This window comes from Ehrlichia muris subsp. eauclairensis, assembly GCF_051097115.1.
Lineage (GTDB): Bacteria > Pseudomonadota > Alphaproteobacteria > Rickettsiales > Anaplasmataceae > Ehrlichia > Ehrlichia muris.
In genome coordinates this window covers 461,374-576,716 of record NZ_CP118226.1, presented here as the reverse complement: position 1 = coordinate 576,716, position 115,343 = coordinate 461,374, and the positions used below count along the sequence as shown (strand labels likewise).

Sequence of the window (115,343 nt, the reverse complement as noted above, 5' to 3'; positions counted from 1 at the left end):
GAATAAATCTTATGAAAATAGCATTCGTATTTATTGAAAATCAAAAACTAAGTAAACATTCTGACATGCAAGTAATATATATAATAATGTATTGATAAAATGCTTTAGACCATAATGATTCTACTAAAAATTAAATAGATCCTTAAGTTGCCTAATCAAAAAATTGTAAATAACTATTGAAAATTCAAATACTTTTCTAACTGTTAATCCTAGTATAACCTCCTCTTTGCACAGGGATGATTTCTACAATATTCTGAATTAATTTCCCCCAATAAGTTAGTGGAAAAGTCATACTATTAAGCTGAGCATTATCACTATTTTTACATATATCTTTAAGATCTTTTTTTAACTTAGACAAAGTCATTTTACCTTGACCAGAACATATTATTTCACCATAACTATAATTTAGCATATCATCTATATGAGAAATTATTCCTATAGGATTATTGGTTTTTTCTGCATTAATAATAGCTAAATTCTCAGTTATAAACTGTACTACTTCAGATCTTTTTACTAATATACAGTTCCATACTTTAGTATCTTCTTCTTTACCTTTCATGAAAAATATATAATATGGTATAATTTCTTGTTTATAATAAAAAGGAGTTTCTTCACCCCGTAAAAAAACTAATTTATTATTTATTGTAATAATGCCCACACATATAGATCTATAGAACCATACATAATCTCTATATGTAACCAATCTGTTTAGACGCTGAGATTCATCAACATTTACACCATTTATATGAAATATCATATTATGTACCATCATTAATTAATAATGCAGATATTATATATAATATTTTAATATTAAAAAGTAAAAATTTTAATTATTTTTCATAATAAAACTTCATTCATAAGCATAAATCATAGAATAATTATTCTTTTTATTGTATTTATATAAAAATCATGAACGTAAAAAAACTATGATAATGATTCTTATATGTGTTTTAGAAGGGTTATTAATAGCTTCAATTAGTTACTTTATTGCATTAAAATGTAGAATATCAAAGCTTGACTATCAAATGCTTAGTATGCTTAAAAATGGCTTAGAAGATCAAGTAAAGAGATTAGAACATGAAAATAATCACTTAAAAAGTAAAAATGATGAACTTTCTAGTGAGTTACAAAATATGCAAAATAAGATTATAGGGCTAGAATTTGAAAAAAAAACTTTACATAATACACTTGATTTATATAAGAATGAATTTTCAACAATCGATGAGAAATATAAACTATATTTTGAAAATTTAGCAAATCGTATTTTTGACGAAAAAACAGATAAATTCAATAAACTATCCATAGAAAGTTTAAGTAGAATACTAAATCCGTTACAAGAGCATATTAATTTATTTAAAAAGAAAGTTGATGATTCATTTAATATACATAATAAAGAACAATTCTTGTTAAAACAAGAAATTCAGAGGATTATACTTGCAAATGAAAAAATCACTTTACAAGCTGAGAACTTAGCTGATGTTTTGAAAGGAAATGTCAAAATTCAAGGCAATTGGGGAGAAATGATACTAGAAAAAATATTAGAGAGTTCTGGTTTAAGGAAAAACCAAGATTATATTCTACATGGTACTGGTATGGACTTACAAGATAGTGAAGGTAAAAAACAACAACCTGATGCTATTATTAATTTACCAGAAAACAAACATTTAATTATTGATTCAAAAGTATCTTTAATTCACTATGAAAAATATTTTTCCACAAAATCAGAAGAATCAAAAAATATACTTCTTAAACAATTTATAACATCTATAAGGATACATGTTAATGTATTATCAAACAAAAAATATCAAAACATAGAAAAATTAAAAACACCAGATTTTGTATTGATGTTTATTCCTATAGAAGGTGCATATACCCTTGCAATGCAGGAAGATATTATGCTGCATAATTATGCATGGAATAAAAAAATAGTCATAGTATGCCCATCAACGTTATTTGCTACTTTAAGGACAATTGAATCTGTTTGGAGATTAGAACGCCAGAATCGTAACACTATGGAAATAGCACGTCAAGGTGGTGCATTATACGATAAGATAGTAGGATTCGTATCTGATATGCAGAAACTTGGAAAGCAAATGAATGTTTTAAGTAGTGTATACAACGATGCAATGAAAAAATTATCAGAAGGACATGGTAATATCTTATCACGTACCGAAAATCTAAAACATTTAGGTGTTAAAACTTCAAAGAAAATACTAGAAGATGTATAATACTTTTTGCTTTCTTCTATATATAAATCCCATTACAATGTTGTCTTTAAATTCTCCATAATAAAACTAGTACAATAAAAACAATTCTTGTGTAAAAAATAAACTTAATCATCAATTTCAACCAATATTCCAAGTGCTCTCTTATAAGTCATTAAGAGCATCTCATGTTCTTCTCTATCATCATTGCTCATCTTTCTCAATTTTACTATTTGTCTCATTACTTTGGCGTTGAATCCATTGCTATTTGCTTCATTATATATTTTCCTAATATATTGATTTATCTCTTCTTTTTCAGATTCAAGTTTTTCAATTCTTTCTATATAACGTTTTAAATTTTCAATAACTACATTATTTTCATCTTTTGAACTAAGATTAGAAAGGGACATGCTATTTTCTCATGTTTATATATGAAGCAGTATATCATAAATTTAGTAAACATAAATGACCAAATCATGATATTTTTATATAAAAAAACAGAAAATAATTACAATGTTCTATAATGCTATAAAAAACCACTATACAGAGCATACATATAAATACTACATACCCCTTGTATAATACCTACAAAAAAGATATAAAAAATTCATTACACTCCAAACTCCTTCCTTAAGAAGAAAACATTTTTTTCCCAGATGCATTCCAATTTTGTAAAAAATCCTCAAGACCTTTATCAGTAAGAGGATGCATAAACATTTGCTTAAAAATAGATGGAGGAACTGTAACTATATCAGCCCCTATTTTTGCAGCTTGTATAACGTGTGTAATACTACGTACAGATGCTACAAGAATTTCAGTATTAAATTTATAGTTAGTATAAATGTTATGTATCGCTTCAATTAGCTGCATTCCCGATTGCCCAATATCATCTATTCTTCCCACAAAAGGAGATATAAAATAAGCTCCAACCTTTGCTGCTAAAATTGCTTGAGATACAGAAAAGCAAAGAGTTACATTAACTTTTATATTATATTCATAAGATAAAACTTTACACGCAATTAACCCATCATAAGTTAAAGGAAGTTTTACTACAATGTTATCAGCAATTTTAGATATTTCTAAACCTTCTTTAATCATATCTTTATAAGACGTAGATATGACTTCAATACTAACTGGACCTGTAATTAATGAACAGATGTTAAAAATCAAATCATGACACTCTAAATTTGATTTTGATAATAATAATGGATTAGTTGTAATACCGTCTATTAAACCAGTAATACTAAATTCTTTTAAAAAATCTATATCTACAGTATCAAGAAATATTTTCATAAGATCTAATCTATTATTTTATTTATAAAAGTTAAATGCCTTGTTGCCATTTTAAGTAACATTTTATCACTTATAGAATTTAATATTTTTTCTATATCCTCTTTATATCCTTTAAGCATAACAGCATTAATATCACAAGCATCAATGAACTGATTTGCTATAATTTTACAATTATATGGATCCACCTTCAATATAGGATTTAATACATAAAATATATTAACACCTGTATCAATCTTTATCTTAACAAGCCCAGAACACAATTCTATAATAAATTTTTCATGTCCAGGCAATATTACAAACTCTCCATCTATAACATACGACGTAATAGATAGAACATTAGATATACCTAAAAAAGCATCTGGGGTAATAAATTCAACAGAGAGATACTTCATTAAATCTTACCTTCTTTTTGAAGTAATTCCGCTTTTTTTATAGCATCGTCTATACTACCAACCATATAAAACGCAGCTTCAGGTAGGTGATCATACTTACCTTCCACTAATCCCTTAAAACTTGAGACAGTGTCTTCAATAGATACAAACTTACCAGGAGCACCTGTAAATACTTCTGCAACATGAAAAGGCTGTGACAAAAATTTTTGAATCTTCCTTGCTCTTGCAACTATAAGCTTATCTTCCTCCGAAAGCTCATCCATACCAAGAATTGCAATAATATCCTGTAAAGATTTATACGTCTGCAATATACGTTGTACCTCCTTAGCAACTTCATAGTGTTCTTGATCTATAACATCAGCAGATAATGCTTGAGAAGTTGAATCTAAAGGATCAACAGCTGGATATATCCCTAATTCAGATATCTGTCTTGATAAAACAGTTGTTGAATCAAGATGAGCAAAAGAAGCAGCAGGAGCAGGATCTGTCAAATCATCAGCTGGTACATATATTGCTTGTACAGAAGTAATAGATCCATTATTAGTAGAAGTAATTCTTTCTTGCATTGTACCCATTTCAGCTGCTAACGTTGGTTGATAACCAACAGCAGATGGTATTCTACCTAATAATGCTGAAATTTCTGATCCAGACTGAGTAAATCTAAAAATATTATCTACAAAAAATAGAACATCTTGGCTTTCGGCATCTCTAAAATATTCAGCCATAGTCAAAGCTGACAATGCAACTCTTAACCTGGCCCCAGGAGGTTCATTCATTTGACCATATACTAAAACTGCCTGCGACTGATCTTTTTCTGCTAAGTTTATCACACCAGATTCTATCATCTCATGATAAAGATCATTCCCTTCACGTGTACGCTCTCCAACGCCAGCAAAAACTGATACTCCTTTATGTGCTTTTGCAATGTTATGAATTAATTCCATGATTAATACAGTTTTACCTACCCCAGCACCACCAAATAAACCAACTTTTCCACCTTTAAGATATGGAGCAAGTAAGTCTATTACTTTAATTCCAGTTACCAATATTTCAGTTGCAATTTTTTGATCAGTAAGCTTAGGACTTTCTGAGTATATTGGTTTAATAATATAACTTGATTCTTCTAATGGACCACACTCATCTATTGTATTACCTAACACATCAAAAACTCGACCTAATGTCCCACGACCTACAGGCACTGATATAGGAGCACCAGTATCAATAAATTTATCATTTCTAGACAAACCATCAGTTCCATCAAGCGCTATACATCTTACAACACTATCACTAATATGTTGAGATACTTCAAGAATTAATTTTTTTCCGTTATAAACTTCCTTACTCTCTAATGCATTAAGTATTTTTGGTATATTACCACTAGCAAATTTTATATCTACAACTGCCGTCATAACACGAACTACTAACCCAACATTTTCATTTAATGCATCAATAACCTGAGTATCTTTCATATTATTCTTATTTTTGCTATTTTTAACCTTACCTTTTGCTTTACTAGCTAAACTTGACATCTCATACCTTAAATAAAAAACCAGTAAGGGAAATCCCCCTTTTTCAAACTATTACTCAAACTCACCAGTATTGTAATAAAATAAAAAAAACTTGCAACAACTAACAATTTATTTTCAAGTACCCCTAGCCGGACTTGAACCAGCACATTCTTTCGAACAGTAGATTTTGAGTCTACCGCGTCTACCATTCCGCCATAGGGGCTAAAAATATTAAATACCATATATAAATTTCAATTTTTAGTCAACGATTAGATTGAGGGAATATTACCTTGAAAACTAAATATTTATTATTAACATTAAAAATGTATTTAGAATTTATTTATATAACCATATACTTGGTTACTGATAATTTTTTGTCTTATTTGTCAATAATTTTAAGGACTATATTACTATGTATACACAGGAAAGTAGCCACGCTTTACACTATATATTAGATGAAAAAACTAGTAACTCTCTAACTGAAGCACTAGAAACACAAAATTACCCAATAATAGAAGAAATAATTAGTAAATCAGATAATGTACAACTTGCATATTTTTTATTAACTTCAACATATCAACATCGCAAAGAGTTTTTAAATAATATAAATGATAACCTAGTAAAAGATATTCTTATCCACCTTGTTCCAGATCTACGTCAAGAAATAATTAAAATTTTAGGAATAAAAAAAGTAGCATCTTTAATATCTCAACTAAGTACAGAAGATATAGTCACAATTATTGAAGATCTTGACAAAGAAAGTCAGATAAATATTTTAAATGTGCTACCAGAAAGTAATAAAACTCACGTTAACGAATTATTATCATATCCAGAGGAAAGTGCTGGTAGGTTAATGCATAAAGATATTATTATTGCTCCAGAATACTGGAGCATAAGTCAGTTATTAACTTTTTTAAAGCAAAATAACAAATTAAATAAAGAATTTTACGAAATTTTTATCGTAGATCCTAAGTTAAATCCTATAGGATATTTAAGGTTAGACAATATAATCTGCTCAAATAATACTCAAATCATAAGAAATCTCATGAAAACTGATATAAAGATTATAAAATCACACACTACACAAGAAGAAGTTGCAGAAATTTTTAGAAAATATTCCTTGCTATCAGCTCCGGTCATAAATAAGGACGGAAGAATCATAGGATCGATAATAGTACACGATATATTAAATGTAATACATCAAGAAGCTGAAAAAGATGTCTTACATTTAGGGATGGTATCTAACAATGACATTACCTCTCCTCTTTTAAAAACCGTTATTAAAAGACTGCCATGGCTAATCATAAATCTACTTACAGCTACGATTAGCTCAATGATCATAGGGATATTTAGCAATACTTTACAACATTTTATAGCATTATCAGTAATAATGCCAATCATTGCATCTATGAGTGGTAATGCAGGATTACAAGCTTTAACCGTCACAATCAGAGCTTTATCTACTAAACAACTCACTAATAGAAATGCTCAGAGATTACTTTTTAAAGAATTGTTTGTAGGATTCATTAATGGTATAATATTAGCAATTGTATCTTCAATAGCACTTATGTTGAGAGGACAACATATTGATATTCAAGTATTAGCAGGAACGTCAATGATAATTACCTTTTCAATAGCAACATTTTTAGGTACAGCCATACCGATGATATTGAATCTTTTTAAAATTGATCCCGCTATATCTTCCTCTATTATTATATGTGCTACAAGTGATACCCTATCTTTTCTAATTTTTCTAGGAATGGCTACAATATTTTTATTATAAATAATATTCTGCATCTCACATAAATATATATCATACTTTGCCTTTTATGTCTATATAAGGTATTTACCACTAAGAAAACATATGAATAAACTATACTTAGGTATATAATTGCGATCTAACTCTAGTATTTACTCTTGCTGTAATTAACTTTTTGAATAGTATTAATGATTAATGCAATATCTCTATCTTTATAAAAAAAAACAATATAGTATGAACAAATAGAAAGACCTCTTATACATCAAGGGTCATTATTAAAAATAATCACATCAAGAAAACCTATAGTAGTAAAAAATAAGTTGAATACAGAATGTTAATATAATTATAAAAGCAATTCTAGAGTTGTATCAAATACAGGAAATTATCACACAACAAACTTTTTACTTCAACATTATTTTGTAACAATAGCCATTCCATGTTGAAATGTATCTTCAGAAGAAAATAGTGCAGCGGGGGGCTGTTGTATATTATCATCAATTTTTCTTAGATACTGAACATTAACTTCATCTACAGAGTTATCCATGAATTTTTTAATTACTGTATATAATTTTAATCTACAAGCATGTGACATTTGTTCTTTTTTATAAGTATCTATCTTATTTCTAAAATGATTAATGTTTTCTTTATATATTAATGCCAGCATCACATTAGTTGAACATGCTACTTTTGCTCTTACATCATCTTCTAAAATCTCCATCAAATCATCACATATAATTTCATTATTCATAAGCTTTTTCTTTATCAATCTCACATTGATTAAATCTTGAGGATAATATACTGATTGATCTAGCAAAACTTGCACACTTCTATCCAATTCTTTAATAACTGCTGTTCTTAACTCTGATATCAGTATTTCTTGCTGATGTATTTTATCGTTTAAGTTGCCAATTATATTCCTTTCCACATCAAACTTTCCTTTAATTATAGTATAGCTTAAGAACTTGATAAATGATAAGAAATGAGCAGTATATGAATTCAATGCTAATTTTTCTTTATAGACTTCACTTTGTGATTCTATACTGGATAGTATATCAGGTAGCTCATCATCTGTTAAAAAGATATTTTGCAAACCTTTATATATTTCTTGAAATTTTTTCTCAGCATTAGATATTATTATTCGATTATCTTGTTGTAACATATTTTGCAAATCTTTAAGACTACTTTCCATTTTTGAACATAACGTTACTTCTACTCCATACCCTTTATTACTACGAAAAAACAGTAACATACTACATATGTCGTCTATGACAGGACCTAAAAATTCATTTAGTTGATTTTTATGTCGATTGAATTTTTCATCTCGAGTTTTATCAATATACTTTTTTAAGTAGTCAAGATCTTCATTTAGATTCCATTCTTTTAAATTTTCACATAGTTTTATTTCTGTATGACTTAAAACATTTGGTAAAAGTTTCAATAATTGATCGATTATTTTTTTAATATCATTAGGTTCTTTTCTTAATTTTAAAACACAATCTTGTAATGCTATTAATTTGTCCAAATCTTGATATTCTTCACATATAAAACCATTGATTATTTCTAATAAATCAGAATTATTATCTAAAGACTCTAGCTTTTCATTTACTAATTTTATCAATGAATTCTTATTACATTCTTTAGCACCTACAGTTTCTAGTATTACATCCACAGTTTTTTGATGTAACTCAACAAGTTCTTTCTGCAAGTATTTCACTACATCAACAAAACTACATAAATCATCACATACACTCAATTGCTCCTTAATACTTAACTGTTTTTCAATATTCATTAATCTTTTAATCAGACCTAGTGATTCTGTATTGTCTAATTTTAATGTTTTAATCTGTCCTGCTCGCAATTCATTTGATAGTTCAGAAATGTCTTTTAAATAATTCAATATACATTCAACATAATCCTTTTTATCATCTAAAAAACCTGCATGATTTCCTAGTTTAGATAATGAATCATCAAACTTCTCCATGCTATACAAAAACTCTGATATATCTTCCTTATTACTAATTTCATCTAATAGGTCAGATAGCAATCCAATAAATTCTTCCATTTCATTTGCATGTTCTTTTGCTATCAACAATTTTTCCTGATTAATCTGATCTATTATTTGATTAATCTTATTTTTTAGTTCAAGTAATGCAGGTATTGCTTCTTCACTTTCTAGAAACACCGTTTTTAATTTTTCTAATATAGGAAGACGCAGTCTTTCTTCTTCTTGAATTTTCGTTTTTAAATTTAACAAATTTGATAACTGATTATCTATAGAAAAACCTTTTTGTAAGTATTCTAAACAACTTATTAAATTTCTTGGTTTTTGTTCTGGAGCTTCGTTATCACCATACAATAATTTTGGTACTCCCTTTATTAAATTAATAACAGAATTAATTTTTTCTATATATCCATTAAATATTAATGGATCATCCTGATTGAACAACAATATTAATACCTCTTTCAATCTTTCTAACCCATCAATCAAATTAATTATCATTTCTTTAGATAGATACCTTACAATATTTGGATGCATTAATATTTTATCTCTTTCATATTTAAAGGCAGCTAAAGACTCCTTAAGAGATTGAACTTTTCTGTCGTATTGATCTTTTATCCTGTTATTAAGTATATCAAAATCTATTTTTTTTGCAGACAACAATCCCAAAAGCTTTACTTGGTCTTCTTGCCGACTTAATTCGGCTAGAAAATCGTTTTTCTCATTTTCTGGAATATCTAATAAATGTAAATAAGATGATCCATCCTTTATTACAAAAGCTGCATCTTTTAATTCTTGTAATTTATTTAATAACAAGTTAATATCATTGTATTGACTTTCTGATGTTAGTACCTCTTTAAATATATTATGAATGCGTTTCATATTTTTGCATTTAGTAGACCAACATGAGCTTATCGTACGTATATCAACTAATTTTAATAAAATTTGCGTAACCTTATTGTAATTTTGATCTAAAAACTCATATCTTGCATACAAAATGTTATACATCCCTTCTAAATCCGATAACCCTGCCCTTAGTAAGTCTGTAAACACAATGTTATTATCTTTCATTATTCTGTTTTGCTCAGAAAACGTTATTTGCATATTTTTTAATAAATTATTATAACATATCAAATTATCATATAATAATTTTAATATAAGATTTTCCATAGAGGGCTCTATGCTAGATATAGCTTCTGCAACTGTATTTTGTATACATTGCAATAATCCTATTTGATCTTTCTCTTCATCAAATAACTGTTTATATAAACATGAAATTTGCATTTTTACATTTTTTGGATTTAAAGATCTTTTGTTAAACTCCAAACTGAAAGGGCTACTTTCTAAACCTAACAATGCTTGCACTTGCATAACTTCGTGATACGGACCAGAAAAATTTACTACAATACGATCCTTAACTTTACTAAATTGTGATTTAATATAAGACATCATTTGATTTATTTTTGCCTGAGTGCCATTTTCTAAACTCAGTTCCTGCTTTTCTTGCATTAAATTTTTTAATTCTTCTTTTGATCGAATTAAACCAATAATCTTTCCACTTAATGACGCTTGAGGTAATTCTGGTTGCATATTATCAATGTTTGTCACTCTAACTGTTTCTAACACATCTAATTCTCTAACTAGCTCTTCTATAACTGGATTGTAACTTACCATCATTCTATTAATCTCATGCTCTGGTATTTGTACGTTTACTGAATTTTTAAGTTCATTTATAGTACTTTCCATTCCTGTTTTTGTACAAGAAGTAACCATATCTAAATATTCTTCATCTGAAAAATACTTTAAGGAATGTTCAGCCCTTTCTATACTACTAATCAATTTAGTACGCCATTTATTATTTAAATACGAGTTATTTATCCAATAGTTAATATTAACATATGTATGTAAATCAGATTTCAATTCATTAAATAAAGATATTTCAGTCTTTAAAGCTACCTTACAATCAAAATCATATACCCTTTGACAATATTGAACAAATGGCACTTGATGATCTATTTGCAAGCTTCCAATTGTATTCAGGAAAGCACTTGCTAATTTAAAAATATACGTTATAGATGGTACACAATTAACATAGATCATAGCCGCACTTAAAGTAGGCTTAAGTCTATCAGACTTAAACTTATGACCAACCTTAAAATCATCTAAATAAGAGCAAAAACAATAGTGTGAATATCTTTCATCTTTAATATGTTTTATAAAAATATCCTGTGCATATTTGATATGTTTACCATGTTTCCAATTCTGCATTTGGAATTTACGTGTTAAACTATCCGACTGTTGCAGTATCTCTACTTGTCTCTCTTGCATATTTTCCAAATGCTTTATTTCGCTATCATATTTTTCTAAAATTAACTGACTTTGTTGCGTCTCTACAGTATAGTCAGTAGAAAGATCTTCAAGCGCCGATTTCTTTAACTCTAATAATCGTTTTATAGATTGTTCAAAATCTTTATTTAACTCAACCTGAGGTAACTCTACTTTTTCCTCATGTTCTTTTCTAAATAAATTTCCTGATGATTTAATTCTAGGTTGAAGGTTATCAGATAAATATTTAAAACCAAAAGTGATAATAACAGTTACTAAAAATAAAGCTAGAAACCCTGTTACTAAGTTACCAACAGTAGTATCTTTGCCGAAAAATATTCTAGCCAAATGTGCAACTAACAGCATCAGTAACATAAAAAATGCAATATAACTTATAATTAAGTAATATCTAGATAATGTCTTATTAAAGTTTAACATCTTTAAGTTGTGTTTTAATAAATTAACCAGATAGTAACATCTATTATTTTATTAATCAAGAATAAATGTTAAAGATTTCTATATTGAAAATTTATTATTTTTAAAAAATTAAAATAATATACTTATTATTTAAGTATAAAATTAACTAATTTAACTATAAATATTTTCATTTATACATTAAAGAAATAATTATTAATAGCTCTATCAAAGATATTATGATAGATTTTTATCAGGTAAATACTAGCTGTATTAGAAAAACAGCGTATATAAAACAAATTTTATTTTATATAAAATATACACTATTTTAAATATCTATTTGTTTCTAATGAAAACTATTAATATATTAAAATTATACTTCTGCACAACAAAAGTCATACACTAATTTATTAGTATTAGTATCAAGTTTAATTTTCACATTGCCACCATTAAGTAATCTACCAAACAATATTTCCTCCGCTAGATATTTTCTAACTTTTTTAGAAATAATATTCTCTATATTTCTTACACCATAAGCATCATTATAACTAGATTGCGCCAAATACATTAACACATCATCAGCTACATCTATATGAACATTTTTTTTTGCTAACTGTTCTTTCAATTGAAAAATAAATTTCTGTACTACAAGCAACATGACCTTTTGATCCAAAGATGAAAATGAAATTACAGCATCTAATCTATTACGAAACTCTGGACTAAAAATCCTTTCAATCGCTTTTTCGTTATCCCCATGGTTAAAATTTCTATTTCTAATAAAACCCATAGAATTTCTATTTAGCTCAAAAGCGCCAGCATTAGTTGTTAATATAATTACCACATTATGAAAATTTACTTTTTTCCCATAAGTATCAGTAACACATCCATAATCCATTATCTGTAGTAATATATTATATATATCACTGTGAGCTTTTTCTATTTCATCAAGTAACAATACACTATACTGATGTCTTGAAATAGAATCAGTTAATAATCCTCCTTGATCATATCCTACATATCCTGGAGGAGATCCTATAATTTTAGAAACGGCATGAGATTCCATATATTCAGACATATCAAATCTTATCAATTTCATACCCATATGGTTTGCTAATTGTTTTGCTAATTCAGTTTTACCTACCCCGGTTGGCCCAGAAAATAAATAACTTGCTAAAGGTTTGTTATGATTCCTAAGCCCTGCTTTAGCAATTTTAATTGAATCAACAAGATGAGAAATTGCAAAATCTTGACCAAATATATTTTTTTTAAGATTTTTTTCTAAGTTTTTTATTCTATCTAAGTCATTAAATGATAAATTACTACATGGTATTTCAGTAATTCTAGAAATGATATGTTCAATATCACTTCCAGTAATAATTCTATTGCCAGTATTATGTAATTTACAATATACTCCAGCCTCATCTATAACATCTACAGCTTTATCTGGGAGCATCTTTCCTGAAATATATCTATCTGATAACTCTGCAGCATATTTAATTGCTTGATTAGTATATCTAACTTGGTGATGTGACTCATAATAAGACTTTATTCCATCTAAGATCCTTAATGTTTCGCTAACTGAGGACTCTTCAACATTAATCTTTTGATATCTTCTAGCCAATGCTCTATCTTTTTCAAAATTATTATTATATTCTTTATAGGTAGTAGCACCTATACATCTCAATGTTCCTCTGGCTAAAGCAGGTTTCAGCAAATTACTTGCATCAAGTGACCCACCACTAGTAGATCCAGCTCCAACAATTGTATGAATCTCATCAATAAATAATATTGCATTTTCCTTTGCTTCTATTGCCTTAATTACAGATTTTATTCTTTCTTCAAAATCTCCACGATAGCGTGTTCCAGCTAATAATGCACCCATATCCAAAGAATATATTACCATTTTCTTTAACTGCTCTGGCACATCACCTTCTATAATTTTTAATGCTAATCCTTCAACAATTGCGGTCTTCCCAACACCTGGATCTCCAACATATAATGGATTATTTTTCCTTCTCCTTAATAGAACTTCCATCGTCCTATCTAACTCATATGATCTTCCTATTACATAATCTATTTTCCCTTTTTTTGCCGATTCATTTAAATTTACACAATAACTATCCAAAGTCTCATTATCTTTTAATATATCTTTATTTACATTACTAGCTGCTTTATTATATTCGCCATATTTTACAAATTCTTGATCTATGTTGAATTCTCCAGCATACAAATTATTATTAGAGGTATAATTTAAAACATCTACGTATTTTATGTTTTGTTCATGTAAAAAACATGCACTATAAGAATCCTTTTCTGATAAAATCTCAGCAAGAATATTTGCACCTGTTACTTCACTTTTACCAGAAGTATGAGCATGTATAATGGCTCTATGTACTAATCGTTCAAAAATGGCAGTAGGCTTAACCTCTGAAATACTTTTATCAACTAAAGTTGGTATTTCATATCTTAGAAAATTTATAATTGTAATCTTTAGCTTATCGATCGATACACGAAAAGCATAAAAAACACGTCTTGCATCTATGTCATCAGTTAAAGCTAATAAAAGATGCTCTAAAGTAGCATATTCATGATGAAAATCAAATGCAATCGATAGTGCTTTGTGTAAACTAGCTTCTAGATTTTTTGATAACACTAATATCCCCAGTTTCATAATTTAAAAAACTCTATCACCTAAGAATTAAAAATAAGTTGAAAATAAAAATACAAGCGCTATAGGATCAATAATATTCAATAGATTTTTAATACTATATGCATTAAATAATATAATTAACATCTTATAAAACTATCAAATATGGAAAATTATATTATTCAATTTCTAACATTACTAATACTAGAGGTAATTTTAGGAGTAGATAATATAATTTTTATTTCACTTGCTGTTACAAAAATATTACCTGAATTACGCAATAAGGCAAAATATGTAGGATTATCAGCAGCATTGATAATGCGTATTATTACTCTATATGGAGCATCAGCCATACTAGCACTAAATAACCCCATTATTTCATTATCACAACTTAATCTTTCCCCAAATAATTTATTTATGATATTTGGAGGAGCATTTTTAATTTATCAGAGTTTATCTGAAATATGGCATGATGTTTTCAATAAAAATGATAAAATCAATAAGTTAAAGTCAAATTTCTATCTCGTAATACTACAAATAACAGTAGTAGATTTAATATTTTCTATAGACTCAATACTAACTGCTATAGGCATAACACATAATATTTTTATTATTCAAATAGTCTTTGTTATTTCTATCATATTTACAATTTTGTTTTCAAATTACATCATAAAAGTAATCACTACACATAGTAATATAAAAACTATAGCTGTCATGTTTGTACTAGTATTAGGTATAATCTTAGCATTAGATGGAATACATATTAAGGTATCACACAACTATCTATATTTTACGTTTGCTTTTTCTATAATTACTGAGGGAATAAATATAATAAAAAAACAAAATAATCTATTAAATATACTACGTGAATAGTAACAATGATACCTACTACTGAGATTCTAATATTTGATTTACCCTAACTAAATTATCAAAACAATGATCTAATTTAAAATACAACCTAGGTATATATCTAAGGTCTACATAAGAAAATATCTCTTTCCTAATAAAATAAGATGAATCATTTAATTTTTGGATAAGATCTTTTTTATTTGAACAATTTTGAGGAAGTACAATAAAAACAGTAGCATTTCTTATATCATTACTTACTTCCACTTTAGATACAGTTACTAAATGACTATCAACTAAATAAATATCTTGCATCAAAACTTTAGATATGGCTCTATTCAATACTGAAGCAACTTTTAAACTTCTAAAATTCTCAGATTTATAAATCATTTGATAACTCTAATTTCTTCTACTATTTCTAATACATGAATTATATCATTTTCTGGATACACTTCTTTTGCATAGTCCAACAAGATACCACATTCAAACCCAGCAGCAACTTCTTTTACATCATCTTTAAAACGGCGTAAGACCTTAATTTTTCCTTCGTGAATAACATTACCATTACGGATCAATTTCACTGACGCACCTTTCTTAACCAATCCACTTGTCACGTAACATCCAAGTACACTTCCTGCACTTCCAGAAGAAAACACTTTCCTTATAGATAAAGTACCAACTTGTACTTCCTGCTGTAATGGCTTCAACATACTACTTAATATCTTTTTTACATCATCAATTATATCATATATAACTGAATAATGCCTTATTTCAATACACTTTTGCTTTGCTAATTCTTTTACCTGTGTATCCGCTTTTACATTAAAAGCTAAAATTACAGCATTTGATGTCTCTGCTAATAAAACATCTGATTTTGTAACATTCCCTACACCTTTATATAAAACATTCAATCTTATATCTTCATGAGTTATTTTACTAACTGAGTAGCATATTGCCTCAACAGACCCCATCACATCACACTTCAAAATCACATTTAATTCATCAATCTTATTCCAAGTTAATATACTATTAGCATCCATTTTTGGTTTAGCACTTGCTTCTAATTGTGCATTAAATAATTCTTGCCTATAATTAATCAATTCACGTGCTTGCTTTTCAGAATCTACAACAATAAAACTACTTCCAGAATTAGGTACATTATTTAATCCTAAAACCTTCACCGGCATTGACGGAATAGCAACCTTTTCACTCCTTCCATCACTATTAAACATATTACGTACTTTACCATATGAATTATGAGCAACAACAATAATATCACCAGCTTTTAAAGTTCCTTTCTGTACTATTAAAGTTGCTACTACTCCACAATTTTTATCAACTTTCGATTCTATGACTACTCCAGATGCCCTAGTATTATAAACAGCTTTTAATTCTAACAGCTCTGCTATTAATAATATGCTTGACTTTAATTGATCTAAATTTATCTTTTCTTTAGCAGATACAGGTACAACAATTACATCACCTCCTAAACTTTCCGCTATTATCCCATGATTAAGTAAACTATTGGTAATTTTATCGATATTAGCATCGTGCTTATCAATTTTATTAACTGCAACTATCATTGCTACATTAGCTGCCTTTACATGATTAATTGATTCAATCGTCTGAGGCATAATACCATCATCAGCTGCGACAACTAATACTACTATATCAGTAACATTAGTACCACATGCTCTCATGGCAGTAAATGCTTCATGACCTGGTGTATCAATAAAAGTAATTCTTTTATCACCATCAAGCATTATCTGATATGCCCCTATATGCTGTGTAATGCCTTTAAATTCTCCATCTGCAACATTTGATTTACGTATAGCATCAAGCAATGAAGTCTTTCCATGATCTACATGTCCCATAACAGTTACAACAGGTGCTCTAGGAAGCAATTCTTTGTCATTACCATCAGAATATAAATCTTCCTCTAATTTACCATCATTAACCAATTTAAAAGTATGGCTAAAAGCTTCTACAATCATAGAAGCTTGCTCTGGATCTAAAAAATCTGTTGGCTTAACATCACGCTTTCCCATTTGAAACAACATATGCTGTACATCCTTTATCCTTTCAGACATATTATTTGCTAACTCCTGTACAGTAATTCTTTTCGGTATTAGGACTTTGCGAGTAACTTTATTCTTTGTAGAGCTAACTGAACGATTTTTCTTACTTTTATGTGTTTGAATGACATGTTTATTATTATCCTCCAATTCTTCTTCTATTACTAATTTTACATGCTTACTATACATGTTATTAGAAACTACCTTCTTAGGATTTCCTTTCTTTTCTTCATGCTCTTTCTCGAATTTCTTAAGCTTTTTCTCTTCAATACCCTTAGACTGTAACAAATCACTTATATTATTATCTTCAACTTGACTACCTACTTCAACCTCTTTCTGCTTATCCTCAACAATGTTTAAAGATACTGAATCAACATTATTACTACTTTCTTCAAGTACTTGTTCTACGTTTTCTTTTTCAACTTTTTCAGTCCTATCTTCTTCAACGGTAACAACATTACTGTTATCCTCTTCAGTACATACTGACTCTGTTACTTCAACATCAATAACTTCTTCTTTTTTAAGAACTTTATCATCACTTGTATCCTCCTTTTTCTCATAAATACTAGCATTCTGCAAAGCATTCATACGAGAAATTTGTTCTTGTATAGTTAAGGAATTATTATGTTCACTACCTCGATAAGCATTATCATTTTGCAATATTACAGAAGCCTGCTTAATATTATCAATATCTCTTCTCTTCTTACTCTTACGAACTTCTACAGTAGTTACAGACTTCTTTGAAGCAAATTTTGTACCCTGTTGTATACCTGAAGACAGTTTTAACTTATCACTAAGTTTGAGTGTTGTACGTTCAGTTTTACCTGACATCAACCCACTACCTACAACACCTTTAGACTCATTCATAGACAACTACCCAAAACAAAAGTTATAACCATCCTATTTTTTTACGAGACTCTAATATAACAGAGTCTACTTGATCTTTAGTCAATGCAATATCAGGAATAATATCGAAAAATTCATCTGTACACAACCCAGCAACATCTTCAAGACTCTTAATACCATTCTTAGATAACTCTATAATGTCACTTGGTCTTAAAAACGGTAGCATAGTAATATCTTTATCAACAGACAAATTATCTAAAATCTGTTTCATTTCAGCATCTTTACGTATTAAATAATCAGCTGCTCTATTCTTTAACTCCTCTGCAATTTCTTCGTTAAACCCATCTATTGCAGAAATATCATTAATAGATGCTTGATCTATATCTTCAATACTAACAAACCCTTCAGTAAATAACAATTGTCCTATTATCTCTTCAACATCTAATCCTTCAACAAATATTTTTGACCCTGCACTTAACTCTTTTGCTTTTCTACTAGATTCAGTTTCATCTCCTATTACATCTATTTTCCACCCAACTAATTCAGATGCCAATCTAATATTCTGTCCATATCTACCAATTGCTAAACTTAATTGATTTTCAGGAATGATTAACTCTACTTTCTCTTTATCCTCATCAATAATAACTTTCAAAACTTCTGCAGGAGCTATAGCATTAACTATAAACTTAGCGAGTTCTGGAGAATATAAAATTACATCAATCTTTTCTCCATGCAATTCAGAAATAATACTTTGAATTCTCACACCCCTAGCACCAACACATGCACCTACTGGATCAATATTTTTATCAGAAGAAAAAACTGCAACCTTTGACCTTGAACCTGGATCCCTAGCTATAGCTTTAATTGTAACTATTCCATCATATATTTCTGGTATTTCCTGCTTGAATAATTGCCCCATAAATCCTTTACTAATTCTTGAAAGAAATATCTGAGGTCCTGAATTTTCTTTTCGTACATCTTCTATATGAGCTTTTACTCTATCACCAACACGAAATACTTCACCTTTTATTAAATTTGAAGCTGACAAATAACCTTCATTCCCATTTAAATCTACAATAACATTATTATATTCTATACGTTTAGCAGTACCATAAACAATATCACCTATACGATCTTTGAAATCTTCATATTGCCTTTTACGTTCTTCTGAAATAATAACTTGAGCAATTTTTTGCTTTGCAATTTTAGCAGAACTATAATCAAGATCAATAACAGGCAGAGGCTCCAACATTATATCACCAACTTCAATGTTTTTATCAATTTGCTTAGCTTCCGTTAAAGTAATTAATTTATATTTGCTTATATCAGAAGAATCTACTTCATTTTCCTTGCTTTCAGGAATAATAACATCACCATTATCATTAATAACTAATACTTGCCTGTAAGTAGCCACTACACCAGTTTTTCTATCTACTGTAACCTTAATCTTACAATTTCCATATCTACTGCGACTAGTTAATTGAATAGCTTCTTCTATAGCCCTGATTATTACATCTAAATTCAAGCCTTTCTGATCAGCAATATCCTTAGCCACCCTTATTAATTCTAAGTTATCAAAATTTTGTAGATTAACCATAAAAACCCTTAGTAAAAACCTATGTACAAAAAACTAAGATTTAGTGCACCTGATTATTTAAAAATGACACATATTCAGATAAAACCGCGGTAGCAGTTTATATTATAACTACTATTCAAGTCAAGCAATTTCTCCCAACAGTAAACTTACTACACATACTGCAAGCTTACTTAGCAGTTTTATCATATTTTCCAATCATAAGCAATGCAGGAGTAAAAAATAAGGTAATAACAGTAGCTAAACATAATCCGGTAGCTATGGTATAAGATAATTCAAACCAAAGCTGACTTGATGGCGAATCATAAATAATTTGTCGATTAATAAAATCACAACTTATACGTAATATCATAGGAACTAACCCTATAATTCCAGTAATAACTGTCAATAATATTGGCCTAACTCTAGATAAAGCTGCTCTCGTTATAGCCTCCTTTTTACTACATGTAACCTTCATATTAATATAAAAAGCATCAAGAAGTAAAATATTATTATTTACTATTACACCAGCCAAGACAATAATACCCACTCCTCCCATAACTACAGAAAAAACATGTCCTGTAATGAAAAATCCGAAAAATATACAAGTAGTTGACAAAAAAATAGCTGTCATAATAATTAATGTATCATAAATACTATTAAATTCAGTAATTAGAATCAGCATAATAAGTATTATTACAATAAAAAATGCTTTTATTAAGAACCTTTGCGATTCTTCTTGATCCTTTATCTCTCCTTTTACTTCAACTAACACTTCTGAATCAAAATTATCTTTAAATTTTTGATTTAAAAAATTTATCATTCCTTTCAATAAATACCCTTCAGACAAATCAGCCATTACACTAACTGTTCTCATGCCATTAATATGATTTATTCCACCTTCTTTACGTTGAGCTTGATGAATAATAAAATCACTGACAGCAGTATATCCATGTGAAGTACTGACAAATAAATTACTTAATGTATTTAAATTACGATATTCCTCAGGAAATCTCATAATAATATCTACTTCATCATTAACATTATCTGGATGATAACTATTTAACAATATTCCTTCAGCTATCATCTTTATAAATTTGCCAATTATAGAAACATCAACACCAGACTTCATTGCTTTATTTTTATCAATATTGACTTTCCATTCTATTTCTAAAGATGATCTATTATCCGTAATATTTTCAAAGCCTAAAGAATTGTTCATAATAGATATTACCTTATTGGTCATATCATTCACTTTAATTATATCATATGAACTAATATCAATGCGTATTGGCTTGCCAATTACTGGCTTCATTTTCTCCTCTGTAATATTTACAATAATACCTTTTACATCTTGTAACTTACTTTTTATTTCACTTAATATTTTTTCAGATTTTCTACGAAGAGACCATCTTTTTAATTCTATTTGAACTTTTCCAATAATATCATCCACATCTAATGAATAATCAAATAGGCCAGCCTTTATGTAAATAAATTTTATATCAGGTATATCAGAAATTCTTTGCTCAATTTCTTGTAATATATCATTTCTTTCATAAACAGATAAATTATTATTTGCTCTTACAGTAATAAGCATTCTTTCTGAGTCAATACTTGGAAAAAATTCTATACCTGGACCAATTATAAAATATCCCAATGTAGAGATAAGTAAAATACCAATTATTATACAAATAAATTTTTTAGGATGATCAAGCACATTACTTAAAATTTTACTATAACCTTTAGTAAATTTTCCTAAATGTATAAAATCACCAGTACTTACTGCTACAATCTTTGCTGCACTTTTTTTATCAGTTACTGACGGCGTTCCAATAATAGCACCTAAAACTGGAATGAAAATCAAAGCCATAATCCACGAACCACTCAAAGTCGTAATTAATGCAATAGGAATATACTTCATAAATTCACCAGTAGTTCCAGGCCAAAATAACAATGGAATATACACCACCAATTTTGTTAAAGTAGCCGATGCAACTGGCCAAAACATATCATATGCAGCTTGTTTAAAAGCTTCTACCTTGTTTAAACCATTAATCATTTTCCTATCTGCATATTCAGTAATGACTATAGCATCATCAACAAGCATTCCAACAGCCATAATTAAGGAAAATAAAATCACTATATTCAACGTATACCCTAGTGAATACATAATGATAATACCAAACAAAAAAGATCCTGGTATTGATATAGCAACTAATAATGCAGTTTTAGTTCCCATAAATATCATCATAATGATCACAACTAGTAAAACTGACATTAAAATAGAATTTTGTAATTCATTTAAAATGTCCGATATTTCTCCTGACTCATCTTGGAGATAAATAACTGATAAGTTGTTTGGCAATATATCTCCTAAGTTACTTATAAGTTCTTTTACTTGAGATATAGTTTCAATAATATTCTTACCTGTTTGTTTCGATACCTCTAATACTAAACATGGATGATTGTTTACTCGAACAAATTCTTTGTTATTTTGATAAACTGGTCTTATAGTAGCAATATTCCCTAGAGTAATAACAGAATGTCCGTCAGTTTTTATTGGTATATTCATGATATCTTGCATATTTTTTAGAATACCTGGTAAGTGTAATGTATACTTACCAACCATAGAATCCAAATTTCCAGCATTTACAAATTGATTGTTATTTAATACAGCCATTACTACATCTTGTACTTGTAAGTTATAACTATTAATAACATCAGGAGAAATATTTATCTCAACAACATCTTTACCATTTCCAGTAATTTTTACACTTTCTACATTAGGTAAATTTTCCAATCTAGATTGTAAATTACTTGCAATTTTAGATAACGTTCTATTAGGCAAATCACCAATCAAAGCTATACTTAATACTGGAAATAAGCTGAAATTTTCTTCACTTATTATAGGAAAAGTTGCCTCTTGAGGCAATTTAGCACGTATTATATCTATTTTCGATCTTACATTTTCCAAAGCTTCTTTATAGTTAAATCCTACATTAAATTCCAATATTACATTTGCATAGCCGTTTTTAGCGATTGAGATAATCCTATTAACACCTTTAATAGACTTTATTTCTCGTTCAATAGGATATACTAAAAATTTTTCTACATCTTCAGATGACATTCCTTGTAAATTAGTATGAATAGACAAAATAGGTTTTTTTATTTCAGGATTTTTTTCTTTAGGAATATCAAAATAAGAATAACAACCAAATATCAATATAATCACCAATAGAAATATTGATACTCTATTCCTTTGTAAGAATATTTCAGCAATCTTTCTCATTACTTAAGCCGCTATAAATTAATTAGCTCACAATACCATTACATATAAACAACATTTCTACAAGTAGCAAAATATTATTTATTACGCTCAATATACTTACAAGCTAATATTGATGCTTCATATAATAATAACATTGGTATTGCTAATCCTATTTGGCTTAATACATCAGGTGGTGTTAGTATAGCAGCAAGAATAAAAATAACTACAATTGCAACTTTTCGTTTTCGTGCTAAACTTTTTGCAGATACTATACCAATCCTGGACATTAATGTTAAAAATATAGGAATTTGAAATGCCACACCAAATGCAAACATTAGTTGTAAGACCAAATCTAGATATTCACTTACCGATGGCATAAATTCTATTGGCACACCCATTGAAGCATCTCTGTTTTCAAATGCAATAAAAAATCTCCAAGCTAAAGGGAATATATAATAGTATACCATTGCAGCACCAAGAATAAAAAGTACTGGGGTTGATATTAAGTAGGGTAACAACACTAATTTTTCTTTCTTGTATAACCCTGGAGCTAAAAACATATAAAATTGCCATGCAAAAATAGGAAAAGAACATAACAACGCAGCCATAGTAGCAACTTTTAAATATACAAAGAAAGCTTCTGTTAAATCAGTGTATATTAAAGAAAACTCAGGATTAGTACCTTCTAAATCTATTAGAGGAATTAATAAAAAGTTATATATTCTTTCTGAAAAGAAATAACATATACCAAACATGATACAAAAAAATATAAAGCTAAAAAATATTCTATATCTCAATTCCTCAAAATGCTTAAAAAAGAACATTTCACCAGTTGTGGATTCCATTAGATAGATTACCTTTCTTACTATTGATAATAGACATTAACATAATTCTCAATTATTGATGTAAATTGCTCAAAAATATTAGCACCTTCTAAGGTACATAATTTTTCTCCATTTTGATACACCGCAGCTACAGGTCTTTCACCATAGCCAGGAAGGCTAATGCCTACATTTGCATGTTTACTTTCACCAGGACCATTCACTATACAACCCATAACTGCTACAACCATATTTTCGGATCCAGGATTAGTATTTTTCCATACTGGCATACGCTCTGCAATATAATCATTTACATTTTTAGCTAACTGATGAAAATATTTAGGGTTAGTTCTATTACAACCTGGACATGAAGTTACCTGTGCAGTAAAACTCCTTAACCCTATACTTTGCAAAATTTCTTGACACAATTTAACTTCAGCACTTCTTGGTTCTCCTGGCTGCTGAGTTAGCGAAACACGTATAGTATTCCCTATTCCATTTAGTAATAGGTAAGATATTCCTGCAGCACTACTAACCATTCCTTTTGTACCAGACCCTGCTTCTGTTAACCCCAAATGTAATGGATAATCACATACATTTGACAACACTGTATAAACAGGAATTAAATCTTGTATTTTACTCGTTTTACAAGATATAACTATTTTATTTTTAGATAAACCAATTTCTTCTGCACGTTTAGCACTTGTTATAGCAGAAATTACTAATGCCTTCTGTAAAATCACATAATCTGGTTTAGGGTTACTAAGCAATGCATTATCATTCATTAATTTTGAAGCTAAATACTTATCTAAACTTCCCCAATTTACACCTATTCTAATAGGGATATCATACTTTATTGCAAATTCGATAATATCTTCAAAATTCTTATCTCGCTTATTCCCAAATCCAACATTTCCTGGATTAATACGTATTTTCCCTAAAGCAGCTGCACATTCCGGATATGCTCTTACTAATCTAGCAATTTCATACTGCCCACATCCTATTATCATTTTAGCATTAAATCCATGATCTACTAACACATCCCTCATATAAGGAATATTTTTCATAGCTTGTTCTGAATTAACTGCAACTCTTACCAACTCAGATCCAGCTTGTGCCAATTCTAAAACCTCATGTGCATCTTTACCTACATCCCCAGATCCACCCAATGCCATGGATTGCACTACTATAGGGTTATTACCACCAATTACAACATCACCAACCTTTACTTCATAAGTTACTTTACTTTTCTTTGGAATACAGTCAAATAACTCCTCTTCATTTAAAATTCTACCCACAACATCACACTGCATACTACAATACAATTTTACACATAAAATCAAAATTATACATAGCTAAAGTCAATAAATCTACTATAATTTCTCTAAATTTACGCTCTACTCTTTATAGTATGCCATACCTTAATCATTATAATAATAAGTAATACTATAGTCTTCATCATATTCTTTCATCTCTTTAATACGTTGTAATAACATGTAATCTTTTTTCTCTTCTTCAGACATTATAACCACTTGTTCGTCATTATTACCGTTATTACTGATATCAATTTGACCATTGTGTCCAGATATTTCAACGTTATCTTTTACAGCATTATCCTGCTCCTTTGTAGAATTATCTTGATCATTTTTATTTTCTGCCTCTTGTAATTCTTCTGTAGTATCGTTTTGATCTTTATTTTGCTCTTTTAAAAATGACAAAAAGTGTACAGCTTTATAATTATTTTTTTGTTCACTCCCTTCAGAAACTGGCTTAGCAGGTTCTACGTCATGCTCAGATTGAGATAGCACAGGTTCTTCATCACTATCAATATTATCCTTATGATTTTCTGAATCACCACTGGAATTTTTGTCTTTATTGTTTTCTATTTTTGTAAATTTTAACAATGAACGAAATCCTTTGTCTTTTTTATCAACTTGATTGTCACCATTATCACTCAAGTTAGGTGTATCATCTGTACTCCCAGTAGTTATTAGAGGTTTAACTTCATTTTTAACATCTTGTAATTTAGTCTTATCTGCAGCTTTAGCTACTGGAGGTTCATTTTTAACATCTTGTAATTTAGTCTTATCTGCAGCTTTAGCTACTGGAGGTTCATTTTTAACATCTTGTAATTTAGTCTTATCTGCAGCTTTAGCTACTGGAGGTTCATTTTTGACATCTTGCAATTTAATCTTATCTGCAGCTTTAGCTACTGGAGGTTCATTTTTAACATCTTGCAATTTAGTCTTATCTGCAGCTTTAGCTACTGGAGGTTCATTTTTGACATCTTGCAATTTAATCTTATCTGCAGCTTTAGCTACTGGAGGTTCATTTTTAACATCTTGTAATTTAGTCTTATCTTCAACTTTAGCTACTGGAGGTTCATTTTTGATATCTTGTAATTTAATCTTATCTGCAGCTTTAGCTACTGGAGGTTCATTTTTAACATCTTGTAATTTAGTCTTATCTTCAACTTTAGCTACTGGAGGTTCATTTTTGACATCTTGTAATTTAATCTTATCTGCAGCTTTAGCTACTGGAAGTTCATTTTTAACATCTTGTAATTTAGTCTTATCTGCAGCTTTAGCTACTGGAGGTTCATTTTTAACATCTTGTAATTTAGTCTTATCTGCAGCTTTAGCTACTGGAGGTTCATTTTTGACATCTTGCAATTTAGTCTTATCTGCAGCTTTAGCTACTGGAGGTTCATTTTTAACATCTTGTAATTTAGTCTTATCTGCAGCTTTAGCTACTGGAGGTTCATTTTTAACATCTTGTAATTTAGTCTTATCTGCAGCTTTAGCTACTGGAACCTCATTTTTATCCTTCACATCTTGAACATCTACACCATTATCATCTTCCATAGGATCAATAAATTTAGCACCTGCTACATCAATCAAATTTATTCCATTACTATCTATCATAGAATCATGACCCTCTTCTTTTAAGAAAGCCTCATATTCTTTATCCTTTACCTGCGCTTTAGGTTTTACCTTGCGTCTTGTATTAACACTCTTACTATTTTTATCAACACCAGAGGTTAATGCATCCCTATGTTCTTTATAAATTGAGTAGTCACGAGCAAATTCCACATTACTATCAAAAGCTTCACCATCAGGATTATAAATTGGAGAATATTTCCTACTAAACTGATACCTACTCTTATTTGAGCATGAAATAACAAAAGAGAAAATTAATACCAATAATATATTCAAGATATTACGTCTAAACATCTAACACCTATAAGACACATCTTCATTTTAAAATATTTATACCAAATACACTATGTCAAGTAAACGCATTATTTAATAAAATTAAAGCAATATATCATTATTTAAAGAAAATTAACTTTTAATAATTAACATTCTTCTATTTTTATTAAGTACTATTAAGCATTAACGACATTATTTATACAAATTAGCAAAAATACAAACATATTCCAAAGATGGATTCGTAATGTATTATTAAATATATTAAAAAATAATTTAATATATTAACACAACTTATCAATAGTATTACTTGCTACTCTTCTACTTACTGCATCACAATCAAGAATATTTGATAGAGAATTAATACGACCATAATTAACTAAGTTTAATGTTTCATAGACTACACTTATAATATCAAGAAACCCTATTTTCTTATTTAAGAAAGCATCAACAGCAACTTCATTTGCAGCATTTAAAATAATGCTATTAGCATGCACATTAGATGTTTTTAATACCTCAAATCCTAATTTTATACCAGGAAACTTATAAATATCAGGTTTTATAAAAGTCAAATGATTACATAATGCTAAATTCAGTTTTCTACATAAAACAGCTGACCTATCTGGCCAAGATAACGTATACATAATTGGAATTTTCATATCTGGTACAGACATAACAGCAATAGATGTACCATCTACATAAGATACTATTCCATGCACTATAGATTCAGGATGTATAATTATATCTAATTTTTCAGCCTTTACTGAAAAAAAATAATAAGCTTCTATAACTTCAAGAGATTTATTGATCATAGTTGCACTATCAACAGATATTTTTTTTCCCATCTTCCAAATGGGATGCTTCACTGTATCTTGAATTGTCACGTTTTTCATTTGATTATAATCCATTGATAACAATGGACCACCAGATGCAGTTAAGGTAATCTTTTCCAAATCTTTTTTATCATTATTAGAAAACATCTGATGTATAGCATTGTGTTCTGAATCCACAGGAATAATATTAACATCCTTTTCTTTAGCTAAACTAAGTAATAATGTCCCCCCACAAACTATACTTTCTTTGTTTGCTAATGCAATAACTTTAACATTTGAATTAATTAAATAAGTCATCGGTATAAGCGCCGCCACTCCTACAATAGCCATCATTGCATAATCTACATTTAAAGACGTAGCCATAACCATCCCAGAATCTCCAGCACTGACTTTAATATTAGTACCAACCAATAAATCTTTTAGTTCTTGATACAAATCAACATCAGCAATAACAACTCTTTCTGCACTAACTAACTTAGCTTGGAATGCTAATAACTGAACATTTGATTTTGCAACCAATACCTTTACTTGATATTTATCGAGATCAGCAAATATTATGTCAATAATCATCTGACCAATAGCACCAGTTGAGCCAAATATTGAAATTGTTTTCACACGTTTTAATATTGAATAAACTCAGTATATTATATATCGAATATTCAGATTATTATCCATTAAAAAAAATTAAAATATAGAAAATAACCTATAACACGCCTTACATCACCAACAAATACAAAAAATATAAAATATATTAACACTGTAAACAATAGGATAACAGATAATTTCTTATTCATTACTAAGATACTACAAGAAGTATCATTTAAATCAAAATACATTACCTTAATAATTCGCAAGTAGTAATAACATGAAATAACACTTACAAGAGCAAAAATTATTGCAATTTTTATAAAACCATTTTCTATTAAACTTGATAATATATCATACTTAGCAAAAAATCCAGCCAAAGGTGGTATTCCAGCCATAGATAACATAGTTACAGCAATACAAAATGCTATTACTGGAGAGTGAGTATGTAACCCTCTTAAATTCAATACATTACAATCATCATCACGATACTGTATCAAAACAGAAAAAAGCCCTATATTCATAATAATATATAACAATAAATACATTATTACAGCTGTATTACTAGCCAAAGTATTCATTGCTAATGCAATTAACATATACCCCATATGTCCAATAGCAGCATATGAAAATAATCTTTTTAAATTATTTTGCCTCATTGCCCCAAATGCTGAAACAAATATAGATAATACGGATACACATATCACTATATGTTGCCAATCTTTAGATAAAGCAGGTAATACTTCATTTAATATTCTAATCAATAATAGTATAAATGTACTTTTGGGTACTATAGAAAAAAACGCTGTCATAACAGTCGAAGTACCCTGATAAACATCAGGAACCCACATATGAAATGGAGCCGCTGATAATTTAAAAAATATACTAATTAAAATAAACACCATACCTAAAATAGAACCTAAAGGTATATTCTGACTACGAGAAAAGAAATTGTATAATTCATAAAAACCCACTTCTGTTGTATAACCATATAACATAGAAATTCCATACAGCATTATACAAGAAGACAGCGCACTTAATACGAAATATTTTATACCTGATTCAGAAGACCTAATTGCACTTTTATCAAAACATGTTAATGCATATAAAGTTATACTTTGTATTTCAAATGATAAATAAAAAGAAAGTAGATTATTTGCAGAAATCAAAGTGATTAAACCAAAAACTGCAAGTAAAATCATTATTGAAAATTCATAACAATACTCCCTACCAGATGCTAACATCATAAATAGAACACTACTGCTAGAAAATAAAATCACAATTTTTGCAATAGAAATATACAAATCAGACTTTAACAGTCCATCAAAAATTAGCCGTGGTTCAATCTCTAAATTAATTAAAACAACACCAATAGTTATCAGTGAAGCAATCAATGACAAAACATGTATAACTCTTTTATTCAGTACAATCCCTAATAATAAGAAGATCAAAGATGAACTAACTAAAAAAATTTCCGGTATTATATAAACAAAATTATTCCAATACATAATAAACAATCTCAAATGCTACTAAAGTATAAAGTTTCTTAAAGACAACTGCTCTATGAATGGAGTTAAGCATTTTAATAAGATATAATAAGGATACAATCCAAATAATAATATAAAAGCAACTAACACTATTAAAATAAATAACTCATCCTTATTAAGATTACAATCAATTAAATTACAATTTGGTACACCCCAGATTACTCTCTTACATAAGAACAACATATATAAAGCACCTAATACAACTCCAACAGCAATAAAAACTGAAAATAATTTAGAGTAATGAAAAATCCCTAATATAGATAAAAACTCTCCTATAAAACCTGAAGTACCAGGTAAAGCAATCGAAGCCATTGCAAAAAATATAAATATAACAGAAAATTTAGGCATTGTTTTTGCTAATCCACCATATCTTGCTATTTCTAAAGTATGAGTACGATTATAAAGTATACCAACACAAATAAACAAAGCTGCAGATATTAATCCATGGCTAATCATCTGAAATACAGCTCCTGATATCCCATATTTATTAAAAGAAAATATTCCAGCAGTAACAAACCCCATATGAGCTATTGAAGAATATGCTATTAACTTTTTAATATTAGTCTGGACAAAAGATACCAATGAAGCATAAATTACAGCTATAATACTTAATATTATTACAAAATTTGAAAAATATACACTAGCTTCTGGTAACATAGGGAGAGAGAATCTTAGTAATGCATATGTACCAACTTTAATTAGAATGCCAGCCAATAAAACAGATCCTACTGTAGGTGCTTGAACGTGAGCATCAGGTAACCAAGTATGAAAAGGTATAATAGGTATTTTTATTGCAAATGAAATAAAAAATGCAACCCATACCCATTTCTGTGCTGTCAGATTTAAATAATTTGATAAAATATAAGTTAACTGCCCTATATCACTTACTTTACCAGAAAAGAAATATATATACAGTATTGCTATTAAGAATAATAAAGAACCAAGTAAAGTATATAAAAATAATTTAAATGTAGCATATACTCTGTCTTCATGTCCCCACATTCCTATAATAAAAAACATTGGGATTAGAACAGATTCAAAAAATATATAAAACATCACTATATCAAGTGAAGCAAATACTCCTATAGTTAATCCCTCTAGTAACAATAATAAAGCAAGAAACATACGCAAATTTCTTAACTGCGTATTACATAAAGTGAAGATAATAGATAATAAAAATAAAAAAGTCGTCAATAATAAAAGCAGCAAAGACAACCCATCTATACCCAATACAAAACCTGGAGCTAGATTATGTATAAATTGAAAACCCTTATATAAATAATCAAATTTTACAGCTACAATAACATTTATAAAGAATGCAATTACAGCACATAACAAAGAAGTTATCTTTGCCATTACTAAATTCGCCTTAAAATTACTAACTGCTAATAAGCATGACCCTAATATTGGCAATAAAATCATCAAAAATAGCATTACTTTAAAATCTTATATTATTATAAATTAACCACATGATAATACTTATCAAACCTAATAGCATAATAAATGCATAATCGAAAACAAAACCAGTTTGTATCTTAACGCTACCCTTTGAGCAAGAATCCACTATTTTAGTAATACCACCTAACCCAAAATAATCAATAATTTTTTTATCAATTACTCTAGAAAAGAAATTAGCTATAAACTTAATAGGTATTATAAATACAAGATTATATAACTCATCAAAATACCACTTATTATATAGAAATTTAAATAACCGGTTAAAATGCAAATTACTAGAATAATTGCAAAAATATTTTAAGTAAGCACATACTATTCCAAGTATACTTAGAAATAATGGTAACATTTTTACAAATAACCCAACTTCTACATGTTCATGTATTTGTATACTACCCTTCCAAAATGCAGCATCATTAATTAATAATAAATTTTGTCCCCACATACCAGAAAATATAGAACCTATAGCCAACACTAATAGAGGCAAGAGCATAATCTTTCCTGACTCACGTATTGGACCATTTCTTGAATTGATTCCATGAAAAACTAATATAATCAATCTCCAAGAATAAAAAGCTGTTAGAAATGCAACTAAATTACATATTATAAAGGCAATTGTACTAGTGTGATAGCTACTTTCAATAATTAAATCTTTCGAATAAAAACCAGCAAAAGGGAAAATACCTGCTAATGCTAAAGATCCTATCCAAGTCAACACATATGTAAATGGTAACTGACGCCAAGAAATACATATCTTATGAATGTCTTGTTCGTGTATAGAATGTATTATATTACCAGCACACAAAAACAACAATGCTTTGAAAAAAGCATGAGTCATCAAATGAAATACAGCAACACTATATGCTGATAACCCACATGCAATAAACATATATCCTAACTGACTACAAGTAGAATATGCTATTATCTTCTTTATATCACTCTGTACAATAGCAACAGTCGCAGCAAATAAACAGGTACATGTGCCAATAATCAAGACAATATTGCGTGCCATTACTGACAATTCAAATAATGGAGAACATCTAACAACAAGAAATACTCCTGCTGTTACCATAGTTGCAGCATGAATTAATGCTGAAGCAGGAGTAGGACCTTCCATTGCATCAGGCAACCATGTATGTAAACCAATTTGTGCAGACTTACCCATACATCCAATAAAAAGTAACAAGCATATCACATCTAAATAAGGTACCGGATAACCAAAAAAATTAATTGCACCTTCAACATATGTTGAATCAAGCATGTTAAACACTTTACTGAATTCTAAAGATCCAAATACCCAAAATACGGCTATAATTCCTAATATAAAAAAAAAATCCCCTATTCTATTCATAATAAATGCTTTTATTGCTGCTTTAGTAGCTGAAGCTTTATCAAACCAAAAACCAATCAACAAATAAGAACATAATCCTACACCTTCCCAACCGAAAAAAAGTTGAACAAAATTATCACTTGTTACTAAAATTAACATAAAGAATGTAAATAATGATATATAAGATAAAAATCTAGATATGCCTATATCATGAGACATATAACCTATTGAATAAAGATGCACTATCGCTGACACTGTATTAACTATTATCAACATAATCATGCTTAATGAATCTATATACAATGACCAGTTAATTTTTAACTTATGTAATTCAATCCACGGAAATAAAGTAATAACATAACTATCTTTAAAATTAAAAAATAAGTACCACGATAACAATGATGCACAAACCACCAAAGAAGTGGTAACTAACTGAGAAATTAACCTATTATTTATCATATTACCAAAAATAGAACCTATTAAAGGCAAAAGAACACATAATAGCTCAACCTTAATCATAAACCTGATCCTTAATTAATTGACCACAAATCAATTAAAATAACTAATTATAATTAGTCAATAAATACTATAAAAACCTTCTTTACTCTTTCATTTCATTGGCTGTTTCAATGTCAATATTTCCACAATTTCTAAAATATACTACAATAATAGCTAAACCCACTGCAGACTCTGCAGCAGCTACTGTTAATATAAACATGACGAAGACTTGTCCTAAAATATTATCAAGATATACCGAAAAAGCAGTAAAATTAATATTAATTGCTAACAACATCAGTTCTATCGATAAAAGAATAGTAATGATGTTTTTGCGATTAATAAAAATTCCAGATACACCAATAGTAAATAAAACTGCACCCAAAATAAGGAAATGATTTAAAGTAATACCAGCATCAGTTAGAATTTTCATAATCCACTCCTTCTCGTACTTTAACATTTACATATTTTATAGTAGATGACCTATTAACCTGAACATCTATATTTTGTCTACGCACACTATTGCTCTTAGCACGTAAAGTTAATACTAAAGATCCAATTATTGATATTAAAAGTAATATCCCAGATAAATGAAATATATACATATATTTTGTATATATTAAATTACCAATAGCAATAACATTACTTACATAAGGAACAGATCCTGTAGTTACTAACTCAGTTGTTGCAGATTGCTTAATAATAAACACTATATTAATAAATAATATCACCCCACATAATAACCCTATAGCAAGATATTTTGTAAATCCACTTTTAAATCTCGAATAATTTATATCTAACATCATAACTACAAATAAAAACAGTACAGCTACAGCCCCTACATATACTATTATAACTAGCATTGCTATCAACTCTGCACCCAACAAAATAAATAATGTACTAGATATGAAAAACGTTAAAATTAAACATAGCACAGAATAAACAGGATTTGATACATAAACTACAGCTATAGCTGATAATACTATCAACGCTGCAAAAAAATGAAACAAAAAATAAATCATTATATTTATATCTGTTAATAATTAACAAATTCAACAAAAGAGTATAACTATATTAAATACTCAAGTAAATTATTATTACAGCTGAAGCACATAAGTCAATAAGTATTACTGAATGACCAAGTATACTCTAAAGAAGTTCACTATACATTTATATAATTATTAAGTGCATCTATTATAACATGATTTAAGTATGTACCTTGATATTGAGCATGAAATAATTCCCCACTATCATTAAAAAATTCAACATATATATATGAGGCAGATTTTTGCCAGAAGAAAACCCCAGGCAAGTAGTATATTCTTTCGCCTGCAATGCTGTCTAGATAAATTTCTCCACTTATAAAAACTATTTCCTTAGTAAATACTAATCCATTTGCCTTCAAGTCACGTAAAAAATTAAGTTTAACTTGAATGGCTAGATAAAATTTTCGCCTCTCTTTATTTTTCCCAAATAAAAAGTAACATTCTGATTTAAATCTTATATTACTCACAATACAACATTTTTGAAACATTGTTTGATGTATAGGCATAAATATAGCATTTTCAGAAGAAGGTAGACCAATTTTACTATCAAAATTAGGATTTACTCCATAGTATGGCTCCACGAGACTTATCATAACGACACTTCCTCTCAGGTACTAAAGCGCAAGATGTCCATCTAAAAATAACAATATTAGCCACATATAATTTTACCTTTTTATAAGTATTTTAATATTATTTTGAATAATCCTTAGAACTTCATAATATAACTTAGATCATTATCGGACACATTTATTTTAGTGTGACTTAAGTATGTGCTTTGATATTGAGTATAAAATAATTCCCCTCTATCATTAAAAAAATTCAACATATACGAACGAGGTAGATCTTGCTTAAAAGAAAATCTAATACAAGACTTATACTTGTTAAACAATGCAATCGTACACTCTTCTGGTGTAGTTTCGCCTAGACAAACTTTTCCAGCAGTAACAACTATTTTCTTAGTCAATATTAATCCATTTGCCTTCAAGTCACGCAAAGAACCAGGTTTAACTTTAATAATTAGAAAAGATTCTTTTCCTGCTTTATTCTTACAAAATAAAAAGTAATACTCTAATTCAAATCTTACACTACTCATAATACAATATTTTTGAAATATTGCTTGATGCATGGGCACAAACCTAACAGTTTTAATAGAAGGTGGGCCAATTTTACCATTAAAATTAGGATTGAGTGGATAATAAGCTCCGTGGGACTTATCATAACGATACTCTTCCTCAGGCACTAAAACAGGATATCCATCTAAAAATAACAATATTAGTCGCATATAATTTTAATTTTTTAATAAGAAATATCAATTATTATCAATGCATATTAATTGTTTTTAATAAAATGTAAACTATTATATTAATTTTTATATTATACTTAGTATAATCTATTGCTGAATCAATTCTAGTCCTACTCAACTTTATTTTTCAAATTCAGTGAAAAATAATTATTTCTTTCACACTAAAAAATTCCATTATACATGAAATGCTTTACACATAATATTAGACAAAATGATGAATATCTTGGCATTCATATCAGTTATGACATGTTGTATTAATAATTATGTTATAAAAAATGAAGGCTTTTTAAAAAAGTAAGAGTAAGCAATTTGGTAGAAGATAAAAAGAGAAGGCTTGACTTATGTGCTATCAATAAAATTACTTGATACTAAAATTTTCATCTTAAACTAAGAAATTGTTCTATAATATTTAATATATTAAGAATATGATACTATATCAGCATTTTAGGTTTCATTACTCGATTGATTGTTACCAAAAAATACTATGGATACAAGTCGATTGATTACGATAGTAAAATCTGTACTTCTGATCAATACAATAAGTAATAAAAATGATCTTCTTGAAGATTCCCTAATTCCATTCACATTAGCATCTACTGTATACATTCCTAAGCTTTTACCATACTTTACTGAAATTTAGGTAATAAAAGATGTACCATTTGTAAATGATAATAATACTAAGTACATACCAATTAACAACCATTACATTTTATTGTGTTACAATTAGCAAAATTATTCAACAAAAAACACAATATAATATACAGTTCATCCAGTAAAAAATATTTACAAATAAGATTATATTGACATATAAATTGGATAAAATAATTGCATATATACAATATTAAACAGATAAATTTCTTAGATTAAAATTAAAAACCACCTATTGATAAAAATGATTCTACAGCATAAACTTACTGCAATCTCATAAAATACCTTTGAGCATTAGTTGTTGGATTCACACTTACACTCTTCAAGACTGTAGTTTTATAGCTTGTATGAAATAACTCACCATTACTACTAAAATAACTAAACTGAGTCAAACGGCTTACTGGACTTTTGGTTGCTATCCTAATCTTATTACTAACAAGAGTAAACAAGCTTAGAGTTTTATTTTCAGATGATTCATTGAACATTGACTGATCAAGCACCTCAGCTGATACAAAATTACTGGAACCTAATACTATACCTTGCTGAAATACCGTACGCATAACACTAATTGGACATATGAAAACTAGATATACATGCTGGCACCCTGGATTCTTGCCATATAAAAATACCATATTTTCCACTGATTTAGCATTAGTTACAATAGAATAATCATCAAATTTTGACCGATATAGATCCTCAGAAAAAATAGAGTTACCGACAAGACTCAATAATCGCATATCTATATTAGGATTCTCTGTATGACAAATATTTAACTCTTTATTATAACTACATGAGTTTACAGGTAACAAAATACATTGTGAATCCCCATAAGATAATAACATTAAGTGCATATAATACCTACGTTACATCTCACTGTATTAAACACTAGCAAAAATCTAACAAATACACAACATACCATTATAGCACCCATTCACTAAAAATATTTACCAATATTAATATAAAAATTAGATAAAACAATAGGACATATACAACATTAAACAGATTTTTTTTTAAAGTAAAAATCAAAACCATTTATTTACAAAACCTAGTTTCATAAACAGAGTTACAACTTTTTATAAATCTTTAACTTTAACAGCATAAACTTACTGCAATTTCATATAACATATTTGACTATTAGTTACTGGATCCACACTTACATTCTTCAAGATTGCAGTTTTATAGTCTGTATGAAATAAGTTACCACTACTATTAAAATAACTCAACCTGGTCAAATAACTTACTGGGCTTTTGGTTACTATCTCAATACTACTAGAGACAAGATCAAATAAGCCTAGAGTTTTATTTTCAGATGATTCATTGAACATTGACTGATCAAACATCCCAGCTGATACAAAATTACTGGAATCTAATACTATACCTTGCTGAAATACCGTATGCATAGTACCAATTGGACATATGAAAACTACATACATAGGATGGCCTACTGGATTCTTACCATATAAAAATACTATATTTTCCCCTGATTTAGCATTAGTTACAATAGAATAATCATTAAGTATTGACCGGTATAGAGTCCCATAAAAAATAGATTGACTTAAAGGAACCACTAATTGCATATCTATATTAGGATTCCCTGTATGACAAATATCTAACTCTTTATTATAACTACATGAGTTTACAGGTAACAAAACAAGTTGCGAACTCCCATAAGATAACAACATTAATTGCATATAATAGCTCCATTACATCTCACTGTATTAAACACTAGCAAAAATCTAGCAAACACATAACATAGTATTATAGCACACATCCACTAAATAAATATTTACCAGTATTAATATAAAAATTAGATAAAACAATTGGATATATACAACATTAAATAGATAAAATTTTTTAAGTAAAAATCAAAACCACAATTATAAAATACTAAATTAATTTAGCTTTATTATTAACTTTTTATCCGATCTTCAACTACATCCCTAAAATGTCTAATCAATCCTTGTATAGGCCAAGCTGCAGCATCACCAAGAGCACATATAGTATGTCCTTCTATCTGATGCGTAATATTCAATAATAAATCAATGCTTTCAGGCGTAGCATCACCCCTTACTATTTTTTTCATGATTCTCCACATCCAACCAGTACCTTCTCGACATGGTGTACATTGTCCACAAGATTCATACATATAAAAATGTGACAATCTCTCTATAGCTGCTACTAAATCTGTTGATTTATCCATAACTATTAAACCAGCAGTACCTAACCCTGACTGCACAGCCCTCAAAGAATCAAAATCCATAGTTACAGTATCACAAATAGATTTTGGAAGCATTGGTACTGATGAACCACCAGGTATTACTGCTAATAAGTTATCCCACCCTCCACGAACACCTCCAGCATATTTTTCTATAAGTTCCTTCATGGGAATTCCTAATTCCTCTTCTACATTACACGGATTATTAACATGTCCTGATATACAAAAAATCTTAGTACCTGTATTATTTTCTCTACCAAGAGATGCAAACCAATCACTACCCCTTCTCATGATCTCACTAACAGTTGCAATAGTTTCAACGTTATTAATAGTAGTAGGACAGCCATATAACCCTATTGCAGCTGGAAAAGGAGGCTTCAACCTTGGCATACCTTTTCTTCCTTCTAATGATTCAAGTTGAGCAGTTTCTTCCCCACAAATATATGCTCCAGCTCCTCTATGAATAAAGATATCTAAATCATATCCAGAATTACATGCATTTTTCCCTATTAATTTAGCTTTATATGCTTCATCTAAAGCCTTAGACAATACTAAATATTCATTATAAAATTCACCACGAATATAAATATAAGCTGTAGTTACATTCATTGCAAATCCAGCTATCAATATTCCTTCAATAAGCCTATGTGGGTCATACCTTAATATATCACGATCTTTACATGTACCAGGTTCTGATTCATCCGCATTAACTATCAAATACGCTGCTTGGCCTTCTTTTCTAGTTTTTGGCATAAAGCTCCACTTTAAACCTGTAGAAAATCCTGCTCCACCTCTACCACGTAATCCTGACTTCTTTACCTCTTGAATAATATATTCAGGACCTAGATTCAATATTTCTAAGATATTACTCCAAATACCTCTACTTTTTGCAGATTTTAAAAATGGAGAATATTGACCATTAAGATTAGTAAATACTCTATCACTATCTTTTAACATAAAGCTTTATACAATACTAGAAATTATTAATAGATTAATAACGATTAATATAAAACATAGCTATACTAAAACATTACATAATCCCTAAAGCAAAAATACATCCATTGGAAAAACACGGCTATAATTGGTGGGCCTGGGAAGAGTTGAACTTCCGACCTCACGCTTATCAGGCGTGCGCTCTAACCACCTGAGCTACAAACCCCAACAAAGCTATATTAAGAAGCAGAATTAGCTTCTAGTACATCAACAAACATCTTATTAAGTACTCCTCTCCTAAAATGTACAAAACCTGAAATCTTAGAAAAAATAGTATGATCTTTTCCCATTCCAACATTCTTACCAGGATGATATTTTGTACCTCTCTGACGTATGATAATATTACCAGGAATTACTTTTTCACTCCCAAATTTCTTTACTCCTAACCTTCTACCTCTCGAGTCCCTACCATTACCGGAGCTACCACCAGATTTTTTCGTAGCCATACTTCTACTCCATATTATTAATTTTAGTAATACGTAAAACAGTCATGTACTGCCTATGACCATTTTTCCTTCTATAATTCTTACGACGTTTTTTCTTAAACACTATTATTTTATCATTTCTACATTGCTCAAGAACTGATGCTGTGACAGTTGCATTCTGTGCAAAAACCATATTGTGATTTATATCAGTTAACGCAATTACCTTATTCAGAGTAACTTCTTCCCCTACAGAAGCACTTAATTTTTCTATTTTTATAACATCTTGCTCTCGTACTTTATATTGCTTCCCACCAGTTTCAACAATAGCAAACATAATCCATCTCTTAACGTTTAAATCAATTATTATTTTTAGTAATTCTGCTCAATATAATACAATATGTCAATAACATTGTTATTCTTTTAAACATAAGCCAACATTGAGAATAAATTTACATTTTATATAAAAGATATTACTATCTTTTTTGAAATTTTTCAACATACCATAAAAAAACAAAATAGGTAATGCTGTGTTTAATGTAACAATTAATAAAATATTAGCCAGACAAATTTTAGATAGCAGAGGATATCCTACTATTGAAGCAGAAATTATATTATCAAATAATATAAAAGCAAAAGCTTGTGTACCTTCAGGAGCTTCAGTAGGAAAGTTTGAAGCCATAGAATTACGAGATAATGATAAAAATTCTTACAATGGATATGGAGTAACAAAAGCAGTTAATTTAATTAATTCAGAAATTGCTCCACAAATCATAGGTATGAATACGTTAAATCAAGAAAAAATAGATAACGCATTAATTGAAATAGACGGAACAGACAATAAATCAAGAATTGGAGCAAATTCAACACTTGCGATATCATTAGCAATCGCAAAGGCTGCAGCTTTAACATTAAATATTCCTTTATATCAATACTTAGGAGGAATTACAGCAAAAGTTCTTCCTACTCCACTTATTAATGTCATTAATGGTGGAATGCATGCAGATAATAATTTAGATTTTCAAGAGTTTATGATTATTCCAAATGGAGCTAATAAGTTTGAAAATGCAATAAGAATGTCAGCTGAAGTGTTTTTTCAATTAAAACAAATTCTAAAATTCAAACAATTAAATACTAATGTAGGAGATGAAGGAGGATTTGCTCCAAACATAAAAACAAATACTGAAGTATTCGAAATCATTATAGATGCTGTAGAAAAGTCAGGATATAAAATGTATGAAGATTTCTCATTAGGATTAGATGTTGCTGCATCTACATTTTACAAAGATCAGAAATATAAATTTGCAAATTACGAATTAAATACTCAAGAATTAGTAGAATATTATAAAAACATAACCTCACAATATCCTATTACATCAATTGAAGACCCAATAGCAGAAGAAGATATAAATGGGTGGAAATTGATAACACAAGAATTAGGCAATAAAATACAAATAGTAGGAGATGATCTATTCGTAACTAATTGTAAATTAATTCAAAATGGAATTAATAATAACATGGCAAATGCAGTATTAATAAAACCAAATCAAATTGGTACACTAACTGAAACTTTCAATGCTATAAGACTTGCTCAAAAAAATAATTATAATGTAATAATATCTCATAGATCAGGTGAAACAGAAGATACTACAATTTCCCATATAGCTGTTGCAACAAACTGCGGACAAATTAAAACTGGTTCTCTATCTAGATCTGAACGTTTAGCAAAATACAATGAGTTATTATATATAGAAAAGTTATTAGACATTTCATCAATCTACTATGGAGCATTATGAGCTTTATTGATGAAGCAAAAGTATATTTAAAAGCAGGAAATGGCGGAAATGGTTGTAGTAGTTTTCGTCGTGAAAAATTTATTGAATTTGGCGGGCCTGACGGTGGAAATGGAGGTAATGGTGGAAATATCATCTTTGCCACAAGTAATAATATTAACACGTTACTATATTTTAGATATAAACAACATATAAAAGCAGAAAATGGAAATCCGGGTTCTGGTAAAAAGAAATCTGGACTATCTGGAAAAGATATGATCATAAAAGTTCCTATAGGAACTCAACTGTATGATGAAGATGGAATATTAATCGTCGACCTTAATTCAAAAAACCAAAAATTTATAGCAGCATATGGTGGTAAAGGTGGAACAGGTAATGCTAACTATAAAACATCTACCAATAGAGCACCTAGACACTTTACTATTGGAGAAGCAGGAGAAGAAAAATACATTATATTAAAATTAAAAATCATTTCAGATGTAGGAATCATAGGATTACCCAATGCAGGAAAGTCAAGCTTTTTAGCTTCATGCACTCAGTCAAAGACAAAAATTGCTGATTATCCGTTTACAACTTTAGAACCACATTTAGGAGTCGCTTTTATTGACAACAGAGAATTAGTGTTAGCTGATATACCAGGATTAATCCCTGGAGCACATCTAGGATACGGCATAGGTGACAAATTTTTAAAACATATTGAAAGATGTTCTATATTATTACATATCATAGATTGTACCTCAAATAACATTATTGATTCATATGAATGCATTAGAAAAGAACTAATACTTTACAATAAAGAGCTAGCTGATAAAACAGAATTTATAGTATTAAATAAAAGCGATTTATTAGATAAAAAAGAAATTAAGAAAAAAAAGCAATTATTATCAGAGCACACACAAAAAGAAATATTTGTATCATCGATAAAAGATAACCGTTACACTATTCTAGCTACTTTAATTCAATACATAAACAAGGATAATGCTGAACCATATATATATGATCCATTTAATATATGACATATATTTGTCTTTAAAAAGCTAAAAAACAATATATTATACTTAAACCATTTTTTATATAATTGATATGCTATACCAAAATTATAGAACCTAATAATAAAAATAAAATTCACTAGTCTAGTATTAATTAAAAAAGCAAGTTTAGTGTCTCAATACTAAAAATTTTATAAAACACTAAATCCAGAAAGATACTCTTATAATTAAAAAATATAAATTTAATAATACATCTAACAAAAACGATACATATCTTTTTATTATATTAAATTCAAAAAATAGTAATATATCAATTATATCAACCCATAACTGAAACTAAAATTTTATATATTTAACTACAAGATGTTATATTGATATTCATATTGGAAATATAAACTTAAGAAACCTCTCAAAAAGCATATTATAAATCTACAACTTGATTGATCTAAAAAGTACATTATATTTTTAATATAGCTCTCAACTTTGCAGATCTAGATCTAGGATTTTTTACTATTTCCTCAGAACTTGGTCTTATTATTTTTTTATTAATCAATTGAAATCTCATATTTAACTTTGATGAAGTTATAGTATTTCCATTACACAATGATTTAAATATTACTTTTACAATTCTATCCTCCAACGAATGAAAAGAAACTACTATTATTTTTCCACCTGGATTCAATAAATCAGCAGCATGAGTTATCCCATGTTCTAATTCTTCTAATTCTTTATTAACCCATATCCTAATTGCCTGAAACGTTCTTGTTGCAGGATCAATACTATGGTTTTTACTACGTGATATTACAGATTTAACTATAAATGCAAGCTCACCTGTAGTTTTTATTGCTTTCTTTTTCCTTGATTCAACAATAGCTTTTGCTATTTTACGAGAGTATTTTTCATCTCCATATTGATATATAACATCAGCTATCTCTGCTTCAGAAGCTGTATTCACAAACATTGATGCATCAACACTACCCATCATAGAAGTATTCATCCTCATATCAAGAGGTCCATCTTTAGAAAAAGAAAAACCACGATTAGCATTTTCTAATTGCATAGAAGAAACCCCTATATCAAATACTATACCATCAACTCTTTGCAACTGCGCTTTATGTAAAATTTGTTTTATTTTACTGAATTTATTAATATAAAAATGTATTCTGCCTGGAAAATCATGAACTAATTCCTCATAGAAAACATTAGTATATTCATCTTGATCAATAGCATAGACCTGACAATCTGCAGATCCCAAAATCGCTCTAGTATATCCTCCTGCTCCAAATGTTGCATCAACATATATTTTCCCATCTTGAGGATCTAATATGTATAACATTTCTTTTAATAAAACTGGAATATGCATATATAAACTTTTCATTCGAATAACAATCACTCAATCTTTTAACATAAGAGATGTTTTTTACTACATATTCATATATTTGCGTAACTATTAACTATAATATACTGTATATTTCATAAAAAACAATTTACAAACCAAAATATTAAAAAGAAAACGCAAAAATTATGTATACTAATATATATATAAATTATAAATCAAAGCTCAATATATTAATAACAATTTTTAGATAATTGATATTCCACAACAAGGTCTTAAACAATTATAATGTTACATCTGCTTATAAACTTTCTTTTCCGTAATCACCATATCTAAAATTTCATCATGACTTTCAATAGGTATTACATCACACAACTGTATATCGTACGCAACTCCTATAACTTTACAAGTCGGTCTTAACTTAGAAATGGTACTGTCATAATATCCACCTCCAAAACCCAATCTATTCAAACATTTATCAAATGCAATGAGAGGTACTATTAAGATATTTGGAATAACAGAATTAATTGTATTCCATTGATGAAATAATAATATTTTACTATTTTGATTTATTACAGGAACTGCCACTACATGCTTTTCTTTCATTAAATGATTCATTAATGGTAATACATCAATTTCACCATCTATAGGTATATATCCAGAAATTATAGATGTTTCTTCTATTGTTATATTATTAATATAATTTTGTAATAAAGAATAAGAGGCCTCTTTCTGACATTGTACTTCTTTTCTTAATTTCCTATACCTTTCACGCAATTCGGTTTTCCTATCACTAATACTTTTAATAACCATAATACTATAACATACCATAATATTCATTTACATAAGCTAGCGCACTAACAACTGCTGTATCAACTCTTAATATTGTCGTACCTAAAGATAAACCATCACAAAAACTATACGCAAAATTCAATTCATCATTTGAGAAACCACCTTCTGGCCCTATAATGACATAAATATTATTTTTGTTCTTTAAAATTTCTGATGGATAATTACCTTTGCCTGTTTCATCGCAAATTATAAAATTATTATTACCAGTCTTCAAATTTTTTAAATCAGTAAAATTAATAGGAGAAGAAATATATGGTATATCAAGCCTTTCACATTGCTCAGCAGCTTCAATAGACCACTTCCTGCATTTATCTAAATTTATATTACTCGTTGCTATATGTTTTGTATAAATAGGCTGCATAAATGTTACTCCCATCTCTGTAGCTTGCCTAATTACATTTTGTAACATAGTACTCTTTACAATAGAAAAACATAATGTTAAATCTTTAGTTATAATTTGTTCTCTAACCAGTTCATTTACCCTAATTTTAGTATTATTAGATAATTCAAATATTTCACCTATCCATTCTCCATCCCTACCATTAAACAGCTTTATCTTGTCGAATTTTGTAGCTCGCATTACATGACATATATAATGAGAAGCAAGATTATCTAAGGTTATAACCAAACATTTTTCAAGAGCACAAGTCACATATAATCTAATGTTTAACTTCCTTCCCTTTTGCATCACTAATTCAATAACTTACATTATCTCTCTTATTATCTCAAGAACATTATCAACATGTCCACTAACTTTTACATTTCGCCAAATTTTTCTTATTTTGCCATGTTTATCTATTAGAAATGTAGAACGGTCTATACCCATATAAGATTTTCCAAACATATTCTTTTCTACCCAAATACCATATTGCTTTGATAGCTCAGAATTTTCATCAGATATTAGTTCAAATGATAAATCATGCTTCTTCTTAAAACTCTCATGAGATTTCTCACTATCCTTAGACACCCCAATTATAACGGTACTCAAATCAGCAAAATCATTCACTGCTTCTTGAAAATCTTTTGCCTCTCTCGTACAACCAGGTGTATCATCTTTTGGATAAAAGTACAATACTATATTCTTCTTACCTTTATAGGTATCAAGACTCTCAAAATATGGTGCATCACCTCCTATTTCTACTGTCATAAGTTCCTCAATATGAATTTTTTAAAACAATGCTATGAATATTAACAAGAGTCAATAATTTTTACATATTTTAATAGAACTGTGATTGCAGCTTGAATAAATATGTGTATAGTAAAATACCTATGTTAAATAATAAGCACTATGACAGAATATTACTCACAATCAATAGGAGAACCTAATTTTCCATCAATAGAAGAAGATATATTAAAATTTTGGAAAGAAAATAATATTTTTAAAAAATCTGTAGATAATCGAGATGAAAATAAAAGATTTATATTTTATGATGGACCACCATTTGCAAATGGATTACCTCATTACGGACATTTACTCACTGGATTTATTAAAGATGCTGTAGCTCGTTATAAAACAATGGCAGGATTCAAAGTTGATAGAAGATTTGGATGGGATTGCCACGGATTACCCGCTGAAATGTTATCAGAAAAAGAACTAGGAATATCAGGAAAGTTAGCTATTGAAAAATTTGGTATAGAAAAATTTAACAACCATTGCCGAAACTCTGTAATGAAATTTTCAAAAGAATGGCAACAATATGTAGAAAGACAAGCACGATGGGTAGATTTTGAAAATGATTACAAGACCATGAATTTACCTTTTATGGAATCAATAATATGGTCATTTCATGAATTATGGAACAAGGGACTAATATATGAATCTATAAAAATAGTACCCTATAGTTGGGCATGTCAAACACCATTATCAAATTTTGAAACTAGGATGGACAATGCATATAGGCAAAAAACAAGTAAAACTGTGACTGTAGCATTCGAATTATTAGAAAATCCTAAATTCCTCATAATAGAAAACGTTAAAACCTATAAAATACTAGTTTGGACTACTACTCCATGGACCTTACCTTGTAATCTTGCTTTAGCTACAAGCACAAATATTAAATACCGTGGAGCCATTATCAATCAAGAGATGTTTATTTTTGCTGAAGGATATTTAAAAACTTTTCAAGAGCATTGCAAAAAAAATAAAATAGAATATCAATTATATAATAAAGATATTTCATATATTAATTTAGAAAACTTGCATTACAAACCTCTATTTGAATATTTCATCGACATTAAAAATGCATTTAAAATCTTAACAGCAGACTTTGTAGTAGAAGGAGAAGGCACTGGAATAGTACATATTGCCCCAGGATTCGGAGAAGATGACTTTATCTTATGTCAAAAGCAAGGTATTCCAGATATTGATGGAGGTACATCTAATTTATTATCAATTATCTGTCCTATAGATGATGGAGCAAAGTTTACTGATAAGATTTCAGATTTTGCAAACATGCATGTATTTGATACAAATGATAAAGTTATTACTATACTAAAACAAAAAAATTTTTACTTTAAGACAGATCAATATTTACATAATTACCCACACTGTTGGCGTACAGATACTCCATTAATATACAGAGCAATGTCATCTTGGTACGTTGAAGTTACAAAAATAAAAGACAGAATATTAGAACTTAATAAGACCATAAATTGGATCCCTCATTATATACGTAGCGGGCAATTTGGCAAATGGATTGAAAACGCTAAAGATTGGGCAATATCACGTAATAGATTTTGGGGCACTCCTTTGCCAGTATGGAAATCAGATAATCCCAATTACCCAAGAATCGATGTATACGGATCAATAAAAAAAGTATTTGACAATGTAAGAGCACTAGAAGAAGACTTCGATATATCATGTATAAAAGATTTACATCGTCCATATATCGATAATTTAGTACGCCCTAACCCAGATGATCCAACCGGAAAATCAATGATGAGACGTGTTAATGACGTATTTGATTGCTGGTTTGAATCTGGATCAATGCCTTATGCACAATTGCATTACCCATTTGAAAATAAAGAACTCTTCGAGGATTATTTTCCAGCAGACTTTATTACTGAATATATAGCACAAACCAGAGGTTGGTTTTATACATTATTTATATTATCCACAGCATTATTTGATAAACCTCCATTTACAAATTGCATATGTCATGGTGTAGTATTAGATACTCAAGGACAAAAATTATCTAAAAGACTTAATAACTATGCTGATCCAATGGAACTATTTAAGCAATATGGCTCAGATGCCATGCGATTCCTAATGTTATCACATGCAGTATCATATGGTGGAGATCTATTACTAGACAAAGAAGGAGTAATGGTAAGAGACGTACTACGTAATGTGATAAAACCAATATGGAATAGTTATAATTTCTTTACTATTTACGCAAATATAGACAAAATAAAAGCAGAAATTATTACAGATCTCAGTGGACTAAACAACATTATGGATAGATACATAATATGTGAATGTATCAGTACTATACAGTCCATATTTAATGCTATTGAAGGATTAGATAAATGTTCTAACAATTTTGGATATAACATAAAATTAGCATGTAGCAATATCACTCAGTTTTTCGAAATATTGAACAATTGGTATATCAGAAGATGTAGAGTCCGATTTTGGTCATCAGAAATCAATCAAGATAAAATAGATGCCTATAATACATTATATACTGTTATATATTACATAATAAAAGTTTCTGCACCATTTCTACCTATCATTACTGAGGCAATCTGGCAAAAATTAAATTTTCAAAAAGAAGAGTCCGTACATTTATCATCACTACCAAATATGAGTAATTTCATATTGAATGATAAAGATCAACAAAATACCCAATACATGAAACTAACAATAAGTATATGTAATCATGTGTTATCTATCAGAAATATCCATAACATTAGAGTTAGACAACCTCTTAATAAAATTGTTATATACAGTTACAATTGCACAGATTTACTTAATTTGCCTATAGAATACCAAAATATTTTATTAGAAGAAATAAATGTGAAAAGTATATTATTCAAATCTGACATATCTGACGTAGCATCATTCCAATTAAAGTTAAATTTCCCAGAACTTGGAAAAAGAATACCAGACAAAGTCAAATCCTTAATATCTTTACTAAAAAATAATAATTGGGAAATACTAGAAAATAACCAATTACTTCTTGGTACAAGAGAAGCAGAACATTATATCATAAATAATAACGAATACACTTTAACTATCAAAATTCATAATGATTTTGCATCCACTATTAATTTAGATCAAAATTTACTTGGTATAGTGTTACTAGATCATGAACTTTCTGATGATCTAATAATGGAAGGTATCGCAAGAGATATAGTAAGACTAATACAACACTCTAGAAAAGATAATAAATTCAATATCTCTGATAAAATTGACGTTATCATACATACAAAAGATCACATAGTACAAAAATCTATTAAGATATGGTCTCAATATATAATTCAACAAACTTTATCTACGTCATTGGCTACGTGCAAAGAGCTTACAGATATTGAAAATATTACAAAATACTATAAAAATACAATGAAAGACAGGGATATGTCTGTGTTTTTAAAAAAATCACAGATTTGAGTGTATGATCACAAATTAACTACAAATTTATACTAGCAGATATTTTATACACAACCTTATACAAAATACATTCTATTATAAAACAGCAGCTTTTATGTAATAAATATATCTTTAAAAAGATATATAACCATAACAATCAGTGCATTTCTTTCAAGGGAAGTATAGAAAATATCTTTAAACCACTACTAATAATGTATGCAACAGATTTAGCTAAATATATTCTTGCAGACGTAAGGTTAACATCACTATCTACAATAAAACGTCTATTTGTATTCTTATTTCCGTAACCCCATAATACATGAAATGCTTCTGCAACTTCTATTAAGTAAAAAGTTATCCTATGTGGCTCTGCAGTCTTTGCAGATATTTCAACTACATGCGGCCATTTTGCTAATAACTTAATCAATAGTATTTCTTCTTTTGAAGATAACACAGAAAAATCCGTATCCTCTATTTCTAAAATGTTTGGAGCATTGCGCATTAATGAATAAACACGAGCATGAGCATATTGTACATAAAATATTGGATTATCTTTAGATTGTTCAACGACTTTAACAAAATCAAAATCCAAAACTACATCACTTTTACGAGTCAACATTATAAATCTGACTACATCTTTACCTACCTCTTCCACAACATCTCTTATAGTTAGAAACTCGCCGGATCTTTTTGACATCTTTACTTGCATACCACCATCAAGGAAATTTACAATATTATGTAACTTTATATCTACAGTAGCATTATTATTACTTAATGCTTTCACTGCCGCTTTTAATCTTTTTACATAACCAATATGATCAGATCCCAACTCTAAAATCATATGCTGAAAACCACGTGATATCTTATCAAAATGATATGCTATATCACTTGCAAAATAAGTCCAACTACCATCAACTTTCTGTAAAGCTCTATCTACATCGTCTCCAAAATTAGTCGATTTAAATAACATTTGTGTTCTAGGCTTCCAATTTTGATTCTCCATACCTTTTGGGTGGTCCAAAACTCCATAGTATATCAATTGCTTATCTTCTAAAAGTTTCACACATTTTTCTATAACATTATTTTTTAATAATTCTGCCTCTGAGGTAAATACATCATGCTTAATTCCCAACAATGCAAGATCTTCCTTTATAAGATTCATAAGGTATTTGAGAGATACATCACGTATAATCTTCATCTTATTAGTAGAGTTCATCTCTAATAAATCTGTACCATATTTTTCATATAGAAGCTGCCCTATCTTTTTTAAATACAGTCCTGGATATAACCCGCTACCTATCACAATATCCTGACCTGCAGCTTCTTTATATCTCAAATATACAGATTCAACCAATACATCTATTTGTGTACCAGCATCATTAATATAATACTCTCTAACAACTTGATATCCTACTTTTTCCAACAAATTTGCTAATACATCACCAAATATAGCACCACGAGCATGTCCAACATGCATCGGCCCAGTAGGGTTAGCGGAAACAAATTCTACATTAACCTTCTGTCCGTTTCCTATATTAACATTAGCAAAATTTTCTTTTAGCATGTTAATAGAAACTATAATTTCATACCAAATACAAAAAGAAATACTAAAATTAATAAAACCTGGCTTTACAATACTGATATTGGATATTTCCTTAATACTAGAAAATTCACACAGCAAAATTTCTGCCATATCTAGTGGATTTTTTTTTACATAACTACCTAAAATTAAAGCTGCGTTAGTATATAAATCTCCATGATCATGATTATTAGGATAATCCACTATTAACTTGCTTAATAGAACATCATCTATTATTATTAACTTCTTATCACTTAATATATGCAGCTTTTCTATTATGCAATTTCTAATGGTATTAATTAAGTTCATTTATAGTAATCTCTCATAATTCTCATTGTATTATATAATTTTCCATCAATATTGAAAACAAGCAAATACAATATTCATTAATTTATAATGTTTATAATAAAATACCTATCAAATAATTTATTAATAACATAAAAAAATGATTCATTAAAATACCAATAATAATAGACAAATTATTTATAATTTTATGCTAATTAAAATATACTTTATAAAAATTAGCTCAGCATTAACACTGAACCTTAATTATACACACAATAATTTAGCAGCAATTAAGTAAAATAATTACCACCTAATACATAAGCAAACATATATATTTTCCAACTTTATTTTCATTGTATGATAGTATATCAACTACTATAAAATGAGTTTTAGTGTGAGATGGCAAGACCAAGGAATAGTAATTGCAATAAGAAAATACGGTGATGATCAAATCATAATTTCCATATTTACTCAAAAACATGGCTTAAAAAAAGGATTAGCAAAATATCTGAAAAAAACAACTCACAGATTACAAATAGGAGATTACGTTAATGTAACATGGAGCTCAAGATTAATAAGCAATTTAGGCTACTTTAAATATGAATTAATTAAATCCACTTTACACCACTATATACAAGATAATCTTAAAACAATGTGTATAGCCTTTTTTACTTTTACACTAGATCAAGTATTACCAGAGAATGAAGAAAATTACACCATTTATAGGTGCTTAGACATTTTTATTAATTCAATACAAATTAAGGGTATTAACTGGCAAATAAAATATCTCAGATTAGAATTAACTTTACTATCAGAATTAGGATTCGGATTAGATTTATCACGGTGTGCTATAAATAATACAGATGAGAATCTAACTTTTATTTCTCCAAAAACTGGAAAAGCAATATCGAAAACTGTTGGATTACCATATAAGAAAAATTTATTGCCTTTACCACAGTTATTACATGATGTATATAACAACTGTGCATACAAATTCTCTAAAACAGAGTTCAAATCAAGCTTAAATGTATTAGAGTATTTTTTTAAGAAACACTTTCTTATAAAACAAAACACAATTTTAATAAAATACAGAGAAGAAATAATAAAACTTATAGATTTACAAGATTAAACAATGTCTTTGATTTTTATTAACCAATCCAAGAATTCATCTATTGATTGTTACGAATAATAACTCATGAATACTTTTATATAAGATATTACTAATTCTGTAGTAAAATTTCATTTTACATACTTAATAAATAACAATCACCTGGTTTCATTGAATTCAAACAATACATAATTTAAAAATATATTTACAATTATACAATATAATATAGATTATTATAATTTTATACAGTAATTAGTTTATGGCAGGAAATGAAGGCGGTGGAATAAATGTATCCGCGCTACAGTCTTATCTACATCAACAACAATCCGGCAGTCGCAATGGAGAAGAAGAACAAGAGACTGCACTTTCTATTTTTGTATTTCTTGCTTGGTTTTACAAAAATGTACCATGTTTCCTCGATAGTACGACTGGAAATGTAGCTGCTTCAGTTACATGCTTAGGAGCACAACTACCCACTACAGTAATATTTGGATCTGAAATGAGAAAAAATATCTTTGGATTGCCAAAACTACTACCAGATTCACAACCAGAAGGTGCTTCTGACGAAGGTGGAGGAAGTGAAGATGCAACAGCTGCCAATGGAGAAAATGATGGAGACAGCATAAAGGCCACACACCCCGATGACCCATATGCTCATGATGAGTATCCTCATGCTAACCAAGAAGTTGCTAATGCTGCAGGTCACGGACTAGATAATGTAGATCATAATCAACATCAACTACAACAAGAACCTGAATATCATCACGATCATTCTCCTAGCCCTACTCCTACTACATCCCAACAAAGTCAATACGATCATGCTTTTCATTGATCTTAAAGAGAACAATACATCAATATACAACCTATTTTATCTAAACATAACTTACAATTTAGTAACAACGTTATGTAACTTCCTAAAGATTATACCATTACAAATAAATAATTTTATCAGAAGTATATTTTCTATAATATATTACCATATAATCAAAGTACAAACTAGAAGCCCATCAGAATAAATAAAAAATAGACTTAGATTTTATAATTAAAGCATAAATACTAATGGTCGGAGCGGAGAGATTTGAACTCTCGACCACTTGGTCCCAAACCAAGTACGCTACCAGGCTGCGCTACGCTCCGTAAAATATTCCACACGTAATCGTATCAAAAATACAGATTATATCAATAAAATAATTCTTGTCATCAAGCAAAAATAATTTATCATGTTACTTTAATATAATAAATGTAATCCATATATCTACTATTGTAAAAACTGCTAAAGGACGTAAGATTTCCTCTACACGGTGGTTGCATAGACAACTAAATGATCCTTATGTTTTGCTAGCAAAAAAACATGGTTACAGGTCTAGGTCTGCATTTAAGTTGATAGAAATAGACAATAAGTTTTCTATATTAAAAAAAGGGCAATACGTATTAGACCTCGGGTCATCTCCTGGAGGATGGTCTCAAGTTGCAGTTCAAAAGGTATCACACAGTAATAATAATTCAGTATTTGCTGTTGATATCCAAAATATGGATAGGATTTCTAATGTGGTATTCATTCAGTGTGATATTATTAATGATATAGAACTTTTAAATACTAAATTCCATGACAAAAAATTCGATGTAATATTGTCTGATATGGCCCCAAAGGCCTGTGGAAACAAACAAGTTGATCATGCTAATATCATAAATTTATGTGAAATATCTCTTGACATTACTATAAAGTTTGCACGCGAAAATGGAGTATTTATTACTAAAATCTTACAAGGAGAATATGAAAAAGAATTCTACCAATCAATGAAAGCTCATTTTAAGCATGTAAAATACTTTAAGCCAAAAGCAAGTAGAAAGAATTCATCAGAAATATATTTAGTAGGATTAGGATTTACAAGACATTCACAACATATTTAAACAGAGAAAGCATAACTATAACATTACACAAACCAACAAGCTGTATGCTTCAAAAAAATATATTTTACTACAAATATCAAAAACTACTTTACATAAACAATAATAAGTAAGATATATAGAGCTGCAAGTAATCATTAAAAAATTAGTAGATTTTTTATTTATAATAATATATTAGTTAAATATCTTATGATAGCACGAGTTAAAACCATAGCATTTTACGGAATAAACACAATAAATGTTGATGTACAAATACACGTTGCAAAAGGTATACCTGCATTTAATATTGTTGGATTACCAGATAAGGCAATTGCTGAATCTCGTGAACGTATTAGAGCTGCTTTAAACTCAATCAATATATCGTTACCAACACAAAGAATCACCATAAATCTATCTCCTGCAGATTTATTCAAAGAAGGGAGTCATTATGATTTACCTATTACTATAGGATTATTAATGATTATTGGAACAATACCAAAAATTAATGATTTACCATATATTGCACTAGGAGAGTTATCTTTAGATGGTTCAATTATTTCAGTTTCAGGAGTATTACCCACTGCTATAAGTGCTCAGAAGCAAAAAATTGGCATAATATGTCCACACAATAACGGATCAGAAGCATCATTAATCAAAGGTATCTCAATATTATCCCCTAAACATCTTATATCATTGATTAACTATTTTAATAAAAATGAACCTATACCCGTTTCAAACGATAAATTATCCATAGAAAATCCAGAATATTTAGATATGAAGGATATCAAAGGACAACTTATAGCAAAAAGAGCTTTAGAAATTGCTGCAGCTGGAGGTCATAATATATTAATGGTAGGTCCTCCAGGTACTGGAAAATCAATGTTAGCAAAAAGATTACCCGGAATATTACCAGATTTAACTTATGATGAAATAATAGAAATAAACAGCATAACAAGTATTATAAAAAAATCCAATAAATCAATATCAGTAATGCGTCCTTTCCGGGATCCTCATAGTTCATTATCTATAGCAGCCATGGTAGGAGGTGGAAAAAATGCAAAACCAGGAGAAATTACATTAGCACACCAAGGCATATTATTCCTAGATGAGCTACCAGAATTTGCAAGATCAGTACTAGATTCTTTAAGACAACCATTAGAAAATAAAGAGATCCTCATATCTAGAGCAAATATTCATATAAAATATCCAGCAAATTTTCAATTAATCACAGCAATGAATCCCTGTAGATGCGGCTATTTTGGTGATTCATCAAAATCTTGTTCTAAAGCTCCTAAATGCGCTATTGAATATCAAAGCAAAATTTCTGGCCCATTAAATGATAGAATCGATATACACATAGAAGTACCATATATAAATATGCTGTCACACAACAATTATAGAAACATAGAAAGCTCAAAAACAATAAAAGAACGTGTCATTCTTGCCAAGACATTACAGAAAAATCGTCATGAGAAACTTTTCAATAAGATAACAATATCAGAAGATATGATAACAAAATTTTTCATCCCAGATAAATCTGGTATACAACTTCTCAAATCCGTATTACAAGAGAAAAATATCTCTGCTAGGGAATACACAAAAATCCTCAGAGTTGCCAGAACTATCGCTGATTTATCTCTACAAGATTTTATATCATATGATCACATTGCAGAATCTTTATCTTATACGCAACAAAAACATATAAAAAGATAAATTTATTACAAAATAATGTTTAAAAACATTATATATATTAATATTTTTAATAAAATTAATATATTTCTTGATTTATATTAAATATTTATTTAACATTGAATTAAATAATAAATTTTTAAGGCAATAACTATGATACACAATAATAATAAATTTCGTATAGGAAATGGAGCGCTTAATGTGGCAGCTGCATTGTCTACTGTAGTAGCGTTATCCACTACAATTCTTACAGTACTTTCTGGAATGAATCTTGCATTAGATATAAAAATACCTGGTATTCCTGAAGCATCAACAAGTGTCTTTCTTGCATCATTTTTAGCTTTTGCAACAAGTATAGTATTACTCCTAGGCGCATCAGCACTAAGTAAACATTTTGCACTACAAGAAAAAAATATTGATAACCATAATGACAGTTCACAAGAAATACAATCCTCCGAAGAAAACGACGACAGACCGGCACCAAGGATAGCAGCTGATGATGTTGCCCCTGGTGGTACCCCTGGTGGTAACTTAAACGCTGCCAGCAGGTCCTAGGGCTTGGGTTTGGGGGTGTGTGTGTTTATCCCCCCCCCCCCAATGAAAGTGTCCTCTCACCAAGTAGCACTCATTGGAATGCAGCCTTAATAAGTAAGTATGGTATAAGATGATCCAAAGTCGAAATATCATTAAAGGTTAATTAATGCATTCATAAATAAGATAGAGGTATAGATGCGTACGTGTGTGCTGCTACACTAATAGAGGGTAAGTAGCACATGCTATGTACTGGGTTCATGGAATATTTTCTATCTATATTCTTAAGTATGGGATTGTATAAATTTATGTATAACACCGTACGAGCTTTTTTCAGTAAAGTAAATAACAGTTTGAGTATTACATGAACATGTTTTTTAGCCTATAGTTTAGTTCTGCTCCATATATAAAAAATATACTCAAAATATAGAAAAATAACAATGATGCAATAATGCTAGCTAAGCTACCGTATATTATATTTAATTGATGGAAAGTTTTTATGTACCAAGTAAAAACAAAAGATGAACATGTCCATAATAAAGTAACTAATATTGCACCTGGCATTACATTTATCAAATTTTGTTTAATATTTGGCACAATAAAATATAATAAAGTAATAGATACAAACAATACTAACTCACTGATAGCATATTTTAAATATCCCAAATCTTTATCTAATATGTCATAAATAACAGGAAGCAAAATTATACATACCATAGCAATAATTATTGTTACAGTAATCACAAGAAATTGAAAAATACTTAATAATCTACGAAAAATATAAGAAGGAGGGCTAGAAACCCTATATGCTTTGTTCAATATAGTCCTTATTCCTTCTACAGCAGATGAAGCAGTCCATATTGTTCCTATAACTGCCAATGTTAATAAGCTATGAGGAGGTCCTGAAATTATTTCTTGAATCCGTGGCATAAGCCCTGAGATAACTTCATGAGGAATATTATCATTTATCAACACAATCAACTTATCATTAATACTAATATCGTATTGATTCAGTAACTGGGCTACATTTGATATTAATGCCATAAAAAAAACCAAGAAAGGAAAGATTGATAATAATATAATAAATGATAGATAGCCTGCATGTTCTATACCATCATGCTTTATCACATCAATCATTGCATGGTATACACATTTAAATATACACTTAAAAGGATTTTTTACTTTTTTTCTTAACATATTTTCATTGCCTTTAAACAATAATTATTAAAGATTAAAACAATAGAATTTTATCTACTTAAAATCTTAAAAACACTAAACTCTAATACTACAAATATGTTATAATAAATAATACATTTTATTACAAAAAAGCACACACTACATATTTAAGAGAATACTATGAAAGAATTTGAATACATTAGAAATTATATATATAAACTAGATCATGATTCATTAATAGGGGATGATGCTGCTATTATCAATTGTACACACAAAAAATTACTAGTAACAAAAGACATACTTATAGAAGGTGTGCATTTTTTTAAACAGTGCAACCCACACATATTAGCAAAAAAAGCTATTAGATCAAACTTATCAGATATTGCAGCTATGGGAGCTACACCTTACGGCTATTGCTTAGGATTAGTATTACCTAATAATATTTCTCAAGATTGGTGGAAAAATTTTACTGATAGCCTAAAAGAAGAACATGAAAAATTTAACATAAAACTATTAGGAGGTGATACAACATCTCACAAACAAGATAAAATTATAATTAGCATTACAGCATTTGGCACAAGTAATGGCAATATATTAAAAAGATCTGGAGCAAAAATTGGAGATTCTATCTATGTTAGTGGAAGTATTGGAGATGCAGCACTTGGATTACTTGTATATCAAAACATTATCAATAAAAATTACTGTAATTTAAAAAATAAATATGACCTACCACAACCGAGAATTAATTTAGGAATCAGTATTAACAAAATTGCATCTTCATGTATAGATATTTCTGACGGACTAATACAAGACATTGAACACATTTGCAACTCATCTCAAGTAGGAGCATCAATATACTTAGATAAAATACCCTTATCAAATGAAGCCAAAGAAATCATAGATAACACACCTCAATATATAAATAACATTTTGTCTGGAGGAGATGATTATGAATTGATATTTACAATAAATCCTACATTTTCTCACTTAATACAAGAAATATCTTGCAAAAGTGAAGTAAAAATAAGCAAAATAGGGGAAATAATACCAGGATATCACGTAACACTTTATGATCACAATAGAAACATTATTACCATCAATAATAAAGGATTTAATCATTTTTCATAAACAAAACATATATACTTCTTTTTTTTTTTTTTTCTAACATTCAACCATATCAACAAGATAAGTTGATATAAATCAAAGTACTTCTCTATTTTTTATATCAAACAATATTCTATAATACATATCAAAATCACTTAGCAACTTGATTCAAAATCTTTCAATCAAGCAATACCTATTTTCCTTGAAAAACTCTTGTAATTCATATTTCTAATTCATGCAAAAATTTTTTAAATTTACTAAAATAGACTTTTATAAAATGTAAAAACAATACTTAATGATACTTGGCTTCTGTATAAAATATATTATTCCAAATAGGATTTTTTATTTTTTCTAATAGCATTTTATGCTTTTCTATCTCTTCTCCTCTTAATTTGTAAGTTCGTGGTTCAAGATAAAGATTCTCATATCTATTATTCGGATTATTAGCATTTGATATGTTATTATTATAAGCAAAATCTAGAGATCTTTGCAACCCCCCCATTAATTGCACATATACTTTCCCTAGTAAAGTTGCATCTAACAATGCGCCATGAAATTTCCTATCTTGTAGAGAAATATTAAACCTCCGACATAAAGCATCTAAAGTAGATGAAACTCCAGGAAATTTTTTTCTGGCTAAAATCAGTGTATCAACAACTTGAAATTCAGAGTCATAATTTTTCTGAATTTTATCAAGTTCCATCTTAATAAACTTAATATCAAAACCAGCATTATGAACAACTAATACACTATTATCAATAAATTCTAAAAATTCATCTGTTATCTCTGAAAATCTAGGTTTATCCTTTAGCATATCAATAGTAATACCATGAATTTTTGTTGCGTAATAAGGGATATCACGTTCAGGATTAATATATTTATGAAATACTTTACCAGTAAATACACGATCTATTAATTCTACACATCCTATCTCTATTATTCTATCTCCTCCATCTGCATCTAATCCCGTTGTTTCAGTATCTAATACTACTTCCCTAACTCCTTTATAATATGACATGTATTCTCTACTAATCTTTGATATATTGAAAACACTTTCGTATATACAATATATACATATAAAAAAACATCAATAATATTAACTATAAAGAAAATACACTGATATTCTAAAAAAGACAGTAGTATGTATTTCATCAGCTAATTAATGCATACTACATACAAGTAAACTATAGTAATTTCATTACATAAAAACAAAATTTAATATTTTAAAATTCATATTTTACACCCAATGATAGTACACTACCACTACCTAAAACTTTTAAAATTTTATTCTCTATATTAAAATAATGATAATTTCCAAAAACTTTATATTGCCCTTTATAATTACTATTTATAGATAAATTATAATCAACCCCTAAACTATAATCATAGAAATAAGTATTAACTTTACTACTTCTAAAATAAGATGTACTTATTGAAGCTTTATTATAAATAAATTTTGCACCAATGTTCCAATAATAAGTATAACAACTATCAGGGATAGAAGCTTGGTTACCAGAAACAGGATGAATAGCATTAATATAACCAGATCTTCCTAAATATCCATAAGAACCTGCAACTATAACATTACGATAAGCAACAGATGTACCAATAGCAAAAGCTGCTAACTCTTCAACAGATGATGGATACTTATCATATGACTTTAACTTATCAATATTACTGTACCCATGCTCTCCTACAACAGATGCTTGAACATCAATATCATTAAAAGAATGATTATAAAATAATCCAAGACTTACAATGTTTTCATAACGTGCTTGTAGAAAATCTGTTTTAGATGGCACAATACCTTCCATATCAACACTTTTAACATTTTGTTTATTCAATGCACTAAGCAGAGCTTCAGATGCTTCCTGAACAGTTTGTCCTGGTGGCGTGTTAATTGCTTTAATATCATCTATCACAGGCGGTAATGCTAAATTTTTTATAGTATAGGAACTCACACGCTCAAATAAATTAGTATCATAACCTATTGGAGAATAACTAATACCAAATCTTACACCCATATAGTTTGGAGATTGATAAGATACCCTAAATGGTAAGCTATTAATAAAATCCTTATCTTCAATGGAAATGACATTATTACTACTTCTATTAAATATACTCTCACTATATAATCCAGGAAATAGTTGATACTGCATATCATGATTGAGATCTGATAACCCCGTATATTGTAACCAAGCAATACTGTTATCCCCAGCCCCTATGCTAGAGGCATCCACCTTCATTATAGATTCAACACCTTCTTGATACCCAAACGATAGATTTCCATAACGAGATTCAACAAATAACTGTGCTCCCCTATTATAGGATTTCATCGAAGGCATAAAATTCTTAGTTTTTATAGCAGGTACTGCTAATTGAAAATTACCACCATAGTGAATTCCAAGATCAGAATTACTATTTATAGATTTTATATTTAAAACACCATCTAATCTTACTCCATGATCTTGCATTGCTTTTGCATTATTTGTAAACCAAGTGTAAGATAATATTTTGCCACCAAGATCAATTTTGTGATAACTTTTAGTTGACTGATCCAAGTTTTCTTGTTCAGCATACTCATTACCTTTTACAAAGTTTACTGATTTTTTCCGATTTCCATGATTTCCATCTATATTATCTACTGAAAAAGCATCAACATTATACAAAAGCAAAAAAGAAACAAAAGCAGTAGCAAACGAAAATTCTTTCATAAAAATTACCAAAATTAATTCAATAAATAAATATATTAACAATACTTAATCAAGTATAATATATAATGTCAAGAAATAATCTGTAATATTATTAATAAATTTTACTAAAGTATAATGATATATAAATTTCTTCATTAAAAATTAGGATAACAACAAAAAGAATATAATTCTATTGAAGATAGAAAAAAGAATACTAAAAGAATAAACTTTTGAATAGAATAAAAAAGATAACAATTCATAAAAAAATATAATTTAGACTTATATTTCTGAGATTAATGTAATATAGGACTTAATATTCACTATATAGCACTCAACAACAGAAACAAATAGTGTATAAAACCCAAGGAGTACAAATATTAGCCAGATATAACTTAATACATATTTAAAAAACATAAATGTTGGAAACACCACATTAATTGATACTTAGCAGATTGTAAAATGTAATAATATAAGTGTTTAAAACTCTACTTTAGCACCTACTAAAAATATATTACCTGATCCATTCTTTTTAGTTTTCACAACACTTTGCGCAATAATGCCCTTTCCAGTATTGGTTGCTGATTCTCCTTCTGCTGTAGTAGTTTTATACCCGCTACCATCATCATAACTAACACTATCAACAATTGAGATCTCTGAAAACTTATAATGGTGATAATTTCCAAATAACTTACATTTCATTTTACTGTGTTCTTTTAATAAATTATATTCAAAACCTAAGTTAATATCCTGTAATATATTATCACTCCTATTGCTTTTAAAGTATGCAACACTAATATAAGAAGACTTATATTGATACCCAAAAGCCATATCCCAATAATAAGTGCTAGGTCTTTCATACATTGGATATAACATTTCAGTATCGCTTTTATGTGCAATATAATGCTTTATAAAACCGGATTGCCCTAAATAGCCATAAGCAAGAGCAAAATTAACGTTCTTATAACTCAATATAGAACCAATAGATATTCCCTGTAGATTATGGCTCTCAGCATAAATATCATAGTGATTCTTTGTATTAAAATACAACCTAGGACGAGCATATTCACCTACAACAGAAGTACTAGATTTAAGATCATTATTAAAATCATAATTATAAGCTATACTAGCACTTAATATATGTTCATATTTTGCACCAAAAAATATCTCATCTTCTGTATTTTTAAGGCGTTGAATCACCTTAGATTTATTAGCATCTGCTTCCTTAGGTGTAATAGAGATTTGACCATCTTGCTTAACTGATAACTGGCTAATACCTCCTAAATCTGATAACGTAATAGTTAAATCTTTTAATTCAATATCAGATGCAGGAATCTCCATTTCTACAGAGTCTCCTTCAATACCAAAGTGAATTGGATCATGCTCACTCATGCTTCCTGCCTCACGGTTCGAAAGTAAAGTAACTGTCCCTTTACATGGTATGTATTCCAGATTCTCTTGCTGATCGTTATCGCTTGTGTTTTCGCCTTTGTTATTAAATTTAACCTTAAGTTTTGGAACTTTGTTTTTCTCTTGCTTTAAAGTTAAAGTACCTGTTAAATTAGCTGTCTTTAATTTTTCAATCAATGTACTCAAATCTACAGTACCAGGTGATGGAGTTACTACGTCAAACTCAGGTATTTTATTAACCACATTAATTATATCAGTAGTATATAAGTCAAGCACCCTACCAAAATGCTCAAACTTATACCCTAGAGGAGAATAACTTACTCCAAACCTTAATCCCATAAAATTAGGAGATTGATAAGACATTCTAAAAGGCAGATTATTAATAAAATCCTTATCATTATCTACAGTACGTACCATATTATCATTATTCCTAAAGATATTTTCACTATACAACCCGGCAGAAAAAAGAAACGGATACACCGAGTATCCTAAAGCGTTTTTTCTTTCAGATAATGCACCTCTTACATGTTGTGTCCAACTACTACTCTCATCTCCAGCAATTACATTAGAAGAATCTAACTTCATTATAGATTCTACACCTTCCTGATAACCTACTGAAAAATCACCATAAGGAGTAGAAGCAAATATTCTAGAACCTCTATTTAAAGCAGCTTTTTTTTCAAAATTTTTTCCTTTAACATTAGGCACAGATACCTGAAAATCTACACCATACTTAACACCAGAATCATTTGATTTTATTTCAGCTCCTACACGTAATATAGCATCGTAATTCATACCCCAATCATCCATATCACCAGATATATCAGAAAGACCTCTATATTCATCAGACGAAGACCACATATAAGATATAGCTTGCCCGCTTACTAAAGCACGACCTACTTTCAATGAACGATTATACTCTTTATTTTCTAAACTATTTGTTGTAAAAACATCTTTTGCATTAATACTATCAACTTGTTTTTTTCCTATGCCAATATCGGAAATATTAATATCACTTAGTATATCTACCGAAAATGAAGCATTCCCATACAATATAAGAAAAGAAGCTAAAGCAGATGCTACTAAAGTAAACTTCATAATAAGACCACCTAATACTAACTTAAGCTTAGATGTTAATCACCAAATAATAATAAGTCAAAGCATTTTATACAACTTTGAGTAAAATTCTATTAAAATTGAAAATAATATTATTAATAATATAATTTATAAACAAAACTAATTAACTAATAAATTTTATTTAATAATAAAATCATTAAATACTGTTAGCAGTTAGCATCCATCTAATACAGTCTATAATAAAGTTTAATTGGAGAATATATTATGAATATTCATAACCTAGTATACACTACCAAAACGTTCAGATTTTTTAATAACGTAAAGCCATACCAATAATAAGGAAATACAGAACCTTATTTTATGTATTTAAGGAACATATTATTATATTTTATCACTAATTAAAGTACAAAATTAAAAAATTATGGCTTTCATACAATAATTATAATATTTTAAGATAAAAGTTTAAAATTCCAACTTTGTACCTACCAGCAATACACTACCTTTACCGTTTCTAGTATTCTTATAATCATGCTCAAATTGGTTGAAAGTATAATAATGATAATTAGCAAACACACTATTTCTAAATCTATTATACCTTAAAATGTTATATTCAATTCCCACGCTTATATCGTTTAACTTATTACCAATCCTATTACTCGTAAAGTAAATAAGACTCAACTTTAAATCCCCATATTTATAAGCAATACCTATATCCCAATAATAATCAATATCTTCCGATAATGTCCAATAGGACCTACAGTAAATACTTGCAGAACATCTAGCATAAGGAATTCCAGACCTATTTAAATTTCCATAAGATCCTGCAAACTCTATTGTGTTATAGCCAATATTCCACCCAACAGATATTCCTTTTAATTTATGATGTTTAAAATATACTTTATAGCGTTCCATAGAACCAGGAAAAACATCCTCTCCACCATATTCCCCTATAATGGAAGTACTAAATTTAAAATTTTTAAAGTTATAAGTATAAGAAATACCACCACTAATAATATGTATATAGCTTGGCCCAATAAGAATTAAAGGTAAAGCATAGCCACCATAAGGCATCGTAATATACCTGTTGCCTCCAAAATCATTTTCTTCTACATACTTAATTACATTATTGAAATTTATCTGTGGCATTTCAGATAACTCCCTATCATATCCAAAAGGAGAGTAACTTACTCCAAATCTTAACCCCATAAAATTTTGTGATTGGTAAGATAACCTAAATGGCAAATTATTAATAAAAGTTCCAGCCATAACACCAGTTACTATGTTATCACTATTACGAAAAAAACTCTCACTATATAACCCAGAATAAAAATTTAAACAATATACAAAATAACCTGATACATCTTTCATATCATACAGAATGTTCCTTAAATGTTTTGTCCATATATTATAATTATCACCAGCAATTACACTAAAAGCATTTAATTTCATAATGGATTCTATACCTTCTTGATATCCAACTGAAAAATCACCATAAGGAGTCTTAGCAAATATTTTTGATCCCCTATTAAATGCAGCATTATTACCAAAACTTTTTCCTTCAACATGTGGAATATGTATCTGAGAATATACTCCGTATATAACTCCATATTTATCTGGTTTCAAATCAATTCCAAGACTCAACATACCATCATGTTTAGCACCAATATTACCAACATTTCCTCCTATATCTACATTAAAACGCTTATTATTATTTATAATTTTTTCTGAATCCTTACTATCAGCACTTGAATACCAACCATAAGAAACCATATTGCCAGCAAATTTAACACGGCTACCCTTTGCTGACACCTCATTCTTAATTCCTAAAAATAAATTTTTAGCATTATTATGATTATCTACAAAAATACTATCTAATACTTCATCAGAAAAAGCATCATGAGAACACATTATTAATACAAAGGTTAAAGCAGAAACTAGCAAAAGATTTTTCATAAATACACCAATTAGTCACACACTACACTAATTATATTGCTATTAAAACAATAATAATATTATGATATATACATTGAATAGTATTATCAATGGTAAAATTGTATTTTTTGTCCTAAAAAATAAAAAAAAATATATGATATTTTATGTTTAAACATAAATATGTTTTATATAATGCAACTCTAATATGAAGGAATTAATAAAATTTTACTATTAATATACTAAGAAATTAGTGTAACATGATTTATACAATACCAGAACCTTATCTTAAGGATATGCTTCAATGTCTTCTACATTAAAAATAAAATACAAATTAAAAATGAAATTTCCTGCTATATTGAGTTAAGCACCTAGTTCAGTAACGAAATTACTACTATTTATAACACCAAACCTAACATGCATTTAAAAATAAACATGCCAACTCATAATGTTAAGATTCTAAAAAAAAGACTGAATTATAAGAAAACGTTATAAGCACAATTACTTCTTATAAAGACCTTCCCACAATCTCTTATTTATAAATATCACAAAAACTGTAAGTATTAATAAAAAGCTAACAACTTTAATACCTAGTTTTTTACGCATTTCCATTTCAGGTTCAGCCGCCCATTGTAGAAAATTCACAACATCATATGCCATATTTTCCACTTTAGAATCTGTACCATCTGTATATTGAACTAAATTATCAGAAAGTGGCGGAGCCATGGCTATTTTCCCAGTACTAAAATAAGGGTTTGTATATAATCCACCTTCATCAGACTCATGGCTTTCGTAACCAGTTAATAAAGAATATACATAATTGGCACCATTATGCCTTGCTTTAATTATTAAAGACAAATCAGGTGGAAATGCACCTCTATTAGCAGCTACAGCAGCTTCCTTATTGGGAAAAGGAGATACAAAATAATCTGATTGAATTCCTGGACGTTCAAACATCTCACCAACATCATTTGGACCATCTATAACCTGATACGATGCAGCGATAGTTCTTACCTCTCCTTCAGAAAATCCTACATCACGTAAATTACGAAATGCTATTCTCTTCATAGAATGACAAGATGAACACACCTCTCTATATACCTGATAACCACGCTGTACAGATTGCTTGTCAAATGAACCTAATATACCATCAAATTTCCAATTAATCTTCTTAGGAGATAGATGTTTTAACTCTTCTGCTACACATATGAATGGCATGTAAATAAAACAAACTATAAGAAGAAACCGCATTAACATCATTATTTCATCTCCGGTACTGTATCGCTTATTGTTTTTGGAATTACAGTCGGTTTTTCATATTTAGACAATATAGGCAATACGATTAAAAAATATGAAAAATAATATAATGTAGATAATCTACTAAGTGTTACAAATGGTTCTCTAACTTCTTGGCCACCAAGCCAAGTTAAAAAACAAAAATTTATTATAAACACAAAATAAAAAATTCTAAAAATTGGACGGTAACTACCACTTTTAACTTTACATCTATCTAACACAGGTAATAAAAACCACACTGCTATAGAACTAATCATAGTAACTACTCCTAATAATTTATTAGGAATAGAACGTAACATAGCATAAAAAGGTAAAAAGTACCATTCAGGAACTATATGAGCAGGTGTAACCATAGGATCAGCTTCAATGTAATTATCTGGATGCCCTAAATAATTCGGAATATAAAATACAAATAAAAATAAAAGTATAAAAAATATGCCAAATGTTATACAGTCCTTAACAATAAAGTAAGGATAAATAGGGATAGTATCTCTATTAGATTTTACTTCTATTCCACTTGGATTACCTGATCCAAACCTGTGCAATGCTACAACATGTAATGAAGCAAGCATTACTATAATAAAAGGTAATAAATAATGCAATGCAAAAAATCTATTTAATGTAGGATTATCAACAGAAAAACCACCCCATAACCATTGTACAATATCCTGACCAACTAAAGGTATAACAGAAAACAAGTTAGTAATTACAGTTGCACCCCAAAAACTCATCTGCCCCCACGGTAATACATATCCCATAAATGCAGTTGCCATCATTGCAAAAAAGATAAAAATTCCAACAAACCACACTAACTCTCTAGGACTTTTATAAGAACCATAGTATAAACCACGCAATATATGTATATATACAACTATAAAAAAGAACGAAGCACCTACAGCATGAGTATATCTTATTAGCCAACCATAATTAACATCTCGCATTATTCTTTCCACGCTATAAAATGCATGTGCAACGTGTGGTGTATAATGCATTGCTAAAAATATCCCTGTTATAATTTGCAATATTAAAGCAATACCAGCAAGTGAACCAAAATTCCATGCATAATTTAGATTTTTAGGAACCTGATATGAAGCTAATCCTTTTAAAAAAGCACCAATTGGCATTCTATATTCTATCCAAGCCAGAATACCTTTTCCTTCGGGATTTTTCATATTATCATGTCCAGACATTAATCAATACCTCTTACCTTAATGTTTATTTATGCAGCATCAATCCCTTTTGCCCCTATAACAATAACGTCTTTACCAGAAAAATAGTAATCAGGTATAGGAAGATTAAGCGGAGCAGGACCACTAATAATCCTTCCAGATGTATCATACTTAGAACCATGACAAGGACAATACCACCCTTTTTTTCCGTCATCTACTTCCACAGGAACACATCCTAAATGTGTACAAATACCCACCATTACTAACCACTCTTCCCTTCCCTGATGGGTGCGCTCTCGATCAGACTGTGGATCTCGTAAGCTATCTATTTTTACAGCTTTTGCTTCTTCTATTTCTTGCATAGTACGCCTACGTATAAAAACAGGTTTACCTTGCCATTTTACAACTTTAGTTTTTCCTTCTTTAATATCTGATAAATTTACTTCAACAGTAGACTGGGCTATCACTTCTGCAGATGGACTTAAAAATTTTATTAAGGAATACACCGATGAAAACAACCCAATACCTACCATAGATAAAGTCGTTAAGCCTAAAAAATCCCGTCTTTTAACTTTTGCCTTAAATACAGAGTATTTATTTTCATCGTGACTCATAACTATCCTTCAATATTATAATGCACAACACCAAACTAACATTATAAAAGCAATACCTAGTTGCACAAGCATATTTTATCTATTAACTAGCATTTATATAGGAACGCTATACCACTCCTTAATCTTTATATACAAGAATATACAACCATTACCAAAAATTTACAAGTATGCAAGAACTACCTTCATAAATGACTTAAACAGATATCATTCACATATCACAACAAATTTATATAATACATTATGATAAAAAGTAAAGTATCAATAACAATTAAACTCCCTCAGCATTAATAATATTTACATAAATTTGATTTTGATTACTACTTAACAATATAATATGTCTTTAGTCTATTTGTTTAAATAAAACATAAAATCTAACTTTACAAATATTTATATATTTTAATAAAAAGTTAGATTATAAATTTCAAGCACATAGAAATTTGCATTATAAATATAAATCTTCTTGCTTATATAATCAAACTTAGTAATATAAATTAAATTCTATCTAAAATATTTAGTATTTTATCTCTATGATCTTCTAATGCAGAAATATGATTTACATTTTCCCAGTTTCTAACAGTAACCCTATTATACTTTGATATTTCTTTTAACAAAGTATTATACAATTTCTTTTTCATCTGCAATTCAGCATTAAAAATATTAATGTTATCACCTTCTTCAATAGATTTATAATTCTCTTTAATATAATAAATAGTTAACAGGTCTACTACAAATGTGAACAAAAATAATGATACTAAAGTATAATACATAAGCAACTCAATCGATCGAAATTTTTGATTAAGAGAACTATAAAAAGACTGATATAAAAATACCACCAATGCTACACCAAAAGTAATGGATTTTGTTATCTTACACAAAAAACCAATATCATAAAATTTTTTATTAGTTGGAAGTAAGTATTCTTGTTTTATATCAATACAAATTTTAGTATCAGAGCATAAATCACTAAAATACCACTCTATTTCCCTTTTGATAACATTAAGTTGTATTTCTAAGTTAGTGATCTCAACCCTTAAAGAGTGAATTTTCTTACTTTGTTCTTTAAATTTGGAATGACATTTACTTTCTTTTCTCAACACTAAATTAGCAATACAAAACATTATTAAAGCACTAGCTAATAACATTGCATATATCTTAATATTAATAAATGTTAATGAATTTTCATTCCTACCATATATTTTAAAAAAAGCGGTAATTCCAATGCTTAATAACAAAACTACAGCTATAGAAATGTAATTACTCTTTCTACTACAACGTCGCATTAACATATTAACACTAAATATTAGAAACAGATAACCCATTACTAACCCAGCAGTACGTATTATTAAGCCTTTGAAAGATGACATACTATACCTAATTATTATATTAGGCTAAAATTAGCATAATATCTTTAAAATAACTATGATAATATTTAAAATTATGTATAAATATTAACTTGTAAATCTATTTACACAATACATAAATAATAGAAGTACAAACGATACCATGATAATCAAAGGACCAGGAAAAATATCAAATCTTTCAGACAACAAAAGTCCTATTATACCAGAAAATATAGAAATAATTGTAGAAATTATTATCATTTGTAATGGCGTTTTTGATACTAACCTTGCTGTTGCAGCAGGAATAACTAAAAAAGCAGTAATTAACAATATTCCTACCAATTGAGCTGCAAAAGCAATAAAAACAGACAGTATTACTAAAAATTCTAATTTTATAAAACCTATATTTACACCTTCCGATGCAGATAAATCATTACTTATTGATATAATTAACCAATATTTCCACCTATATATAATGAGAATAATAATTACTAATGCTACTAAAGCCATTATTATAAGATCCTTACTAGTTAACATTAGTACATCCCCAAACAATGAATGTATAATATTATTACTTGCAGCTGGAAAAAAAGATAATAATATCATTCCCAAAGACATAATTACATTAGTAACAATGTTTAACACCGTATCTATAGAATAAATCCTATTTATGCTATAAGACAACAGCAATGCAAAAATAATAGAAATACATAAAATTCCACTAGATATACTAATATCTAGTAAAACAGCCAAAGCTACACCTAAAATAGATGAATGAGAAATACTATCACCTAAATATGAAAGATTTTTCCATATCATAAATGATCCCAGCGAACCTGTAACCAAGCTCACAATTAGTATAGCAATTATACCATTAATAAAAAAATATTCATTAATAATTTCAAAAAACATAAGGACTTATAACGATATTAACGCTGCACAAACATTCCTACCTTCATATAATAAAACATTATATGTACGACAAACTGCTCCTGTAGACATATGTTCAAGATTAAAACCACGCTTTAAAAAATTGTCTTTTACTTCATTAGGTAAAAATATATGATCTTTACCAGTACCAATTAACACTATATCTAAAGTTTCATCTAATAATTCAATTATATCTTCCAAGTTAGAAATACTAAGATTTAAATAAGAAATAATTTTATTTGGAAAAATTATGTGAGACCCTAAATAGATATTATCATTTATAAAAAACTTCCCTTTACCATAGCCAGTAATCACATTTTGATTAGCATAAATAATAGGCGTAACATCCATAATCTCTCATTTAATAATTATCTACAAATTAATATTTTTAACAAAAAACTACCATACCAATTTTAACATACACTCCGCAATACACAAAAACACGTGTATAGTTATGCTATAACATACAGATTTCAATTATACATGAAATACACACACAATGCTAATCTATTTAAGATAAAATATGCCTCCACAAATATTACATAAATACTGTATAACCAATCATTATACAGTGATATAGGTATTATATACTATATATAAAGCCATAAACCACTGGTATCCTGTAATACACCATGCATTAAACTTTTTTAAACAAATAAAAATGCTATTCTTAATAGTATCATTATTTATTAATGATAAATAGCTTATATCCTATAAGATTAATATTTGTAGCCAATTCTGATTCTTTTCTTTTTATTAATTCAGAAATTGTCAATTGATTATCCATTACAAAGATTTGTTCTAATAAAACAACATCCTGATAAAACTTAGCTATTCTACCATCTATTATTTTTTCTGCCACTGATATTGGTTTATTTAACTGATCAACCTGTTTCTTTACAATCTCACGTTCCTTGTCTAAAATATTTTTATCTAAAACATCTATAGACAATGCTTCTGGCCTTGCAGCAACAATATGCATAGCTATTTGCTTTGCAAGCACATTTAATTTTTCCCTATCACCAGTAGATTCTAAAGCAACTATTGATCCTATTTTACCAAGACTATCAATTACAGGATTATGTATATATCCACTAACAACACCACTACCTACAGATAAATATCCTATCTTATTCAAATGAATATTTTCTCCTATTATTGCAATATTACTCATTATTTCATCATGAATACTAGTACCATTAATATATTCATGTTTTAAAAAATCTTCTATATTTTCAACAGCATACTGATTAGCCAAAGAAACAAGATTTAATACCAATCTCTGAAACTTTTCATTACGAGCAACAAAATCAGTCTCTGAATTTATTTCCAAAATTGCACCTTGATTTCCATTAACATGAATTGCTATTAAACCATCTGATACATCTTTATTAGATTTTTTATAAGCTTTTGCAATACCTTGTTCTCTAAGATAATCTTTTGCTTTTTCTATATCACCAGCACAAGAACTTAATGCTTCCTTACAGTCACCAACACCAGCACCTGTCAAATTACGCAATTCTTTTATTGCATTAATATCAATTTTCATTATTACTTCCTCCTATAAGATCTTCTTCCTTAAGATTTTCAATGTTATCAACAGCACTATTAGTTTTATTATCTCGATTATTTGCTTTCAAAAGATCTTCTCTTTTCTCTGCTGAAAAATCCTTAATACCATCAACACTAATACCAGACTTAGCTAAATCAGAACGTATCGCCTCTAATATAGTATCTGACACAATCTTACAGAAGAAATCAATTGAACGTACTGCATCATCATTTCCAGGAATTGGATAATCTATACCAGTAGGATCTGAATTAGTATCCAACACTGCTATAATAGGAATATTTAATTTATTAGCTTCTTTAATTGCAATATGCTCCTTATTCGTATCAATTATAAACAAAGCATGAGGCAATCCACCCATATTACAAATACCACCTATAGATCTATCAAGTTTTGCTCTTTTCTTCTCAAAAAGTAATAATTCCTTCTTTGTAAACTGATTATCAACATTTTCTATTAATCTTTCATATTCCCTCAGTTTTTTTATTGATAGAGAGATAGTTTCCCAATTTGTTAACATACCTCCTAACCATCTATTATTTATATAATATTGCCCGCAACGTATTGCTTCATCAGCAATGATAGCAGAAGCTTGGACTTTAGTTCCTATAAATAATACCCTTCCCCTCTTAAGAACTATATCATATATGGCTTTTAATGCATTCCTAAGCAAGACTACAGTATTCTGTAAATTGATAATGTGAATATCATTATGTACCCCATATATATATGGAGCCATCTTAGGATTCCACCTACTTGCTTTGTGACCAAAGTGAACACCAGATTCTACTAAATCTCGTATTGTAAATTGTGGTAAATTAACCATTTTTTTCTCCTGATTCCATAACAGTTACTCCTCCACGACAATAACCTGTCAAGTATATAACAGGACCATTATGTTACGTCATGTGTGAAATGCAATTTCAATAAATAACCCAATAAATGTATCTATACTGCATTAATAAACACTTCTATAAAAAATTATTCTTTAAAATGCTTATCATGTTAGCAACTGCCACAACTCTTAGCAAGGAATTTATTACTAATAACAGCACTATTGTTATTTATAATAGAAAAAATACTTAAGCAAGTACACCATCATAAACATTACTTGACCAATACTTAGCTACAAGTGTAGCTCTACTATATCAACAATTATAACTAGGAAATCTATATACTAAAATATTGACTCAAAATCGAATAAGTTTCATACAATGGTAGCCCTACAACAGAAGAGTATGATCCATTAATTGATAATACAAACTTACCAGCATCAGTTTGTATACTACATCCACCTGATTTTCCTTCCCATTGTCTGGACATTATATAACAATTTATTTCTTGTACCGATAAACGCTTAAATTTTACTATTGTCACCACACTTCTACAATGCAATTTATCATGTGGAGTATACAAACAAATAGTTGTATAAACTCTATGTCTACGTCCTGATATTAATCTCATACATTCAAGAGCTTGTTCTTCTGTTTCTGCTTTTGGCAGTATCCTACTACCACAACATACAACAGTATCTGCACTTAATACAAACTTATCAGGATATAATACCTTTACTTTTGTCCCTTTTTCTTTAGCTATACGGATTGAATAAGCTTTAGGTAATTCCTTCTTTAAAACTACCTCATCTATAATAGGAGATACCACATGCCCAGGAACTACACCAATTTGCTCTAATAAAGATAACCTTTGCTTTGAAGAAGAAGCTAATATCAAATCATCAAACTTAAGCATCTACAATCTTTAATCGTCTAATAATTCTACCTTTCCCTACTTCACCTTTATTAATACCATAAGTACTAATTTCAACCAATACCCTATCATGCATTAATATACGTATTTTACTTTTTCTTATTTTCCCTGAAGCATGCGCTATAATTTCGTAATTATCATTAAGCCTGACCATAAAAGTTGCATCACGCAACAACTTAACTACAATACCTTCAGCTTCAATTATACCTTCTTTTGTTACCACTATATTTTATAAAATAATGAACTCCCTACATTGTAGAATACACAATATCAACCTGCAACATAATTTTTATAATACTAAAAAAGCAGACTCACTTATTAAAATTATTTAAACTTCTTGATTTTACGAAATTCTAACTAAATTCAGTTCAATTTTTTATGACTCATGTCTAATATGTGTATTATCTTTTACATATTCATGACCTAAAGTGATTAATTTAATAGTATCAGGAGAATTTGCAATCCAAACATCCCCGTTATACTCACTATCAACAACTTCAACAGGTATAAACTTCACTTTCTCATCAACAATCACTTTAATACCTAAATCCCCATTATCTTGCAAATCTAAAGCAGAAGGTGAAATTCTATGAGCTCGATAATTCCCCACAGGAATCTTTATAGAATAAACAGCCCCTTGTGTAAAAACCTTTAAATCATTATTATCCAATACCATTTCTACTCGATAAGTTCTTGTATTACGATTTATTATTTTACTGATAAAAACAATAGGAGCATCTATTTCTTCATTTTGCGCAATTAGAATCTTACAAATATCACCCAATTTTAATCTATTAAAATACTTCTCTGGAACATAAGTAATCACCCTTATTTTATCAAAGTTAACTAACTGCACAATTGATAGTCCTGAACCAGGAAACACAAATCCACCAATTTGCACATTCATTTTATCTACAAATCCAGAAAAAGGAGCCTTTATCTCTGTATTACTTAAATTAATTTGTGCTTTTTTTACATCTGATTTCGCTGATTCTAAAGCAGTAAAAGATAATGCATCATTTATTTCAGATCTGTATCCATGTTCATTTAAAGACTGAGAAGCTTTATATTCAAGTTCTCTTTGCTTTAACAGAGCTTTAGCCTGTTTTAATTGTTCTTCTTTTTCATATTTTTCTATTTTTACTAAAATATTTCCTTCTGTTACATAATCCCCATCCTTTACCAAGACATCTGATACCCTACCAGCAACTTCTGGCATAATATTAACATAACGGAAAGCTTCAACTTCACCTATCAAGGATAAGTACACTACTCTATCCTGAGCATTAGATTCTACTACCTTAATGTTAACAGGATAATTACGAAAAACATCTTGTTCTATCTGCTGATCGTATTTCTTAAAAATTCCACTACTAACCCAAACAATAGATAACAAGAGAATAAAAAACGCTACTTTATACTCTAACTTTAACCCTAATAGCCTACGTAACACAATACCTGAACCTCATGCTAACAAATGATAAGCTAATCATTTTAAAAACGCTGCTTCACATGCATCTTTAAATACTTCATTAACATCTGGATGTGAATGACAAATACGGAATATATCTTCTGATGATGCTCTATAAGCCATAGCAACAGCAGATTCATTAATCATAGTATCAGCATATGCACCAATAATATGAACACCTAAAATCGTATCATTTTCTTTAGAAGCCAATACCTTTACAAATCCTACTGCATTATCTGTAATTTTTGATCTACCATTTGCGGCAAAGCTAGACTTACCAACAGTATAACTATAATTAATATTTTTTAAATTCTCTTCTGTTTTACCAATAGACGCAACAGCAGGATGCGTATATATTACAGATGGAATAATCTCATAATCCACATGTGGCTTATACCCAGAAATCAATTCTGCAACAGCAATGCCTTCTTCTTCCGCTTTATGAGCAAGCATTGCTCCACCGATAACATCACCAATAGCAAATATGCCTGGTATATTTGTCTCATACTTACTATTAACTTTAATAAATCCTCTAGTATCACATTCTATAGAATTATTATCAATCAATCCATTCGTATATGGAATGCGTCCAATAGACACAAGAACCTTATCTACTTCCATTACTTCAGAGCTACCATCTTTTACAGACTCAAGATGTACAGCTAAACTATTTCCTTTTCTATCAGTTGAAGTAACTTTAGTTGATAATTTAAAATTAATCCCCTGTTTTTTTAAATTTGCAAGCAAAGCTTTACTAATATCGCCATCCATACTAGGAGCAATTTTATCTAAAAATTCAACAACAGTCACCTCAGATCCAAACCTACTCCAGACAGATGACATTTCTAAACCTATAGCTCCAGCCCCTATAACTATCAATTTCTTTGGTGGCTCTTTAAAAGATAAAGCTGCAGTAGAAGACACTATTCTTTCTTCATCGATATCAATACCAGGAAAACTTGCAACATCAGATCCAGTAGCAATAACTACATGCTTACTCATTATTTTCTGCTCACCATTGTCACCAATTACAGCAACAACAAAATCATTAGAGTTTACAGATTGTATTTTACCAACACCACATAAATAATCAATTTTATAACTAGAAAACAAATAACTAATCCCACTTCCTAACTCAGTAATATTTTTATCTTTAAAAGACATAATTTTGTCTAAGTCGAAACTTAAATTATCAAATGTTATACCAACTTCAGCTAAATTATTTTTTAAATGATAATATTCATGAGAACAATGTAACAAAGCTTTAGAAGGAATACATCCTACCCTTAAACATGTACCTCCTAAAATCTTATTTTTATCTATACATGCAACTTTTAATCCAAGCTGAGCTCCTCTAATTGCACATTTAAAACCACCAGGTCCACCACCGATAACTACCATATCATAATTTTGCATACTCACGTCCTTATACTATCACTTAACGAAAAATAATTATCTTATTTTTATTTGTTACAACATAAATTGAAGAATCTACCAATATTGGAATATAATAAGCTGATGGCAATATATAATTTACTAATTTTAAAGCTCCAGATCTATAATCTATTAATATTACACAACCATCATTCCCTATAACTAAAATTTCATCATTCATTATTATAGGAGAACTCCATTGATTTTTTGATTTCCCATGTTGTAATAAATCATACTGCCATAAAAAATCTCCCGTATTGATACTTATTAAGACAAGTTTATTATCAATAACAGCTGCTATATTATCTTCCTCAATTTTAGAAATACCTTGAATTTTTAAATTTTTTGACCACCTAGTGTTACCAGATTCAATATCAATATTTGATATACTATGTAATTTATCAACAGCAATTACAGTATTATTTGCCGCCTGCAAAGAAACTCCATTATTAAAAGCAACATTAGCATTTGATATATTGCTTTCCCATATCTTTAAACCATTCAAAGAATTAAACGCAGCAATTTTTCCATTAGAAAAAGAAAATATTATCATGTCACCATATGATGCTGAAGATAGTGAACTATAGCTTTTTACCTCAGGAAGTGATTCCTGATTACTTGATATCAATGACCCATCAGATACATTAAAAAAGTACAAATAATTATCTACAGTAACAACCATCAGATGATTATCAATAACAACAGGAGATCCAGCAATCACACTTCTTAATTCTTTTTGCCATTTTATTTGTCCAGTTTCAAAATCAATACCGTAGACATTATCATCTACAATATACAATATTAAATTTTCAGAATATAATATACTTGCTCTATATAGGTTAGTATGTTTCGTAACCTGCAGTTCCCAATAACATTTTTTAACATCTTTACTATCTACAGAATGCAAAACACCATCTTTACTTAAAAATATAATCCTATCGTTAACAAATACAGGAGTAACATCTCTATACATTCTCAAAGAAATTGTACCTCTGTTTATCAAACCACTAGATCTAATATCATTAACATGATTACCATCAGAACCATTATCTGATACTTCATAGAGATTATGTCCTTCCAATATCTCATCTGCAAACAACAACATCGGACTAAAGAAAATAAAAACAAACAAGAATACAATTCTGGATTTTATCATTTACATATCAAAAATTATTACATTACTAAACTAACTATATTACTTGTAAAAATAAATCAACTACTTTTACATCATTATAACGATTAACATTTTTTCAAATTGTCAAACCTTACATAAAGGTACCATACATTTTTTACTAAGATTAATTTTATATCTTTAACCATAATTGTATAATCATAGACTACATTGCATTTTCATGTATTAAAAATTTCTAATCTAAGGTAATAAATAAAAACAAGTATACCAGATAATTAAAGTCAATTCTTCAATATATAACTTATTATATAAATTACAATTCTATCAAATCATTAATATAACAAATGCTAAATGGCCATACAATAACAAAGTCATGTTTTAATAGCTCAACACAATGCATTTAATGCTCTATTCCTTAACGCTTCAAATTCTTCAATAAGTATACATTTATATACATAAATTTAGACTGTAATTTTAGATCATATATTAAATTCACAAAATTATTGGTTTAGTATCTTTACAATCTATACAATACTACATTACATAGTACTTTTAATTCTTTTAAAAATACATTATAATAGAATCTGTATTGCAAAAAATCTAAATACCATAGATTTTTAGATATTAAACCCGGGTTTTTTAAGAATTACTCTAATATTAAGGTAGATTATTAAAACTACTAGCTACTTACTATTTAAAAATATATCTACTATATGTCTACAACTATGATATAAAGGTATAATAATAAATTTTTCATTCAACACATATGATCAACCATTCTGTAATTTTGTGCATATTAGACGGATGGGGTAATAGTGAAAATAACAAGTTCAATGCTATTGCTCAATCTTACAAGCCTTGCTGGGATAATGTAATTTCACAATACCCAAAAAGTCACTTAATTACTCATGGATTAGATGTAGGACTTCCAGATGGACAAATAGGCAATTCAGAAGTTGGACATGTTAACTTAGGAAGCGGCAGGATTGTGTTACAAGACCTATGTAAAATAAACAATGAAATAAAATATATAAAAAACAATCATTATCTATTAAAATTTGTCAATAAAATAAAGAAAAACAATGGCATATGCCATATAGCTGGTCTGTTATCTGATGGTGGTGTACATTCCCTTTATACGCACATGTTGGATATTATTAAAGCATTATCTGATTTTCAAATACAAGTCGCAATTCATATATTTTTAGATGGGCGTGATACCCCTCCAATATCAGCAATTAAATACATCAACATCTTATGTAAGCATATCAAATACTTAAATAATGTAAATATTGCAACAATAAGTGGACGTTATTATTCTATGGACCGCGATAATAAGTTGGATCGTACAGCAAAAGCATATAATGCAATGGCATTTGGAGATGCTAAACGTTATGAAAATCCATTATTAGCTGTCCAAGATAGTTATAATGCTGGTATTACAGATGAATTCATATTGCCATGTGTAATCGGTAATTATAATAAGATGAATCCACACGATGGGTTTATCATGACAAACTTTAGAAGTGATAGAGTAATACAAATCATAAAAATGATCATAGGAGACATCAAAACTGATAATCACATCACATTAGAAAATACAATAGGCATGGTAAAATATTCAGATAGTATTAATATACCATACTTATTTCCAAATAATAATATCACAAATACATTAGGAGAAGTTATAGCAAATCATCAATTACATCAGCTAAGAATTGCAGAAACAGAAAAGTATGCACATGTTACCTTTTTTTTTAATGGAGGAAAAGAGGATACATTTAAAAATGAAGACAGAATAATAATACCATCACCTTCTGTAGCTACATATAATTTAATGCCAGAAATGTCTGCAAAAGAAGTTACTGACACAGTTATTGAAAAAATAAAATTACAAAAATATTCCTTAATCATTTTAAATTATGCAAATGCTGACATGGTTGGACATACTGGAAATATAGAGGCAACAAAACAAGCTATAACTACCTTAGACCGATGCTTAAATAAAATAATAAACTGTATACAAAGTACCAATTATGTACTAGTAATTACCGCTGATCACGGGAATGCAGAAGAAATGTTTGATGTAAAAAATAATATGCCATATACAGCACATACATTAAATCCTGTACCATTCATAATCTGTAATTATAGTAAACAAATTAGATTAAGAAATGGAAGATTATGTGATGTAGCACCGACAATCTTAGAAATCCTCAACATAGAGAAACCAAAAGAAATGACAGGTATTTCATTGATTGAATATATTTAAGATTCAATAATAGAATTTGTACTAATTAACACGTCACACTAGCTGAATGTATTTAATTGAAAAATTGCCTTTAAGTCTTAGAAAAATTATTATCGTACGGATTCTTATTTTTCTTTAAATTTAATCTTATTGGAATTCCATTGATATAAAAGTGTTTCCTTAAATTACTTGTTAAATACTGCTTATACGTTAGATCAATAGCATGAGAACCATTAACAACTATAACAAAAGTTGGAGGCATTGCTTTAATTTGTGTAATATATTTAAGCTTAACTACCTTTCCATTACATAATGGAGGTCTATGGTGTTCTACAGCTAATTTTAACCATTTATTCAGCATAGGAGTACTAATACGCATTGTCAGATATTTATATAATTCTATGCTTTTATCTATCACTTTATTACAATTAATATTTTTAAGTGCAGAAACCTCGATAATTGTAACCTCAAAATTTAATTTATTATAATTACAAATATCTTTTAACAAATCAGATCTATTTTTTTCAGCAACCATATCCCACTTGTTTAAAGCAACAATGATAGCTTTACCTCTTTGTATTGCAAGCTCGGCAATTGATAAATCCTGTTGTTCTATACCATAAGCAGAATCTATCATTAGAATTACAATATCCGATCTATTAATTGATTCAATAGTCTTTTGAACAGAAGTTACTTCTATATTTTCAGTTACCTTCGCTTTTTTACGTATACCAGCAGTATCAATCAATGTAAATCTTTGACCTTTATATACATACTCTATGTCTACAGAATCTCTAGTTGTTCCAGGTTCATGGCTTACAATCATTCTACTCTCACCAAGCAATCTATTAACAAACGTTGACTTACCAGCATTTGGCTTTCCAACAATAGAAAGTCTAATATTACGTGAATTTAACGTATCCAAATCATGCACTTCAACAAATGGCAACAATGTTTCATACAAATCAATCAAACCTAAATTATGTTCTGCAGAAATATAAACCGGACCTATAAAATTAAAATGTTCTAAATAATCTACGTTGTAGCACCTTTTTTGACTTTCACATTTATTTGCAATCAATATCACTGGTTTCTTTGTATTCTTTTTTAAATATTTTGCAAATTCTACATTTTTATCATCTTGCTCAATCCTTGCATCAACAATAAAAAATACAATATCAGATCTTTCTATAGCAAATTTTACTTGATCCAATACCAGTGCAGATAATTTTATTGTATTATCTACTCCACCTGTATCAATAATTTTGAATTTTAACCCACATAAATCAGCATTCCCCTCTCTCCTATCTCTTGTTAAGTTAGGAATATTACTAACAATTGCAGACTTTTGATTAGTTAATCTATTAAAAATAGTAGATTTTCCAACATTAGGTAACCCAACTATAGCTATTTTTAACATAAAAAATTTTACACTTCATATAATACAAATAACACATTATTCAAAACAAGTCATTGAATATATGTATATTACTATCGATCCTATGTATAACATATTATTTAAATTCACAGAAACCAACATTTGCAGAGAATATGTAAAAATGTATATTCAACAAATCTCACAAAAGTAAATTATATAGTTAACTTTCAAAGAATTTGCTATATAATTTTCCAGATTTGTTAGCTTTATTATGTAAACAATGTCTCAATTAAAAAGTTATTACAATTCTGTTCTTGTATTATCAGATGGAAAACATTTTTTTGGAAAATCAATAGGGAAAAAAATACCCGCTATTGGAGAAGTATGCTTTACTACCTCAATAACAGGATACCAGCACACTATAACTGATCCATCATTTGCAGGTCAAATAATTACATTCACTTTTCCTCACATTGGCAATGTTGGAATAAATTACAAAGATTTTGAAGACTATAAGATACTAACCCATGGAATTGTAGTTAAAACAATATCAGAAGGCTCTCATTCAAGATCTTATGCAAATTTAGAACCTTGGATGATAGAAAACAACTTAACTGGAATATCCGAAATTGATACTAGAGCATTAACATGTCATTTGCGTAAACATGGCTCACAAAATGGAATAATATATCACTTTGATGATATCAACTCAATAAACTTAGCAGAATTACAAAACAAAGCTTCTCAATATAATTACACAAATCACTGCGCATCTATACGATTTGTAAATAATTATAAAACAACAGATAATACAACACCACTTTATAATATAGTAGTAATTAATTTTGGGGTAAAATTAAGTATATTAGATGCCTTATCTAAACTAGGATGTAAAATTCACTTAATTTCAGGAAATGAAGATAATTTACCTGAAAAGATACTATCCATAAAACCACAAGGTATAGTCTTATCAAATGGTCCAGGGGACCCATCTGCAATTCCTGAAAGCACTATAAAACAAATAAAAACTATCATTGAATATAAAATACCAATACTAGGTATATGTTTAGGACATCAACTGATTTCATTAGCTTTAGGAACAAAAATTACGAAAATGTTATTCGGACACAGAGGAAGTAACCACCCAGTTTATAATAAAATAAATAATAACATAGAAATTACAAGTCAGAATCATGGATTTACCATTAAAGAAGATTCCTTGCCTACAAATGTTAACGTAACCCACAGATCATTATTTGATAATACAGTAGAAGGCATCCAAGTAGATAATTATCCTATAATCTCAGTACAATATCATCCAGAAGGAAGTCCTGGACCTAATGATGGAAGCTACATATTTAATCATTTTATTCATCTAATAAGAGAAAATAATTAAAACATTTTGATAATATAGTGTTAAATCACAGGAAATTTCCTGCTGGATAAACACCTATAATATATATACTAAATTTTATCAAAGTTCTATGTCTTAGCCATATGAACAAGCAAAACATTACTTTAATCTCAAATTTTAAATATAGTAGGACACCTAATAACATTATTTTAACAGGATTATTTTGCTATAATTAAAGTAAGATCTGACTATTAACTTATCTCCTTATACTAAAAACATCGATAATCTTATTTAAATTACCAAAAAGTTCTGATTTTACATATCTAACATCAAGAATTAAATTATATCCATTGCTACACTTACTATGCTTCATGTATTGCAATATTTTGTTCTAAATATATAATTAGCCAAGTAACACATAGGAATGTAAATGAATCAGGATTTAAAAAAAAATGTAGAAGTTATTCTTGCTAATCCAAGAGGGTTTTGTGCAGGAGTTTCGAGAGCAATAAAAATTGTAGAGTTAGCCGTAAAATACCACAATAAAAACAGAAAAATTTATGTATTGCACGAAATTGTACATAATAAATACATAATTAATTCTTTAAAAGAAATGGGTGTAATTTTTATAGATACACTAGACCAAGCTGAAGATGGTTCAATATTAATATATAGTGCCCATGGCATTTCAAAAGAAATAGAGCATCTTGGACAATTACGCAATTTAGAGATTATTGATGCAACATGTCCACTAGTAAGTAAAGTACATAAAGAAGTACAGGCTTATGATAGTAAAGGGTATCAAGTAATTTTAATAGGTCATAAAGGACATCGCGAAGTTGAAGGTACTATAGGACAAATTACTAATCCCGTACTACTAGTACAAAATTTATCTGACATTGATAACATAGAAGTAATAAATTCAACCAAGCTTGCATACGTAACACAAACAACCTTAAGTGTAGATGATACAAGAGCAATAATTGACAAACTAAAACAAAAATTTCCCTATATTAAAGGGCCAGATTTAAAAGACATATGCTATGCTACTCAAAATAGGCAAATTGCTGTAAAACAATTATCAGAGTTAGTAGATATTGTATTCATATTAGGGAGCAAAAACAGTTCTAATTCAAATCGTCTAAAAGAGTTAGCTGAATTAAAAACACCTTCTTTCTTAATAGATTCTTATAGGGAAATTGACTTAGATCTCTTAAAAGATGTAACAAAAATTGGAATAACTGCAGGAGCATCAGCTCCAGAAATATTAGTCAAAGAAGTAATAGATTCACTTAAACAACATATGAATATCACGTTATCAAATCTAGAGGTAATACAAGAAAATATTGCTTTTAACATACCAAAACAATTACGAGAATATAAACAATAACATACTTTTTACCTGAAAAAGATATATCATCTAATTTAGAATATATTTCAAATAAAATAAGAAAAATTACTCTATTTGTTATATATTCGATAGACTTAGTAACAAATTTATTGAATAATACAAACAATTATAATTACAGGGGAAAAAAAGTTCATGGAACATTCTATTAGTACAGATATTTCAATTAAAGTTATTCAGTTAAATAACCATGATCTTCCTCTTCCATCTTACTCAACAGATAATAGTTCTGGTATGGATTTATATTCAGCAATTGTATCAGATGTTATATTAGAGCCAAGCTGTAGAACTTGTATTAATACTGGTATTGCAATTTCTATCCCTAATGGATATGAGGCTCAAATTAGACCAAGATCTGGACTTGCGCTTAAATTTGGGATTACCGTACTCAATACTCCGGGAACTATAGATGCTGATTACCGTGGAGAAATTAAAGTTATTTTAATCAACCTTGGAAGTGAAGCATATACAATAAAATATGGAGATAGAATAGCACAAATGATAATAGCACCAATAACTCGTGCTTCATGGAACCTTATTAAAAATTTCGATAATGATATAACAAAACGTGGAATTGAAGGATTTGGGTCAACCGGTACATAAGTATTATGCACTGTATTATTATTTGATTACATGAATTTCAATATGTGTATATAATTTTCTATACTTTAACTGTTGTGGGAAAGATTCATAAAGCATACTACACTTTGTATTATAAACCATTATATGAGAATCATAGTAATCCAGCATTGTGTCGGAAGAATATGACGTTAAAAGCAAATCTGAATCAATACTCAACATTGAACTACAGACACTAAATATTATCGTAAGAAATAGAATAGTATATTACAACTTATACTAAAAAACTTTGTTGAATATTAAATAATGGTATAACAAGACAGCACTAAGGATTTGATTCAACTGGCATATAAGGCACTATATTATTTATTTGATCACATAAACCCAATATCCAAATAAACACATGGCTTAACTATTTAAATTATCTAGCATTAAAATTAGTATAAAAATACTTCACACTGACAACACTACAAAGTACATTTCATACAATTAGTAATAACAATGACATTTCACGAAATAAGATTTCCAGAAGATATTTCTTATGGATCAACTGGTGGTCCAGAATTTTCAACAAATATTATTGAAACAAATAATGGGAGTGAGTACCGCAAAATTAATATATCACACCCACGCAACAAATATAATGTAATGCATAATATCAAATCAAAAGATCAATTACTTAAACTTATTAATTTTTTCTATATTCACAAAGGCAAAGCTATTGGATTTCGTTTTAAAGATTGGTCAGATTATAAAGCAAAAAAGCAACAACTTGGCATAGGAAATAATCAGCAACAAATTTTTCAAATAATCAAAACATATAGTATTGATCAATACTCATACACACGCAAGATTACAAAACCAGTTACTAATACAGTAAAAATTTACTATAATAATATTGTAAAAGCTGATGGATTCTCTGTAAATTTTTCCAATGGTCAAATAGAATTCGATACTCCACCTCACAATGGTATAAAAATATACGTAGATTATGAATTTGATGTACCTGTAAGATTTGATTCAGATTACTTACCATGCTCTATAGATAATTACAAAGAGTATAATTGTAATAACATTGCACTCATAGAAATAAAAGTTTAACTTTAAATAATATTAGTATAAATCTTTACATAAAAATACTTCATATTGCCATATAGCATTTTATAAATATAATTAATAAATAAAAATTTTTTCAGTAGTCTATTATTACCTAAAACACCATACCAACTCTCTCATAAGGTCGAAATTACCCCTGATTTAATAAGTTCTTAATAGTAGATTCTGCTTGTTTAATACTTGCTTCTATCTTTTTTATTTCACCAGGATCAGTAAGATGTATTTTTCTATCTTTTAATGATGCTATAACTGCTTCAAGTTGCCTTATCATTAATAAAATATCTTGTTTTGATAATTTACGTTTTTGTTTACCACTTTTAGAATCTTCAAATATTTTATCAATAGATAACCAGAATTTCTCTGATAAATCGTTTGTACATTGATTTAATATCACTTTCAAAGATTTCTTTAAAGATTTTCGATTAACAGCTGTTTTAGCTGATTTTGCTTTGCCAGAATTATCAGTTTTACTTTCGCCAGATTCTTTTTTCTTTTCTTTAACAATACCTACATCTTTAATATCCAACTCATCACTTGAGATATTTTTATCTACCACGACATCTTTATCTTTCTTTAATGACATAGCATTAGATTGTATATTAGGTTGCACATGTTGTTGTAAATCTTCAGTTATAACATTCTCTTCACTAGTAGTAACTACATTAATCAATCCTTCAACATTGGATATATCATCATTATTGCTAAATTCACCATCACCACTTTCATAATCTCGTTCACTATCAGATTGATCAGGTACATCATCAGTTTCTTCAATTTTAAGCTCTTCATCATCTACACCATATGTCTCATTATCAATTTGATCATCAGATTCATTTGCTTCTTCCAGTTCTTCAGAACTCTCAGGCACTGTTTCTTCAACATGACTAACAGCCCCATCTCTTCCATCATCAGTACTACCAGCACTACTTTGATCTAAATCGCTTTCTTGTGTTACAACATCACCTTTATTTTCCAATCCACTATCATAAGGTATACCATCATGCATTTTTCCATCATCAACTCGCTCTGAGGTATAAATATCATATGGTTCAATAGATAACGTAGATGATACCTCTGCATCTGATTGTTGCAATCTTTCTTTATCATCTTCCCCTTTTTTAACAATACTGTTATCATCCACTTCTTTTTCACTCTCCACACTAAATTGTTGTAGAGTCTTATCAGATTTAATATCAGTACTATCCAAATCTTTTTCTAAGTCACCTACATCTAAAACATTATAGTCTAAATTCAACTTATTAGTAGAAATATCTTCTGCTGATCCTTGTTCAACATCTTCAGTAGTGGCATTATCCGCTAACACCGACAAACCTGATTCATTATGTTTTTCAGTTTCTGAATACAAATCACTTTTCTCTTCCGGACTTAAGCTTACAATTTGTTCATCATATAAATTTTGCATAAGCATTGTATTATTTTCCTCTGAAGCAGTTTCAGATGACAAATTCTCACCATCATAACCTGTAGTTTCACCAATATGATCCTTTAATTCCACATTTTCTTGCGATAACACACTTTCCTGTGAACGTTCTACATCATCTTGAGTTTGAATACTATCATCTACAGAACTTTGTAATTGCGATACATCTAAAGAAGCACTTGTTTCAATATCACTATGAACTTGTGCTATATCTAACTCTGCTGGATCTTTTACCCTTGAAGTTTCATCTGATGGCATCCCTAAATCTTTTGATTCTATACCTTTCTCTAACGATGTACTATATTGTGATATATCTAAATCTGTAGATGCTTCAACTTTATCTTTAATAGCACCTTCTGAATCTTGTTTTAAAATTTCTGATCTTGTATCACTCATAGGAGACACAACATCTTTTGGTGTATCTGTAAAATCTGTAGATACTTCAACTCTATCTTTAACAGCACCTTCTGAATCTTGTTTTAAAATTTCTGATCTTGTACTACTCACAGGAGATACAACATCTAAAGTATCATCTACTCTAGTATCATTATACATTTGTATCATATCACCTAATTTTGTATTACCCGTAGCACCTGAAGTTTCACCAGACACCGTTCCTAAATCCTTTCCTAAATCCTTTAATTCTATACTTTCACTTGACGATACACCATGTTCTGATACATCTGCAGAACCTGTGAATACTTCAACTCTATGTTTAATATCACCTTCTGAATCTTGTTTTGAAATTTCTAATCTTGTATCACTCACAGGAGATACAACATCTTTTGGTGTATCTGTAAAACCTGTAGATACTTCAACTCTATCTTTAACAGCACCTTCTGAATCCTGTTCTAAAATTTCTGATTTTGTATCACTTATAGGAGATACAACATCTTTTGGTGTATCTGTAAAATCTGTAGATACTTCAACTCTATCTTTAACAGCACCTTCTGAATCTTGTTTTAAAATTTCTGATCTTGTACTACTCACAGGAGATACAACATCTAAAGTATCATCTACTCTAGTATCATTATACATTTGTATCATATCACCTAATTTTGTATTACCCGTAGCACCTGAAGTTTCACCAGACACCGTTCCTAAATCCTTTTCTAAATCCTTTAATTCCATACTTTCACTTGACGATACACCATGTTCTGATACATCTGCAGAACCTGTGAATACTTCAACTCTATGTTTAATATCACCTTCTGAATCTTGTTTTGAAATTTCTAATCTTGTATCACTCACAGGAGATACAACATCTAAAGTATCATTATACATTTGCATCATATCACTTAATGCTGTATTACCCCTAACACCTGAAGTTTCACCTTCTGAAGGAGTACGCAGCATAGATAAATTTTCAGGAAGTAAATCTTGAGGATGAGGTATAAGATCGCGAGAATTCGCATAACTTTGTATAACATCATCAAATTTATCATCTAAATGTTGACGTAAAGCATTATCAAGCCTATCAATATCATATTTAATATTCCGTAATGCAGTATCATCCTTAGTATTATCAAGCATTGTTTTAAGCTGCTCTCTTGTCTCAAGTGCATCTTTTAAATTTTCTTTATTTACATATACATTTCCATCTTCATCTAATAACTCACTACTACCCGCCTTATGTGATCTTTCCTTAGCAAAAGGATTTTTATCATCATCTTCTTCTTTCTTATTAGGAATATAAGGACTTGGTTTATATTTCTCAGGTCCTAACATGTGTGCTTTTAAGCTATCTAAAGCAGCTTTACGATCCTCAATTGCATTATGAATTAAGCTACCTTCTCTATAATCTAATGCCTTTCCAACAATATGACCACCTAAGTATTTCATTGCATCCAATGGAGAAAATCCTAAATGAGCACCTATAAAAGCTCGAGCATAATTTAATTTCCTAAAGTTATTACTAAAATTCCTATCATGCTCATTATATGAAGAGGTCAATACATTAGTAGCACCAGCAGTAAATTTAACAGCTTTACCTAAATAAGGAACACTCCGTAACGCATTCAAAGGCATACGAGCAACTCTAGTAACATAATTACCTGTTACAAATTTAAAGCTATCTATACCTTGATCAATTTTTTCAAACACAACACCTACGACTGGAATTCCAGAAAAAATCCTTATGAACCCACCTTCATACATACCAGCAAGAGTTTGGGACATCATACTACCACCAGCCAAAGATACTGCTACACTTTGAATAAAGGCACGCATTTGCCATATTAATAATGCAGCTAAGAATAAAGAACCAACTTCTGTCCATAATATCAAATATCCAGCTCTAATTCTCAAAATTAAATTATAATCGTACTGCTTATTTAACTCTTCTTGAGGAGTAGGATCTTGAATAGCACCTGCCATAATATCGCTAATAATATTATTAATTATTTGAAATTTAAAATCCTCATCTTTATACTTATCCAACTCACTTTTTTGCTCAAGCTTATCTTTCTTTCTTCTCTCTTGTATAATTTGTAAAACCTTATTTTTACTAGCTGCATTTATAACTTGCTTTTTCTCTAAAACATCTAACTCATCCTCTATATCTTTTATCAATCTAGCAGCTACATATCTTTTTTGAGAAGCAAGCAATGCATTAATATAATAAGATAATTGTCTAAATGGGCTACTTTGAGACACGTTAACACCAAATGGATTTCCATCAGTCTTAGTATCTGGATCAAGGAAAGGATAATCTAGATATCTAAAATCCTTATATTTACGATCAGGAGGAACATCAATATATGCACCTCCACCAGTAAACTGATATCTTGCATTACCAAAAGGCTTTCTATCCATAAAAAGGTCAGTACTTAGCGGAAAGCCAATAATTTTTGGGTCATAAACTTGCCCTGGAGTCCATCCAAAAACACCTTTATCCAATATACATCCAAGATTACCAAGCAAACACACTCTTACCTTTAACCACTCATTATAACACGTTGTAAACCCAAAAATGCGATAATAATAATTCATAATAAGCGCACCAAACAAGGAAATCAGAGTGAATATCAATATTGCCTGCATTGCAAAGCTTATACATTGTGTTAACCACCCATCAAACAAGTGTTTGAACTGAGAAAAAAGAATACCTAACAATAACAATGGAAACAATCCAACTAAAAATGTAATACCAACAAATGCTGTTAGATATATAACAAACCCATAAATACATAAAGCAATGTAAAGGAATATGGCAATAATAATTACACATACAGCAAATATTGAAGAAAAATCAGCAATGATTAATGCTCTAATCTTTATTTTCCAAATAACTGGAGAAAATATTTTATTTACTATCATGTCATCCAGAAAAGCCAAAGGTTCCTTAGGATTATAAGAACTTGCATGACTATTAATTATTGCAATAATTTGATCTATGCCATGAATAAATAGACTAAGTAAATGATTATAAAAGAATTCCCAACTACTTGGAGAAATCAATAATATTATTAATGATACTTTTAATACTCTAACAATAATATCACCAAATGGACTCTGCACTATACCAAAGATATAAGCCAAGGCCCCAAATAATAAAAATAAAGTCAATAAACTAAAAACAAAATTCTTAAATACTGGATTTCCAACTATATGCTTAAAAATCTTTTCACCTGCTTTATCTAATTCACCTCTTACCTGTTTGCGAACCCATTCAAAAACAGAAAATTGCTTTTCTGTTTTTACACCTTCAATAAATGTTATTGCATATCCCCCAACATTATCATAATAACACTTATCTAATATCTTTACATATATCTTCCATCCTGGCTCCAATGTTATTTTTTGACAAAGAGAATCCATAATCGGTTTACTCTTAGTAGAATAAACATCATTACCAGCCAATTCTAAGGGCTTGTATCCTATGTGCATCACAGGAGAAACTGGATACCTCATATGATTTAACGTTTGATTTGGTTCAGGATCATTTGGTCTCTTAAACAATAAATATGCACCGTACCCATTCTTAAACCAACAAGGAGGTCCGTATGCACCTCTTTCTAAATCATCTTTAACCCCAGAAATTAACTCACATGATACTTTACATGAAGCCTGACCACTAGGAACAAAGGTTTTCTCTATCTTATTATAAGGGCCACAAATTCTTTCAACAGATAATATATCATTATAACGATCCAATTCCTCTTCACCCAAACCTATACTACTTACATTATTAGCATTACTTTGATCTACCCATGCAGTCCACATTCCTTCAGCTTTTAATATAATTGGACGACCATCTGTCACATATCCAGTATATTTCCATCGTACTACTTGATCATTTTTTATAGAATCTCCTAATAATTGATCATCAGAAACAAAATCTTCCGATTGTGGAGCAAAATATGCTGAAACAGACGCTGTTTTCATTTCAGATAACATATCAGCTGGTATACATCTAGGTACTGGATGCTGATTAGATTCACATGCAGTTATTACTAAAAATAATAATAATTTTATAAAATTCTTTTTAATAAAATCACACATATTTACTCTTTATCGTACCACTTACCTTCCAAAGTCTTATTCTTGCTGATTTTTCTCATCAAGCCTTCTAACAATCCCTCTTTCATACGACTCTTCTTCAACTTTAATTGCTGATTCATGCCCTGCAATTTTTTCTGCCACACTAGAATGTTCATCCATATAAAGTCTTTTTCGTTGAGGACCATCTAAAAAGTTAATATCTTTTCTTCTGCCTTTCCTACCATTAACATCAGCATCATCATAAGATTCAACAATAACAGAAGCTTTTTCTGCTTCTACTTGTGTGTCAGAATCATTATTTTCAGTTGTACTTTCATTATCATCAGTAAAACTATCTACATTACCTAAATTCTGATCATCAATATCATATCCTATACTATCACTAGTAGAAACATCAGCCGCATTCTTAGATTCATCAATATCTGGAATTACATTCAAAATATCATCATTAACAGCATTATGTAATTCCCCTCTTTCATTGATATCTCCACTATCGTTAATAGGATCATGCGCAGTTATATCTGAAATATTATCAGTGCTATCATCAACTAATTCTCTTCTTTCACTACCACTATCGTTACTAAGATCATGCGCAGTCATACCTGAAATATTATCAGTGCTATCATCAACTAATTCTCTTCTTTCGCTATCACTATCGTTACTAAGATCATGCGCAGTTATATCTGAAATATTATCAGTGCTATCATCAACTAATTCTCTTCTTTCACTACCACTATCGTTACTAAGATCATGCGCAGTCATACCTGAAATATTATCAGTGCTATCATCAACTAATTCTCTTCTTTCGCTACCACTATCGTTACTAAGATCATGCGCAGTTATATCTGAAATATTATCAGTGCTATCATCAACTAATTCTCTTCTTTCACTACCACTATCGTTACTAAGATCATGCGCAGTCATACCTGAAATATTATCAATGCTATCATCAACTAATTCTCTTCTTTCGCTACCACTATCGTTACTAAGATCATGCGCAGTTATACCTGAAACATTAGTATCATCAACAGTAGTACTTTCACTTCTAGAAATAGGTGAATTAGCATCCAAATTATTATTAACACCTTGCACTTTATCATAACTTGGACATACATCAAGTACTACATCATCACTGGGAGACGATATATAACTATTTAACCGTCCATCATCATGTCCACCTATTCTCCTATCTTCCTTCCCACTATCACCTGACTGAGGCTGTTGAGAAATATCAGTAGGTTTGCTTGAAGTACCATTATCAGTCTGCACATCATAATTATGATTTCTTGGAGTTGAATCAGAACCATGATCACCACTCTTTTCTATAGATTCACCCTTATTCTCAGGATTAATATTACTTCTGCTAACAATATTAATATCTGATTTACCAGTAGATCTACGATTCCGTATCGCATCTTTAATTATACTTTGAGTTTCCTGATCAAGTCCTACTATAGAAGCTAAAGATTGAGTAGCAGCATGTATACTTGCACCAAGACCTGCAACACTCCCAGATATAGAATGAGCAATCGTTTCAGACATATTTTTAAAACCTCTCATAGCATTTGCAACAATAAGCAACATCAAAACTGATGCAACACTAAATGGTAATCCAAATAATCCACGACCTCCCTGAACATATGCTTCCCTTATTGATTCAGTAATAGATAATGCAGGTGAATATCCAATAGGTGCTAATACATATATTAGACAAATATCAGGTGGAGCACCTTTTTCAACAGCACCAATAGGAATATTAAAACCTAAGTAGCATTGACTACAAACAGTAAATCCTGTAACACTATACAACACAGTCAACATAACTTGATTTAAAAATGCAAGTGCAGCAAATAAAATTATAGGCTGTAACGAAAAATTAACTAACATCTTGATCCATGAATCAAAAAGTGTCTTTGTAAGCTGAAAGAAAACAAAAGTTATAAAGATAGGTGCTAATGTTGCTAAAAAAGCGATACCAACAATAGTAAATAAATATGCTATAACTGCCTCAATAATGCATATAAAAAATACAATAAAAGCCCATAAAATTATAATAAACATCAGCCACCCTATAGGACCTGTAATTATTAATGTGGCTAATCTAATCCATACTTCCCCTGTCAATAATACTCCTATGGTAGGATCTAAAAACGCAAATGAATTATCTCCATCCAATTCACCATTAAATGCAGCTATGAGGTCACTGACTCCTTGAACAAATATTGAAAAGAAATGATCACTGAAAAATTCCCAACTACCCTGGCTTATCAAACCAACAACAACTGCAATCTTCGCAATACGTACTACTAAATCATACTTAGTACATTTTATAACACCGATTATATACCCTAATACAGTAAAAATTATATACAAAGTACATAATGCTTGTAATGCTCTCCATAATGATCCTGCACTGGTTTGATTAGTATATATACTCTGTACTGCACCTTTTGATTTGTTTGTATGTATTACATCTATAGCTTGAGAGATACTATCAACCTTTACATCCTTAGGTAATCCATATAAAATTCTTAAAAGAGTATCTCTAATCATAACAAATGCTTTAGAGAAATTTGGATTCCATACTTTTACAAAAAAATCAGCAAAGTACTTATTTTCTGATTCCATTCCTGGCAAACTGCTATAATCAAATTGATCTTCATAGCCTCTAACATCTATACCTAAATAAATCTTTCCTGATTTTTTTTCAGAACCATTTCCATTAATCATATAAACTCCTGTTCCAGATGTCTGATCTTTAGGATTAGGTACAAATAATTCAACAGTACCTTTATCCCCAGGAAACATAGTTGGAGCATTATCTCCTATATACATATATAATTTTTTCCCGTACATAAAATTACATATGCGTTCTACATGAATATTATATCCACCAGAATATAAGCCATAGGCTGATTCTGCACCTAATATTACAAATCTTAATTGCATACGATCATCATGTTCATATGTATAATTAAAATCAGGTTTCAGGCTACTTGATTCAATATCTCGAGAACCCTGAGCATAACAAAAATGACCATAAGTTTTCTTTGGAAAACAATAATAATTTTTGCTAAGAGATTTTTTCATTCCAGATTTTGGTGTTATATCAAAATAGGCACTCAATCCTTGTATTATTTGTTCGGAATCACTATTCTTAGCAATATCTTCTAAACTTGTTTTACTTATCTCATCTAATGTAACGTTCATATCAACTTTACTGTTCTCAGTAACACAATTCCCATCTGCACCATAATTTGATATTGTAGCAATCTTTTTATCAGCAATAAGCTGTGATTTAGAATTACATATAGTACCACAAATACAATTTATATCATATGTTGTAAAATTATTAACAATATCTATAATTTCTTTAATTGTATCTAATGTAACATCCTTTTCTATATTACCCTGCTCTTGTTGTTTTTTATAATACTCGAGTTGAGAAGTACTTGCAGTATCGACATGACTTATAATTCCCTTTTCGTTTAGTTTTTTAATAATAGCACAATGTTTCTTTAATACACCAACATCAATCTTCTTATTTTTTATTATTCTAGCATCATAAACAAAAGGAGCTTTAATCCAGTCTTTTTCTACACTTTTATCATAAAAAATCTTATTTCCATAAGGAGTAGTTGTATTATCTACTAATGCTGAAACTTCAGTACCTTGCAAACGAGGTATCCCAGCAAATGCTTCTCCAGATTCTTTACATTCCTTTTCTACCTTTATATAAAATTTAGACGCACCATTTTTACAAATATTTTCAGCTGACATAGCCGTATTACAGTTGCTATCTTCAAAAATTTCATCATCAGAATAATATATGATACCATATTCTTTCAATGCATCAACAGTACAGTCTTCCACTTTCAGTTTTCTAGGGATTAAACTAACTTTAAATATATCTCCTTTATTCATGTAAAAGGTACTAATACTGCGTGCAGCAGTTGAGAAATATGATTTCGACTGACTCTGAGAGCCAGCACTTTTACAGGTATTTCCCAAATTTTCATAAATCGATTCATTATAATAATCAACATCATAAACAGCTTTATTACAAGTAGCTGCTGAAACAATTATATCTTTTGGATTCAAAGAATCCTTAGGACACATATTTAGAACTCCAGTAATCGTTAACTTTACTGGAGACTGATCTTTACTAATTCTCAATCCAGTATCAATCCAATTAGGTTGCAATACATTCCGTACCTTATTCACTTTTGGGGTAACTTCTACAATAACTGAATTACCACTAATACCTTTACTACCTTCAATACACCCAACTCCACATCCTGTAATAAAAAATAGTAATAATATTATAAATTTTTTCATATTCTACCCACCAAAACTAGATGGAGGATTTTCCGGGATTGAAACACCACCACGTGATGGCCTGCTAGTAGAGTCATCATTCAAAGGCGACTGCAATCCAAGAGAATCACGTCGACGTTCACCATCATTATCCCGATTATTCATATTATTCATTTGTGCATATCTTGCCCTCTGCATACGACTATTTTGATCCATACCAATAATTCCCAAAGCACTCTCCTTAGCATTCTCAGCCACCATTGACAAATTAGCAAATGAACCAAAAATTGATGTACACATCTCTCCAGAAGAGCTAACAAAATGCTTTGTTGCATTCACCATTATTACAAATATTAATATATTAACAATAGGCATTGGTAATCCTATAAATATTAGTGTATCACTATTTACTGAATCTCTTAGATTATCATTAAAGGCTGATACAGGAGAAAATCCTAAAGGAAGTAAAAATTCAAGCAGACAAAAACTTATTTTCGTGATTCCTATGTCAATCTCAGGTCGAAGTACACATACATCACATAATTCAAAATTAAACATAGCATATATTATACTATCTATAACTTCAGTCAAAAGAGCAAAAGAAGCAAATATTATTACTGGTTGCATAGCTGTCTGTACTAAAGATTTAATCCATGCATCAAAAATTGCTTTAGTACGTTTAAATAAAATACAAATTATAAAAAAAGGTGCAATGCTGAGTAGTAATCCTATAAGAATAATAGATATTAGATAAGTAACAACTGCAGTTGCTATAGTTAAAAATAAAACTATTAATCCCCAGAAAATTAGAGCTACGCTTACCCATCCTACTGGACCAGTAAATAATAATGCTAAAATCTGTAACCAAGTTTCAGACAAAGAAAATCTATATAACATTAAATCTAAAAATTCAAAACTAGTACTATTAACAGAATCTTGACCTGTCATTATGGCAATCAATTGTATTGGCGCTTCAGTGAATAATTTAAACAAATGATCATTAAAAAACTCCCAACTATTAGGGCCAATCACATAAATTACTATACTAATTTTTAGTGTTATAGCTAACAACTCAAAAATAGAAGCTTTAGAAAATCCAACAAAATAAAATAATGCATTTATTAAGATGTATAATACCAATAATGAATTTACTATTTGAATAAAATGTGTATTTTCTATAACAGTATTATAGATTATATTAACACCTCCAGAATTAGTAGATGATGTCCCATATAATCCACGTTCCAATGAATCTTTTAACTTCTCTACTATATATGAAATCACATTAGGTATTTTCTTTTTTGCAGTTACTGTAATATTAAAATATCCTGTATTATTATCATATCCATCCCCGTTATCTTTTACACCAAAATATAACTCACCAGCTGCATCATCATCTGTCAATTGAACTGTCGTGCTTTCATTGTTTATAAAATTGATCTTTTTTGTACCTCCGTCTCCTGGTTTTACTTTAGGTGGAACTTTAGATATAACATAATACAAACTATCTTTAACGTGATTACTACAATCCTTAGTTACTTCAATTTTATACTTACCTATCAATTCTAAATTAGGATCTACACGCAATTCTAAATAAAGGCCTTCAGATGAATCTTTATTAAAAGAATACCAATAATTAGTTAAAAGACCAACATCAGAAGAGTTGTTATCTGCTTGCCACTTTTTAATTGTATCATCAACAGTAATAAAATTTGTTATACCTGACTTATGTTTTAAATATACAAAAGGCAAAACAGTACTATATTGCCCCGCTTTGTTTAAATCACATGATATGCTATCCCCTGTAATAGAGCATTCATTTAACATAGTATTCTTCTCTACAACAAAACAGTTTTCAGTGACTATGTCGTTTTTGTAATCAGGAACACCGCATATATTTCCGCATATCATATTGACAGTATATGCATCATATATTTTTTGATATTTTTCTCTTATTATTTTCTGACGTCCTACAAAAAATTCTTTTTCCTTCAATATTAGTTGATTCTTATCATCATCACTATATTGAATCTTATATTTAAGTTGTGCTGTATCAATAATTTTATTCAGATGTACATCCAACTCATCAGGTGTAAAACAAAGATTGAAATAATCATTGCCATTTTGACTAGCAGGACTTGTGCTACGCTCTGAGTTCTTAGGATTTATCCTGCGCCTTAAATCTCTATATTCTGATTTATCTAGATGATATAAGATTCTAAGTGGAAAATCAATCCAGATTTTTTCTTTTCCTTCCAAATTAGGATTTTTTAAATACATAAGATTACTCATCTGTTGCAAACCGTAATTATCAATAGAAATACGATACTCTGCACCTAAATAATCTTTCATACATTGGTCAGTATTTTGCACATAAACTTTGGGATTTTTATTTTTACATATATCCTCATCTACAGTAAATTTAAACGCTGGTAATAAACTAAACTGCAATTTTTCCCCTACCATTATATTAGGCATTCTAATAGGAAATATAGGATTATCCTTCTTGAAGGGTATATTGCTAATATTATAGACGTCCAGAATGTCTTTTGTATTATTACAAAAATCAACATTAACTGTATCAACTTTTATAGTAAGAGATTTTCTCCCTGCTAATATTAAATCTGACTTAACCCAAGTAACATGTTCTTTTTTTCTATTTTCTAACCCAGCTTCCACAACACTCGAATATTCATCAAATAGTACACTTTGAGGCCTAATACAACCATGATAGCCACAACTTGAAAGAAGAAAAATACTGATTATTAAAACTCTTTGAAACATAAAATCAGCTCTTCCACCTAAAAAACAACATAAAATATCTTGATAAAATTTCCATGAACAATTCAAATTCATTCTTAATAAAAATATTTACTTAATTCCTTCACTGCATAATTAATGAACACCAAAAAGCAACACTAAATTATTTTTATCAAGAGAAGTATTTCCTCATTAACTCTTACAGAGTAGTACAAAAATTTCATTTTCCTCCTTTAGAACTGCCTCCAGAAACTTCATCTTTACCTCCATCAGAACCAGATTTTTGACGATTAGCCAATCTATCAGATATAGCACTCTTAGCTTTTTGTCCCATACTACCTTGAGCTTTAGATGCAAAATTCATAGCAGAATTCATCATTGATTTTGGACTAAATGATGAACCAACATGACCAGCTCTTGGATCACCTGCAAGCTCAGCTGCTATATAAGTAATAGATGATAAAAAATGATAAAACAAAAAGCCTATTAATACCATCATCAGTAACTTCATCCATAACATTTCAGCTTCATGTTTAAAATCAGGAGCATAAGCATTAAATCCAAAAAATGAAGGTTTTGTTAAAAATTGCACATTTCCAAACATACATGCTAAATTATAATCATATTTTGAATCATCACATTGTTTTGGATCATGCAACTTAAAAGTAATTCTCTTATGGCCCAAAACCTGAACTTCTTGCCTCTCAAACTTAAGATCTTCAAAATACAAATTATCAAAGACAGTAAACAACAACGCTAGAAAAGCAAAAAGTATTACAGGATACAATGTATAAACAATTAATTGCCTTACCCATCCATCAAAAAATCCCTTTGTAGCTTGAAATAATACCATAGGAATCATTAATGGAGAAATTAAGATTAAAATAGTAAGTGCAATCAGTGACAACAAAAATATATAAACTAACCATATTACAATAAATATAAGCATTATTACTGCAAAAATTGCAATCAGACATAACATCAATTTCATATTAAACAGCATACTAGCAAAAAAAAGTCCTGCAGTTAAGAATAACCCTAGAACAATTGTTGCAGATCCCCCATTTAATTGCTGCCCTAAATAAAACAATAATTTACAATCTAACCTATCCCATGGAGCTATATACTGATATTGAGCATCATAATCCTGACCAGTATAATTACATATAGTTTGTTCTCCACCTGCTTGTAATACTATATCTGATAATCCTATAGAGAGCTTTACTATTTGATCATAATAATGTGACATAGCAGATCCTTGAGTGAAATATACCACTAATGCAAACTTAATTATGAGCATGTATAATTCAGCTGGACTTTGTATTCCACCTAATACCGCTTTAATTGCAAATAATATTAAAGCTAATACCAAAACTGCCATTACTGCCTTTTTCAACTTATCCTGAGCAACTTTTAAAAAACCAGCTTTTTGGCTATCATTTCCACCACACCTACCAGTTAATATATTGTTCAGGGATCCTTTGATACAAGAGACTATTATTGAAGTCATTGGAAAGGTAGATTTTACATAAGGACCAACTTCACCTCTACATGCAGGATCTATATAACAACTATAACATTTAGAATTATCATAACTTATAATCCTCTTATTATCATCTGACATAACTGGTACAGACTTTTCACACATTGCAACTGGTGGCCCACTAGGACGCATATGACAACCAACCTCAACTTGAGGCCATAAAGGAGCACCTATAGCTTTAGTAGCATAAACACAGATTTTATCTGCTTTTTCTACAGCTTGAAAAGTAATTGTATGTATTACTTTTTCTTGACCAGCTTGTAAGACCGCACACTCTACTTTTCCCTGCATAGCATACTTAGCGATTTTTATTTCTTCAGTAGCATAATCACCCTCTCTTGGATAATCTCCTGCTTTTAATAAGTCAGTAACACTCCCTGATGCAGCATCTGCTGCTCTTTTAATCATACTAATAGGATTAATACCACCTATTGGATTACGATAACAAACTTCTATATAATTAGAACTAGATATTCTATTTTTAGGCCAATAATACTTCTCCGCTTTTACAAATTTCTGAGACGCACATACAGGTTCATTTTGTTTTGCCCGCGCTAAATCAACAGTATTTTTACTATCTTTATTACCAGTTACAAGACATGTAAAATATTCTACTTCTGAAGAAAAATCACCATTTGCACAACTTTGATAATTTGCAGTAGGCTCTTGACATTCTTTATAAGTACCTTCAGGATCACTACCTTGCTTTGCATCACTACTATCAAAACGCATAACTGGATGACGTACAAAAGACCAATTACAAGCAAAAAATGCAGCTCCTTTAGCAGCCGCCACAGCAATCAGCGCCATCCCTGCAAGAAACATTCCTAATGCCACAAACCAAGTTACTGGATTAATAAAAAATATACTACCAATAACCAGAGCAAATCCAGCAGTAAATCCAGCAAGTCCTATATACTTCATATGCTCATTAATTCTAGAACACAAAGGATTACTGGCTAGTGTAGTTCTATATATAGCTGTCTTCTCACTTTCAACTTCTGCTGCTAATATAGATTTAGCATATATAAAATTAACGTTAATCAAAAATAACATTAATATATATATTACACCCTTACTAACTTTCAGCATAATCAACTCTTTTATAAAGAACAATTAATTATTAAATGTTACACATGCTTTACTCTTTCATAAAATATAGGTAACCAAACATTTGGGTTATCTCCCACTTCTTTTATTAAATCATGTAACATTAATACTGTATCTGCTCTGCCAGACAAAATACTTACTATATCTTCAAGTCCACTTAAATTAATCCTCGCAACTACTGCACCTACCCCTTGTTTTACTAGAAAAAACCTCGTACTAGGATCTGTATGTTTTATTAAAGTATATTCTCTTTCAGTTAACATAAATACATTCCTATAGGCACTAGTAGCTTTTAAATTAGGCAAAAATATTTGAGTAGCAGTTTGTTGTACTAAAGTATCACTAATTGCACTTTTACTAGCATCTTCGACACTTTGAGTAGCAAAAATCACAAATGTGTTTAATTTTCTTAAAACTTTTAACCAATCTTTTATCTTTGGAGCAAACACTGGATTATCTATCAATGCCCATGCTTCATCTAACACAATAATAGATGGAGTACCATCCAAAGAAATACTAATCCTATGAAATAAATACAACAATACAGGAGCAAGAGATACTGGATCTTTCAACAAATGACCCATTTCAAACCCAAAAACTCTTGACTTATTAAAATCTAATAAATCTTCTGTATTGTCAAATATTGCTGCATGAGATCCTTTACCATGCCACATAGATATAGCCCCTGCTAAAGTATTAGGACCATCTAATCCTAAAAATGGCACTAAATTCGACAATACTCTATGTTCTTTTCTTAATTTAAAATTACCTTCTATAGCATCATTAATACGAGTTATATCTTCAGAAGTCAACTTATTATTAAATACTGATATTAAAGATTTTATCCATTCCATTAAAAATGTCCGATTATCTGGAGTATCATCAAGATGTAAAGGATTAAAACCCGTAGGATTTCTTGGTTCTATAACCATATAAACCCCACTTAGCGCCCTAATGAAAATTTCAGCACCATAATCTTTATCAAAAAAGAAAATTCTTGGTGAAAACTTCATAGCCTGAGCACATAAAAAATTCATTAATACTGTTTTACCACCACCAGTAGGTCCTATAATCGCAGTATGACCAACATCACGAATATGAAAATTAAAAAAGAAGGGAGTTCCAGAAGTAGTATCAAATACTGTTACTGCCTCACCCCAATGATTATTAAATTTCTTCCCAATAGGATAATTATGCTGAGATGCAAAAGCAGCCATATTTAACGTACTTATTATAGCTTTACGAACTGTATATTCGAAATTACCTGGCAATTGAGCCCAAAATGCTGGTTCTAGATTAACTCTCTCTCTAACCGGATATACACCACAATTGGACAACTCAGATTCTATTAAAGACAATGCATTATCAAGAGTTTTTATACTTCTTTCTGTACATAAAATAGTAAGATGATGTTGTCCAAAAGCAATTTTACCACTCATTGCGTCATCCAAAGCTTGAGTGATTTCTACTACCTGAGATACTGCTTTATCTGCAGATTGTATCATACGATTCTGTTGAATCTGCATCTTAGTAATAGCACTTTGTCTATTAGTAAATTTAAAAGATTGTGTAATAATAAATTCATAAGGCAATTGTAGAAATGCATCTAACATACCAGCAGATGTTGTCTGCCCATACTCTTTTAAACTAATTAATCCTGCATACTTAGATCCATTATGTGTAACTATTTGTATTGTTTTATTTCCAAAATACAACCTATGCATAGGTAGATATTTCGATATATCCCCTGCATGAAATAACACACGCTGGAAAGATCCACAATTTACTATCTGTAACAAAAATTCCAGAATTTCAGAAAATACCCCTGTTGGTGTTTCTTTAACACTCAAAATTCTAGGCATATAATTACGCAAACTTGTCAAAACACGATTAGTTACCTCATCCAAATCTTCAGAGACAGCTTGTAAATCTTTCATCCATGATTCTTGTGATGCAACTTTTCCAAATTTACCAAAAATACCAGATAAAAATTCTATTCCTTTCTTCCCATTTTCTCTGACTATTGTAATATATAAATCATTAGTAAAAGATTGTTTTGTTGCATGCTTTTCTCTCCATTTCACATTCACATAATTTGCAAATGAACTATATACCTTATCACTAGCAAATCCTTCTGAAAAAGCATTTCTTCTACGCCTAATTACATGAAAATATAAAACAAAAGATGCAGAAGATATGCTTCTCAACATTTGATTACGTATGGAATTCTGTATAGATAAATCTTCATCATCTGCAGTCTCAAAAGCATAGCCAGACAACTTAATAACCTTAAGCATCGACCCATCTTTTGTCATTAAGGTAGAAGAATTCCAATGTTCACTATAGGGAATAAAGTTAGACTCATGATATTCCCTTTTGATTATTTTTCTTTTTTTTGTTTGCAATTTTTGAAACTTTAACATCACATTACATCATAAGAATTAGCATTATGATAAAACCTATTTAAACATTTACTACACTTCTTCATCTTAAGCATAAATAACTCCAAAAATAACGGCTCTTTCGACGAAGCTAAAAAACCTATTCCATGTATTCCTGGACCTAAAATAAATAATGCTCTGAAATCATTAGTATACATAAATATCATGATACAAATCATAAAATTTAACATTGCAAAGATATAACTAACACCAAAAAGCATAGTAGGCCTAGTTAATCCTTTAAATAATTGATCCGCTTTAACAGTACCTGTCATAATAAAACACCACCCAAATATATCCTAAACACTGACTGCAGTTTCATATAATGTAGTGTCTAATTTTATTAATTAAACTTCCTTTATAAAGAGAACACACATTAATTGTTAAAAGTAGCAACAACAATTTAACAAACCATTAATCCTTAACATTTATTTTAGATGAGATAAAAGTGTAGCAGAATTACCTCATTATATAAATTTAAGAATGATACCTTTTAATTTAAAATTAAAAGGTATCATTAATTAATATAAAACAAAGTAATATCTATAATTTAAATAATCAATAAAATAATACTAAATATCTTAAATTTTATAAAACAATAAACTACATTAAAATCTTAAACGTAATTCAAATTTATTATTCATCACTAAGAAATAAACTAAATTTCTAAAAATTTCTGAGCTGCAAAATCCCAATTAACCAAATGCTGTAAGAAAATTTCTATGTAATTCTGACGCACATTAAAGTAATCTAAATAATAAGCATGTTCCCATACATCCATAGCTAATAAAGGATGTGTTCCAGGATACTGTGTAATAGGGGTATCCCCATTGCTAGTACATAGAATCTTAAGTTTTTGCTCATTCATATCAAAAACTAACCATACCCATCCACTACCAAAATGACTTTTTCCAGCATTAATAAAAGCATTATTAAAATCATCCATACTGCCAAAGTCTTCATTTATTTTATCTAATAATTTTCCTGTAGGAAGTCCTCCACCATTTTTCTTCATAGATTCCCAATAAAAATTATGATTCCATACTTGACCAGCATTATTAAATATAGATTTAGACCCTAAATCCCCAGATGTAACTTCAATGATTTTAGGTAAATCTTCATTAGTACACTTGCTAAAATCTGTACCTGCAACAAGAGTATTTAGAGTATTAACATAACCCTGATGATGTTTGTTATAGTGATAGTCTAATATTTCAATACTCAAATATGGCATCAAATCACTTTGTTGATATGGAAGCTCTGGTAAAGTAAACATATGTCCTCTATTTAAAATAAATACAAATAAAAAGAATATTAACCTTACATAAAATCTATGCAAAGTTAAAATGTATATAATGATATATATTACACTATATTTATTTGAGTACACTAAAATTCAATTCTATACCAAATTAATATATTTCCATTTTACATAAAAAAACTTTTAATAAGAAAAAATCATAGATAGAATTAAAAACTATATATAATAGTAAAGTTTAACATTTATAATAACATGAACATACGAAAAAGATTAGGCAAACTACTAAAGTATCGTCATATTGCTTCCCGTATATCCTTAAAAAATAGGAAAGACCGTATTTTATCAATCCTATCAATGACTGCACTGGCTACTTCTTTAGGTGTACTTTTTATAATTTTAGGAAGCATCATCAACAATGGATATAACGCATTAACAAAAACGAAAATTTTGTTACCAATAAAAATCACTAATGATGCTATAGAGCAACAAGACAAATTAACACTCAGAAGTAATTTGATAGATTTTATCCATCAATCTTTAGAAGAATCATTTTCAGATGTTATAGATCTTTCAAATCTTGAAAATAAAAAAATTATTTATAGTATAATAAATGATACTGCACATTACAATTTAGCAGATTTTATATACAAAAACCCAAAAGTCACCAAATTTAATCTGTGGTTTAAATCTTCTACTACATTCAATAAAATTATCAAAAGTAAAAATATAAGTCATCCAGTATATAAAAAAATTATTACAAAATTACAGGATAATAATAGAATAAAAGTATCTTTTAATGATGCATTATTTACAAAGTATAACTCTAGATCTCCTGAAAATACTGGTATCATTGGATCATTAATAGGATCCATGTTTACAATAATTATATGTTTAACATTTGCATTACCCATAGGTATTACATCAGGTATATGTTTAAGTGAGCTCATACCAAAAAATAAAATATCTTCTATCATTGAGGTCAGTATAACAAATCTTGCATCCGTACCGTCAATCATATTTGGCATCTTAGGATTGGCAATATATATTAATATCTTTAACATACCACGTTCATCAGCACTTATAGGTGGAATGACTCTATCTTTGATGATGCTACCAAATCTGGTAATAGCCACAAAACAAGCATTTACAGCAGTACCATCATCTGTGAAGGATGCAGCTTTCTCATTAGGATCATCAAATATGCAGGTAATCTTACATCACTCATTTCCAATAGCATTACCTGGTATCATGCAAGGTGTTATTCTAAGTATAGCAAGAATTTTAGGTGAATCTTCTCCATTAATAATGATTGGGATGGTCGCATTCATAGCTGATATACCAAAAGATTTCCTTGATCCAACAACTGTATTACCTGTACAAATATACATGTGGGCAAGCAACCCACATATTGAATTTATTCAATTAGCTGCTATTGCCATAGTAGCCTTACTATTAATATTATTAATTTTAAATCTTATGGTAACTTTTATAAGGAAAAAATTCGATCATTTCATTTTTTAAACTAGCAAATAGGCTAGCCTTAACAAAAGTATTATTAGTACTTTATATCAAAATATAATATCACACACTCTCATACTAATATCTAATAAGAACGTAAAAAAATAAGTGCACTCAGCAGGATTTGAACCTGCGACCTTTACCTCCGGAGGGTAACGCTCTATCCACTGAGCTATAAGTGCAACACTGAAACAACTTATAAGATATATCAAAAAATCTCACAAGAGTTTATATAAAACAACATACTAAACGTATGCAATTGTAAAAACGGCTCAATTCTGTAAAAATATTAATAATATCTCACCTAAATCCTATAATTAAAAATATAATAAGATTTATACCACGATTCTATTAACCTACCCTTCTTACTTTCTAGTGATATAATAAAAATCTATTTCAATCAGCATAATATTTCATACTCTTAATTTAATAAAAAAAAAAAAAAAAAGTAATTTATTCCTAATATATACTACTATTTTTCCTTAATTATATAAACTTCATGAAATAATCTACTATACAAGCTGCACCTACCAATATTAATTTAACTCAAAACCTATAATCATACTAAGATTCACACTATCCTTATAACAGAATTAATAAAAAAATATAAAATTTATTATATATACCTAATTTGACTTGCTTTCAGAATTAATTAATACAGCAGCACGATTCTCTTTTAATTTTTGAAAATCCTCTTCAGCATGATATGAAGACCTAACTAAAGGCCCTGAAGCAACCATTAAAAACCCCTTAGAGTACGCAACATACTTATAATGATCAAACTCTTCAGGCGTTACATACCTATCAATTGCGGCATGTTTAGGAGTAGGTTGTAAATATTGACCAATTGTTATAAAATCAACATCTGCTGATCTTAAATCATTCATCACTTGGTATATTTCTTCTTTTGTTTCACCCAAACCTACCATTATTCCAGATTTAGTGAATATTTTAGGGTTTTTATATTTAACTGTTTTAAGCAAGTAAAGAGAATGAAAATAACGTGCTCTTGGCCTAATCCTTGCATACAATCTTGGCACAGTTTCTATATTATGATTGTATACATCAGGAGCTGCTTCAGCAATTTTATCAATTGCACCATGTTTATTCAAAAAATCTGGAGTTAATATTTCAATAGTAACATTCTGATCTTTCTTTCGTATTTCTTCTATACACTCTACAAAATGTCCAGCTCCACCATCCACCAAATCATCTCTATCTACAGATGTAATAACAACATGCTGAAGTTTAAGCGAACTGATAGCCATAGCCAAATTTTGAGGTTCATGAGGATCTAACTTATCTGGAATTCCAGATGCAACATTACAAAACGCACATGCTCTAGTACACGTAGAACCCAAAATCATTACTGTTGCATGTTTCTTATTCCAACACTCACCAATATTAGGACAAGCTGCTTCTTCACATACAGTGTTTAATTTACGTAACTTCATCAAATTACGCATCTGATAAAAAGCATCCCCTGTAGGCATCTTAACTTTTAACCAATCAGGTTTACTTCTCATACAATAAAATTCAGAAATTCCTGCTCTTCAGTATAACTAACAGCAATACCTATGTCAAGAAAGTGTAATATCTATAGTTTATCAAGTACTATTATTAATCATAAAATTATCACATCATAAGTAAGTTGCTCAAAATTTCAGATTCAAAAAAAGTAAGAATCTTTATCCTTTCATACCAAATAACTACTTTGTAATACGATTGCAAATATACCTAATCAGTAGAAATATTATCCACTGTAACCATTATGATATTCGTATTTTTAGATCACCACTATTACAAACTTTAAATTATAAAAATATTACTAATCACCATAATTAAAACATCAACAACTAAAACATAAGTCACTATCAATAAATATCTTGTAACATGATAATAAATGTAATTAACAATTGCGAGACATTACAGTATTCTGAACACTACATTGCTTCACATTTATATCGTTTAGATAGCTATTACTCTGAATCTCAGAACATGCAAATTTGAAGTCATGATGATAATTCATGGATGATAAACGACCAGTAATGTGTTGAGAATTAATAACAACATCCTGAGTAAAATTCATATGTCTTGTATGAACATGAGTTACAACATTCACAGATTGTTTAATACAATTAGAAACATCAAATGGTTCTCTGGAGCGCTCAAAAACATTCAATTTATTAACAGCTTGTTTAACAAGATTTACTACCTTCTGCAAAACTATATCTATTGTATGTATTATGGCAGCTACAGCAAAAAAACCTCCGTCTTGGTACCTGTACCCTAGCTGAGATGATATATCTCTGATAAAAAGATACTGATCATGAAACTTATAAGATATCTCATTTATCTTGCCATAAAAAACACCTGGTATATAACTACGTACAAAGACACCTGTAGGATCAGCTATAACAAGCATTTGAGAATTAATAGCCCCATCATAAAAAGCTTTCTCATCTTTCTTTTCTACAAATAATCCCTCTACTTTTAATGACCTAACGTTTTGCTGAGCAGTAAAAATATCTTGTTGCAACCCAATAAAAGAGCTTATAAAACTCACAATTAAAAAAAAGCGAAAAAGTAGATTAGAACCAATACCAAATTGCATCATTTGAGCTCTTAGTTCTGTAAGAAGCATTAACCTTTGTTGTAATAATTCTCTTAGCTTAGGATCCAACTCATTTATTAAATCCTCTTGTAATTCTAAAATCTGCGCATCTAATAATTCTTTAAGATCAAGAGATCGGCCATTACGTAAAAACTTTTTTAAGAACTCTATAATGGATTCTAATATGAACCTTTTCTTTTTCTTTTTACGTATCAAAGGATCAAGTTCATAATTAATATCTACACAGTCCTCACTTTCCTGATATAACTTACTAAAGAAATCTAATATTTTTTGTAATAAAGATTCTTCTATCTCAAAATTCTCAATTTTACTTGTAGGTATATCATGATCATATTCATGAACTTGTACAACTTCACTATATCCTCCAGTTTGTTCTACAATAAATTTATGAAACTCTCCTTCAAGCTCTAAAACAGATTCCTGAATTTCCAAATCTTCTAACTTAATTCTCCCAAGAGCCTTAAAATCATCTTCTTCACCAATATTAAATGTCAATGCCTCCACATTATAAAGAATGCTACTGACTACATTATTATGATCTTCATTTTCTTTATTGCATCCATTTAAATTATTTGATTTTGCATCACAATTCTCATCATTCATCATAAAAACATACCATTCATATCTCAAGAAAACAGACTAATGGACTACTGAAATATAAATCAACGATCAATATTTAGTTTTAACATATGGTCTACCTTACCAAGAAATAACTCCCTTTTTTGATCACTACAATTCATTTTTTGTACCAAATTCAACTCTTCCATATTAGTAAAACAACAATTGTCAGATATACACTTTACATTAAATAACATTGAATTCGATACCATATTCTCACGTAATATAAAATACTGAATATTGTATATCACTTTCTTTTTGGAACAGTTGATAACTTTCTGTATTCCCTTTATAAATAACCCTTCATACAAAATTTCTACAAATCCATTGATCAGTTGTGATACCCTTTTCTGAGCACGATTTACTCTATGAAAAGAAGATGAATATATAGAATAATTAATATCTTGACAGTGCAAACTACCTTGAACTGCTTGCACATTATTACATAATAGTCCTATCTCAAATTCAGAACACATAAACATTATATCTTTAAATAAAATATCCCTGTGATAAAACTCAACTAACAACAACCTTCCAAAGTCAGTGCAAGTAAAATACTCATATAATCCCTCTAACATTACCATATCTAGTGCATGATCTGTTATCTGTGCAACATAATCAGCAACACTGAGCAGAGTGATTGAATTTGTGAAACGAAGTAAATAATATAATATAAAAGATATAGCAATACCCTTTGGATCTTGAAAATATTCAATAAAGTCACAAATGGACTTTTTAACACGAGAAATACAAGATATTATTCCTTTATCAATCTTAATATAATCAGCTAAATCTTTAGCCTGATCTGAAGGTTTTTTCAACAACAAACTATTAAAACTGAAAAAGTTATCAAAAAATATTTTCATGCTTGTCGTCTGACCATGAAGCACTTTATTATCATCTAATGATTGTAAAATATAACATACATCTCTTATATATGGAGAGAAGTTACTATCAATATCAGTATCTATAAACTCCTTAGAAATTAATTTACCAAATTGCAGCTGTTTTCTATAATTTTCTAACCTTAATACACAATCATAAAGCATTACCGTAATACTATGCTCTATTCTAGTATTTAAAAATACCAATTCTGATTTATCTTTGATGTTATAAACATCATGAACGTCCAACATATGTATTGCCCATTTCAACGATGCAATTTTTGCATCCAGCAATCCCACTTTTATAGGATTACCCATGGTATTTACTTTAGCAAATATATACTTTATATCTTTTCCATTATATATCTTAATACATGAATCTTTCTGGAAATATCTAGTCTGTAAATTAACAGCAGTAATCTTGTCATGAAGTTGTGTTCTTTTTTGAAAATCATTTAAAATACTTAATCTAGCTGTACTATTAAAGTAGCTGATTTTTTCTGTATAATTATTCAACAAATACGAAAATTCATATTTTAACTTGATATAATTGACATTATTTACCATATCTTGAGGCAACTGAGAGGTATGACATTCAAACTCTTTTAATAAAAACTCAGGTTTTGGCTTTCCATTACATAAAATTTGATCAATGTATGACGACAATTCCTGTGTCATACTACTAATACGTAATAATAGACCATCACTGACCTTAGCTCTGCCATATATCTGATCTAATGCTTCAATCAGATCACTATTAATATCAAATTTCTGTTCATAAAATTCTTTTTGTTGCTGATAAGCTTCAGACTCTCTTTGTTCAAAAAACCAAATCTTGCTTAATAAAATAACACATGAATCTTTAAATCCATAAACTTTCAATGATTGATAAATATTGCTACATATTTTATAAACATACTCACCTACTAAATACATTAATTTCATAATAAGTCTTACACATTCTGAGAACAAACCACATAAAAGAATAAAATCAAGTACTCTAACAACAATACCCGCAATATCTAAAATTAAAATTAACGCCTTATCTACCACAGTATCTAATCCTGCTACTACAAACAATGTATCAAATATTCCCTGCATTCCATCAATAAGTTTACTAATAACAATACCAGGCAGAATATTAAAATGCGTCAGTATCCTACCAACAATTGCACTTACCAGCATAATAATGAAAATAATACCAAAAAGTACATAAGCTATAAATTTATTAGATAGTAATGTTATTTTCAATTTCTCAAAAGTACCTGCTATATTATTGTCTTTACGGATTTTTTTCTTTAAAAATTTAGCTTCATAATAACTCTGAATAAATCTTTCTTTAGAATTACATAATTTGAGATCTTTTATAATTTTACTTGAAAATGACGTAATAGGAATTCTCTTATTCCGTGTATACAATTTTTCCTTAACATTATCCCCTATATAACCTGGTGTAGTACGATAACGGCTAGGATTAACATAATAACGCCATAAAGAAGAAAATGGTATAAAATGTGATGCCTTATATAAAATTTGTAACACTCTTAAAAATTTACTAACTTTAATATCACAAATAAATTTTTCATCTGTATAATTACTTCTCACAATACACTGTAAAATACTGATGAATCTATTATAATTTAGCTCCTTATCCCACAATTCATTAGGAATATTTAAATAATTTATGTCTATGTCTAAATAATCCATTAAAGGATGTAATTTTAACTGCTGTAAAAACCATTTATTATTTTCTCCTTCTTTTATTATCCACTTCCCATTAACACATTCTATTGAATTAAGTAACCTAGAAAAATCTATAGATGACATTAGTTGCCCATTCTTTAGTAATTGCGCACTTAATATTGGGTGATTACTTATTATAAAACTAATTACTCTTTGAGTAAGGAAGCTTTTGTTTACACTCCCTATTTTTACGTTATGGTTCATATATCTTACAATTTCTTTCAATAAAAGTACCCTGCTGTTTGCATATTCTGCTAACTCTAAGAGTTCTTTTTTTGTGAATTTCAATATTGCATTTCTGTTAACAATTTTCTTTTGTATGAAAAAATCATAAACAGCAAGCAATCGATTAATATCATCATGTGTATCTTTACAAGTAACTTTAAAAAAAAATTCTAAATCTTCTAGCATTAAAACATCTTTGAATTTCTCCAAAAAATTAACTTCTGATTCTATAAGTGCAGTTAACCCCCTGAAATACTGTTGAGCACGTAAAATTCCCTTATTACCATTCATCTTAATAAAAAAATCAAGATTTGCTGTAATATTCAATTTCACATTTTGTAAACTATATATAGCATCTTCTATTGCTAAATTATCTGCTGGTAAATTATTTCCATATAATTCACAATATGCATTATGTGCTTCCCCTAACCCTTCTTTAGACAAATTAATACAAGATAGTTTCTTGTCTTGAAAAAACTTATAAGCAATATAGCTAGCCATATGATATAGCTGACGCTCGCTTAATAAACTTTCAATTTCTTTGATTATTACCTGATCACTTGCTACAACATTTAACATACCTTGAAATACATAGAATGGTATGATTAAGAGATTTCCAAGCTTTAGCTGTGATAGACAATCAATAAAATTTTCTAAGCACTTTTTCTGATCTAATATTTTTAACAGCACACTATCATCAGATAGCTTAGCGCTTTTTAATTCCAGCATTTGCAATTTTTTATTAACTACTTTAAATAAAATGCTATCTCTATAATCTTTTGTATTAGACAAAACAATACCATAGTTACCATGATAATATATACATAATTTATCTTTTAATAATTCCGGATTTGGAAAACATAAAGGCATTAGATCTATTATACAATCTTCATTCATTCTTCCAGAACATCCTTCACTTTTAAATACACAATCTACTAATTGTAGAAAAAAATCACCTTTTCTACGCTGATCATGTTGATAAGGACTTTTTATAGTATTATAAATATCACAACAGTGTGTTTCCCAAAGATCCGTTACTTCAAATACTAAGTACATCATCAATCTAACGTTATATTCATTACCATCAACTGCTGAACGAAATGGATTACGAAATTTTGCCTTTAAAGAAATCAAATCTGATTTTCTTATTGTAAATTTACAATTTACTAGATCTTCCTCTATAATATCATGAGGTAAAAATTTTAAAATTTTCTCCTTTTGACTATCATTTTTATACATTACATAAATACATAAAAAGTGATCTTCCATCCTTATGTTATCTTCTTGAATCAGAGAGCTAAGAAACTCAGTTAATGATTGACCTTTATATGTATCATTTAATAACATATATTACCTAAAACGCATTAGATATAACCACAGGATAATGCAGGATGTTATCTTGCAACATATTCAAGTCTTTCATTTAAACTTTTATAAGATATAACAATCTATTCTTTG

At 29.1% G+C, this 115,343-nt stretch carries 80 protein-coding genes and 4 tRNA genes; 19 read left to right on the top strand and 65 right to left on the bottom strand.

What is annotated here, in order from left to right; all coding sequences use genetic code 11:
* Positions 1–196: 196 nt before the first annotated feature.
* The gene (locus PVA18_RS02370; protein ID WP_045804626.1) at positions 197–757 is read right to left on the bottom strand and encodes a hypothetical protein; all 561 of its coding nucleotides are present in this window, start codon (positions 755–757) and stop codon (positions 197–199) included.
* A 169-nt stretch (positions 758–926) separates the two neighbouring features.
* Between PVA18_RS02370 and rmuC the strand changes: the two genes are divergently transcribed.
* Positions 927–2,228 (top strand): DNA recombination protein RmuC, encoded by a 1,302-nt coding sequence (gene rmuC / locus PVA18_RS02365; protein ID WP_045804627.1) that lies wholly within the window; start codon positions 927–929, stop codon positions 2,226–2,228.
* A 104-nt stretch (positions 2,229–2,332) separates the two neighbouring features.
* Here the strand turns inward: rmuC and PVA18_RS02360 are convergent, their stop codons facing one another.
* From PVA18_RS02360 to PVA18_RS02340, 5 genes are all read right to left on the bottom strand, one after another.
* Entirely contained in the window at positions 2,333–2,614 is a 282-nt protein-coding gene (locus PVA18_RS02360; protein ID WP_045804628.1) for a DUF2312 domain-containing protein, read from the bottom strand.
* A 220-nt stretch (positions 2,615–2,834) separates the two neighbouring features.
* Positions 2,835–3,497 (bottom strand): fructose-6-phosphate aldolase, encoded by a 663-nt coding sequence (gene fsa, locus PVA18_RS02355; protein ID WP_045804629.1) that lies wholly within the window; start codon positions 3,495–3,497, stop codon positions 2,835–2,837.
* Between the two features lie 5 nt (positions 3,498–3,502).
* Positions 3,503–3,889: a F0F1 ATP synthase subunit epsilon gene (locus PVA18_RS02350; RefSeq protein WP_045804630.1), complete on the bottom strand. Its 387-nt coding sequence runs from the start codon at positions 3,887–3,889 to the stop codon at positions 3,503–3,505.
* The gene (gene atpD, locus PVA18_RS02345; protein WP_045804662.1) at positions 3,889–5,358 is read right to left on the bottom strand and encodes a F0F1 ATP synthase subunit beta; all 1,470 of its coding nucleotides are present in this window, start codon (positions 5,356–5,358) and stop codon (positions 3,889–3,891) included. Before atpD ends, PVA18_RS02350 begins: the two co-directional genes overlap by 1 nt.
* 179 nt (positions 5,359–5,537) lie before the next feature.
* Positions 5,538–5,620 (bottom strand) — tRNA-Leu (locus tag PVA18_RS02340).
* A 189-nt stretch (positions 5,621–5,809) separates the two neighbouring features.
* On the opposite strand from PVA18_RS02340, the gene mgtE reads away from it, so the two are divergent.
* Positions 5,810–7,180, top strand: a complete 1,371-nt coding sequence (mgtE, locus tag PVA18_RS02335; RefSeq protein ID WP_045804631.1) for a magnesium transporter — start codon at positions 5,810–5,812, stop codon at positions 7,178–7,180.
* A 388-nt stretch (positions 7,181–7,568) separates the two neighbouring features.
* On the opposite strand, the gene PVA18_RS02330 is transcribed toward mgtE, so the two are convergent.
* Both PVA18_RS02330 and PVA18_RS02325 read right to left on the bottom strand, forming a co-directional pair.
* Entirely contained in the window at positions 7,569–11,855 is a 4,287-nt protein-coding gene (locus PVA18_RS02330; RefSeq protein WP_052692781.1) for a hypothetical protein, read from the bottom strand.
* A 412-nt stretch (positions 11,856–12,267) separates the two neighbouring features.
* Complete coding sequence (locus PVA18_RS02325; RefSeq protein WP_045804663.1) at positions 12,268–14,547, bottom strand: AAA family ATPase; 2,280 nt, start codon at positions 14,545–14,547, stop codon at positions 12,268–12,270.
* Positions 14,548–14,706: 159 nt separating this feature from the next.
* Here PVA18_RS02325 and PVA18_RS02320 point away from each other — a divergent pair, with 159 nt between their 5' ends.
* Entirely contained in the window at positions 14,707–15,414 is a 708-nt protein-coding gene (locus PVA18_RS02320; RefSeq protein WP_045804633.1) for a TerC family protein, read from the top strand.
* A gap of 15 nt (positions 15,415–15,429) precedes the next feature.
* Here the strand turns inward: PVA18_RS02320 and rbfA are convergent, their stop codons facing one another.
* The 15 genes from rbfA to PVA18_RS02245 all read right to left on the bottom strand — a co-directional run bounded on the left by rbfA (position 15,430) and on the right by PVA18_RS02245 (position 35,752).
* On the bottom strand, positions 15,430–15,777 hold the full coding sequence (gene rbfA, locus PVA18_RS02315; protein WP_045804634.1) for a 30S ribosome-binding factor RbfA: 348 nt from the start codon (positions 15,775–15,777) through the stop codon (positions 15,430–15,432).
* On the bottom strand, positions 15,774–18,329 hold the full coding sequence (infB, locus tag PVA18_RS02310; RefSeq protein ID WP_045804635.1) for a translation initiation factor IF-2: 2,556 nt from the start codon (positions 18,327–18,329) through the stop codon (positions 15,774–15,776). Before infB ends, rbfA begins: the two co-directional genes overlap by 4 nt.
* Before the next feature lie 22 nt (positions 18,330–18,351).
* Complete coding sequence (gene nusA / locus PVA18_RS02305) at positions 18,352–19,905, bottom strand: transcription termination factor NusA (protein ID WP_045804636.1); 1,554 nt, start codon at positions 19,903–19,905, stop codon at positions 18,352–18,354.
* A gap of 166 nt (positions 19,906–20,071) precedes the next feature.
* Positions 20,072–23,170: an efflux RND transporter permease subunit gene (locus tag PVA18_RS02300; RefSeq protein ID WP_045804637.1), complete on the bottom strand. Its 3,099-nt coding sequence runs from the start codon at positions 23,168–23,170 to the stop codon at positions 20,072–20,074.
* Positions 23,171–23,244: 74 nt separating this feature from the next.
* Complete coding sequence (gene tatC, locus PVA18_RS02295; protein WP_045804638.1) at positions 23,245–23,994, bottom strand: twin-arginine translocase subunit TatC; 750 nt, start codon at positions 23,992–23,994, stop codon at positions 23,245–23,247.
* Between the two features lie 20 nt (positions 23,995–24,014).
* Positions 24,015–25,283 carry a flavodoxin-dependent (E)-4-hydroxy-3-methylbut-2-enyl-diphosphate synthase gene (gene ispG, locus PVA18_RS02290; protein ID WP_086375091.1) on the bottom strand — a complete coding sequence of 423 codons (1,269 nt, stop codon included), beginning with the start codon at positions 25,281–25,283 and terminating at the stop codon, positions 24,015–24,017.
* Between the two features lie 108 nt (positions 25,284–25,391).
* On the bottom strand, positions 25,392–27,203 hold the full coding sequence (locus PVA18_RS02285) for a TRP75-related protein (RefSeq protein WP_434431853.1): 1,812 nt from the start codon (positions 27,201–27,203) through the stop codon (positions 25,392–25,394).
* Positions 27,204–27,463: 260 nt separating this feature from the next.
* Positions 27,464–28,627: a 1-deoxy-D-xylulose-5-phosphate reductoisomerase gene (dxr, locus tag PVA18_RS02280; RefSeq protein WP_045804665.1), complete on the bottom strand. Its 1,164-nt coding sequence runs from the start codon at positions 28,625–28,627 to the stop codon at positions 27,464–27,466.
* 59 nt (positions 28,628–28,686) lie between these two features.
* The gene (locus tag PVA18_RS02275; RefSeq protein WP_045804666.1) at positions 28,687–30,105 is read right to left on the bottom strand and encodes an NADH-quinone oxidoreductase subunit N; all 1,419 of its coding nucleotides are present in this window, start codon (positions 30,103–30,105) and stop codon (positions 28,687–28,689) included.
* 21 nt (positions 30,106–30,126) lie between these two features.
* Entirely contained in the window at positions 30,127–31,578 is a 1,452-nt protein-coding gene (locus PVA18_RS02270; protein ID WP_045804667.1) for a complex I subunit 4 family protein, read from the bottom strand.
* A gap of 4 nt (positions 31,579–31,582) precedes the next feature.
* Positions 31,583–33,448 carry an NADH-quinone oxidoreductase subunit L gene (gene nuoL, locus PVA18_RS02265; protein WP_045804668.1) on the bottom strand — a complete coding sequence of 622 codons (1,866 nt, stop codon included), beginning with the start codon at positions 33,446–33,448 and terminating at the stop codon, positions 31,583–31,585.
* 82 nt (positions 33,449–33,530) lie between these two features.
* Positions 33,531–33,857, bottom strand: coding sequence for an NADH-quinone oxidoreductase subunit NuoK (gene nuoK, locus PVA18_RS02260; RefSeq protein ID WP_045804669.1), 327 nt, complete (start codon positions 33,855–33,857; stop codon positions 33,531–33,533).
* On the bottom strand, positions 33,841–34,446 hold the full coding sequence (locus PVA18_RS02255) for an NADH-quinone oxidoreductase subunit J (RefSeq protein ID WP_045804670.1): 606 nt from the start codon (positions 34,444–34,446) through the stop codon (positions 33,841–33,843). The genes nuoK and PVA18_RS02255 overlap by 17 nt, the downstream gene beginning before the upstream one ends.
* A gap of 140 nt (positions 34,447–34,586) precedes the next feature.
* Positions 34,587–35,063, bottom strand: a complete 477-nt coding sequence (locus PVA18_RS02250) for a hypothetical protein (protein WP_045804671.1) — start codon at positions 35,061–35,063, stop codon at positions 34,587–34,589.
* A gap of 113 nt (positions 35,064–35,176) precedes the next feature.
* A complete protein-coding gene (locus tag PVA18_RS02245; RefSeq protein WP_045804672.1) occupies positions 35,177–35,752 on the bottom strand; it encodes a hypothetical protein in 576 nt (191 codons plus the stop codon).
* A gap of 505 nt (positions 35,753–36,257) precedes the next feature.
* On the opposite strand from PVA18_RS02245, the gene PVA18_RS02240 reads away from it, so the two are divergent.
* Positions 36,258–36,413 carry a hypothetical protein gene (locus PVA18_RS02240; protein WP_434431852.1) on the top strand — a complete coding sequence of 52 codons (156 nt, stop codon included), beginning with the start codon at positions 36,258–36,260 and terminating at the stop codon, positions 36,411–36,413.
* Positions 36,414–36,684: 271 nt separating this feature from the next.
* Here the strand turns inward: PVA18_RS02240 and PVA18_RS02235 are convergent, their stop codons facing one another.
* The 6 genes from PVA18_RS02235 to rplU form a co-directional block, all read right to left on the bottom strand.
* On the bottom strand, positions 36,685–37,272 hold the full coding sequence (locus tag PVA18_RS02235) for a hypothetical protein (RefSeq protein WP_045804673.1): 588 nt from the start codon (positions 37,270–37,272) through the stop codon (positions 36,685–36,687).
* Positions 37,273–37,524: 252 nt separating this feature from the next.
* Entirely contained in the window at positions 37,525–38,112 is a 588-nt protein-coding gene (locus PVA18_RS02230; RefSeq protein ID WP_045804674.1) for a hypothetical protein, read from the bottom strand.
* A gap of 218 nt (positions 38,113–38,330) precedes the next feature.
* Positions 38,331–39,593, bottom strand: coding sequence for an NADH-quinone oxidoreductase subunit NuoF (nuoF, locus tag PVA18_RS02225; RefSeq protein ID WP_045804675.1), 1,263 nt, complete (start codon positions 39,591–39,593; stop codon positions 38,331–38,333).
* Positions 39,594–39,718: 125 nt separating this feature from the next.
* Positions 39,719–39,795, bottom strand: a tRNA-Ile gene (locus PVA18_RS02220).
* A 13-nt stretch (positions 39,796–39,808) separates the two neighbouring features.
* Positions 39,809–40,075, bottom strand: coding sequence for a 50S ribosomal protein L27 (rpmA, locus tag PVA18_RS02215; RefSeq protein WP_024072110.1), 267 nt, complete (start codon positions 40,073–40,075; stop codon positions 39,809–39,811).
* Positions 40,076–40,079: 4 nt separating this feature from the next.
* On the bottom strand, positions 40,080–40,388 hold the full coding sequence (gene rplU / locus PVA18_RS02210; protein WP_045804676.1) for a 50S ribosomal protein L21: 309 nt from the start codon (positions 40,386–40,388) through the stop codon (positions 40,080–40,082).
* Between the two features lie 193 nt (positions 40,389–40,581).
* On the opposite strand from rplU, the gene eno reads away from it, so the two are divergent.
* Positions 40,582–41,847 (top strand): phosphopyruvate hydratase, encoded by a 1,266-nt coding sequence (eno, locus tag PVA18_RS02205; protein ID WP_045804677.1) that lies wholly within the window; start codon positions 40,582–40,584, stop codon positions 41,845–41,847.
* Complete coding sequence (cgtA, locus tag PVA18_RS02200) at positions 41,844–42,860, top strand: Obg family GTPase CgtA (protein ID WP_045804678.1); 1,017 nt, start codon at positions 41,844–41,846, stop codon at positions 42,858–42,860. The genes eno and cgtA overlap by 4 nt, the downstream gene beginning before the upstream one ends.
* A 430-nt stretch (positions 42,861–43,290) precedes the next feature.
* On the opposite strand, the gene rsmH is transcribed toward cgtA, so the two are convergent.
* The 4 genes from rsmH to PVA18_RS02180 form a co-directional block, all read right to left on the bottom strand.
* A complete protein-coding gene (gene rsmH / locus PVA18_RS02195) occupies positions 43,291–44,196 on the bottom strand; it encodes a 16S rRNA (cytosine(1402)-N(4))-methyltransferase RsmH (protein ID WP_045805006.1) in 906 nt (301 codons plus the stop codon).
* A 264-nt stretch (positions 44,197–44,460) separates the two neighbouring features.
* Entirely contained in the window at positions 44,461–44,982 is a 522-nt protein-coding gene (locus tag PVA18_RS02190; RefSeq protein ID WP_231568494.1) for a 5-formyltetrahydrofolate cyclo-ligase, read from the bottom strand.
* 4 nt (positions 44,983–44,986) lie between these two features.
* Positions 44,987–45,709, bottom strand: coding sequence for a 16S rRNA (uracil(1498)-N(3))-methyltransferase (locus PVA18_RS02185; protein WP_045804679.1), 723 nt, complete (start codon positions 45,707–45,709; stop codon positions 44,987–44,989).
* Positions 45,710–45,724: 15 nt separating this feature from the next.
* Complete coding sequence (locus tag PVA18_RS02180; RefSeq protein ID WP_045804680.1) at positions 45,725–46,168, bottom strand: peroxiredoxin; 444 nt, start codon at positions 46,166–46,168, stop codon at positions 45,725–45,727.
* 141 nt (positions 46,169–46,309) lie between these two features.
* Here PVA18_RS02180 and ileS point away from each other — a divergent pair, with 141 nt between their 5' ends.
* Positions 46,310–49,633: an isoleucine--tRNA ligase gene (ileS, locus tag PVA18_RS02175; protein ID WP_045804681.1), complete on the top strand. Its 3,324-nt coding sequence runs from the start codon at positions 46,310–46,312 to the stop codon at positions 49,631–49,633.
* 136 nt (positions 49,634–49,769) lie between these two features.
* Here the strand turns inward: ileS and argS are convergent, their stop codons facing one another.
* On the bottom strand, positions 49,770–51,500 hold the full coding sequence (gene argS, locus PVA18_RS02170) for an arginine--tRNA ligase (protein ID WP_045804682.1): 1,731 nt from the start codon (positions 51,498–51,500) through the stop codon (positions 49,770–49,772).
* Between the two features lie 370 nt (positions 51,501–51,870).
* Here argS and recO point away from each other — a divergent pair, with 370 nt between their 5' ends.
* Together recO and PVA18_RS02160 are read left to right on the top strand one after the other, a co-directional pair.
* Positions 51,871–52,605, top strand: a complete 735-nt coding sequence (recO, locus tag PVA18_RS02165; protein WP_045805008.1) for a DNA repair protein RecO — start codon at positions 51,871–51,873, stop codon at positions 52,603–52,605.
* A gap of 238 nt (positions 52,606–52,843) precedes the next feature.
* A complete protein-coding gene (locus PVA18_RS02160; protein ID WP_045804683.1) occupies positions 52,844–53,416 on the top strand; it encodes a hypothetical protein in 573 nt (190 codons plus the stop codon).
* Positions 53,417–53,644: 228 nt separating this feature from the next.
* Here PVA18_RS02160 and PVA18_RS02155 read toward each other — a convergent pair.
* Positions 53,645–53,721: transfer RNA gene (locus PVA18_RS02155), tRNA-Pro, on the bottom strand.
* 198 nt (positions 53,722–53,919) lie between these two features.
* Here PVA18_RS02155 and PVA18_RS02150 point away from each other — a divergent pair.
* The 3 genes from PVA18_RS02150 to PVA18_RS02140 all read left to right on the top strand — a co-directional run bounded on the left by PVA18_RS02150 (position 53,920) and on the right by PVA18_RS02140 (position 56,715).
* Entirely contained in the window at positions 53,920–54,495 is a 576-nt protein-coding gene (locus PVA18_RS02150) for an RlmE family RNA methyltransferase (protein WP_045805009.1), read from the top strand.
* 186 nt (positions 54,496–54,681) lie between these two features.
* The gene (locus PVA18_RS02145) at positions 54,682–56,184 is read left to right on the top strand and encodes a YifB family Mg chelatase-like AAA ATPase (protein ID WP_045804684.1); all 1,503 of its coding nucleotides are present in this window, start codon (positions 54,682–54,684) and stop codon (positions 56,182–56,184) included.
* A 129-nt stretch (positions 56,185–56,313) separates the two neighbouring features.
* Positions 56,314–56,715, top strand: coding sequence for a hypothetical protein (locus PVA18_RS02140; RefSeq protein ID WP_052692787.1), 402 nt, complete (start codon positions 56,314–56,316; stop codon positions 56,713–56,715).
* A 336-nt stretch (positions 56,716–57,051) separates the two neighbouring features.
* Here PVA18_RS02140 and PVA18_RS02135 read toward each other — a convergent pair whose 3' ends face one another.
* Positions 57,052–57,888 carry a YihY/virulence factor BrkB family protein gene (locus tag PVA18_RS02135; protein WP_045804685.1) on the bottom strand — a complete coding sequence of 279 codons (837 nt, stop codon included), beginning with the start codon at positions 57,886–57,888 and terminating at the stop codon, positions 57,052–57,054.
* A gap of 159 nt (positions 57,889–58,047) precedes the next feature.
* On the opposite strand from PVA18_RS02135, the gene thiL reads away from it, so the two are divergent.
* On the top strand, positions 58,048–58,995 hold the full coding sequence (gene thiL, locus PVA18_RS02130; protein WP_045804686.1) for a thiamine-phosphate kinase: 948 nt from the start codon (positions 58,048–58,050) through the stop codon (positions 58,993–58,995).
* Between the two features lie 268 nt (positions 58,996–59,263).
* On the opposite strand, the gene dnaQ is transcribed toward thiL, so the two are convergent.
* The 17 genes from dnaQ to PVA18_RS02045 all read right to left on the bottom strand — a co-directional run bounded on the left by dnaQ (position 59,264) and on the right by PVA18_RS02045 (position 78,773).
* Complete coding sequence (gene dnaQ, locus PVA18_RS02125) at positions 59,264–59,989, bottom strand: DNA polymerase III subunit epsilon (protein ID WP_045804687.1); 726 nt, start codon at positions 59,987–59,989, stop codon at positions 59,264–59,266.
* A gap of 205 nt (positions 59,990–60,194) precedes the next feature.
* Entirely contained in the window at positions 60,195–61,685 is a 1,491-nt protein-coding gene (locus PVA18_RS02120) for a hypothetical protein (RefSeq protein WP_052692789.1), read from the bottom strand.
* A 456-nt stretch (positions 61,686–62,141) separates the two neighbouring features.
* The gene (locus tag PVA18_RS02115) at positions 62,142–64,169 is read right to left on the bottom strand and encodes an ECH_0525 family surface protein Esp73 (protein ID WP_045804688.1); all 2,028 of its coding nucleotides are present in this window, start codon (positions 64,167–64,169) and stop codon (positions 62,142–62,144) included.
* A gap of 441 nt (positions 64,170–64,610) precedes the next feature.
* Positions 64,611–66,101 carry a porin gene (locus tag PVA18_RS02110; protein WP_045804689.1) on the bottom strand — a complete coding sequence of 497 codons (1,491 nt, stop codon included), beginning with the start codon at positions 66,099–66,101 and terminating at the stop codon, positions 64,611–64,613.
* 477 nt (positions 66,102–66,578) lie between these two features.
* Positions 66,579–67,334: a cytochrome c1 gene (locus PVA18_RS02105; RefSeq protein WP_045805012.1), complete on the bottom strand. Its 756-nt coding sequence runs from the start codon at positions 67,332–67,334 to the stop codon at positions 66,579–66,581.
* A 2-nt stretch (positions 67,335–67,336) separates the two neighbouring features.
* Positions 67,337–68,563: a cytochrome b/b6 gene (locus PVA18_RS02100; RefSeq protein WP_045804690.1), complete on the bottom strand. Its 1,227-nt coding sequence runs from the start codon at positions 68,561–68,563 to the stop codon at positions 67,337–67,339.
* Between the two features lie 29 nt (positions 68,564–68,592).
* Positions 68,593–69,156, bottom strand: a complete 564-nt coding sequence (gene petA, locus PVA18_RS02095) for a ubiquinol-cytochrome c reductase iron-sulfur subunit (RefSeq protein ID WP_045804691.1) — start codon at positions 69,154–69,156, stop codon at positions 68,593–68,595.
* A gap of 491 nt (positions 69,157–69,647) precedes the next feature.
* The gene (locus PVA18_RS02090; protein ID WP_045804692.1) at positions 69,648–70,520 is read right to left on the bottom strand and encodes a hypothetical protein; all 873 of its coding nucleotides are present in this window, start codon (positions 70,518–70,520) and stop codon (positions 69,648–69,650) included.
* A gap of 84 nt (positions 70,521–70,604) precedes the next feature.
* Complete coding sequence (locus PVA18_RS02085) at positions 70,605–71,408, bottom strand: metal ABC transporter permease (RefSeq protein WP_045804693.1); 804 nt, start codon at positions 71,406–71,408, stop codon at positions 70,605–70,607.
* A gap of 6 nt (positions 71,409–71,414) precedes the next feature.
* Complete coding sequence (locus PVA18_RS02080; protein ID WP_045804694.1) at positions 71,415–71,777, bottom strand: Mth938-like domain-containing protein; 363 nt, start codon at positions 71,775–71,777, stop codon at positions 71,415–71,417.
* Positions 71,778–72,108: 331 nt separating this feature from the next.
* The gene (gene tsf / locus PVA18_RS02075) at positions 72,109–72,975 is read right to left on the bottom strand and encodes a translation elongation factor Ts (protein ID WP_045804695.1); all 867 of its coding nucleotides are present in this window, start codon (positions 72,973–72,975) and stop codon (positions 72,109–72,111) included.
* Positions 72,965–73,822, bottom strand: a complete 858-nt coding sequence (gene rpsB / locus PVA18_RS02070) for a 30S ribosomal protein S2 (protein WP_045804696.1) — start codon at positions 73,820–73,822, stop codon at positions 72,965–72,967. Before rpsB ends, tsf begins: the two co-directional genes overlap by 11 nt.
* 344 nt (positions 73,823–74,166) lie before the next feature.
* On the bottom strand, positions 74,167–74,745 hold the full coding sequence (locus tag PVA18_RS02065; protein WP_045804697.1) for a Maf family nucleotide pyrophosphatase: 579 nt from the start codon (positions 74,743–74,745) through the stop codon (positions 74,167–74,169).
* Positions 74,738–74,986, bottom strand: coding sequence for a translation initiation factor IF-1 (gene infA, locus PVA18_RS02060; protein ID WP_024072141.1), 249 nt, complete (start codon positions 74,984–74,986; stop codon positions 74,738–74,740). Before infA ends, PVA18_RS02065 begins: the two co-directional genes overlap by 8 nt.
* 153 nt (positions 74,987–75,139) lie before the next feature.
* Complete coding sequence (locus PVA18_RS02055; RefSeq protein WP_045804698.1) at positions 75,140–76,216, bottom strand: efflux RND transporter periplasmic adaptor subunit; 1,077 nt, start codon at positions 76,214–76,216, stop codon at positions 75,140–75,142.
* 36 nt (positions 76,217–76,252) lie between these two features.
* Positions 76,253–77,650, bottom strand: a complete 1,398-nt coding sequence (gene lpdA / locus PVA18_RS02050; RefSeq protein ID WP_045804699.1) for a dihydrolipoyl dehydrogenase — start codon at positions 77,648–77,650, stop codon at positions 76,253–76,255.
* Between the two features lie 22 nt (positions 77,651–77,672).
* Positions 77,673–78,773, bottom strand: a complete 1,101-nt coding sequence (locus PVA18_RS02045; RefSeq protein ID WP_231568495.1) for a PQQ-binding-like beta-propeller repeat protein — start codon at positions 78,771–78,773, stop codon at positions 77,673–77,675.
* Between the two features lie 793 nt (positions 78,774–79,566).
* On the opposite strand from PVA18_RS02045, the gene gpmI reads away from it, so the two are divergent.
* Positions 79,567–81,072, top strand: coding sequence for a 2,3-bisphosphoglycerate-independent phosphoglycerate mutase (gene gpmI, locus PVA18_RS02040; RefSeq protein ID WP_045804701.1), 1,506 nt, complete (start codon positions 79,567–79,569; stop codon positions 81,070–81,072).
* Between the two features lie 70 nt (positions 81,073–81,142).
* Here gpmI and der read toward each other — a convergent pair whose 3' ends face one another.
* Entirely contained in the window at positions 81,143–82,471 is a 1,329-nt protein-coding gene (gene der, locus PVA18_RS02035) for a ribosome biogenesis GTPase Der (RefSeq protein WP_045804702.1), read from the bottom strand.
* Between the two features lie 238 nt (positions 82,472–82,709).
* Here der and carA point away from each other — a divergent pair, with 238 nt between their 5' ends.
* The 4 genes from carA to PVA18_RS02015 all read left to right on the top strand — a co-directional run bounded on the left by carA (position 82,710) and on the right by PVA18_RS02015 (position 86,871).
* Positions 82,710–83,825, top strand: a complete 1,116-nt coding sequence (gene carA / locus PVA18_RS02030; RefSeq protein WP_045804703.1) for a glutamine-hydrolyzing carbamoyl-phosphate synthase small subunit — start codon at positions 82,710–82,712, stop codon at positions 83,823–83,825.
* A 388-nt stretch (positions 83,826–84,213) separates the two neighbouring features.
* Positions 84,214–85,173 carry a 4-hydroxy-3-methylbut-2-enyl diphosphate reductase gene (ispH, locus tag PVA18_RS02025; RefSeq protein ID WP_045804704.1) on the top strand — a complete coding sequence of 320 codons (960 nt, stop codon included), beginning with the start codon at positions 84,214–84,216 and terminating at the stop codon, positions 85,171–85,173.
* A 153-nt stretch (positions 85,174–85,326) separates the two neighbouring features.
* The gene (gene dut, locus PVA18_RS02020; protein WP_045804705.1) at positions 85,327–85,794 is read left to right on the top strand and encodes a dUTP diphosphatase; all 468 of its coding nucleotides are present in this window, start codon (positions 85,327–85,329) and stop codon (positions 85,792–85,794) included.
* Positions 85,795–86,271: 477 nt separating this feature from the next.
* A complete protein-coding gene (locus tag PVA18_RS02015) occupies positions 86,272–86,871 on the top strand; it encodes a DUF2460 domain-containing protein (RefSeq protein WP_045804706.1) in 600 nt (199 codons plus the stop codon).
* 145 nt (positions 86,872–87,016) lie between these two features.
* Here PVA18_RS02015 and PVA18_RS02010 read toward each other — a convergent pair whose 3' ends face one another.
* The 7 genes from PVA18_RS02010 to PVA18_RS01980 form a co-directional block, all read right to left on the bottom strand.
* Positions 87,017–92,830, bottom strand: a complete 5,814-nt coding sequence (locus tag PVA18_RS02010; protein ID WP_045804707.1) for a type IV secretion system protein — start codon at positions 92,828–92,830, stop codon at positions 87,017–87,019.
* Between the two features lie 36 nt (positions 92,831–92,866).
* Positions 92,867–97,168, bottom strand: coding sequence for a type IV secretion system protein (locus PVA18_RS02005; protein WP_045804708.1), 4,302 nt, complete (start codon positions 97,166–97,168; stop codon positions 92,867–92,869).
* A gap of 3 nt (positions 97,169–97,171) precedes the next feature.
* Complete coding sequence (locus tag PVA18_RS02000; protein ID WP_231568496.1) at positions 97,172–100,003, bottom strand: type IV secretion system protein; 2,832 nt, start codon at positions 100,001–100,003, stop codon at positions 97,172–97,174.
* A 124-nt stretch (positions 100,004–100,127) separates the two neighbouring features.
* Entirely contained in the window at positions 100,128–102,542 is a 2,415-nt protein-coding gene (locus PVA18_RS01995; RefSeq protein WP_045804709.1) for a type IV secretion system protein, read from the bottom strand.
* Positions 102,543–102,580: 38 nt separating this feature from the next.
* On the bottom strand, positions 102,581–104,983 hold the full coding sequence (locus PVA18_RS01990) for a VirB4 family type IV secretion/conjugal transfer ATPase (protein ID WP_045804710.1): 2,403 nt from the start codon (positions 104,981–104,983) through the stop codon (positions 102,581–102,583).
* A complete protein-coding gene (locus tag PVA18_RS01985) occupies positions 104,983–105,276 on the bottom strand; it encodes a type IV secretion system protein VirB3 (RefSeq protein WP_024072156.1) in 294 nt (97 codons plus the stop codon). Before PVA18_RS01985 ends, PVA18_RS01990 begins: the two co-directional genes overlap by 1 nt.
* A gap of 383 nt (positions 105,277–105,659) precedes the next feature.
* A complete protein-coding gene (locus PVA18_RS01980) occupies positions 105,660–106,277 on the bottom strand; it encodes a superoxide dismutase (RefSeq protein ID WP_045805014.1) in 618 nt (205 codons plus the stop codon).
* Between the two features lie 237 nt (positions 106,278–106,514).
* Between PVA18_RS01980 and PVA18_RS01975 the strand changes: the two genes are divergently transcribed.
* Entirely contained in the window at positions 106,515–107,783 is a 1,269-nt protein-coding gene (locus tag PVA18_RS01975; RefSeq protein WP_045804711.1) for a PstA family ABC transporter permease, read from the top strand.
* 106 nt (positions 107,784–107,889) lie between these two features.
* On the opposite strand, the gene PVA18_RS01970 is transcribed toward PVA18_RS01975, so the two are convergent.
* The 4 genes from PVA18_RS01970 to PVA18_RS01955 all read right to left on the bottom strand — a co-directional run bounded on the left by PVA18_RS01970 (position 107,890) and on the right by PVA18_RS01955 (position 115,232).
* Positions 107,890–107,962, bottom strand: a tRNA-Arg gene (locus tag PVA18_RS01970).
* A 444-nt stretch (positions 107,963–108,406) separates the two neighbouring features.
* Positions 108,407–109,306 carry a lipoyl synthase gene (lipA, locus tag PVA18_RS01965; RefSeq protein ID WP_045804712.1) on the bottom strand — a complete coding sequence of 300 codons (900 nt, stop codon included), beginning with the start codon at positions 109,304–109,306 and terminating at the stop codon, positions 108,407–108,409.
* A gap of 383 nt (positions 109,307–109,689) precedes the next feature.
* On the bottom strand, positions 109,690–111,021 hold the full coding sequence (locus tag PVA18_RS01960) for a hypothetical protein (protein WP_045804713.1): 1,332 nt from the start codon (positions 111,019–111,021) through the stop codon (positions 109,690–109,692).
* 56 nt (positions 111,022–111,077) lie between these two features.
* Positions 111,078–115,232 carry a hypothetical protein gene (locus tag PVA18_RS01955; RefSeq protein ID WP_045804714.1) on the bottom strand — a complete coding sequence of 1,385 codons (4,155 nt, stop codon included), beginning with the start codon at positions 115,230–115,232 and terminating at the stop codon, positions 111,078–111,080.
* Between the last annotated feature and the right edge of the window lie 111 nt (positions 115,233–115,343).

What these genes read in the sequence shown, in the direction of transcription:
- PVA18_RS02285 (WP_434431853.1), bottom strand. Translation starts at nt 27,203, where the DNA reads ATGTTTAGACGTAATATCTTGAATATATTATTGGTATTAATTTTCTCT.
- rplU (WP_045804676.1), bottom strand. Translation starts at nt 40,388, where the DNA reads ATGTTTGCTATTGTTGAAACTGGTGGGAAGCAATATAAAGTACGAGAG.
- PVA18_RS02275 (WP_045804666.1), bottom strand. Translation starts at nt 30,105, where the DNA reads ATGTATTGGAATAATTTTGTTTATATAATACCGGAAATTTTTTTAGTT.
- PVA18_RS02110 (WP_045804689.1), bottom strand. Translation starts at nt 66,101, where the DNA reads ATGAAAAATCTTTTGCTAGTTTCTGCTTTAACCTTTGTATTAATAATG.
- PVA18_RS02080 (WP_045804694.1), bottom strand. Translation starts at nt 71,777, where the DNA reads ATGGATGTTACGCCTATTATTTATGCTAATCAAAATGTGATTACTGGC.
- PVA18_RS02185 (WP_045804679.1), bottom strand. Translation starts at nt 45,709, where the DNA reads ATGCAAAAGGGAAGGAAGTTAAACATTAGATTATATGTGACTTGTGCT.
- rpmA (WP_024072110.1), bottom strand. Translation starts at nt 40,075, where the DNA reads ATGGCTACGAAAAAATCTGGTGGTAGCTCCGGTAATGGTAGGGACTCG.
- PVA18_RS02085 (WP_045804693.1), bottom strand. Translation starts at nt 71,408, where the DNA reads ATGTTTTTTGAAATTATTAATGAATATTTTTTTATTAATGGTATAATT.
- PVA18_RS01980 (WP_045805014.1), bottom strand. Translation starts at nt 106,277, where the DNA reads ATGTTTACTTTACCAGAGCTTCCATATCAACAAAGTGATTTGATGCCA.
- PVA18_RS01955 (WP_045804714.1), bottom strand. Translation starts at nt 115,232, where the DNA reads ATGTTATTAAATGATACATATAAAGGTCAATCATTAACTGAGTTTCTT.
- petA (WP_045804691.1), bottom strand. Translation starts at nt 69,156, where the DNA reads ATGAGTCACGATGAAAATAAATACTCTGTATTTAAGGCAAAAGTTAAA.
- PVA18_RS02065 (WP_045804697.1), bottom strand. Translation starts at nt 74,745, where the DNA reads ATGCTTAAGTTTGATGATTTGATATTAGCTTCTTCTTCAAAGCAAAGG.
- PVA18_RS01985 (WP_024072156.1), bottom strand. Translation starts at nt 105,276, where the DNA reads ATGACAGGTACTGTTAAAGCGGATCAATTATTTAAAGGATTAACTAGG.
- PVA18_RS02145 (WP_045804684.1), top strand. Translation starts at nt 54,682, where the DNA reads ATGATAGCACGAGTTAAAACCATAGCATTTTACGGAATAAACACAATA.
- PVA18_RS01960 (WP_045804713.1), bottom strand. Translation starts at nt 111,021, where the DNA reads ATGATGAATGATGAGAATTGTGATGCAAAATCAAATAATTTAAATGGA.
- PVA18_RS02370 (WP_045804626.1), bottom strand. Translation starts at nt 757, where the DNA reads ATGATATTTCATATAAATGGTGTAAATGTTGATGAATCTCAGCGTCTA.
- der (WP_045804702.1), bottom strand. Translation starts at nt 82,471, where the DNA reads ATGTTAAAAATAGCTATAGTTGGGTTACCTAATGTTGGAAAATCTACT.
- tsf (WP_045804695.1), bottom strand. Translation starts at nt 72,975, where the DNA reads ATGAAAATTGATATTAATGCAATAAAAGAATTGCGTAATTTGACAGGT.
- PVA18_RS02100 (WP_045804690.1), bottom strand. Translation starts at nt 68,563, where the DNA reads ATGTCTGGACATGATAATATGAAAAATCCCGAAGGAAAAGGTATTCTG.
- rpsB (WP_045804696.1), bottom strand. Translation starts at nt 73,822, where the DNA reads ATGGTTAATTTACCACAATTTACAATACGAGATTTAGTAGAATCTGGT.
- nuoL (WP_045804668.1), bottom strand. Translation starts at nt 33,448, where the DNA reads ATGATTAAGGTTGAGCTATTATGTGTTCTTTTGCCTTTAATAGGTTCT.
- PVA18_RS02000 (WP_231568496.1), bottom strand. Translation starts at nt 100,003, where the DNA reads ATGAATTTGAATTGTTCATGGAAATTTTATCAAGATATTTTATGTTGT.
- tatC (WP_045804638.1), bottom strand. Translation starts at nt 23,994, where the DNA reads ATGGAATCCACAACTGGTGAAATGTTCTTTTTTAAGCATTTTGAGGAA.
- ispG (WP_086375091.1), bottom strand. Translation starts at nt 25,283, where the DNA reads ATGCAGTGTGATGTTGTGGGTAGAATTTTAAATGAAGAGGAGTTATTT.
- PVA18_RS02255 (WP_045804670.1), bottom strand. Translation starts at nt 34,446, where the DNA reads ATGATTTATTTTTTGTTTCATTTTTTTGCAGCGTTGATAGTATTATCA.
- PVA18_RS01990 (WP_045804710.1), bottom strand. Translation starts at nt 104,983, where the DNA reads ATGTTAAAGTTTCAAAAATTGCAAACAAAAAAAAGAAAAATAATCAAA.
- PVA18_RS02120 (WP_052692789.1), bottom strand. Translation starts at nt 61,685, where the DNA reads ATGAAAGAATTTTCGTTTGCTACTGCTTTTGTTTCTTTTTTGCTTTTG.
- PVA18_RS02240 (WP_434431852.1), top strand. Translation starts at nt 36,258, where the DNA reads ATGGATACAAGTCGATTGATTACGATAGTAAAATCTGTACTTCTGATC.
- nuoF (WP_045804675.1), bottom strand. Translation starts at nt 39,593, where the DNA reads ATGTTAAAAGATAGTGATAGAGTATTTACTAATCTTAATGGTCAATAT.
- PVA18_RS02140 (WP_052692787.1), top strand. Translation starts at nt 56,314, where the DNA reads ATGATACACAATAATAATAAATTTCGTATAGGAAATGGAGCGCTTAAT.
- PVA18_RS02190 (WP_231568494.1), bottom strand. Translation starts at nt 44,982, where the DNA reads ATGGTTATTAAAAGTATTAGTGATAGGAAAACCGAATTGCGTGAAAGG.
- PVA18_RS02180 (WP_045804680.1), bottom strand. Translation starts at nt 46,168, where the DNA reads ATGACAGTAGAAATAGGAGGTGATGCACCATATTTTGAGAGTCTTGAT.
- dnaQ (WP_045804687.1), bottom strand. Translation starts at nt 59,989, where the DNA reads ATGTCATATTATAAAGGAGTTAGGGAAGTAGTATTAGATACTGAAACA.
- PVA18_RS02105 (WP_045805012.1), bottom strand. Translation starts at nt 67,334, where the DNA reads ATGTTAATGCGGTTTCTTCTTATAGTTTGTTTTATTTACATGCCATTC.
- PVA18_RS02350 (WP_045804630.1), bottom strand. Translation starts at nt 3,889, where the DNA reads ATGAAGTATCTCTCTGTTGAATTTATTACCCCAGATGCTTTTTTAGGT.
- PVA18_RS02320 (WP_045804633.1), top strand. Translation starts at nt 14,707, where the DNA reads ATGGAAAATTATATTATTCAATTTCTAACATTACTAATACTAGAGGTA.
- PVA18_RS02010 (WP_045804707.1), bottom strand. Translation starts at nt 92,830, where the DNA reads ATGTGTGATTTTATTAAAAAGAATTTTATAAAATTATTATTATTTTTA.
- rbfA (WP_045804634.1), bottom strand. Translation starts at nt 15,777, where the DNA reads ATGATTTATAAATCTGAGAATTTTAGAAGTTTAAAAGTTGCTTCAGTA.
- ileS (WP_045804681.1), top strand. Translation starts at nt 46,310, where the DNA reads ATGACAGAATATTACTCACAATCAATAGGAGAACCTAATTTTCCATCA.
- PVA18_RS02005 (WP_045804708.1), bottom strand. Translation starts at nt 97,168, where the DNA reads ATGAAAAAATTTATAATATTATTACTATTTTTTATTACAGGATGTGGA.
- rsmH (WP_045805006.1), bottom strand. Translation starts at nt 44,196, where the DNA reads ATGCATATTCCAGTTTTATTAAAAGAAATGTTATACATATTAGATCCT.
- PVA18_RS02160 (WP_045804683.1), top strand. Translation starts at nt 52,844, where the DNA reads ATGGCAGGAAATGAAGGCGGTGGAATAAATGTATCCGCGCTACAGTCT.
- PVA18_RS02235 (WP_045804673.1), bottom strand. Translation starts at nt 37,272, where the DNA reads ATGCACTTAATGTTATTATCTTATGGGGATTCACAATGTATTTTGTTA.
- PVA18_RS02250 (WP_045804671.1), bottom strand. Translation starts at nt 35,063, where the DNA reads ATGATAAGTCTCGTGGAGCCATACTATGGAGTAAATCCTAATTTTGAT.
- PVA18_RS02270 (WP_045804667.1), bottom strand. Translation starts at nt 31,578, where the DNA reads ATGCTATTTTTGATGATTTTATTGCCAATATTAGGGTCATGCTTATTA.
- PVA18_RS02360 (WP_045804628.1), bottom strand. Translation starts at nt 2,614, where the DNA reads ATGTCCCTTTCTAATCTTAGTTCAAAAGATGAAAATAATGTAGTTATT.
- PVA18_RS01995 (WP_045804709.1), bottom strand. Translation starts at nt 102,542, where the DNA reads ATGCTGAAAGTTAGTAAGGGTGTAATATATATATTAATGTTATTTTTG.
- ispH (WP_045804704.1), top strand. Translation starts at nt 84,214, where the DNA reads ATGAATCAGGATTTAAAAAAAAATGTAGAAGTTATTCTTGCTAATCCA.
- PVA18_RS02330 (WP_052692781.1), bottom strand. Translation starts at nt 11,855, where the DNA reads ATGTTACTGATGCTGTTAGTTGCACATTTGGCTAGAATATTTTTCGGC.
- nuoK (WP_045804669.1), bottom strand. Translation starts at nt 33,857, where the DNA reads ATGAAAATTCTAACTGATGCTGGTATTACTTTAAATCATTTCCTTATT.
- carA (WP_045804703.1), top strand. Translation starts at nt 82,710, where the DNA reads ATGTCTCAATTAAAAAGTTATTACAATTCTGTTCTTGTATTATCAGAT.
- PVA18_RS02090 (WP_045804692.1), bottom strand. Translation starts at nt 70,520, where the DNA reads ATGTCATCTTTCAAAGGCTTAATAATACGTACTGCTGGGTTAGTAATG.
- fsa (WP_045804629.1), bottom strand. Translation starts at nt 3,497, where the DNA reads ATGAAAATATTTCTTGATACTGTAGATATAGATTTTTTAAAAGAATTT.
- argS (WP_045804682.1), bottom strand. Translation starts at nt 51,500, where the DNA reads ATGAACTTAATTAATACCATTAGAAATTGCATAATAGAAAAGCTGCAT.
- lpdA (WP_045804699.1), bottom strand. Translation starts at nt 77,650, where the DNA reads ATGCAAAATTATGATATGGTAGTTATCGGTGGTGGACCTGGTGGTTTT.
- PVA18_RS02245 (WP_045804672.1), bottom strand. Translation starts at nt 35,752, where the DNA reads ATGCGACTAATATTGTTATTTTTAGATGGATATCCTGTTTTAGTGCCT.
- thiL (WP_045804686.1), top strand. Translation starts at nt 58,048, where the DNA reads ATGAAAGAATTTGAATACATTAGAAATTATATATATAAACTAGATCAT.
- cgtA (WP_045804678.1), top strand. Translation starts at nt 41,844, where the DNA reads ATGAGCTTTATTGATGAAGCAAAAGTATATTTAAAAGCAGGAAATGGC.
- PVA18_RS02045 (WP_231568495.1), bottom strand. Translation starts at nt 78,773, where the DNA reads ATGTTGTTGTTTGCAGATGAGATATTGGAAGGACATAATCTCTATGAA.
- gpmI (WP_045804701.1), top strand. Translation starts at nt 79,567, where the DNA reads ATGATCAACCATTCTGTAATTTTGTGCATATTAGACGGATGGGGTAAT.
- mgtE (WP_045804631.1), top strand. Translation starts at nt 5,810, where the DNA reads ATGTATACACAGGAAAGTAGCCACGCTTTACACTATATATTAGATGAA.
- PVA18_RS01975 (WP_045804711.1), top strand. Translation starts at nt 106,515, where the DNA reads ATGAACATACGAAAAAGATTAGGCAAACTACTAAAGTATCGTCATATT.
- PVA18_RS02015 (WP_045804706.1), top strand. Translation starts at nt 86,272, where the DNA reads ATGACATTTCACGAAATAAGATTTCCAGAAGATATTTCTTATGGATCA.
- nusA (WP_045804636.1), bottom strand. Translation starts at nt 19,905, where the DNA reads ATGGTTAATCTACAAAATTTTGATAACTTAGAATTAATAAGGGTGGCT.
- rmuC (WP_045804627.1), top strand. Translation starts at nt 927, where the DNA reads ATGATAATGATTCTTATATGTGTTTTAGAAGGGTTATTAATAGCTTCA.
- PVA18_RS02300 (WP_045804637.1), bottom strand. Translation starts at nt 23,170, where the DNA reads ATGAGAAAGATTGCTGAAATATTCTTACAAAGGAATAGAGTATCAATA.
- PVA18_RS02230 (WP_045804674.1), bottom strand. Translation starts at nt 38,112, where the DNA reads ATGCAATTAATGTTGTTATCTTATGGGAGTTCGCAACTTGTTTTGTTA.
- lipA (WP_045804712.1), bottom strand. Translation starts at nt 109,306, where the DNA reads ATGAGAAGTAAACCTGATTGGTTAAAAGTTAAGATGCCTACAGGGGAT.
- dut (WP_045804705.1), top strand. Translation starts at nt 85,327, where the DNA reads ATGGAACATTCTATTAGTACAGATATTTCAATTAAAGTTATTCAGTTA.
- atpD (WP_045804662.1), bottom strand. Translation starts at nt 5,358, where the DNA reads ATGAAAGATACTCAGGTTATTGATGCATTAAATGAAAATGTTGGGTTA.
- PVA18_RS02135 (WP_045804685.1), bottom strand. Translation starts at nt 57,888, where the DNA reads ATGTTAAGAAAAAAAGTAAAAAATCCTTTTAAGTGTATATTTAAATGT.
- infB (WP_045804635.1), bottom strand. Translation starts at nt 18,329, where the DNA reads ATGAATGAGTCTAAAGGTGTTGTAGGTAGTGGGTTGATGTCAGGTAAA.
- PVA18_RS02115 (WP_045804688.1), bottom strand. Translation starts at nt 64,169, where the DNA reads ATGAAGTTTACTTTAGTAGCATCTGCTTTAGCTTCTTTTCTTATATTG.